The sequence below is a fragment of the Streptomyces sp. 2P-4 genome, assembly GCF_030167965.1.
Lineage (GTDB): Bacteria > Actinomycetota > Actinomycetes > Streptomycetales > Streptomycetaceae > Streptomyces > Streptomyces globosus_A.
Genome location: NZ_CP095011.1, coordinates 1771331 through 1884700, shown reverse-complemented (window position 1 = coordinate 1884700; position 113370 = coordinate 1771331). Strand labels below are relative to the sequence as shown.

The 113370-nt window shown below is 73.7% G+C and carries 101 protein-coding genes, 1 pseudogene and 1 riboswitch (2 of these 103 only partly in view); of the genes and pseudogenes, 56 read left to right on the top strand and 46 right to left on the bottom strand.

All coding sequences use genetic code 11. The features are described 5' to 3' along the window. The 7 genes from MUK52_RS07820 to MUK52_RS07790 all read left to right on the top strand — a co-directional run. Positions 1 to 345, top strand: the 3' end of a protein-coding gene (locus MUK52_RS07820) for a vitamin B12-dependent ribonucleotide reductase (RefSeq protein ID WP_114054506.1). It extends 2541 nt beyond the left edge of the window; 345 of the gene's 2886 nt are visible here — the last part of the coding sequence; the start codon falls outside the window, past its left edge; its stop codon occupies positions 343 to 345. Positions 346 to 520: 175 nt separating this feature from the next. After that, positions 521 to 1126 carry a YdbC family protein gene (locus MUK52_RS07815; protein WP_114054507.1) on the top strand — a complete coding sequence of 202 codons (606 nt, stop codon included), beginning with the start codon at positions 521 to 523 and terminating at the stop codon, positions 1124 to 1126. A gap of 72 nt (positions 1127 to 1198) precedes the next feature. Then, positions 1199 to 1858, top strand: coding sequence for a histidine phosphatase family protein (locus tag MUK52_RS07810; protein WP_284575296.1), 660 nt, complete (start codon positions 1199 to 1201; stop codon positions 1856 to 1858). Between the two features lie 11 nt (positions 1859 to 1869). After that, positions 1870 to 2787: an ADP-ribosylglycohydrolase family protein gene (locus MUK52_RS07805; RefSeq protein WP_114054509.1), complete on the top strand. Its 918-nt coding sequence runs from the start codon at positions 1870 to 1872 to the stop codon at positions 2785 to 2787. Between the two features lie 209 nt (positions 2788 to 2996). Continuing rightward, on the top strand, positions 2997 to 4862 hold the full coding sequence (locus MUK52_RS07800; RefSeq protein ID WP_350205089.1) for a DUF4153 domain-containing protein: 1866 nt from the start codon (positions 2997 to 2999) through the stop codon (positions 4860 to 4862). A gap of 556 nt (positions 4863 to 5418) precedes the next feature. After that, on the top strand, positions 5419 to 6129 hold the full coding sequence (rnhB, locus tag MUK52_RS07795; protein WP_284575295.1) for a ribonuclease HII: 711 nt from the start codon (positions 5419 to 5421) through the stop codon (positions 6127 to 6129). 59 nt (positions 6130 to 6188) lie between these two features. Next, on the top strand, positions 6189 to 6827 hold the full coding sequence (locus MUK52_RS07790; protein ID WP_114054512.1) for a hypothetical protein: 639 nt from the start codon (positions 6189 to 6191) through the stop codon (positions 6825 to 6827). A gap of 134 nt (positions 6828 to 6961) precedes the next feature. On the opposite strand, the gene MUK52_RS07785 is transcribed toward MUK52_RS07790, so the two are convergent. Next, positions 6962 to 7591 carry a hypothetical protein gene (locus MUK52_RS07785; protein ID WP_114054513.1) on the bottom strand — a complete coding sequence of 210 codons (630 nt, stop codon included), beginning with the start codon at positions 7589 to 7591 and terminating at the stop codon, positions 6962 to 6964. A 348-nt stretch (positions 7592 to 7939) separates the two neighbouring features. On the opposite strand from MUK52_RS07785, the gene MUK52_RS07780 reads away from it, so the two are divergent. After that, positions 7940 to 10099 (top strand): RecQ family ATP-dependent DNA helicase, encoded by a 2160-nt coding sequence (locus tag MUK52_RS07780; protein ID WP_114054514.1) that lies wholly within the window; start codon positions 7940 to 7942, stop codon positions 10097 to 10099. 25 nt (positions 10100 to 10124) lie between these two features. On the opposite strand, the gene MUK52_RS07775 is transcribed toward MUK52_RS07780, so the two are convergent. From MUK52_RS07775 to MUK52_RS07670, 22 genes are all read right to left on the bottom strand, one after another. Next, positions 10125 to 10733: a response regulator transcription factor gene (locus MUK52_RS07775; protein ID WP_284575294.1), complete on the bottom strand. Its 609-nt coding sequence runs from the start codon at positions 10731 to 10733 to the stop codon at positions 10125 to 10127. A gap of 94 nt (positions 10734 to 10827) precedes the next feature. Beyond that, entirely contained in the window at positions 10828 to 12063 is a 1236-nt protein-coding gene (locus MUK52_RS07770) for a sensor histidine kinase (protein ID WP_114054516.1), read from the bottom strand. A gap of 82 nt (positions 12064 to 12145) precedes the next feature. Then, on the bottom strand, positions 12146 to 14494 hold the full coding sequence (locus tag MUK52_RS07765) for a TOMM precursor leader peptide-binding protein (RefSeq protein WP_284575290.1): 2349 nt from the start codon (positions 14492 to 14494) through the stop codon (positions 12146 to 12148). Beyond that, a complete protein-coding gene (locus MUK52_RS07760; protein WP_284575289.1) occupies positions 14491 to 14685 on the bottom strand; it encodes a hypothetical protein in 195 nt (64 codons plus the stop codon). The genes MUK52_RS07765 and MUK52_RS07760 overlap by 4 nt, the downstream gene beginning before the upstream one ends. A 184-nt stretch (positions 14686 to 14869) precedes the next feature. Continuing rightward, positions 14870 to 16066 (bottom strand): cytochrome P450 family protein, encoded by a 1197-nt coding sequence (locus tag MUK52_RS07755; protein ID WP_114054519.1) that lies wholly within the window; start codon positions 16064 to 16066, stop codon positions 14870 to 14872. An 82-nt stretch (positions 16067 to 16148) separates the two neighbouring features. Beyond that, a complete protein-coding gene (locus MUK52_RS07750; RefSeq protein ID WP_114054520.1) occupies positions 16149 to 17099 on the bottom strand; it encodes a carboxymuconolactone decarboxylase family protein in 951 nt (316 codons plus the stop codon). Positions 17100 to 17184: 85 nt separating this feature from the next. Continuing rightward, on the bottom strand, positions 17185 to 18036 hold the full coding sequence (locus tag MUK52_RS07745) for a methyltransferase domain-containing protein (protein WP_114054521.1): 852 nt from the start codon (positions 18034 to 18036) through the stop codon (positions 17185 to 17187). Further along, positions 18030 to 18860, bottom strand: a complete 831-nt coding sequence (locus MUK52_RS07740; protein ID WP_246042365.1) for an alpha/beta fold hydrolase — start codon at positions 18858 to 18860, stop codon at positions 18030 to 18032. Before MUK52_RS07740 ends, MUK52_RS07745 begins: the two co-directional genes overlap by 7 nt. Beyond that, on the bottom strand, positions 18857 to 19507 hold the full coding sequence (locus tag MUK52_RS07735) for a LysR substrate-binding domain-containing protein (protein ID WP_284575286.1): 651 nt from the start codon (positions 19505 to 19507) through the stop codon (positions 18857 to 18859). The genes MUK52_RS07740 and MUK52_RS07735 overlap by 4 nt, the downstream gene beginning before the upstream one ends. 1 nt (position 19508) lies before the next feature. After that, on the bottom strand, positions 19509 to 20348 hold the full coding sequence (locus MUK52_RS07730) for a DUF6182 family protein (protein ID WP_284575284.1): 840 nt from the start codon (positions 20346 to 20348) through the stop codon (positions 19509 to 19511). 8 nt (positions 20349 to 20356) lie between these two features. After that, positions 20357 to 21526, bottom strand: a complete 1170-nt coding sequence (locus MUK52_RS07725; protein ID WP_284575283.1) for a hypothetical protein — start codon at positions 21524 to 21526, stop codon at positions 20357 to 20359. Beyond that, positions 21523 to 22998 (bottom strand): FAD-dependent oxidoreductase, encoded by a 1476-nt coding sequence (locus tag MUK52_RS07720; protein WP_284575282.1) that lies wholly within the window; start codon positions 22996 to 22998, stop codon positions 21523 to 21525. Before MUK52_RS07720 ends, MUK52_RS07725 begins: the two co-directional genes overlap by 4 nt. A gap of 2 nt (positions 22999 to 23000) precedes the next feature. Next, positions 23001 to 23855 (bottom strand): SAM-dependent methyltransferase, encoded by an 855-nt coding sequence (locus MUK52_RS07715; protein WP_284575280.1) that lies wholly within the window; start codon positions 23853 to 23855, stop codon positions 23001 to 23003. 53 nt (positions 23856 to 23908) lie between these two features. After that, a complete protein-coding gene (locus tag MUK52_RS07710; protein ID WP_284575279.1) occupies positions 23909 to 25591 on the bottom strand; it encodes a GH3 family acyl-acid amido synthetase in 1683 nt (560 codons plus the stop codon). After that, positions 25588 to 26217: a hypothetical protein gene (locus MUK52_RS07705; RefSeq protein WP_114054527.1), complete on the bottom strand. Its 630-nt coding sequence runs from the start codon at positions 26215 to 26217 to the stop codon at positions 25588 to 25590. The genes MUK52_RS07710 and MUK52_RS07705 overlap by 4 nt, the downstream gene beginning before the upstream one ends. Continuing rightward, positions 26214 to 26897 carry an HAD family hydrolase gene (locus MUK52_RS07700; protein ID WP_284575276.1) on the bottom strand — a complete coding sequence of 228 codons (684 nt, stop codon included), beginning with the start codon at positions 26895 to 26897 and terminating at the stop codon, positions 26214 to 26216. The genes MUK52_RS07705 and MUK52_RS07700 overlap by 4 nt, the downstream gene beginning before the upstream one ends. A gap of 78 nt (positions 26898 to 26975) precedes the next feature. Beyond that, positions 26976 to 27809: an AfsA-related hotdog domain-containing protein gene (locus tag MUK52_RS07695; protein ID WP_114054529.1), complete on the bottom strand. Its 834-nt coding sequence runs from the start codon at positions 27807 to 27809 to the stop codon at positions 26976 to 26978. 89 nt (positions 27810 to 27898) lie between these two features. Then, entirely contained in the window at positions 27899 to 28117 is a 219-nt protein-coding gene (locus tag MUK52_RS07690; RefSeq protein WP_114054530.1) for a tautomerase family protein, read from the bottom strand. A 48-nt stretch (positions 28118 to 28165) separates the two neighbouring features. Beyond that, positions 28166 to 29068, bottom strand: coding sequence for a hypothetical protein (locus MUK52_RS07685; RefSeq protein ID WP_114054531.1), 903 nt, complete (start codon positions 29066 to 29068; stop codon positions 28166 to 28168). Next, on the bottom strand, positions 29061 to 29681 hold the full coding sequence (locus MUK52_RS07680; RefSeq protein ID WP_284575272.1) for a hypothetical protein: 621 nt from the start codon (positions 29679 to 29681) through the stop codon (positions 29061 to 29063). The genes MUK52_RS07685 and MUK52_RS07680 overlap by 8 nt, the downstream gene beginning before the upstream one ends. A 197-nt stretch (positions 29682 to 29878) precedes the next feature. Then, a complete protein-coding gene (locus MUK52_RS07675; RefSeq protein ID WP_114054533.1) occupies positions 29879 to 30121 on the bottom strand; it encodes a phosphopantetheine-binding protein in 243 nt (80 codons plus the stop codon). Between the two features lie 235 nt (positions 30122 to 30356). Next, positions 30357 to 31217 (bottom strand): helix-turn-helix transcriptional regulator, encoded by an 861-nt coding sequence (locus tag MUK52_RS07670; protein ID WP_114054534.1) that lies wholly within the window; start codon positions 31215 to 31217, stop codon positions 30357 to 30359. Between the two features lie 178 nt (positions 31218 to 31395). Here MUK52_RS07670 and MUK52_RS07665 point away from each other — a divergent pair, with 178 nt between their 5' ends. From MUK52_RS07665 to MUK52_RS07650, 4 genes are all read left to right on the top strand, one after another. Continuing rightward, a complete protein-coding gene (locus MUK52_RS07665; RefSeq protein ID WP_114054535.1) occupies positions 31396 to 32190 on the top strand; it encodes a thioesterase II family protein in 795 nt (264 codons plus the stop codon). Between the two features lie 143 nt (positions 32191 to 32333). Next, complete coding sequence (locus tag MUK52_RS07660) at positions 32334 to 33161, top strand: helix-turn-helix transcriptional regulator (RefSeq protein WP_114054536.1); 828 nt, start codon at positions 32334 to 32336, stop codon at positions 33159 to 33161. Positions 33162 to 33542: 381 nt separating this feature from the next. Continuing rightward, positions 33543 to 34577, top strand: coding sequence for a beta-ketoacyl-ACP synthase III (locus MUK52_RS07655; protein ID WP_284575264.1), 1035 nt, complete (start codon positions 33543 to 33545; stop codon positions 34575 to 34577). Between the two features lie 136 nt (positions 34578 to 34713). Continuing rightward, positions 34714 to 35376 (top strand): NADPH-dependent F420 reductase, encoded by a 663-nt coding sequence (locus MUK52_RS07650; RefSeq protein ID WP_114054538.1) that lies wholly within the window; start codon positions 34714 to 34716, stop codon positions 35374 to 35376. A 116-nt stretch (positions 35377 to 35492) separates the two neighbouring features. Here the strand turns inward: MUK52_RS07650 and MUK52_RS07645 are convergent, their stop codons facing one another. Continuing rightward, the gene (locus MUK52_RS07645; protein ID WP_246042370.1) at positions 35493 to 36740 is read right to left on the bottom strand and encodes an acyltransferase family protein; all 1248 of its coding nucleotides are present in this window, start codon (positions 36738 to 36740) and stop codon (positions 35493 to 35495) included. A gap of 530 nt (positions 36741 to 37270) precedes the next feature. Between MUK52_RS07645 and MUK52_RS07640 the strand changes: the two genes are divergently transcribed. From MUK52_RS07640 to MUK52_RS07625, 4 genes are all read left to right on the top strand, one after another. Further along, positions 37271 to 38569: an MFS transporter gene (locus tag MUK52_RS07640; RefSeq protein WP_114054539.1), complete on the top strand. Its 1299-nt coding sequence runs from the start codon at positions 37271 to 37273 to the stop codon at positions 38567 to 38569. Positions 38570 to 38841: 272 nt separating this feature from the next. Then, positions 38842 to 39486 carry an NADH oxidase gene (locus MUK52_RS07635; protein ID WP_284575260.1) on the top strand — a complete coding sequence of 215 codons (645 nt, stop codon included), beginning with the start codon at positions 38842 to 38844 and terminating at the stop codon, positions 39484 to 39486. 114 nt (positions 39487 to 39600) lie between these two features. After that, positions 39601 to 40104, top strand: coding sequence for a flavin reductase family protein (locus MUK52_RS07630; RefSeq protein ID WP_114054541.1), 504 nt, complete (start codon positions 39601 to 39603; stop codon positions 40102 to 40104). A 138-nt stretch (positions 40105 to 40242) separates the two neighbouring features. Beyond that, a complete protein-coding gene (locus MUK52_RS07625) occupies positions 40243 to 40668 on the top strand; it encodes a nuclear transport factor 2 family protein (RefSeq protein WP_114054542.1) in 426 nt (141 codons plus the stop codon). 139 nt (positions 40669 to 40807) lie between these two features. On the opposite strand, the gene MUK52_RS07620 is transcribed toward MUK52_RS07625, so the two are convergent. The 3 genes from MUK52_RS07620 to MUK52_RS07610 all read right to left on the bottom strand — a co-directional run bounded on the left by MUK52_RS07620 (position 40808) and on the right by MUK52_RS07610 (position 44131). Next, a complete protein-coding gene (locus MUK52_RS07620; protein ID WP_114054543.1) occupies positions 40808 to 41614 on the bottom strand; it encodes an AfsR/SARP family transcriptional regulator in 807 nt (268 codons plus the stop codon). Between the two features lie 236 nt (positions 41615 to 41850). Further along, entirely contained in the window at positions 41851 to 42837 is a 987-nt protein-coding gene (locus tag MUK52_RS07615) for an aldo/keto reductase (RefSeq protein WP_114054544.1), read from the bottom strand. 136 nt (positions 42838 to 42973) lie between these two features. Then, entirely contained in the window at positions 42974 to 44131 is a 1158-nt protein-coding gene (locus tag MUK52_RS07610) for an acyl-CoA dehydrogenase family protein (RefSeq protein WP_284575257.1), read from the bottom strand. A gap of 258 nt (positions 44132 to 44389) precedes the next feature. Here MUK52_RS07610 and MUK52_RS07605 point away from each other — a divergent pair, with 258 nt between their 5' ends. The 7 genes from MUK52_RS07605 to MUK52_RS07575 all read left to right on the top strand — a co-directional run bounded on the left by MUK52_RS07605 (position 44390) and on the right by MUK52_RS07575 (position 54805). After that, positions 44390 to 45640 (top strand): DUF4192 domain-containing protein, encoded by a 1251-nt coding sequence (locus MUK52_RS07605; protein WP_174250357.1) that lies wholly within the window; start codon positions 44390 to 44392, stop codon positions 45638 to 45640. A gap of 278 nt (positions 45641 to 45918) precedes the next feature. After that, positions 45919 to 47886, top strand: a complete 1968-nt coding sequence (locus MUK52_RS07600; RefSeq protein WP_114054546.1) for a glycogen debranching N-terminal domain-containing protein — start codon at positions 45919 to 45921, stop codon at positions 47884 to 47886. Between the two features lie 87 nt (positions 47887 to 47973). Next, positions 47974 to 48720 (top strand): NUDIX hydrolase, encoded by a 747-nt coding sequence (locus tag MUK52_RS07595; RefSeq protein ID WP_114054547.1) that lies wholly within the window; start codon positions 47974 to 47976, stop codon positions 48718 to 48720. Positions 48721 to 48851: 131 nt separating this feature from the next. Next, the gene (locus tag MUK52_RS07590; protein WP_284575249.1) at positions 48852 to 50687 is read left to right on the top strand and encodes an ATP-binding cassette domain-containing protein; all 1836 of its coding nucleotides are present in this window, start codon (positions 48852 to 48854) and stop codon (positions 50685 to 50687) included. A gap of 191 nt (positions 50688 to 50878) precedes the next feature. Beyond that, on the top strand, positions 50879 to 51766 hold the full coding sequence (locus MUK52_RS07585; RefSeq protein ID WP_114054549.1) for a FadR/GntR family transcriptional regulator: 888 nt from the start codon (positions 50879 to 50881) through the stop codon (positions 51764 to 51766). A 347-nt stretch (positions 51767 to 52113) separates the two neighbouring features. Beyond that, positions 52114 to 53694 (top strand): RNA polymerase sigma factor, encoded by a 1581-nt coding sequence (locus MUK52_RS07580; protein WP_114054550.1) that lies wholly within the window; start codon positions 52114 to 52116, stop codon positions 53692 to 53694. Positions 53695 to 53863: 169 nt separating this feature from the next. Next, positions 53864 to 54805, top strand: coding sequence for a serine protease (locus MUK52_RS07575; RefSeq protein WP_284575246.1), 942 nt, complete (start codon positions 53864 to 53866; stop codon positions 54803 to 54805). A gap of 87 nt (positions 54806 to 54892) precedes the next feature. Here MUK52_RS07575 and MUK52_RS07570 read toward each other — a convergent pair whose 3' ends face one another. After that, positions 54893 to 55126 carry a DUF7455 domain-containing protein gene (locus MUK52_RS07570; protein WP_114054552.1) on the bottom strand — a complete coding sequence of 78 codons (234 nt, stop codon included), beginning with the start codon at positions 55124 to 55126 and terminating at the stop codon, positions 54893 to 54895. 443 nt (positions 55127 to 55569) lie between these two features. Between MUK52_RS07570 and MUK52_RS07565 the strand changes: the two genes are divergently transcribed. The 3 genes from MUK52_RS07565 (at position 55570) to MUK52_RS07555 (ending at position 59976) form a co-directional block, all read left to right on the top strand. Continuing rightward, positions 55570 to 57690, top strand: coding sequence for a DNA gyrase/topoisomerase IV subunit B (locus tag MUK52_RS07565; protein ID WP_114054553.1), 2121 nt, complete (start codon positions 55570 to 55572; stop codon positions 57688 to 57690). Positions 57691 to 57889: 199 nt separating this feature from the next. After that, positions 57890 to 58387: a DUF485 domain-containing protein gene (locus MUK52_RS07560; RefSeq protein ID WP_284575242.1), complete on the top strand. Its 498-nt coding sequence runs from the start codon at positions 57890 to 57892 to the stop codon at positions 58385 to 58387. Next, positions 58384 to 59976 (top strand): monocarboxylic acid transporter, encoded by a 1593-nt coding sequence (locus tag MUK52_RS07555; protein WP_284575240.1) that lies wholly within the window; start codon positions 58384 to 58386, stop codon positions 59974 to 59976. Before MUK52_RS07560 ends, MUK52_RS07555 begins: the two co-directional genes overlap by 4 nt. Positions 59977 to 59991: 15 nt before the next feature. On the opposite strand, the gene MUK52_RS07550 is transcribed toward MUK52_RS07555, so the two are convergent. From MUK52_RS07550 to MUK52_RS07540, 3 genes and pseudogenes are all read right to left on the bottom strand, one after another. After that, positions 59992 to 60690 (bottom strand): DUF7342 family protein, encoded by a 699-nt coding sequence (locus tag MUK52_RS07550; protein WP_114054556.1) that lies wholly within the window; start codon positions 60688 to 60690, stop codon positions 59992 to 59994. Beyond that, positions 60687 to 62303 (bottom strand): annotated as a pseudogene (locus MUK52_RS07545) (sensor histidine kinase). Before MUK52_RS07545 ends, MUK52_RS07550 begins: the two are co-directional and overlap by 4 nt. Positions 62304 to 62401: 98 nt before the next feature. Next, positions 62402 to 63661 carry a citrate synthase gene (locus tag MUK52_RS07540; RefSeq protein ID WP_114054558.1) on the bottom strand — a complete coding sequence of 420 codons (1260 nt, stop codon included), beginning with the start codon at positions 63659 to 63661 and terminating at the stop codon, positions 62402 to 62404. A gap of 70 nt (positions 63662 to 63731) precedes the next feature. On the opposite strand from MUK52_RS07540, the gene MUK52_RS07535 reads away from it, so the two are divergent. Further along, complete coding sequence (locus tag MUK52_RS07535) at positions 63732 to 64883, top strand: citrate synthase (protein WP_114054559.1); 1152 nt, start codon at positions 63732 to 63734, stop codon at positions 64881 to 64883. A gap of 14 nt (positions 64884 to 64897) precedes the next feature. Then, on the top strand, positions 64898 to 66064 hold the full coding sequence (locus tag MUK52_RS07530; protein ID WP_284575238.1) for a CobW family GTP-binding protein: 1167 nt from the start codon (positions 64898 to 64900) through the stop codon (positions 66062 to 66064). Positions 66065 to 66075: 11 nt separating this feature from the next. Here the strand turns inward: MUK52_RS07530 and MUK52_RS07525 are convergent, their stop codons facing one another. Together MUK52_RS07525 and MUK52_RS07520 are read right to left on the bottom strand one after the other, a co-directional pair. Beyond that, positions 66076 to 68181, bottom strand: a complete 2106-nt coding sequence (locus tag MUK52_RS07525) for a restriction endonuclease (protein ID WP_284575233.1) — start codon at positions 68179 to 68181, stop codon at positions 66076 to 66078. Positions 68182 to 68295: 114 nt separating this feature from the next. Then, positions 68296 to 70752: a DNA gyrase/topoisomerase IV subunit A gene (locus tag MUK52_RS07520; RefSeq protein ID WP_114054561.1), complete on the bottom strand. Its 2457-nt coding sequence runs from the start codon at positions 70750 to 70752 to the stop codon at positions 68296 to 68298. Between the two features lie 236 nt (positions 70753 to 70988). Here MUK52_RS07520 and MUK52_RS07515 point away from each other — a divergent pair, with 236 nt between their 5' ends. From MUK52_RS07515 to MUK52_RS07500, 4 genes are all read left to right on the top strand, one after another. After that, positions 70989 to 72335: a M16 family metallopeptidase gene (locus tag MUK52_RS07515; RefSeq protein WP_162793131.1), complete on the top strand. Its 1347-nt coding sequence runs from the start codon at positions 70989 to 70991 to the stop codon at positions 72333 to 72335. 20 nt (positions 72336 to 72355) lie between these two features. Next, entirely contained in the window at positions 72356 to 73723 is a 1368-nt protein-coding gene (locus MUK52_RS07510) for a M16 family metallopeptidase (RefSeq protein WP_114058514.1), read from the top strand. A 189-nt stretch (positions 73724 to 73912) separates the two neighbouring features. Next, a riboswitch (cyclic di-AMP (ydaO/yuaA leader) is annotated at positions 73913 to 74070 on the top strand. A gap of 12 nt (positions 74071 to 74082) precedes the next feature. Continuing rightward, positions 74083 to 74877 (top strand): M23 family metallopeptidase, encoded by a 795-nt coding sequence (locus tag MUK52_RS07505; RefSeq protein WP_114054563.1) that lies wholly within the window; start codon positions 74083 to 74085, stop codon positions 74875 to 74877. 214 nt (positions 74878 to 75091) lie between these two features. Next, positions 75092 to 75757: a GntR family transcriptional regulator gene (locus MUK52_RS07500; RefSeq protein WP_114054564.1), complete on the top strand. Its 666-nt coding sequence runs from the start codon at positions 75092 to 75094 to the stop codon at positions 75755 to 75757. 260 nt (positions 75758 to 76017) lie between these two features. On the opposite strand, the gene MUK52_RS07495 is transcribed toward MUK52_RS07500, so the two are convergent. Continuing rightward, positions 76018 to 76299 (bottom strand): HPr family phosphocarrier protein, encoded by a 282-nt coding sequence (locus MUK52_RS07495; RefSeq protein WP_048477591.1) that lies wholly within the window; start codon positions 76297 to 76299, stop codon positions 76018 to 76020. Between the two features lie 183 nt (positions 76300 to 76482). Here MUK52_RS07495 and MUK52_RS07490 point away from each other — a divergent pair, with 183 nt between their 5' ends. The 4 genes from MUK52_RS07490 to MUK52_RS07475 all read left to right on the top strand — a co-directional run bounded on the left by MUK52_RS07490 (position 76483) and on the right by MUK52_RS07475 (position 81796). Next, complete coding sequence (locus MUK52_RS07490) at positions 76483 to 79206, top strand: bifunctional acetate--CoA ligase family protein/GNAT family N-acetyltransferase (RefSeq protein WP_114054565.1); 2724 nt, start codon at positions 76483 to 76485, stop codon at positions 79204 to 79206. Positions 79207 to 79266: 60 nt separating this feature from the next. Continuing rightward, positions 79267 to 79866 carry a DUF5998 family protein gene (locus MUK52_RS07485; protein ID WP_114054566.1) on the top strand — a complete coding sequence of 200 codons (600 nt, stop codon included), beginning with the start codon at positions 79267 to 79269 and terminating at the stop codon, positions 79864 to 79866. Beyond that, entirely contained in the window at positions 79866 to 81068 is a 1203-nt protein-coding gene (locus tag MUK52_RS07480; RefSeq protein ID WP_284575222.1) for an alkaline phosphatase family protein, read from the top strand. The genes MUK52_RS07485 and MUK52_RS07480 overlap by 1 nt, the downstream gene beginning before the upstream one ends. A gap of 77 nt (positions 81069 to 81145) precedes the next feature. Beyond that, complete coding sequence (locus MUK52_RS07475; protein WP_114054568.1) at positions 81146 to 81796, top strand: thymidine kinase; 651 nt, start codon at positions 81146 to 81148, stop codon at positions 81794 to 81796. Positions 81797 to 81824: 28 nt separating this feature from the next. On the opposite strand, the gene MUK52_RS07470 is transcribed toward MUK52_RS07475, so the two are convergent. Next, the gene (locus tag MUK52_RS07470) at positions 81825 to 82634 is read right to left on the bottom strand and encodes a VOC family protein (protein WP_114054569.1); all 810 of its coding nucleotides are present in this window, start codon (positions 82632 to 82634) and stop codon (positions 81825 to 81827) included. Between the two features lie 174 nt (positions 82635 to 82808). Here MUK52_RS07470 and MUK52_RS07465 point away from each other — a divergent pair, with 174 nt between their 5' ends. Then, a complete protein-coding gene (locus MUK52_RS07465; protein WP_284575218.1) occupies positions 82809 to 83654 on the top strand; it encodes a sulfurtransferase in 846 nt (281 codons plus the stop codon). Between the two features lie 51 nt (positions 83655 to 83705). On the opposite strand, the gene sepH is transcribed toward MUK52_RS07465, so the two are convergent. The 3 genes from sepH to MUK52_RS07450 form a co-directional block, all read right to left on the bottom strand. Further along, entirely contained in the window at positions 83706 to 84752 is a 1047-nt protein-coding gene (sepH, locus tag MUK52_RS07460; protein ID WP_114054571.1) for a septation protein SepH, read from the bottom strand. 546 nt (positions 84753 to 85298) lie between these two features. After that, positions 85299 to 86621: a D-arabinono-1,4-lactone oxidase gene (locus MUK52_RS07455; protein ID WP_284575216.1), complete on the bottom strand. Its 1323-nt coding sequence runs from the start codon at positions 86619 to 86621 to the stop codon at positions 85299 to 85301. After that, positions 86578 to 87825, bottom strand: coding sequence for an MFS transporter (locus MUK52_RS07450; protein ID WP_114054573.1), 1248 nt, complete (start codon positions 87823 to 87825; stop codon positions 86578 to 86580). Before MUK52_RS07450 ends, MUK52_RS07455 begins: the two co-directional genes overlap by 44 nt. Positions 87826 to 87994: 169 nt before the next feature. Between MUK52_RS07450 and MUK52_RS07445 the strand changes: the two genes are divergently transcribed. Beyond that, positions 87995 to 89167: a ferrochelatase gene (locus tag MUK52_RS07445; RefSeq protein WP_114054574.1), complete on the top strand. Its 1173-nt coding sequence runs from the start codon at positions 87995 to 87997 to the stop codon at positions 89165 to 89167. Positions 89168 to 89208: 41 nt separating this feature from the next. Continuing rightward, positions 89209 to 90039, top strand: coding sequence for an inositol monophosphatase family protein (locus tag MUK52_RS07440; protein ID WP_246042373.1), 831 nt, complete (start codon positions 89209 to 89211; stop codon positions 90037 to 90039). Positions 90040 to 90111: 72 nt separating this feature from the next. Here MUK52_RS07440 and MUK52_RS07435 read toward each other — a convergent pair whose 3' ends face one another. Continuing rightward, a complete protein-coding gene (locus MUK52_RS07435; protein WP_174250360.1) occupies positions 90112 to 90279 on the bottom strand; it encodes a hypothetical protein in 168 nt (55 codons plus the stop codon). A 243-nt stretch (positions 90280 to 90522) separates the two neighbouring features. Here MUK52_RS07435 and MUK52_RS07430 point away from each other — a divergent pair, with 243 nt between their 5' ends. From MUK52_RS07430 to MUK52_RS07415, 4 genes are all read left to right on the top strand, one after another. After that, positions 90523 to 91176 carry a response regulator transcription factor gene (locus tag MUK52_RS07430; RefSeq protein ID WP_114054575.1) on the top strand — a complete coding sequence of 218 codons (654 nt, stop codon included), beginning with the start codon at positions 90523 to 90525 and terminating at the stop codon, positions 91174 to 91176. A 5-nt stretch (positions 91177 to 91181) separates the two neighbouring features. Continuing rightward, the gene (locus MUK52_RS07425) at positions 91182 to 92432 is read left to right on the top strand and encodes a sensor histidine kinase (protein ID WP_114054576.1); all 1251 of its coding nucleotides are present in this window, start codon (positions 91182 to 91184) and stop codon (positions 92430 to 92432) included. 392 nt (positions 92433 to 92824) lie between these two features. Continuing rightward, positions 92825 to 93121: a DUF4193 domain-containing protein gene (locus MUK52_RS07420; RefSeq protein ID WP_114054577.1), complete on the top strand. Its 297-nt coding sequence runs from the start codon at positions 92825 to 92827 to the stop codon at positions 93119 to 93121. Between the two features lie 12 nt (positions 93122 to 93133). Further along, a complete protein-coding gene (locus MUK52_RS07415; protein ID WP_284575212.1) occupies positions 93134 to 94081 on the top strand; it encodes a hypothetical protein in 948 nt (315 codons plus the stop codon). Positions 94082 to 94150: 69 nt separating this feature from the next. On the opposite strand, the gene MUK52_RS07410 is transcribed toward MUK52_RS07415, so the two are convergent. Then, the gene (locus tag MUK52_RS07410) at positions 94151 to 94612 is read right to left on the bottom strand and encodes a DUF3093 domain-containing protein (RefSeq protein WP_114054579.1); all 462 of its coding nucleotides are present in this window, start codon (positions 94610 to 94612) and stop codon (positions 94151 to 94153) included. A 58-nt stretch (positions 94613 to 94670) separates the two neighbouring features. Here MUK52_RS07410 and MUK52_RS07405 point away from each other — a divergent pair, with 58 nt between their 5' ends. The 5 genes from MUK52_RS07405 (at position 94671) to MUK52_RS07385 (ending at position 98000) form a co-directional block, all read left to right on the top strand. Then, the gene (locus MUK52_RS07405) at positions 94671 to 95255 is read left to right on the top strand and encodes a PaaI family thioesterase (RefSeq protein WP_114054580.1); all 585 of its coding nucleotides are present in this window, start codon (positions 94671 to 94673) and stop codon (positions 95253 to 95255) included. After that, a complete protein-coding gene (gene dut, locus MUK52_RS07400; RefSeq protein ID WP_114054581.1) occupies positions 95255 to 95794 on the top strand; it encodes a dUTP diphosphatase in 540 nt (179 codons plus the stop codon). The genes MUK52_RS07405 and dut overlap by 1 nt, the downstream gene beginning before the upstream one ends. A 1-nt stretch (position 95795) precedes the next feature. Next, the gene (locus MUK52_RS07395) at positions 95796 to 96575 is read left to right on the top strand and encodes a DUF3710 domain-containing protein (protein WP_114054582.1); all 780 of its coding nucleotides are present in this window, start codon (positions 95796 to 95798) and stop codon (positions 96573 to 96575) included. A gap of 192 nt (positions 96576 to 96767) precedes the next feature. Then, the gene (locus MUK52_RS07390; RefSeq protein ID WP_114054583.1) at positions 96768 to 97187 is read left to right on the top strand and encodes an OB-fold nucleic acid binding domain-containing protein; all 420 of its coding nucleotides are present in this window, start codon (positions 96768 to 96770) and stop codon (positions 97185 to 97187) included. Positions 97188 to 97190: 3 nt separating this feature from the next. Beyond that, positions 97191 to 98000, top strand: a complete 810-nt coding sequence (locus tag MUK52_RS07385) for a DUF3159 domain-containing protein (RefSeq protein ID WP_284575209.1) — start codon at positions 97191 to 97193, stop codon at positions 97998 to 98000. Between the two features lie 100 nt (positions 98001 to 98100). On the opposite strand, the gene MUK52_RS07380 is transcribed toward MUK52_RS07385, so the two are convergent. Together MUK52_RS07380 and MUK52_RS07375 are read right to left on the bottom strand one after the other, a co-directional pair. After that, positions 98101 to 98766, bottom strand: a complete 666-nt coding sequence (locus MUK52_RS07380; protein WP_114054585.1) for a potassium channel family protein — start codon at positions 98764 to 98766, stop codon at positions 98101 to 98103. Then, positions 98763 to 99431, bottom strand: a complete 669-nt coding sequence (locus MUK52_RS07375; protein ID WP_114054586.1) for a potassium channel family protein — start codon at positions 99429 to 99431, stop codon at positions 98763 to 98765. The genes MUK52_RS07380 and MUK52_RS07375 overlap by 4 nt, the downstream gene beginning before the upstream one ends. Before the next feature lie 199 nt (positions 99432 to 99630). Between MUK52_RS07375 and MUK52_RS07370 the strand changes: the two genes are divergently transcribed. Continuing rightward, complete coding sequence (locus tag MUK52_RS07370) at positions 99631 to 101682, top strand: APC family permease (protein ID WP_114054587.1); 2052 nt, start codon at positions 99631 to 99633, stop codon at positions 101680 to 101682. 137 nt (positions 101683 to 101819) lie between these two features. Continuing rightward, the gene (locus MUK52_RS07365; protein WP_284575207.1) at positions 101820 to 103142 is read left to right on the top strand and encodes a class I SAM-dependent RNA methyltransferase; all 1323 of its coding nucleotides are present in this window, start codon (positions 101820 to 101822) and stop codon (positions 103140 to 103142) included. A 338-nt stretch (positions 103143 to 103480) separates the two neighbouring features. On the opposite strand, the gene MUK52_RS07360 is transcribed toward MUK52_RS07365, so the two are convergent. Genes MUK52_RS07360 through MUK52_RS07350 form a run of 3 tightly spaced genes read right to left on the bottom strand, consistent with a single transcriptional unit; the run spans position 103481 to position 105437 of the window. Then, positions 103481 to 104143: an ABC transporter permease gene (locus tag MUK52_RS07360; protein WP_284575206.1), complete on the bottom strand. Its 663-nt coding sequence runs from the start codon at positions 104141 to 104143 to the stop codon at positions 103481 to 103483. Next, positions 104140 to 105039, bottom strand: coding sequence for an ABC transporter ATP-binding protein (locus MUK52_RS07355; RefSeq protein ID WP_284575205.1), 900 nt, complete (start codon positions 105037 to 105039; stop codon positions 104140 to 104142). The genes MUK52_RS07360 and MUK52_RS07355 overlap by 4 nt, the downstream gene beginning before the upstream one ends. Continuing rightward, positions 105036 to 105437 carry a GntR family transcriptional regulator gene (locus MUK52_RS07350; protein WP_284575204.1) on the bottom strand — a complete coding sequence of 134 codons (402 nt, stop codon included), beginning with the start codon at positions 105435 to 105437 and terminating at the stop codon, positions 105036 to 105038. Before MUK52_RS07350 ends, MUK52_RS07355 begins: the two co-directional genes overlap by 4 nt. A 422-nt stretch (positions 105438 to 105859) precedes the next feature. On the opposite strand from MUK52_RS07350, the gene MUK52_RS07345 reads away from it, so the two are divergent. Further along, a complete protein-coding gene (locus tag MUK52_RS07345) occupies positions 105860 to 106567 on the top strand; it encodes a hypothetical protein (protein ID WP_284575203.1) in 708 nt (235 codons plus the stop codon). Here the strand turns inward: MUK52_RS07345 and MUK52_RS33150 are convergent. Continuing rightward, positions 106468 to 106992 carry a flavin reductase family protein gene (locus tag MUK52_RS33150; protein ID WP_350206334.1) on the bottom strand — a complete coding sequence of 175 codons (525 nt, stop codon included), beginning with the start codon at positions 106990 to 106992 and terminating at the stop codon, positions 106468 to 106470. The genes MUK52_RS07345 and MUK52_RS33150 overlap by 100 nt on opposite strands. A 273-nt stretch (positions 106993 to 107265) precedes the next feature. Here MUK52_RS33150 and MUK52_RS07340 point away from each other — a divergent pair, with 273 nt between their 5' ends. From MUK52_RS07340 to MUK52_RS07320, 5 genes are all read left to right on the top strand, one after another. Then, complete coding sequence (locus tag MUK52_RS07340; protein ID WP_284575202.1) at positions 107266 to 107466, top strand: hypothetical protein; 201 nt, start codon at positions 107266 to 107268, stop codon at positions 107464 to 107466. A 134-nt stretch (positions 107467 to 107600) separates the two neighbouring features. Next, on the top strand, positions 107601 to 109454 hold the full coding sequence (locus MUK52_RS07335) for an ABC transporter ATP-binding protein (RefSeq protein WP_284575200.1): 1854 nt from the start codon (positions 107601 to 107603) through the stop codon (positions 109452 to 109454). After that, on the top strand, positions 109451 to 110359 hold the full coding sequence (locus MUK52_RS07330; RefSeq protein WP_284575199.1) for an LLM class flavin-dependent oxidoreductase: 909 nt from the start codon (positions 109451 to 109453) through the stop codon (positions 110357 to 110359). The genes MUK52_RS07335 and MUK52_RS07330 overlap by 4 nt, the downstream gene beginning before the upstream one ends. Next, positions 110356 to 113307 carry a lantibiotic dehydratase gene (locus MUK52_RS07325; protein ID WP_284575198.1) on the top strand — a complete coding sequence of 984 codons (2952 nt, stop codon included), beginning with the start codon at positions 110356 to 110358 and terminating at the stop codon, positions 113305 to 113307. The genes MUK52_RS07330 and MUK52_RS07325 overlap by 4 nt, the downstream gene beginning before the upstream one ends. Continuing rightward, positions 113304 to 113370, top strand: partial view of a lanthionine synthetase LanC family protein gene (locus tag MUK52_RS07320; RefSeq protein WP_284575197.1) — the 5' portion only. 1118 nt of this gene lie beyond the right edge of the window; the window shows 67 of its 1185 coding nt (coding positions 1–67); its start codon is at positions 113304 to 113306; its stop codon lies off the right edge, out of view. The genes MUK52_RS07325 and MUK52_RS07320 overlap by 4 nt, the downstream gene beginning before the upstream one ends.

The window sequence follows — 113370 nt, the reverse complement described above, 5'->3', positions numbered from 1 at the left end:
GCCCTCGACTTCCTGCCGTTCGAGACCCGCTCGGCGCTCGGCATCCACACCGCCGAGGAGCGCCAGCGCCACCTGGAGACCGGCTCGTACGAGCCGCTCGAGGAGGAGATCGACACGGAGTCCCTGGCCCAGTCCGCCCCGCTCGCGGCGGTCACCGCGGCTCCGCAGGCCCAGCCCGCGCCGGTCCCGGCCCCGAAGACGGCGCACTCCAGCGCCGAACTCGTCGAGATGCAGCTCGGCGTCTCCGCCGACGCCCCGCTCTGCTTCTCCTGCGGGACGAAGATGCAGCGCGCCGGCTCCTGCTACATCTGCGAGGGCTGCGGCTCCACCAGCGGCTGCAGCTGATTCCTCACGAAGGGGGGCGACCACACGTGGTCGCCCCCCTTCGCCATACGCCGGGCCCGGCCGCGGGGCGGTCGTGTGTTCGGGGGTCGGGTGCCGGTGCGGGGTGGGGCAGGTCGGTGCGGGCCAACTTCCCCGAGGACTGACCCCGGGGCGCCCGGGCCCGTACGATGACGCCGTGCTGGTCAAGTGGATTCGCTGCACGGTGACGGACCGACGCGGGTTCGAGCGCGGGCAGCGCAAATGGGCGGGGCTGCCGGGGGAGCCGGGATTCCGGGGACAGGGCGGCGGATGGAGCCGGGGGCGGCAGGGGGTCGCGCATGTCTTCGCGTTCTGGGAGAGCCGTTCCTTCTACGACTCCTTCATGGCCCGCTCGCACGACCGGCTGGCCGCCGCCCAGGCCGGGACGTACACCGACGCGCGGGTGAGCCTCTTCGACCACCGCTTCGACGTGAAGACCGGCTTCGAGCCCCGCTTCACCGACGCCGACGTCGTCCGCGTCGCCCACACCCGGGTGCGGGAGGGGCGCGTCGACCACTTCGCGCTGATGCAGGAGAAGGTGTGGAACCCGGCCATGGCCGGGTCGCCGGGGATGATCCGCGGGCTGTTCGGCGAGGCGCCCGGACGCGAGTTCCTCGTGCTGTCGATGTGGCACGCCGCCGCGGAACACGGCAAGTACCGGCAGGAGCGGGTCGAGCGGCTGTCGCTGCGCGCCCAGACCGAGGCCGACGTCGAGGCCCTCACCGGCGACGTCGTCGACCTCGAAGCGTCCTGGACGGTGTGACCGTACGAAGATCGGAGGGTTGTGGCGGCGTGCCCGGGTGCCGGGGCGCCGTACGCCGCATAGGGTCGTGGGATGGCACGACCACGGCGCATCGTCCTCCTCCGGCACGGGGAGTCCGAGGGCAACGTCGACGACACCGTGTACGAGCGGGAGCCCGACCACGCCCTGCGGATGACCGGGCTCGGCCACGAGCAGGCCGAGGCGGCGGGCGTGCGGCTGCGGGAGCTCTTCGGCGGCGAGCGCGTCAGCGCGTACGTCTCCCCGTACCGGCGGACCCTCCAGACCTTCCGCGACCTCCGCCTGGACCCGGCGCAGGTCCGGGTCCGCGAGGAGCCGCGGCTGCGGGAGCAGGACTGGGGGAACTGGCAGGACCGGGAGGACGTCCGCCTGCAGAAGGCCTACCGGGACGCCTACGGCCACTTCTTCTACCGGTTCGCGCAGGGGGAGTCCGGCGCCGACGTGTACGACCGGGTCGGCTCCTTCCTGGAGAGCCTCTACCGCAGCTTCGAGGCCCCCGACCACCCGCCGAACGTCCTGCTCGTGACGCACGGGCTGACGATGCGGCTGTTCTGCATGCGGTGGTTCCACTGGTCGGTGGCCGAGTTCGAATGCCTCTCCAATCCCGGGAACGGCGACCACCGGATCCTCGGGCTCGGAGCGGACGGCCGGTACCGCTTGGACCGCCCGTTCGAGCGGTGGACCACACCCGAGCCTTACGACCTGGACGGCTAAAGTGACGCGCGATGACCGCTGACTCCTCTTCCGGACGGCGCTACGCACGCGCCCTCGCCAGCCTCCGCGGGCTGGCCCTCGGGGACGCCCTGGGCTCCCAGTACTTCGTCCCCGCCAACTACCCCTTCCTCAAGCGCCGCGAGCTGCCCGGTGGTTCGGGCACCTGGCAGTGGACCGACGACACCGAGATGGCGTGCTCGGTCCTCGCGGTGCTGGCCCTCCACGGCCGCATCGACCAGGACGCCCTCGCCGACTCCTTCGCCCGCCACCACGACTTCGACCGCGGATACGGGCCGGCAGTGAACCGGATGCTCCGCCTCGTCCGGGAGGGCGGGGACTGGCGGACGCTGGCCGCCGAACTCTTCAACGGGCAGGGCTCCTGGGGCAACGGCGCGGCCATGCGGATCGCGCCGCTGGGCGCCTGGTACGCCGACGACCCGGAACAGGCCACGCACCAGGCGGAGATCTCCGCCTACACCACGCACCAGCACCGCGAGGCGGTCTGCGGCGCGATGGCGGTCGCCGCCGCGGCTGCACTCGCCGCGGACCCGGCCGGCCCGCCGAAGGCGGAGGACCTGCTGGACGGCGTGATCGCGCTCGTGCCGCGCAGCGCGGTGGGGGCGGGGCTGCGGCGGGCGCGGGACATGCTGGACTACGGGGACGCGACCACGGTCGCCGCCGTGCTCGGCTGCGGGCGGCGCACCACCGCGCACGACACGGTGCCGTTCGCGCTGTGGTCGGCGGCCCGCTCGCTCGGGGACTTCGAGCGGGCGTTCTGGACCACCGCGCAGGTCGGCGGGGACGTGGACACGACGTGCGCGATCGTCGGCGGGGTGCTGGGGGCACGGGGCGAAGACGTGCTCCCCGCCGCCTGGCTGGCGCGCACCGAAGCGCTGCCGGCGTGGCTGCCGGAGGCGCCGGCGTACTGAGCCGGCGTACGGGGCCGGCGTACGGGGCCGGCGTACGGCGCCGGCGGGCCCCCTGCCGGGAGGTGCGCCGGGGCGCACGCCCGTCCGACGGCTGTGTCACGGTCCTGACACAGGCGCCGGCGGCCCCCGGGGAACCCCCACGTCACGGCCCTACCCTGGCCGCTTGCCCCGGCAGGCCGGCCGGGGCGGCCCACAGGGAGGGGAACCCGATGGCCACCACAGCAGACGGACCGAACGACGGCGACGCCGCCGAAGCCGCGGCCGACGCAACCCCGGTGGCGGGCCCGCCACAGGCGGCAGACCGGCCGGACGACTCGCTTGCGGCGGCCGGCGCGGCGGCGGGGCCGGCATCCGATGCGGGAACCCCGACCGAGGCCGGGCCCCTTCCCGCCCCGCGGGAACCCGAAGCCACGACGCCGGACGCGTCCGCCCCGCCGGCCGGGGCTGCTGCGCCGGATGCGGCGGCGGTAGCCGTCGTGCCTGCGGGGTCGCCCGGGGGCGGGGCGCCGCCCGGGTGGGATCCCACAGCCTGGCGGCGGTACCAGGTGCGCCGGGAGCGCGCCCGGTCCGGGCCGTGGTCGGCGGCGCCGCCCGACTGGTCGGAGGCCGCCCGGCCCGCCGCGCCCGCGCCCCCGTCCACCGCCGTCCTGGTCTGCGCCGCCGCCGCCGGCCTCGCCGCGGCCCTGTTCCTCGGCGACGGCGTCGGTCCCGGCCTGCTGCTCGTCGCGCTTCCCGCCGTCGCCGCCGCGTACGCCGCCGCGCGCACCGCCGGCCGCACCGCCCGCCCGTGGACCCTGTTCTGGGCCCTCGGCTGCACGGCCCTGCTCGCGGTGCCCGTGCTGCGCGACGCCGCCTGGCCGGCCACCGTCGCCCTCCTCGCCGCCGTCCTCGCCGGGGCGCTCGCCCTGCACGGCAGCCGCACCTGGGCCGGGGTGCTGCTCAGCCCCGTCGGCCTCACCGACGGAGCCGTCAACGGCGTCCGCTGGGCGTGGGCCGCCCTCCGCTCCCGGAGCACGGGTGTCGACCGCGACCGCTGGCTGCCCGTCCTGAAGGCCGCCGGGGTGGCCGCCGGGCTGCTCCTGCTCTTCGGCGCCCTCTTCGCCTCCGCCGACGCCGCCTTCGCCGACCTGCTCGGCGGCCTCGTCCCCGACGTCACCATCGGCGACGGCCCGCTGCGCCTCGCCCTGTTCCTCCTCGCCACCGCCCTCGCCCTGGCGGCGGCCCGGACCGCCGCCGCGCCGTTCCGCTGGGACCGCATCCGCACCACCGCCGGCAAGCCGCGCTCCCGCGTCGAGTGGGCGCTGCCCCTCGTCGTCCTCGCCGTGCTCTTCGCCGGCTTCAACGCCGTCCAGCTCGCCGTCCTGTTCGGCGGCTACGACAAGGTGCTGGCCAGCACCGGGCTGACGTACGCCGAATACGCCCGCCAGGGCTTCTGGCAGCTGCTCTGGGCGACCCTGCTCACCCTGGCCGTGATCGCGCTCGCCCTGCGCTGGGCCCCGCGCGGCGGCCCCGCCGACCGGCGGCTCGTCCGCGCCGTCCTCGGCACCCTGTGCGCGCTGACCCTGGTCGTCGTCGCCTCGGCGCTGCGGCGCATGGACCTCTACGTGGACGCGTACGGGCTGACCCGGCTGCGGGTGTCGGTGGCCGCGATGGAGCTCTGGCTGGGCGCCGTCATCGTCCTGATCATGACGGCGGGGCTGTTCGGCGCCCGCCTGCTGCCCCGTGCGGTCGCCGGCAGCGCGGTGGCGGCCGCTCTTGCCTTCGGGCTGCTGTCGCCGGACGCCGTGGTCGCGGAGAAGAACGCGGACCGCTTCCGGGCCACCGGCAAGATCGACCTCGCGTACTTCCAGTCGCTCTCGGCGGACGCCGTGCCCGCCCTGGACCGGCTGCCGGAGCCCCACCGCTCCTGCGCCCTGCGCGGTATCGCCGAGGAGCTGGCGGAGCAGGGCCGCGCCCCCTGGTACGCGACGAGCCTCGGCGTGCACCGGGCCCGGCGGATCCTGGACGAGCGCCCCGTGGCCGCCCGCGCCGCAGTCTGCTCGCGCCTCGGCACCTTCTCCGGCCGCAGCGGCTGATCTCCGGCCCTCCGCACAGGCGACCGGCAGCAACCCCGAACGGGCGATTCCGGCAACGGAATTGGGGGCGCCGGGAACGGGCCCGCGCTCCGGCGGGGCGCCGCCCAATGGGGGAGGGCGCGGGGCCTGCCGGCGGGCCGCGGTCCGGCGCCGGGGCGCGGGCGGCGCGTCTGCCGGGGCCGCGGCCGCCCCGCCGGCCCCGGCGCGGCAGCCGAGCCGGTCCGTGCCGTGCCTTCGCCTGTGTGAAGCGGTGGCGGATGATCCTGGGCCCCGGCCTGCCTGATGGTGGCGCTTCGCGTGTGCCGGTTGGTCCCGATGTGCTTTGCCGACCGCGGCCTTGGTGCTCGGAGCGCGCAGGACACCGGGCCGGCTCGGTCTCGAAGCCCCTTCCTGCCCGGCGCCTTCTTGTGTGTGCTCTCGCGAATTCAGGCGCCGTCGAACGCTGTCTGCGAGGGCTTCGCGGAAGGCCCCGCCAGCGCGGCGCCGGCCCTTCCCGGCCGCTCCGGCCGGGCCGGGGTGTGCAGGCGGCGCGGGGCGGCGTAACCTTGCTGGCGCCATGCCGTACGAAGCACCCACCCACACCGTCGAACGCTCCCTCCGCGCAACCACCGGCGCCAAGGTCGTCGCCGGGGTCGACGAGGTCGGGCGAGGGGCCTGGGCCGGCCCGGTCACCGTCTGCGCGGCGATCACCGGACTGCGCCGCCCGCCCGAAGGGCTCACCGACTCCAAGCTCCTCACCCAGAAGCGGCGCGACGCCCTCCTGGAGGTCCTGGAGGCGTGGGTCACCTCGTACGCCCTCGGGCACGCCTCGCCGCAGGAGATAGACGAGCTCGGCATGACCGCCGCCCTGCGGCTGGCCGCGGAGCGCGCCCTGGGAGGGCTGCCCGTCCGGCCCGACGCGGTGATCCTCGACGGCAAGCACGACTACCTCGGCACGCCCTGGCAGGTCCGTACGGTGATCAAGGGCGACCAGTCCTGCGTCGCCGTCGCCGCCGCCTCGGTGATCGCCAAGGTCCGGCGCGACCGGCTGATGGCCGAACTCGGCTTCTCCGGCGGCGGGTTCGAGGGCTACGCCTTCGGCGACAACGCCGGCTACCCCTCGCCCGTCCACCGCGCGGCCCTGGAGGAGCTGGGGCCCACCCCGCACCACCGGCTGTCCTGGGCGTACCTCGACGCGCTGCCCCGCTGGCGCCACCTCAAGAAGGTGCGGCGCAGCGAGGAGGCGCTGGAGCTGGAAAACGGAGGCCAACTCGGCTTCGATTTCTGATCGCACCCACGTGCCCCCCGGCGGTACGTTTCGTACCGCTGTTTGATAGACATCAACCCATGCCTCTCACCCCCGAGGAGCCTCAGATTCACGAGAGTGCCCAGGGTCCCCGCGTTACGCCGGCCGCGAGCCGCACCGCGCCGACCCCCCGCCCCGTACCTGGTCCGCGTCCCGCCGCCGTCCCGCGGCCCGGGCGCCCCGGTCCCTCCCCCGCCGCGGCGAACCGCGCGGGTGCCGCCCCCCGGCCCGCGCCGCCCGCGCCGCGCACGCCGCAGGCCGCTCCCGCCGCACCGTCCGTGTCGGCGGCGGTCCCCCAGATCCAGCTGATCCCGGCCTCGGCCGAGGGTGCGCTGGACGCGGCCGAAGAGGCCGTGGACCTGCTGCTCGACACCGGGCGCGCCCCCGGCGACGTCCTCGTCCTCACCACCGGCGACCTCCACCCCTGGGCCGCGCACGAGCTGTCCTTCGGCGAGGCCGCCTACTGGGCCCAGCACGACGCCGGGGACGACGTCTTCTACGCGGACGCGGCGCAGGCGGCTCGTGCCTCCGGCCGTCCCGTCGTGGTCGTCGCCGTCAACGGCGGGCCCGCCTCGGCGGCCGCGGCCGTGCTGCCGGTCGCGCTCGCCCGGGCCGGCGCGCTGCTGATCGTGTGCGGCGACCCGAAGGAGATCAACTCCGTGCTGGGCGCGGGCGTCTGACGCCCCGTACCCCGGTACGGGCGAGGGGCGGGGCTGGCGCAGGAGCCGGCCCCGCTGGAGCCCGTTCCCGGGCCGGCGCAGGCCCCTGCCCGAGCGTGCCGGAGCGGTGTCCGGCCCCGGCCCGGCGGCCGCGGTCAGCGTGCCGCGGTGTGGCGCAGGGCCTCGGCCGCGCCGCCGCCGGTGCTCACGGCCATCGCGGCGAAGTCGGCCGCGGTGCCGCCGAGCCGCTCCGGCCGCGAACCCGCGTCGGGGCGCCGCCCGCCGCGCCCTTCGCCGAGGACCTGCCAGCCGGTGCGGGTCAGCGTGATGTACGCCCCGCAGCGCAGGCCGTGCAGGGTGCAGGCGTCGCGCAGCCCCCACATCCAGGCGCCGTCCTCCTCGGTCCACCGCTCGTCGCCGTCGCGGCAGTACATCAGCACCGCAGTCCGCACCGGGGTCCGGCGGCGCAGGTCGTGCGGGATCACCCGGCGCAGGGCGGCCAGCAGCGCGTTGCGGTAGTCCCAGCCGTCGCCGGACGCGGCCCGCTGGACGAACGACGCACTCGCGACGAGGTCCTCCTCGGGGCCCAGGACGGCTATCACCGCGGTCGACGGCGCGGGGCCGTGCCGTGAGTGCAGGCCGCTGACGAGTTCGCGCGGGTTGCCCAGCAGCGGAATGCCGGCCGCCGTCCACTCGGCGGGCTCCAGCAGTCTTCCGTGCCGGCTGCTGCCGCCGGCCGTCGTAGTCAGAGACGCGGTCGAGGGCGGGGCGAATCCGAAGGCCACGGTCCTCCCTTCGGGTACACGCCCGCGGACGGGCACGGCTGGAGTGGGGGCGCGCCGCAGCACGGCCCAGGGGGTGCCGTCGAGCCGAGCGGGAGCACTCCGATTCTCGCGTGGGCCGAGAGCATGCGGCAACGAGCAATTGCGACCGCCGACCGGAATTCGCCGGTATGCCGTTCATATCCTTGCCCAGCCGCGCTGACGGCGACTCATGCGGCCGCAGCCGAGCGGCCCGTCGCCCTGCGCGCTGCCCTCCCGCGGCCCGCGGCAAACCGGCCGCCACCCTCCGCATGCGGGGTGTCGCCCGGAGTGAACTGGCCGACCGGCCCCTGCATCCGGTTGCATGGGGGTATGGACGATCCCGACCTGCGCGCCGAAGCCGATGCCGTACTCGCCGAGCTGGTGGGCGACCCGGGGGGCGCCGCGCGGCTGCGCGAGGACCAGTGGCAGGCGGTCGCCGCCCTCGTACGGGAGCGCCGGCGGGCCCTGGTCGTGCAGCGCACCGGCTGGGGCAAGTCCGCGGTCTACTTCGTGGCGACCGCCCTGCTGCGCCGCCGCGGCGCCGGGCCCACGGTGATCGTCTCCCCGCTGCTGGCCCTGATGCGCAACCAGGTCGAGGCCGCCGAGCGGGCCGGCATCCGCGCCCGCACCATCAACTCCGCCAACCCCGAGGAGTGGGACTCCATCCACGAGGAGGTCGAGCGCGGCGCCACCGACGTCCTCCTCGTCAGCCCCGAACGCCTCAACTCGGTCGACTTCCGCGACCAGATGCTCCCCAAGCTCGCCGCCACCACCGGCCTCCTCGTCGTCGACGAAGCGCACTGCATCTCCGACTGGGGGCACGACTTCCGGCCCGACTACCGGCGGCTGCGGGCCATGCTCGCCGAGCTCTCCCCCGGGGTGCCGGTCCTGGCCACCACCGCGACCGCGAACGCCCGCGTCACCGCCGACGTCGCGGAGCAGCTCGGCACCGGCGCCGGCGAGGCCCTCGTACTGCGCGGACCGCTGGAGCGGGAGAGCCTGCGCCTGGGCGTCGTCCGGCTGCCCGACGCCGCGCACCGCCTGGCCTGGCTCGCCGAGCACCTCGACGAGCTGCCCGGCTCCGGGATCGTGTACACGCTGACCGTGGCGGCGGCCGAGGAGGCCACCGCCCACCTGCGGCAGCGCGGGTTCGCCGTCTCCTCGTACACGGGGCGGACGGAGAACGCCGACCGCCTCCAGGCGGAGGCCGACCTGCTGGCCAACCGGGTCAAGGCGCTCGTCGCGACGTCGGCCCTCGGCATGGGCTTCGACAAGCCGGACCTCGGCTTCGTCCTCCACCTCGGCTCCCCGTCCTCGCCGATCGCCTACTACCAGCAGGTCGGGCGCGCCGGCCGCGGCGTCGAGCACGCCGACGTGCTGCTGCTGCCCGGCAAGGAGGACGAGGCCATCTGGCGGTACTTCGCCGACACCGCCTTCCCGCCCGAGGCGCAGGTGCGGCAGACCCTCGCGGCCCTCGCCGACGCCGGCCGGCCCCTGTCCGTACCGGCCCTGGAGGCCGCGGTGGACCTGCGGCGCAGCAGGCTGGAGACCATGCTGAAGGTCCTCGACGTCGACGGCGCCGTCAAGCGCGTGAAGGGCGGCTGGACCAGCACCGGGCAGCCGTGGGTGTACGACGCCGAGCGCTACGCGCGGGTCGCCCGCCAGCGGGCCGCCGAACAGCAGGCCATGCGCGACTACGTCACCACCGACCGGTGCCGGATGGAGTTCCTCCGCCTCCAGCTGGACGACGCGGGGGCGGCCCCCTGCGGCCGCTGCGACAACTGCGCCGGCCCCTGGGCCGACACCGCGGTCTCCGCGGAGACGCTGACCGCCGCCGCCAAGGAGCTCGACCGCCCCGGCGTGGAGATCGAGCCGCGCCGCATGTGGCCCACCGGCATGCCCGCCCTCGGGATCGACCTCAAGGGCCGGATCCCGGCCGGCGAGCAGTGCTCGGCCGGGCGCGCCCTCGGCCGGCTCTCCGACATCGGCTGGGGCAACCGGCTGCGCCCCCTCCTGGCGGACGGCGCCCCCGACGGGCCCGTCCCCGACGACGTGCTGCGCGCCGCCGTCGCGGTCCTCGCCGACTGGGCGCGCTCGCCGGGCGGCTGGGCGCCCGACGTCCCGGACGCCTCGGCCCGGCCGGTCGGCGTCGTCGCCGTGCCGTCCCTGACCCGCCCGCAGCTCGTCGACTCGCTCGCCCGGGGCATCGCCTCCGTCGGCCGCCTGCCGTTCCTGGGCACCCTCGACCACACCGGCCCGGAGGGCGCGTACGCGGCACGCCGCAGCAACTCCGCGCAGCGGCTGCGGGGCCTGTCGGGGGCCTTCGCGGTCCCCGAGGAGCTGGCTGCCGCGCTGCAGCGGTCTCCCGGCCCCGTCCTCCTCGTGGACGACAGCACCGACTCCGGCTGGACGCTCGCCGTGGCGGCCCGCCTGCTGCGGCGGGCGGGCAGCGGCGAGGTCCTCCCGCTCGTCCTCGCCGCCACCGGCTGACGGGGCCCGCGGGCCCCGCGGCCGGTCAGACCAGCCAGCCCGCGTCGCGCGCGATGCGGATGGCGTCGACCCGGTTGCGGGCCTTCAGCTTCATCACCACGGTCGTCAGGTAGTTGCGCACCGTCCCCGTGGAGAGGTGCAGCTCGCCGGCGATCTCCGCCGCCTCCGAGCCCTGCGCGGCCATGCGCAGCACCTCGGTCTCCCGGTCGGTGAGCGGGCTCTCCAGGCCGTTCCAGGCGGCGACGGCGAGCTTGGAGTCGATCACCCGCTGCCCGGCCACCACGCGGCGGATGGCGCTGGCGAGCTCCTTGGGGGAGTCGTCCTTGAGGATGTATCCGGACACCTGCGCGGCGAGCGCCCGGCGCAGGGTGCCGGGGCGGCCGAGGCTGGTCAGCATCAGCGTGCGGCACTCCGGCAGGTGCTCGTGCAGCTGCGCCGCCGCGCTGAGGCCGTCGAGGCCGGGGAGGTCGATGTCGATGACCGCGATGTCCGGCCGGACCTCCAGTGCCGCGGCCAGGATCTTGTCGCCGCGCTCCAGCTCGCTGACGACCTCCAGGTCGTCTTCCATTTCGAGCAGGGCGACGAGCGCGCCGCGCACCATGTTCATGTCTTCGGCCAGCAGGATTCTGATCACCGTTGCGAGCCCCCCGTCCGCGCGGTCGATCTTTGCATCTTGAATCATAACAACCGTCCCACGGCCGGTCGGCAGGGCGTGACGCGGGGTCAGCTCACGCGACCAGCCAGGTGCGTTCGCCTTCCGGCGACCCCTCCAGGTCCAGGTCGACCGCCCCCTGGGCGGGGACCCGCGCGACCACCCGGAAGACGTTGCCGGGACGGCGGTCGACCTCCAGCTCCCCGCCGACCGCCTGGAGGCGCAGACCCAGGTTCCCCAGGCCGCTGCCGCTGTGCGGGGAGGAGTCCCGGTACCCGTCGGTGACGCCGTCGTTCGTGACCGACAGCGTCATCAGGCCGTCCTCCTCGACGGCCGTGATCTCGCAGTACGCCGCCCTGCTGTGCCGCAGCACGTTGGTGACGGCCTCCCGCAGCACGGTGGCCAGGACCGTGTCCACCGGAGCGCTGACCTTCCCCATCCGCACGTCGGTGACCGCCTCGACCTCGGCGGCGCTCAGCACCGACCGCGCCGAGGCGATCTCCTCCTCCAGCGACAGGTCCCGGTAGCCGCTCGCCACCCGCCGCACGTCCGCCAGGGACTGCCGGGAGATCGCCAGGATGTCCTCGATCTCCTTCTTGGCCTTCGCCGGATGCGCCGGTATCAGGCGGTGGATCAGCTCGCCCTTGAGCTGGATGGCGGACAGGCTGTATCCGAGCAGGTCGTGCAGGTCGCGGGCGAAGCGGAGCCGCTCGCGGGTGACCGCCGCGCGCGTCAGCTCGTCCCGGCTCTCGTGCAGGACGTGCACCAGCTCGGACAGGCGGGTGAGCCCGAAGGTGACCAGCCCCGTCAGCAGTGTGGTCTGCACCAGGTACACGCTGTCGAGGACGGGCCGCCCGTCCAGCAGCGGCGGAACGAGCATGCTGACGCCCACGAAGCCGTACAGGGACCAGCCCAGGCGCGGCGGCAGGAGCAGCAGCAGGGAGCCGGCGAGGAACCCCGCCATGGCCCCCCACTGCGACTTCAGCGCGAGCAGCGGCAGGTAGGTCAGGGCCGCCTGCGCGCCCAGTGTCAGCGCCCGGCGCGCCGCGGGGGCCTGCTTGGCGCCGGCACGGGAGTGCAGCAGCTGCAGACCGAAGACCGCGGCCAGGCAGAACAGGGCGGCCGCCAGGGCCGGGCCCTCCACCCCGGCGCCCAGGACGTTCAGGGTGGTGATGCCGACGTAGCAGAGGAGCGCGACGACCACGGTGACCTTGGCCATCCGCGGCGCCGGCAAGTCCCGGCTGCGCCGCAGAATCCCCTCGAACAGGACCGCCTCCGATGCGTCATCCGAGGACTTGAGGCGGCCAGACATGTCAATCCCCCCATGGGCGTTCCGTGTTGCAGCCACCTTGAGCATAGGCGAGGAAGTCGGGCAGGCGCTGAAATCCGATCGCTCACACGAACAGAGGGATGGGATTGAGCTGGTCGTACGGTGTGGGTTCGGCCAGTCTGCCGAGTTCCACGGGCACGTCGAATAGCCGGCCGGGAGCGAATCTCGGCCAAAAGTGACGCAGTCCCGGTACGACCACTTTCGTTACCGGAATCCCCAGGTCCGGCCGTGTCTGGTCCAGGACCAACAGGTCCATGCCTTTCCGCCGGACCAACTCCGTGATCGTCTGTACGTCGTCCAGCAGGTCCGCGGTACGGACCGCCGGCCAGTCGGCGGGAGTCCGCGGCGCCGCCGCAGGATCGGCCGCCAGGTACCGCTGGTTCCCGACGGTCGCGTTCCGCCACCACGACAGCGGCTCCGGGTCGCCGATCCGGTACCCCGTGCCGTCCGGCCGGGCGTCCCGCACCGCGGGCAGCAGCTGGGCCATCTCCGACAGCGCCCGGCGCAGCGCGACCCCCGGGTCGAAGTGCGCGCCGAAGCCGAACACCACGTCCTCGCCCGGCTTGTCGGTGCGCCGGGACAGCGCCGCGACCACCGGTATCCCCAGGTCCGAGGTGAGGTCGAGCGCCCACGCCTCCCGGCCCGCCCGCCGCAGCCCGCGGCGGATCCGCTCGGTCCAGTCGTCGGCGAACGCGTCCAGGTCGACCGCCGGCTGGCGGGTGCGGTTGTACCACCACAGGGCCACCGCGTCCCGCTCCACCAGCTCCATGAACCCCTGCACCAGCGCGTCCTCGGGGCTGCTGCCGGCCGCGTTGCCGTTGGAGTCGGCCCACGGGTCGTCCGGGTGCGGGGCCGGAGCCCGGCCGTCGCCGCGGGCGAAGTACAGCATCGAGGCCGGCAGCAGCCGCTGCACGCCCCCGGTCAGCGACCACACCGGCGTCCAGTCGGTGGGCCGCGTCTCGTCGAACGGCGCCGACACGTAGTGGAAGCGGGAGGCACGGGCGTTCCACAGGTCGCGCTCCGCGTACTGGCGGGCGCTGTAGAGCAGGCAGTCGTCGGGGTGGACGGCCGCCGCGCCCAGGCCGCGCAGCGAGTCGCGGACCGTCGGCTCGTCGCCGTGCCGGGTGCCGCTGTAGCGCTCGACCGCCTCGCACAGCGCGCCCGCGCGGGCCTCCTCGGCGGTGCGGCCCTTGCCGCCGCTGAGCGCGCGCAGGCCCGAGCGGAGCCCGGCCAGGGTCGCCGACGCCATGGCCAGGTTGTGGCCGGAGGTGTAGGCGTGGGCGTCGTCCGGGGTGCCGGGCGCCCGCCGGATCTCCTTGACCACCCCGGTCACCGGGTCGACGAGGTGCCCGTACGCAGCCAGCAGCTGCGCGGGCGTGAGCGCCCGGTCCCCGTTCCCTCCGGCGGCGGCCGGGGCCTTGGGCCGGGAGGCGGGGACGAACGGGGCGTGCACGCGGCGGGCGACGAGGCCGGGGTCGCCGCACGCAGGGCACTGGGGCAGCCGGTCCACCCGGTGGCCGGAGGTGCGCAGCCGCAGCGTGTCGAAGGTGTGGAGGTGGCCCTGCTCGGGGTTGCGCAGGCCCGCGAGCCATTTCGCCGCCTCCAGGACGGCGAGGTTCACCGCGAGGGCCGTCCCGGCGGCCAGCCCGGCCGGGGGCCGCGGAACGGGCCCGTCCAGGCCGAGCGCGCGGCCTACGGGCAGCTCGGAGTGGCGGTGGCCGCGCAGCCGGACGGCCAGGCAGTGCCAGCAGGGGCCGGTGTCCGGCCGGAAGAACGGGCCCACCCAGGGTTCGGTTCCGCAGAGCCGGACCGGCAGCCACGGCCGGCCGGCCGCGCGGTGGGCGGCGTCGGCCGCGGCGAGGCCGGGGGAGAGGTAGTCGTCGCACAGGACGAGGACCAGGGAGGCGCCGTCCGCGTCGCCGGCGACGGCCACGCCGGAGGCCCGGCAGGCCTCCGCGACGGGTGTCGGGTCGAGTCCGGGCAGGGCCTCGATCGCGGCGGACGCCCGGGACAGGTCGGCGGAGGCCAGGCCTCCGTCCAGCCCGGCCAGGTCCCAGTAGGCCTCGGCCTCGGCAGCGCCGGGCGCGGGGACCCCGCCGGCCGCGGTGGCGGCCGGCGGGGAGGTGGCGCGGATCAGTCCGGCGTCGGTGAGGGCGGTGAGGGCCGCTTCGGCGTCCTCCGCTCCCAGGAGGCGGGAGGCCTCCTGCCGGACCGCGCCCGCGGTGCGGGTGCCGTCGAGGAGCGGAACGAGTACCTCCGCCTGGCTGCCTCCCAGCGCGGTCACTCCGCGCCGGGACACCAGGTAGGCGGCGTCGCCGGGCACGACCGTCGGCCGCAGGTGGGACTTGAAGCCCACCAGGCGGTCCGCGGCCGCCGGAGGCGCGGCCGGCCGCCCGCGCTCGGCAGTGCTCATGCGCCCTGCAGTCCGGCGGCCGGGGCTGCCGGCTCGGCCAGCTGCGTCACGGCGCAGACCGTGAACAGCGCGTGCTGGGTGTCGGGCAGGGCGTCGAGGTGTTCGATCACGAGGCCCGGGCGGGCGGAGTGGGCGGGGGCCGGTGCGGATCCGTTGACGGTGGTGCGGGCACTGGCCGGAATGCTGGTCATGGTGGTCAGGTTCCCTTTGCGTTGTCGTCTGGCGGGTTTCGATCCGTTCATGAACGATTCTGCGAGGGAACAGGCGACCGCAGACAGTGCTGCCGTCACCATCACGGGATGAAGATTTCACATCGACCGGTGGCATGACCACCGGCCGGGCGCCCCGAGTGCTGCCGGAACGTCAGGCTCCGCCCTACCAGCGGACAGGCAGGCTGCGGGGACCGCGGATGAGGAGCCCCGCCCGCCACGGCAGCGACGCCGGGTCGGCGTCCAGGCGCAGCCCGGGGGCGCGCTCCAGCAGTGCGCACAGGGCCGTGCGCGCCTGGAGCCGGGCCAGCGGGGCGCCCAGGCAGTAGTGGATGCCGTGGCCGAATGCGATGTGGCCGCCCGCCGGCCGGCGGATGTCGAAGCGGTCCGGATCCGTGAACCGCGCCGGGTCGCGGTCGGCGTCGGCGAGCGCGACCAGCACCAGCTCGCCGCCCCCCGGGATGGCGGCCCCGCCGATCTCCACGGGACCCGTCGTGAACCGGTACGTGGTGGTCTCGACCGGCCCCTCGTAGCGCAGGACCTCCTCCACGGCCCCGCCCGCCAGCGCGGGGTCCGCGCGCAGTGCGGCGAGCTGGTCGGGGTGGCGCAGGAGCAGCAGGACGCCCGTCGCGATGAGGTTGACGGTGGTCTCGAAGCCGGTGACGAGCAGCAGCCAGGCCATGCCGATGAGCTCGTCCGCGGAGAGCCGGCCGCCGTCCTCGTCCGTGGTCCGGATCAGTGCGCTCATCAGGTCGGCGCCGGGCCGGGCCCGCATCTCCTCCACCATGCCGACCAGGTACCGCGTCATCGCGGCGGTGGCGGCCGTACGCACCTCGCGGTCCGGGCTGCTCAGCGCCTGCCCGGCCCAGTCCCGGAAGGACGCGCGGTCCAGGGCGGGCACGCCGAGGAGCTCGCAGATCACGCCCATCGCCAGCGGGAACGCCAGGGCCTCGACGAGGTCGGCCCGCCGGTCCGGCCGGGCGAGCATCGCGCCGAGGAGCCCGCCCGCCAGCTCCCGCACCCGGGGGGCCAGCCCCTCGACGCGCCGCGGCGTGAACTCCCCGGCCACCAGCCGCCGCAGCCGGGTGTGGTCGGGCGGGTTCGAGCTCAGCAGGTTCTCGCCCGCCGAGAGCCGGGCCAGCGGCAGCCCGGGCGAGGCGTCCCGCCACGACTTCGACAGGCCCGGGTGGGTGAGCGCGGCCCGGCAGGCCTCGTGCCCGACGACGAGCCAGGCCTCGGCGCCCTCGGGCGTGCGGATCCGGTGCACCGGGCCCCGCGCGCGCAGGGCCGCGTACACCGGGTACGGGTCGCGGGTGAAGTCCTCGCCGAGCGCCGCGAAGTCCGCCGCGATCTCCGTGTGCATGCTGCCTGCCGTTCCCTTCGTCGGACGGTGTTGCGGCGGCGGCCCCGGCCCGCGCGGTCGGCGCGCGGGCGGGGCCCGGCCCCTACGAGACGGAGGTCTTCCGCTTCTCGAACACCTCGCGCGCCACCGTGATGGCGTTCAGCACCCGCGGGAAGCCCGCGTACGGCACCACGTGGATCAGCGCCTCCACGACCTGCGCCGGGCTCAGGCCGACGTTCAGCGCGGCGCCGATGTGCACGCGCAGCTGCGGGGCGGTGTCGCCGAACGCGGTGAGCGCGCCGACCGTGACGAGCTGGCGCCGCCGCGGCGACAGCCACGGCCGGTGGTAGACGTCGCCGAAGGTGAACTCGACGATGAACCGCCCCAGGTCGGGCGCGATGTCCTTCAGAGACTCGACGACCTCCAGACCGTGCCGGCCGTCGATCTCCACCAGCTTGTCGACACCGCGCCGGTAGCGGTCGCGGGCGTCGTTCATGACCGGCGGCCGGAAGGCCACGCCGCGGTCGGCGAACACCGTCCGGGCGACGCCGATCGCGTTCAGCGCCCGCGGGAACCCCATGAAGGGCACCAGGTGGATCAGCGCCTCGACCACCTCGGCCGGCTTCACGCCGACGTGCAGCGCTGCGTCGATGTGGAAGTTCAGCTGCGGCGCCGTGTCGCCCTGGGCGGTCAGCGCGCCCAGCGTCACGAGCTCCCGCTCGCGCAGGTCCAGACCGGCCCGCGGGTAGATGTCGCCGTACGCGAACTCGACCACGAAGCGCCCGAGGTCGGGGGCGATGTCCTTCAGCGACTCGACCACGGCGGTCCCGCGCTCGCCCGAGGTCTCGCGCAGCACGGCGAGCCCGCGCGCGTAGCGGGAGTTCCTGCCCGCGGCGGCGGCGTCCGCGGCCGCGGCGGCTCCGGCCGCCGGGGCGCCGGCGGCCGCCGCCGGAGCCGCGCCCAGCAGGCCCTCGGCAAGGCCGATTCCGACCAGGGCGCCCCCGGTCAGGGTGGTGCGGCGGGAGAATTCCGCGGTCTTTCGCGATGCATTCATGACGTCTCGATCCATTCGATAGGGGTCGGCTGTGGGGGAGGGAATCGGGTCGAATTCCTCTTCCGCCGAGAAGAGGACGGTTTTTTCAGGGAGTTTTCGGAACCGTGCCGATCGCGAGGGCGTTGCCCTCGCTGATGTATCCGTCCGGATCGCGCAGCGGATGGGCCGGATCCGCCGGGTCCAGAAATGGCGCCCAGTTCCCCGGGGCGCCTTCGGCCGCCGCCTGCAGGGCGAAACGCGCGCACGCGTTCCCGTAGAAGCGGAAGGCCGCCGGCGGGAGCGGCGCGTGGTGCTCCATCAGCAGCGTGCGCTGCCGCACCGCCTCCAGGCCGGCCGCGCGCAGCCACCGGTGGAGGTCCCGGCCGCGCAGCAGCTGGCGGGCGTACCCGGGGGAGGCGGCCGACCACCGGAAGAAGTCAGTGATCAGGAAGGGGTCCGCCGGGCGCACCGTGCTCAGCGTGCCGTCCACGTCCTTCACGGCGACGAGCCCGCCCGGCCTGGTGACCCGGCGCAGCTCCGACAGCGCCTGCGCCAGCTCCCCGTCGTCGAGGTACTGCGTCGTGTTCGCACACCACACCGCGTCGAACGCGCCGTCCTCGTACGGCAGGTCGAGGACGCTGCCCTGCCGCACCTCCACGCGGGCCCGCGCGGGGTGCGCCCGCATCCGCGCGGCTGCCCGCGCCGCGTTCTCCGCAGCCAGGTCCACGGCGCACACGCCCCCTTCCGGGCCGACGAGCTCCGCGATCAGCGGCAGGAAGGCGCCGCTGCCGCAGCCGGCGTCGAGCACCTGCCAGCCGGGCCGCAGGCCCACGCCGTGCAGCGCCTCCCGGTAGTGGCCGGCGCACGCCTCGAAGTGCTGGTCGACGATCTCCCCGTGCGTGAACGCGAGCCCCGTGGAGGCGGTGTACCCCCACCCCGCGTGGTCGGCCGTCACCATGCGCCGGCACCCGCCTTTCCGGCACGGGCGAGCAGCCCGGCGAGGAGCCGCGCCGTCTCCCGCGGGGCCTCCAGCGGGGCGAGGTGGCCCACGCCGGGGAGGACGGCGAGCCGGCCCTGCGGCAGCGCCGCGGCGACCGGCCGCGCCTCCGCTGCTGCGACCAGCTCGTCCTCGCCGCCGAGGACGACGAGGGCGGGCACTGCGGCCGCGCGCAGGACCGCCGTGGAATCGGGGCGCGCCGCGAGGGCCCGCTGTGTCCAGGCGACCGACTGCGGCGGGGCCGCCAGCGCCAGGCCCGTCACCCGGTCGAGGAGGTCCGGCCGCCGGCGACGCGTCGTGGCGCCCAGCAGCGACGGAGTGGTCTGCGCCACGAGCCTCCCGCGCGCGGCGTCGTCGAGGAACGCGTCGGCGAAGCGCAGGCGCTGCTCGGCGGCCTGCGCGGTGTCGGCGGTGCCGCGGGCGGCCAGCAGGGCCAGGCCGCGGACCCGGTGCGGGTGGCGGCGCAGGAACGCCATGGCCGTGTAGCCGCCCAGGGAGCAGCCGGCCAGGACGGCGGAGCCGATCCCCTGCCGGTCGAGCTCCGCGGCGAGCGCGTCCGCCACCGAGTCCAGCGACGGCGGCCCCTGCGCCGCAGGCGCGGCGCCGAAGCCGGGCTGGTCGACGGCGAGGACGCGGTGGCCGCGGGCGCGCAGCTCCCGCGCGGGGCCCTCCCACATGGACGCGTCGAACGGCAGGGCATGGAGGAGGACCACCGGCGGGCCGCCGGCGTCCTCCGCGCGCGGGCGGCCCGCCCCGGGCGCGTCCGCGTGCACGGCCGCGCTCACCGCTGCACCGCCCGTTCCGCGGCGGCGACGAACCGCGCGACGTGCTCCGGCTGGTCGACGCCGCGCAGCCGGCCGAAGGCGACCGGCGACGGCGGGAGGTCGTGCACCGGGACGACCTCGATGTCCGGCGGGAGGACGGCCGCCAGCGACCGGAACGAGACGTGCACCGCCGGGCTGCTGCGCAGCAGCTCCGCGAGCGCGCCGAGAGTGGTCATCGGGTGGACGCGGCGGATCGTGCGGCCCCCCGGGGTGCGCGGCGGCACCACCAGGTCCCACACGTGCGCGGGGAAGCTGCCGGGGCACCGGAACGCCTCGTAGTCCGCGACCTCCTCGATCGACACCTCCCCGCGGCCGGCGAGCGGGTGGCCGGCGCCGACCAGCACGGCCCGCCCGTCGAAGGCGACGGGCGCGCTGACGGCGATGTCCGGCTCCAGCGGGTCGTACTTGAGGAGCATGAGGTCCGCCAGGCCGGCGCGCAGCGGTGCGAACGGCTCGGCCACCTCGTAGGGGACGTACTCCACGGCGGACGGCGGGACGCCCGCGGCGGCGGCGATCCGCTCCGCCTGGCGGGGCGGGCCGTGCACGCCGAGGCGGACCGGGCGCGGCGCGGCGGGTGAGGGAGCCGCGCCGGTTCGGGGGAAGGGCACTTCAGACCTCCGAGGTCAGTCCGGCATACGCCTGGAGTTCGTCCGGGCGGTGGACGTCGGTGTCGACGCGCAGCATGGCGAGCTGGGCGCCCAGGCCGGTCAGCCGCGGCACGAACCGCAGCGTCAGGCGGTCGCCGGGGCCGATCAGCCCGTCCAGGACGGCTTCGGCGAGCAGGTGGTTGACGTGGACGAGCGCGTCGGTGACGGTCACCTTCGCGGTGGCGACGTACAGGTCGCGGTGGACGGGGCGGCGCCCGCCGGGCCGGCCGGGCACGGTCACGCCGACCGCCGGAAGGGCCGTCAGCTCGTGCGAGGCCTCGAACGCCTTCAGGAGCCGGCGCAGGGTGGCCGTCGCCGAGCCGGGCGCCGGCGCGGCCCAGGCCGCCGAGTCGTCGGAGGCGACGTGGTCGAAGGAGAACCGGCCGCGCAGGTTGGCCGGGTTGCCCGCCAGGTAGACCGTCCGGGTGAAGGAGCGCCGCCACGCCTCGCGCGCCGCGGGGGCGAGGGAGAGGGCGAAGGCGCAGGTCTCCTTCACCCAGCGGGGCAGGTCGAGGCGGCCGATCACGACCACGGCCAGGACCTCGCCGGCCTCGACGCCGCGGCTGCCGTGGAAGCCGTCCCGCACGGCCCGCAGGGCCTGGGCGCTGGACAGGTCGAGGCGGTCCGCCAGCTCGGGGCGCGCGGACCGGACCCGGTCCGCGGCCGACTTGAGCAGCACCGCGGACGACAGGGAGGCGGCCGGGGCGGGCGGGGGCGCGGGGGGCGCGGGCGGGGCGGGCGCCGCGGGGCGCACGGAACGGGCTCCGGAACGGGCCGCGGAGCGGGTCGGGGAGCTGGTCACGGGACTGGTCACAGGAACACCGCCGACAGGAGTGCGGGATCGGGAGCGGGACGGCCCCTGCCGAGCAGCGAGGACGCCAGCCGGTAGGGGTCGACGTACGTGTGGCCCCGCCGGTGCCGGTCGAGGGCGCCGAGCAGGTCGCCCGCGCCGGCAGCCGGGCCCTCGCCGGCGGCTCGGCGCAGCAGCCGGGCGGCCACCGACAGGCAGTTGCGCAGCAGGTCGTGCCGGAAGGACTGGGAGTGGCCGGGGCCGAGCGTCGCGATGAAGTACAGGCGCATGCCGAGCCGGAGCGCATCCGTCCCGCTGCCGCTGCCACCGCCACCGCCACCGCCGTCGCCGGCGGCCTCGGCCGCGGCGTCCAGCAGGGCGCCCGCCGTGTGGCCGTGCCAGCCGCCGTGCCGGGCCGACGTGATCCGGCCGTCGATCGGCACCCGGCCGATCGGGACGCGGCGCACCGTCGGCCCGAGCCGGGACAGGACCCGGTTCAGGAGCTGGTAGTCGGAGTCGAGCTCGCGGTCGTAGAGCAGGACGACCTCGTCGTACCAGGGGACGAGCGGAATCAGCTCGCGCAGTGCGCACGCGAGGTAGTTGGGGCGGCCGTCGGAGGTGACGATCCGGCGCAGCGGCATCCCGTACCGGGTGAGGTCGAGGTAGACGGGGCCGCCGCAGTGCCGCTGGTCCAGGAGCAGGCCGACGGCGGCGAGCCGCTCCAGCATCTCCTCCAGCCCCAGGCCCGGCGGCTGGTGCTCGCGCAGGCCCGGGTCGTGCATGCCGAGGCGCTCGTAGTGCCCGGCCCACAGCCGCAGCATCCGCTCGCTCGCCGGGTGGACCCAGCCGCCGTGCTCGACGGCGTCGCGGTAGGGCCGCAGGACGCCGGCGTCCTGCGGCCGGTCCTCGGACCGGTAGGCCACGTACAGGTCGCCGATCTCCTCCTCGGAGAGCCGGCCGTAGTCGGTCTCGCCGCGGGTGCGGTCGAGGTACTCCCAGAAGCCGACCGTCTGCTCGGTGACGTGGTACGTGGTGTGGCTGTAGCGGTAGGTCACCGCGGCGAGCGGCGCGGTGGCCCGGTACATCACGTCGGTCCACAGCAGGCCCTTGAGGTGGCTGGGCGTCAGCGGCTTGGTCGGGGTGACCGTGACCGGAGCCAGCAGGACGTTCTTGCGGGGCTGCACCGTCATCCTCCTTCCCGGGCGGTGAGGGCGTGCCGGAGTTCGGCGGGGGTCGGCGGCCGCGGTCCGTCCGGGGCGGCCGCCCCGGGGCGGGCGGTGTCCGCGGCCCGTACGCGGTCCAGGAACGCCGGGTCGGCGAAGACCTCGGCGGGCGTGGCGAGGCTCGTCTGGATCCGGGTGAGCCCGCGCCACACGGCGCGGTCGGCCGCGGCGGCCGCCGTCGCGGCGGCCCACAGGCGTGCCGGGACCGGCGGGGCCGGCGGCTCGGGCGGGCCGGCGGGCTCGGGGCCGGCGGCCGCGCCGGTCGCCTCGCGCCACTGGCGCACGCGCAGCCGGGAGTCGTGCACGCCCTTGTCGAACCAGGGGCGCAGCAGCCCTGCGGCGAGGCCGGCGGCATCCCGCGCCAGCCGGTCGTCCGGCTCCGGGCGGCCGTCGACCAGCCCGGCGAGCCCGAAGGCGTGCGCCAGGGCCAGGGACAGCCCGCGCCCGAACATCGGGTCGGTGGTGCACGCGGCGTCGCCGACCTGGAGGAGCCCGCGGACGGGCCGCTGCCGGTCGGTTGCCGTGCCGCGCAGGACGTTCGGCGGCATGCCGGTCGCACGGACCGGGCCGAGCGGCTGCGCGGCGTCCTCCTCGACCCACGGCGCGAGGTACGGGGAGAGCCGGCAGGCGGCGGTGAACGCCCCGGCGCCGCGCAGCGCGGCCAAGGCGGGGTCGCCGGGCAGGGCGCCGAGGGTGATGGCGAAGACGTCGTTGTCGGCGGGGTGCAGGACGGCCGAGTAGTGGCCCCAGATCCCCCCGGCGGCATTGCCCCGGTTGAGCGGCCCGGGCAGCGGGCCGCAGGGGCGGCGCAGCCGGTAGAAGCGGCCGTACGCGTGCAGCCGGCTGGGGCCGCTCAGGTCGTCCGCCACCGGCAGCCCGGCCGCCGCGAGCCAGGACCGGGACGCGGAGCGGCGCCCGGTCGCGTCCACGACGAGGCGGGCCGGGATCCGCTCCCCGCTGTCCGCGACGACTCCCGCCACCCGGTGGCCCGACGGCCCGGCCGGGGCCGTCAGCAGCCCGGCGGCGGCCGTGCGGTGGCTGAAGGACACGCCCGGCGCGGCCGCGGCGGCCCGGTGCAGGACGACGTCCAGGAGGGAGCGGCGGGCGACCAGGGTCACCAGCTCCTCCTCGCCGGGCCCGGCGGGGCCGCCGGGCGCCGCCGCGGTCAGGTCGAGGAGCCGTGCGCCGTGCGCCAGCAGGCTGCCGAGCACGTCGGGGGCGTGCCGGCGCAGCATGCGCACGCCGAGCGCGTTCAGGATGTGGTCGTGGACGGCCTGCGGGACCCCCGGCCGCCGCCACCGCTGCGCGCTCTCCACGGCCGGCCCGTCCGGCGGGGGGCCGCCCCGCTCCAGGACCCGCACCCGGTGGCCGCGCCGGCCGAGCGCCAGGGCGGTGGCGAGGCCGGCGGTGCCGCCGCCGGCGATGACGATGGCTGCCATCGTCAGCGACGCCGGCCGTGGACGAAGAACACGCGCCGCACCCGGCGCACCGCGCGCGGCGGTACGGGGTCGGGCCAGCGCCCGAAGTCGGCCCCCGGCTCGCCGGGCTGTACGGCGCGGACGTCGAACCCGTACCGCGCGAACAGGTCTTCGGGCTCGTCGGTGCCGAACACCCAGGGGCACCCCCAGCCCGCGAAGACGTCGAGCAGCCCCCGCATGTGGGGGAGTGTCAGCGCGGCGGCGTTGACGATGTCGGCGGCGATGCGGCTGCCGGGCGCGGAGACGGCCGCGACCCGCTCCAGCATCCGGTGCGCGTCGGCCTCGGGGATGTAGTAGAGCAGCCCCTCCAGCAGCCACGTCGAGGGGACGGACGGGTCGTAGCCGGCCGCGGCGAGGCGGTCCTCCCAGTCGTCGGAGGTGAGGTCGACGGCCACCGTGCGGTGGTCGACCCGCGGCTCGGCGCCCCTCAGCCGCTCGGCCTTGAAGTCGAGGACGGCCTGCCGGTCGACCTCGAAGTAGCGGACGCGGCCGGGCCAGGGGAGCCGGTAGGCGCGCGAGTCCATGCCGGCGGGGGCCAGCACGATCTGCGTCGTCTCCGGTGCGCGGGCCGCCTCCTGGAGGAAGTCGTCGAAGAACCGGGTGCGGATGGCGTTGTAGTCGGGGGTGCTGGGCAGGGTCCGCGGCCGGCCGGGAGGGAAGGTCGCCTCGCGGATCTCCCGCAGCAGTTCGGGGCCGGCCTCGCCGACGAGTCCGGCGGCGTACGGGTCCTCGTACAGCCGGTCTTCGCGGCGGGTCTCGGCGGCCCGCAGCGCCGCGGTGAGCAGGGCGGTCCGTTCGACGGGATTGAGTACGGGCATGGGGGCTCCTTGGTACAGGGGTGGGCCGGGGGCCGGCGGGCCGGGCGGCGCGGTCAGCCGTTCGGCGCGGCGGTCAGACGCCCCCACAGCGCGTCGTCCTGCCGGAAGAGGCGGTCCTTGACCTGGGTGGGGCGGATGCCGGAGGCGACCGCCGCGTGCCAGTCGCGGTCGAAGGCCTCGGCGTCGAGGAGGCGCAGGGACGGGGCGGCCAGGCGGCTGGCCGCGCGGGCGGCTGCGTATCCGGCGGACTCTGCGGACAGCGCCCCGTCCAGGGCGGCGGTGAAGCGCGCGGCCCCGGCCGGCGGCCAGGGCCCGCGGGGGGAGACGGCGAAGACGTAGTGCGGGGTGCCGCCGGGCGACGGCTCGACGCGGCAGGCGGCGTTCCGCAGGGCGAGCCCGCCGGGGCGGAGGGCGGTGTGCAGGGCGCGGACGGCCTCGGCGTCGCGCAGGCGCTCGCCGGCGGCGTCGGAGCGGCCGCCGCGGCCGGCGTACTCGACGCGGGGGACCCCTCCGGCGGTGTCCACGACGCGGACCACGTCGCCGACGGCGTACCGGTACAGGCCGCCGACGTGGCTGAACACCACGTGGTAGTCGCGGCCGGCTTCGAGCTCGTCGGGCAGCAGGGTGTCGCTGTCGGGGCGGAGGTCCTCCTCCGCGGGCACGAACTCGTACACCGAGGCGGAGGCGGTGAGGCTGCCGGCCGACGGGTGCCGGTCCAGCGCCACGCCGACCGGCCCCTCGGAGGCGGCGACCGGCGCGGGCAGGACGGCGACGTCCGCGCCGAACTCCCCGCTCAGCGCCGGCAGGTAGAGGGAGGCCACTCCGGTGGTCCAGCAGAACAGCGCCCGCATCCGGGGCCACACCTGCGCGGGGCGCACCCTGCCCGAGGAATCGGCGAGCCGCTCCAGTTCGGCGGCGCGCGCCGGGTCGGGACGGCCGTGGGGCAGCCCGCCGAGGGTGCCGTCGCGGACCTCCTTCACGATGCGCGGCCACCACAGGTTCAGCTGGTACGGGACGGCGGCGACCATCGCCGGGTTGATGCCGATCATGCAGCGCAGGTCGGCCTGGACGGCGAGCCGGAGCCGCAGGTAGGCCCGCTCCAGGTGGTCGGCGGGGTCGGTGGGGACGGGCAGCGCCGCCCAGGGCGCGCCGGTGCCGGGTTCGGCGGAGAGGGGTTCGCCGAAGCGGGCGCCGAAGTCGACCTGGCTGGCTCCGACGTGTGGCCGGCCGTCGGCGGTGGTGGGCGGGGCGGTGAGCGGGTCGTGCTTGAGGTTCAGGACCGCGTCGGGGCGCTCCAGCACCTCGGGGAAGTGCTCGACGAGGGGGGCCCAGGCCGCGTAGTAGAACGGCATGAAGGTCGTCTTCATGAAGCGGGGCGTGACGGGGACCTTCTTGTGCGCTCCGGTGCTGCCGCTGCTGGTGAAGTACACGGCGGGGGTGTCGGCGGACAGCAGGTTCCGCTCGCCGGCGGCCGTCCGCTCGATCAGCGGCGCGTGGTCGGCGTAGTCGCGGACGGGGACGGCGGAGCGGAAGTCCTCCATCGTCAGGACGCGGCCCAGGCCGTGGGCCCGGCCGAACGCGGTGGAGGCGTTGAAGCCGACGAGGTCGGTCAGGGCGCGCCGCTGCGCCTCGGGGAGGTCGGTGTGGTCCCGGGTGAGCCGGGTGCGGGCGGCGAAGACGCGCTCGCGGTAGCGGACGGCGTGGCCCGGCGCGTGCCAGACGGAGGAAACGTTCATGCGGCCAGTACCTCCAGCACGGCCCTCGCCGCGCGGTCGGGGTCGGACTGCTCGGCGAGCACGGTCACCGGCACGTCGCGGACCTCCTCCAGCAGGATCTTCCGCAGGTTCTTCTGGTAGCGCTCGAAGTCCGCCCAGCGGCCGTCCCGGCCCTCGTACTCCAGGGCGTTGAGCCGGGCCCCGTCCGCCCTGCGGTGCCAGGCCGTCTCGGGGGACACGTCGAGGAACACCACCCGCGCGGGCTGCGGGAAGGAGCGCCACCAGGAGTACAGGCGGCTGTCGCTGACGCCCGCCATCCGGCACTTCGCGAGGATCTTGTAGTAGTACGAGTCCACGAGCACGGGGACGCGCGGGTCGGGGCCGTCCAGCTGGTCCCTGAGGTGGACCACGGCCGTCTGCAGCACGCTCGCCATGAAGTCGGCGGAGTACGCGGTGCCCAGGCCCGGCAGGAGGTGCTCGTGCACGTCCTGCCGCAGCCTGTTGACCAGGTCGTGCTCGGGGGCGACGAACGCCCTGTCCGCCGACACCAGCCGCCACTCCGGCAGCTGCGCCGCGAGGCGCCGCATGACCGACGACTTGCCGGCCCCGTCGGGCCCCAGCAGCACGTGGAAGCGCGGTCCGCTCATCGGGCGGCGGCTGTCGTCTCGGCGCGCAGGGCGAGGCGTTCGCGCAGCTCCGGGTCGTCGCCGACGGCGACGGGGTGTCCGACGAGCTCCAGCATGGGCAGGTCGGAGACGTGGTCCCCGTACGCCCAGCAGTCCCCGGGGTCGGTGTCGGGGCGGGAGGCCAGGTGGGCCAGTACGGCCTCGCGCTTGCCCTCGCCGATGACGGGCACGGCGACCTCGCCGGTGTACGTCCCGCCGTCGGCCAGCGGGCGCGTGCACAGGATCGCGTCGGCGCCGATCTCGCGGGCGAGCGGCTCCAGGAGGGGCGGGAAGGAGCCGGAGACCAGGACGACGGACGCGCCGGCCGCGCGGTGGCGGTGCAGGGCCTCGCGCGTGGAGTCGATCCAGAACCCGCGGGTGGAGGCGGCGCGTTCGGTGTACCAGTCGTCCGCCAGCGCGGTGACCGCCGCGACGTCCTCGCCGGCGTAGTGCCGGTAGTAGGCGCGGTTGATCTCCTCGCGGGGCGCGCCGTCGGCGGCGCGCCGCCGGAGCACGGCCATGATCCGCTCGTACTCCTCCTCGCCGGCAGCGCCGTGCAGGCGCACCAGCCGGTAGTGGAGGAAGTCGAACATGCTCTTGACGGTGATCAGCGTCTCGTCGACGTCGCTGAAGACGGTGTGGGGCCGGGTGGTGTCTGACATGGGTTGGCTCCTTGCGGGGGCGGTCGGCGGCCCGCTGTCCGTACGGGCCGCCACTTCAGGTGCAGCTGTCCGCCGTGGTCACGACGCGCCCACCTCGGACCGCGCCGGGGCGGTGGCCGCCGCCTCGGCCGTCGCCAGGGCCACGCCGTCCTGGAGGGAGCGCTGCGCCGCCCGTGTCTCCTTGGCGTGGGAGACCTGCGTGTCGAAGGCGGTGAACCGGACGTCCATGCCCGCGGTCTCCGACCCGCCCTGGGTCACGGACAGTGCGCAGTGGAACGCGGTCCGCGTGTGGTGCGGCGAGCGGTGGGACAGGACGTGGCACCGCACCACCGCGGGCAGCGGGAAGAGGAAGTTGCGGTACCGGGTGGAGAAGGAGTCGATCACGAAGTACCTGCTGCCGACGGCCTCCGTCGGCAGGTAGAACTGCTCGGCCACCGCGATGAACATCTGCCGCGCGGCCTCCGTGGCGAGCATCCCCTGCATGTGCTGGCCGGTGACGTGGTCGGACATGACCTCGTTGCCGGCGTCCACGAGCAGGTCGGCTTCGTACCAGTCGGTGCCGGCCGGGCGCGGGTCGGAGATCAGCACGTTCTCCGGGCGGTGCTTGTGTGCGATCTCCCGTCCGGCGCGGGTGTGCAGGGCCTGGTCGTCGATGGCGACCCGGTCCCCGAGCCCGCGGCGGTCCAGGGTGTCGCGGATGAACGCCACGTCGAACAGGGAGACGCCCTGCCCGAGGGCGATGCGGACGGGGCCGCTGCCGGCGTCGTCCGGGAACGCCCCGCTCCTGATGCGCTTGGCGAGCTGGGAGACCGTGAACACGCCTTCGTGGTGGGCGAACTCGGCGAACACGTCGCCCACGAGGAAGAGCGCGCCCGTCCTGGCCTCGCCGGCCTGGGATGTTTCCTGGGTCATGGCTGGTGACCTTTCCCGTTGTCCTGGGTGGATGTCGTGGCGCGCGGCCCCCCGGCGGTCGTCGCCCGGTCCGCCGGGGGCTCATCGCGTCATTCGGCGGTGCGCCGGCTCAGTTCGGGGAACTTCGGGTCGCTGCCCAGGGCGCCGCCCTCCGCCCAGCGGTTGCGCGGCACCTCCTGGATGTAGACGGTGATCTTGTCCAGCGGTGCTCCCGTGACGCGCCGGACGGTCCGGGTGAGCTCCTCCAGGAGCTCCCGGGACTGGGCGTCGTCCTGGCCGTCCCAGGTGGTGACGGAGATGATGGGCATGGGACCCCTTCCGGGTTCTGGTGGTTCTGCTCTGCCGCGTCGGGCCGGTCAGGTCTGCGGAGCGGCGGTGGTCCGCAGGTCCGGGAAGGACGGGCCGCGCAGCTTCAGGTGGGCGTGGATGTCCCCGCCGAGGCCGAACTCGCCGATGGCGCCGCCGTAGCTGCGCTGGTAGCTCATCCACAGCACGACCACGTTGATGATCCGGTTGGCGCCCGGGAGGTCCGGGTCGGGGAACGGGTTCGGCAGGGTGGCGTGGTAGCTGCCGGAGCCCTCGGCGTCGGTGGTGAACACGTTGGGCACGCCGAGCGGGCCCGGGCGGGTGGGGCCCGCGGGGTCGAGGTCGCGGGCCCGCAGCGACATCACCGTGTAGACGCTGTTCGGTACGAGCCGGGAGAACCGGAAGTCGAAGGTCCCCGCGTGGCCGTCGGGGGTGACGGCGACCTCCAGCGTGCCGCTCGCCCGCATCCACTCCCCGAACGTCACCGGCTCGGTGACCTTGGGGCCGTCCTCGGCCCGCAGGTCGGGGATGGGCACCTCGTGGAAGGCGTGGCTGGGGCGTACGACCCGGTCGGCGTCGGGCAGTTGCTCGGGCGCGAACACCATCGGGTAGTTGTTGCACGGCAGGGGCAGCGGCAGCGTGTGCAGGACGACGTCCCGGTCCGCGCCGTCCGGGTCGGTGTCCAGCTCCCGTACGACCGTGTACGGGGCGAGCCGGCCGAACTCCGGGACGGGGCTGGCGGGCGAGACGACCGCCGCGCCCCACCCGGGTGCGGTCCCGCCGCCCGGGGCGGGCCGGTTGACCATGCCCACCACCAGGAAGTTGCCGTCGCCGTCCATGACCTCGCTCGGCGGGTACAGCGGGCCCTGCGTGGTCGGGGAGAGCTCATGGACCTCCCTGCGGTGCGGGGTGGCGGCCCCGGCCGGGGCGGCCGCCGTCGCGGTCTCAGACATCGGCGCGCTGGTAGACGCGGGTGTAGAGGCCGCTCTCGCCGCCGACGATGTAGCGGTCGCCGGCCTGCTGGACGATCTCCTGGTACTCGGGCGAGGTGAAGACCGCCTGGTACTGCTCGGGCGCGCACTCGAAGCCGGACACGAACATCACGCCGGGCTCGGTGCTGAGGAGGGAGTGGTACGCGAGGAACGCCTTCACCTCGTCGGCCCGCCGGACGACGTTGAAGATCGTGTTCTCGCGCCACTCGCGGTACGCCGCGTACTCGCGGGGCTTGACCTCGATGTGGCGCAGCTGGACGTACGGGGTCGCCGGGACGGGCTCGGCGACGTCCTTGGGGGCCTCGACGAAGTCGAGGAGCTGACGGCGGAAGTCGGTGGCCAGGTCCTCGGAGACGAGGTCCCACAGCTCGTGCCAGCGGGCGTTGAGGGCGGCGACCTCGGACACCTCCGCGACGGGGGTGATCTCCAGGAGGTTGTCGTCGTCCAGGCTGCGGTAGAGGGCGCGGCCGGCGATCGGCTCCTTCCGGTTGAACTGCTGCCACTGCTCCAGGACGTGGTCCGCCTTGCCGGGGGCCGCGGCGACTTCGTTCAGGACGAGGAGGGTGGAGGACATGGGGTGTTCCTTTCGGACGGTACGGGAAGGGCGGTGGGTGGTGCGGCGGGGGACGGCGCGGGGTGGGGGCCCGCTCCGGGGGATCCGTGCCGAACCGGTGTGGGGGATGAGAGGGGGCCGGGGATCGGGAAGGCCCCGTGGACGCGGGCCCGTCGGGCCCGCCGCGTGGGGGGTGCGAGGTGTTCGAGGGGCGGGCGTCAGGCGACGGGGACGCCCTTGGAGGCGATCACCGCGGCGGCTTCCGCGACGGTCTGCTCCGGGACGAGCTCGCCCATCTCGATCTCCACGCCGAAGGACAGCTGCAGGCGCAGCGCCAGCTCCTCCAGCAGCAGCGAGTCGATCTCCATGGCCTCGAACGTGGTGTCGGGCGTGACGCCCGCCGTCGAGACCTCCAGCTCACCGAGGACGGTGACGACCCGGCTGACGATCGAATTCTCCATTACATTCCTCCGTGAATCAAGGGGGAACGCCGAAATCCGAAGGCCTGTGCGCCCGTTGGACACGGCATACCGCCGCCGCGAGAAAGAATGGAACCGGTGAATTCAGGGGATCGAATCCTCCGCGTCCCAACGCATTCATCATGGGATCCGCGAACGGGCGAAGGAAGTGTCTCCCGATCATGGTGGTGCGAACACCACCTGTGGGAAAACCGGTTGCGCCGGCGCCCCGTACGGCTCAGGCCGCCTCGGCCCCGAACCCGGCCGGCTCGTCCCGGCGGCCGGCCCGCTCCGCCCCGGACTGGGCGATGTACAAGGTCAGGAGGGATTCCGGGCTCTCTGGCACCCGCATCACCACCCGGTCGAAGACCGTCACCCCGGCCTGCGGCAACGCGATCCTGCGCAGCCCCTGATTGGGTCCGACCACCTCGTGACAGTCCCACAGTTCCGCGAAATGCGGGCTCATCTCGCTGAGCCGGCCCGCAATTCGGCCGAATTCCGGGTCCTGTGGGAAGCGGGCCGACTGCGCCCGGAACTGCGCGACGAGACCGCGCCCCACCTCCTCCGTGTCCGGGTATTTCTCACGGGTCGCCGACTCGGTGAAGAACTTCACGACGCAGTTGTGCCCGCGCGTGCCGATGTGGAAAAGGGAGCGCGCCGAGCGGCTGGCGAGTTCGACGCGCCCGTACCGGTCGGTGATGTACGCCGGATTCGGCGACCAGCCCTCGACGAGCGCCCGCATCCGCGCGTGCCCGCCCTCCTGGCCGCGGTCGGGTGTGCGCGGCGGCGGGTTGTGGCCGGCCAGCCGGTGGAAGTAGTCGCGCTCGCAGTCCTCCAGCCGCAGGGCGTTGCTGACCGCGTTCACGATGCCTTCGGAGACGTTGATGTCCCGGCCCTGTTCGAGCCAGGTGTACCAGGACACCCCGACGCCGGCGAGGGCAGCCACCTCCTCGCGCCGCAGGCCGGGGGTCCGCCGGCGGTCGAAGTTCACCAGCCCGACCTCTTCCGGCGTGATCTGCTCCCGGCGGGCCCGCAGGAAGTGCCGCAGCCTCGCTCGCCGCAGCAGTCCGGATGCCGGTGCGGATGCAGCTGTCTGCATGTCTCGACTTCTTTCCTTCTACACAGGACTTCGGTGACGGATGGCGGTGGGCGGACGGCGGGTGCCGGGGGGAGGGAGCGGGGCGTGCGGCTCCGGCTGTCGGTCCCACCGCTGGTGGTGGCGCCAACCGGTTCGACAGACACTCCCTCCCGTCGGCACCCGGCATCACACTGGCGGCATGTTCCACACAGCGGAGAACATCCCGGCAGCCACGGCGGCGGGTACGGCGGAGCGGGTTCCGAGGAGGAGCAGGACCGCTCGGCTCCGCCTGTTCTGCTTCCACCACGCGGGCGGCAGCCCCTGGTCGTTCGCGGGCTGGGGGCAGCACCTCGGCCGAGGCGTCGAGGTGGTCCCGGTGTCCATGCCCCCGAGGTCGTCGGCCCCGGGAGGCGTCCCCGGCGCCGTCAGCACGATGGACGCCCTCGTACGCGAGGTGACACGTCAGCTGACTCCCTTCCTCGACGGGCCCTACGCCTTCTACGGGCACAGCATGGGATCGCTGGTCGCCCACGGTGCGGCGCAGCGGATCGTCGCCGCGGGGCGGCGCCCACCTGCGTCTTTCGTGGCCGGTGCCCACCGCGCGCCGCACCTTCAGGCTGCGCCCGGCCCAACCGTAGGACTGTCCGATAGTGCGTCCCTCGAGCTGTTGTTGGGTCTCGGTGGAGCCGGTCGGCTGCTCCGGGAGAGCCCCGCGCGCATGAGGTCCGTGGTGCACCGGCTGCGCGAGGACCTCCGCGTCGCCGCCACCCACCGGAATCCGGTTGCCGGCCACCGGCCGCTGCCGTGCCCGGTGCACGCCATGCTCGGTGACCGGGACCCGCTGGTCCCGGCCGCGGACGCGGAGGCGTGGCGACTCCATGCGAGCGGGCCGTTCTCGTTCCGCTTGCTGCCCGGCGGGCACTTCTTCCACCGCGAGGACAAGGACCGCTTCTTCGCCGAGTTGGAGGACGTCCTGTGGGACGGCGTACGCTGACGCTCATTCACGGCTGCGGTGTCGTGGCCGAGTTCCCGGTGTCCGGTGGGCCCGGCGGTGCCTGCGCCTGTGTGGCCCGAACCGTGCGCAGTGTGATTCTCGCCGCTGACAGTGCGTGTCGGTGTGACCTACCTTCGGTCGGTATGGACGCCACGCCCCCCGGGGCCGAGACGAAGAAGAAGCGGCGCACCCAGCTGGCGCACTTCCTGCGCACCCGCCGAGCCGCGCTCTCCCCCGAGGACGTGGGCCTGGCGACCGCCGGCAGGCGCGCCAGGGTCGGCCTGCGCCGCGAGGAGGTCGCGGTCCTGGCCGGAGTCAGCGCGTCCTGGTACGCCTGGCTGGAGCAGGGCCGCCCCATCAAGGTGTCGGACGGCATCCTGGACGCGATCAGCTCCGCCCTGCGGCTCGACGAGCTCGAACGGGTCCACCTGTACCGCCTCGCGGACGCCAACCCGCCCGTCCCCCTGCGGCCCCTCGGCACCGCCGACCCGGAGGTCTTCCAGCGGATGGTCGACACCCAGCTGTCGGGGCCCTCCTGTGTCATCGACCGCTACTGGGACGTCGTCGCCGCCAACCGCCAGGCCGCCGACCTGCTGCGCCTGACCCGTGACGGCAACGGCAACTTCCTCACCAGCCTGTTCACCGGCACCCACGGCGCCCGCTACCTGAACCGGCCGGAACTGGCCCGGCAGATGGCCGCCCGGTTCCGCCTCCAGGCCTCGTACGGGCCCGACGACCCGCGCTACGAGCAGATCGCCGACGCCCTGGCCGCCGCCGACCCCTTCTTCGCCGACCTGTGGGACCGCCACGAGGTCGAGGCGTTCGGCCCGGCCACCGTCGAAGTCGACGACCCGCAGGCCGGACACCTCTCCTTCGTGCTGTTCACCATGGACCTGGACGACGCCGCCAGCCACCGCCTCCTCGTGTACCTGCCGCCCGGCATCGCCGGCCCCGCACCGGTCTGGCCGTAGCGCCCCGTCCCGTCCCCTCCGAAGCCCCCGGCCCGCGGCCGGGGGCTTCCGCGTGCGCGCCGCCGGGAGGGTGGTGCTCCCGCCACCACCGCCCGTACCCACAGTGCCCGTACGGTCTGGAACGGGCCCGGCCGGCGGCGGAGAATCGACGTACGCATCCGGGACGGCGCGCCGTACGCGCCGTCCGTGCCGGGTCGCGCCCGCCGGCCGTGCACCACGGCCCGCCGGCGACGCCGTCTCGCGTCCGCCCCTCTTGCCCGAGCGGAGCGCGGCCCCTTTCCACCGTGCCCGGTAGCGGCGTCCCGCACCGGCGACCAGGGAGGCCACCTTGACCCACGTGTTGCCCCACGCGCACCCGTCCGCAGCCCAGGAGGTGGCGGCATGACCCGGGCAGCCGTCCTCACCGGCCTCGGGACGTACGTCCCGCCCCGCGTGGTGACCAACGACGACCTCTCCCGCACCATGGACACCACCGACGAGTGGATCCGCACCCGTACGGGCATCACCCGGCGCCACTGGGCCGACCCCGGCACCGCCACCGGCGACCTCGCGGTCGAGGCGGGCGCGCGGGCGCTCAAGTCGGCCGGATCCGCCGACGTCGACCTGGTGGTCCTGGCGACGACCACGCCCGACCACCCGTGCCCGGCGACCGCCCCCGACGTCGCCGCCCGGCTGGGACTGGGGAACGCGGCCGCCTACGACATCGCCGCCGTGTGCAGCGGGTTCGTCTACGCCCTCGCGGCCGCGGCCGGCGCCATCGCCTCCGGCACCGCCGAACGCGTCCTCGTCATCGGCGCGGAGACGTACTCCACCATCCTCGACCCGGCCGACCGCACCACCTCGGTCATCTTCGGCGACGGCGCCGGGGCCGTGGTGCTGCGGGCCGGCGAACCGGACGAGCCGGGGGCGCTGCTGGGATACGACCTCGGCAGCGACGGCTCGCTGAAGGACCTCATCACGGTCCCCGGCGGCGGCTCCCGGCAGCGCTCCGAGGCGGCCGGCGAGGCCGCCGACAGCGCGGGCTCCTCCGTCGGCGGGCGCCCTGCCGACAGCTACTTCACGATGCAGGGCAAGCAGGTCTTCCGGCATGCGGTCACCCGCATGGCGGCCTCGTCCAAGGCGATGCTCCGGCGCGCGGGATGGGAGCCGGAGTCGGTGGACTGGTTCGTCGGCCACCAGGCCAACGTCCGCATCCTGCATGCCGTGGCCGACCAGCTCGGGATGGACCGCGGGCGCACCGTGGTCAACCTCGACCGTGTCGGCAACACCTCCGCCGCCTCCATCCCCCTCGCCCTGGCCGACGCGATCGCCGCCGGGCAGGTCGGTCCGGGCGACCGGGTGCTGATGAGCGCCTTCGGCGGCGGCGTGACGTGGGGCTCGACCGCCCTGGTCTGGCCGGACATCAGCCCCCACTGAGGACAGCCCCCGAGTCGGCCGCCGGTCACACACGACCGGCGGCCGACGGCCGTCTGCACGGACCGGCGGCCTCCAGGCACAGCGCCACCGCACACCCAAGGCCCTACCGGCCGCATGAGAAACAGGAGTTGGAAGCATGGCCCCCACCACCGGTTCGACCCGCCCCATGACCATCGGCATCCTGGGCGCGGGCAACATAGGCCGCCCGCTCGGCCGGCACTGGCTCGCCGCCGGGCACACGGTGACCTTCGGCTCCCGCGACCCGGGCAGGCTCGGCCCGTTCGTCGAACTGCTCGGCGACCGGGCGCGCGCGGCGACGTACGCGGGGGCCGTCGAGGCCGGTGACGTCGTCCTGCTGGCCGTCCCGAACCCGGTGCTCGGCGGACTGCTGGAGCAGCTGGCCGACCGGCTCGCCGGGAAGACGGTGATCGACGCGACCAGCCCGATCGGCGTCTCCGAAGACGGGCTCTTCGTCTCGCAGCTCGGCCCGGGCACCACCCAGGGCAGCTGGACCGCCGAGCGGCTGCCGCACAGCTCGGTCGCCCGCGCGTTCACCCACTTCCCCGACGAACTGCTGTGGTCGCGCGGAACCCAGCAGCGGCACTTCTGGGGCATGGGCATCGCCTCCGGCGACCCGCGGGCCCGCCGGGTGGCGGAGGCCTTGGTGCACGACGCCGGCTTCGTCCCCGTCCACCTCGGCGGGCTGGAGGAGTCCGCCGCCGTGGACCCCGGCGGCCGGCTCTTCGGGTACGTCTCCACGGCCGCGGGCCTGCGCGCGGCGGCCGGCCTCGCCGGCTGACCGCGGGGCCCGTACGGGCGCGTGCGGTGTACGTGCCGTGCACGTGCGCACCCGCGCCAGGACACGGCGTACGGCCCGCCCCCTCCGGGGACGGGCCGTACGCTCGGCGGCGGCGCCTACCTCTCGCCCGCGCCCTGCGTGGCGAGGGAGAGGGGCTCGGGGGTGGGGCGCACGACCGCCGGCTTCTTGCGCGGGCTCGACCAGCGGCGGGTGATCGGCCGCTCCACCAGGGCGTACAGCGCCCAGGAGGCCAGGATTCCCGCGGCGATGAACAGCACGGCGAGCGCGACGGCCTCGGGGACCGAGTACGCCTTGCTGCCGAGCAGCTTCCACAGCGCGACCATCACCGTGTAGTGGACCAGGTAGAAGGCGAAGGAGATGTCGCCGAGCCAGACCATCACGCGGTTCCGGAAGAGCGTGAACCTGCCCTCGGCGTCCGCGATGGCGCCGGCCGCGATCAGCAGGGCGGCCGGGATGACGCACACGGCGCGCGTCGAGTAGATCGGCGGGGTGAAGTAGCCGACGGCGTAGCTCACGGCCAGCAGGACGCCGGACCACACCATGCCGATGTTGCGCCAGCGCCCTGCCATCACGGAGCGGGCGACGAGGATGCCGAGGGCGAAGTCCAGCACGCGGGGGAGCGGCAGGATGTAGGAGACGAAGTACTGGTTCACCGAGGTGCCGGGCTCGGTGTCCATCATCGCCGTGCCGGCCGGGACCAGCAGCTCCGACAGGAACGGCGTCGCGATGATCCCTGCGGCCACCGCGGCGGCCCACAGGTTCAGCCGGTGCGCCGGGATCTTCCGGATCCAGTGGATCAGGACGGGGAAGAGGAGGTAGAAGACTGCCTCCACGCCCAGCGACCAGCCGGCCGGGTTCACGCCGAAGTTGATCGCGAAGTCCGGATACCAGACCTGGACCATGAAGAAGTTGAGCAGCCCGGTCGTCGTGTCCGTGATCGGCGCGGCGAACACCAGCATGGCGAGTGCCCAGACGAGCACGTAGTTCGGGACGATCTTGAGGAACCGGCGGCGCCAGAAGCGCGGCGCGGTGTCCGTCTCCCGTGCGGACCAGGTCAGGACGAAGCCGCTCAGCACGAAGAAGAACGTGACGCCGAGCGCTCCGGCGTGGGCCACCGCGTCGTAGTAGGCGACCGCGGCCGAGCTGCTGCTGAGCCAGGGCACGCCGAGGAAGGCCAGGAGCGCCGCGTGGTAGAGGAACACCACGAAGGCCGCGGGGAAGCGAAGGCCGGTCAGTGTGTCGAGGCGGGTCACCCGGGCACGTCCAGGCGCCGCCGGGGCGGCTGGCGGGGACGTGCTGCCCGCCGCCTCGACCTCCGTCACACGCATGCTGTCCGTCGACACGTTTCTGCTCCTTCGGAAGAGGGGGGATCCGCGAACTGAGTGGTGCCGCGAGTGCGGCGGCGGCGGGCTTCCGGCGGCGGCACCGGATACGCCGATGCCCTGGTCCGAGGGGGGAAGGGGCCGGGTGGGACGCCGGGGGACGGGGCCGGGGGATCGCTCCACGGCTGCGCACCACGGGTGGCGACCCGGCAGGCATCGGATGCCTGGAAAGCTACCGGAACCACCGCCACCGTGCCGGGGTCGGTTCATCCGGGTGGTGCCACCACCACCGCGGGGCGCCAACAGGGCTGCGACAGGACGGGTTTCCGGCCGGGGGGCACAGCGAACCGGCCACCGGCTGGTGCTCCCACCACCACGATCAGGAAGCACTTCATCCGCTCGCCGCGGGCGCCGCACAATGCGTCAGCGAACCCCATCGGCGCGAGCTGAACGGGCACCGGCATTGGCGCACCACTCCGCGCTCCGGGCCGCCCTCGCACACGACGCCCCCCCGAGACCCCCACCGCCGGACCACCGACCCGGGAGCCACCATGTCCCACAGTGCCACCAGCCAGCGCACCGACCACCCCGGAGCCGGGGCCCCCGCCGCTGGGGCCCTCGCCACCGCGCCGCCGCCCGGCCCGTCCGACGCGGCCACCCCGTCCGCGGAGGCCCCACCGGGCTCCGCATGGCGCGGCTGGCTGGCCGTGATCGGACTGGCCCTCGGCGTGTTCTCGTTCGTCACCACCGAGACCCTGCCCATCGGCCTGCTCCCGTCCATCGCCGAGGGCACTTCCGTCTCCCTCGGCTCCGCGGGCTTCCTGGTGACCGGCTTCGCCGCCATCGCCGCCGTGACCGCAGCGCCCCTGACGGCGCTGACCGGGCGCATGGACCGCAAGTGGCTGCTCGTCACCCTCATGGCCTTCTACATCGCCGGCAACCTCATGGCCGCCGTCGTCTCCAGCTACGCCCTGCTCCTGACCGCGCGCATCATCGTCGCCCTCGCGCACGGCGTGTTCTGGTCCATCGCGATCGCCGTCGCCGTCCGGCTCGTCCCCGAACGGCACGCGGTGAAGGCCACGTCGGTCGTCCTCGGCGGGATCTCCCTCGCCTCCGTCGCCGGCACCCCGCTCGGGACCGCCGTCGGGCAGTCCGCCGGCTGGCACACCGCCTTCGTCTGCGTCGGCCTCCTCGGCTTCCTCGTGCTCGCCGCGAGCCTGCTCTTCATGCCGGCCCTCCCGGCCAAGGGCCGCGGCGACCTGAAGGCGCTCGTCCACGTGCTGCGGCACCGGGCGCTGCGCGTCGCCGTCGGTGTCACCGCGCTCATCATGAGCGGCCACTTCCTCGCCTTCACGTACGTCGCCCCGTACCTGGAGGAGGTCACCGGCATCCGCCCGTCGCTCGTCGGCGCGCTGCTGCTCGTCTTCGGCGCGGCCGGCCTCGTCGGCAACTTCGCCGCCGGCGCGGTCGTCGGCCGGGCCCTGCGCACCAGCCTGATCGCCAGCACCGGCCTGATGGCGCTCATCATGGCGGTCATGTACGCGGGCGGCGCCAGCGGTCCGCTGGTCATCGCGATGCTCGTCTGCTGGGGCATCGTCTACGCGGCGCTGCCGGTGGCGCTGCAGACCTGGGTGATGCGCCTGGTCCCCGAGGAGAGCGAGGCCGCCTCCTCCCTGTACGTCGCCGCGTTCAACGGGGCCATCGGCATCGGCTCCTTCATCGGCGGCCTGGTCATCGACGCCTCGGGCCCGCGGCCGGCGATGCTCGCCGCCGGTGCCTTCGCGCTCGCCGCGATGCTCGTGACCTTCTTCTTCGGCCGGAGGAGCGGCGCAGCCTCCGCCCGCTCCTGACCCCGGCGTGCCGCGGGCCGCGGCGCCGCAGCAGGCCGTGCGCACGGGCGCCGGCCCCGCAGCGGCGCCGCGGCCCGCCGCGCATCCCGGCCGCCCCGCCCCGACTCGGCGGACGGACTTGCCCGGACTCCGTCAACTCGCCCCGCCCGCCGCCCGGCAGGCGGCCCGGACTGGACGAGGATGCGTGGTGGCTGTTCGGCGCAGAGGCTGTCGTGGGCCGGGGGCCGGCTCCATACTCGACGAATCCCTCCGCCAGGCAAGAGAGGTGCGATATGCGGCGTACGACCGGAGGGCCCCGGACCTTCCATCTCTGGTCGCTCTCCGAAGACGTGATCATCGACCAGGGGGCCGGCGGCGCGCTGCTGCTCACGAGCCGCTGGGGGCAGGACCGGCTCGACCGGCCCAGCCCCGCCGTACGGGAGGTGCTGCGGAGGATGGAGCTCGGGCCGGTGCTGCTGGCCAACGCCCTGAGCAGCCCCGAGGACCAGTGCCGCACCGCCCTCCCGACCCTCGACAGGCTCTCGCACCTCGTGGTGCGCACCCTCGGCGTGGACGACCTGAAGGGGCCGCTGCTGTCGGTGTTCCCGCTGTCGTCGGGGGCGCCGTTCGTGCGGATCCGCCCGACCGGCGACTGCCGCGTACGGCTGCCCCGGCACGTCGCGCTGACCGTGCCCGACTCGGGCGCCGGCTGCGTGCTCGAGTCCGACGACTCCCCCCACCGGGTCGTCCTGCACCGCCAGGAGGCCGCCTGGGTGGCGATGACGCTGGCCTGGCCGACCACGCTCACCGCGGTCTCCGCAGCCCTCCCCCTGCCGCGGCAGGTCACCGAGGACATCGTCGGCTACCTCGCCGGCGCCGGGCTGGCCACCCTCGTCGACGAACACGGCATGACCGGGGGCGCACCGCGTCCCGCTTGAACGCTCCAGAGCGGCCCGCTCCGGCCTCGAGGGTTCCTCCAGGCACCTTCTGGCCACTGCCTCAATAGTGCCGCCAGCAGCGGGAGAGGCCCGCGACTGGTCGACGGAGTGGACATGCTGAACGCGGATGCATTCCGCCAGGTATTCGGTACGTTTCCAACCCCGGTGGCGATCGTCACCACCCTCGGCGAAGACGGCGAGCCGAGCGGATTCACCTGCAACGCCTTCTCCGCGGTCTCCGCGGCCCCGCCCCTGCTCCTGGTGTGCGTGGGCAAGGGGTCCCGGACCCTCCCCGCGATGCTCTCCTCGGGGGTGTTCGCGCTGAACTTCCTCGCCCGGCAGGGGCAGGCGACGGCGCGGACCTTCGCGGGCAAGTCGGAGGACAAGTTCGAGGGCGTCGCCTGGCGCGCCGGGCTCGCGGGGGTGCCCGTGCTCACCGAGGCGGCCGTCGCGTACGCGGGCTGCCGGCTCGTCCAGACCGTCGAGGCGGGAGACCACCTGCTGCTGATAGGGCGGATCGAGGAGAGCGAGACCTATCCCGGCACCGCCGCCCTCTACCAGCGGGGGGAGTTCGGCACCTGGGAACCGGAGAGCCGCCTGGCCCTCCAGACCCTCTGAGAGCAGGGGGCCGCCGCATGCGCAGACCGCGGGTGCGGCGGCCCGCGCGCCGGGCCGCACCACCGGGTCTCAAGAGGATCTCGAGCGGCCTGGTGCATCTTGCCCACGTCATTTTCCGCCCCGACACGGAGGTCGGCCATGAGCGCCGCGGTGAGCAGCGAACTCTACGCCCAGGTACAGCACTTCTACGCCCGCCAGATGCAGGCGCTCGACAACGGCCGGCTGGAGGAGCACGCCGGGACGTTCACCGAGGACGGCAGCTTCGCCCTCACCCCGGGCACCGAGCCCGCCGTCGGCCCCGCGGCCATCCTGGAGGAGCTGCGCGCCTTCATGAAGCAGTTCGAGGGCAACCCGACGCAACTGCGCCACTACTTCAACCAGATCGTCCTGGACCCGCAGGAGGACGGCAGCCTCGTCTCGACGGTCTACGCCCTGATCGTGCAGACCCGCCCGCGGGAGCAGCCGGAGATCGGCGTGAGCATCGTCCTCCACGACGTCATCGACACCGCGGGCGACCGCTTCCGGCTGCGCTCCCGCGCCGTCGCCTACGACCAGGCGGCCTGACCCGCCGGCGGCCGGCGGTGGGCGGCGCCGGCGGCCGCCTGCGGGCGGAACGCACGAAGCTCCTGGCGGACACGGGCCCGTGGGATCGGGACCCGTGCACCAGGAGCTTCGTCGTTGCGTACGTTCCCCCGTGCCTCCGCTAGGCCGGCAGCGCATGGGGGACCGGGGCGGACAGGTGCAGGTCGGTGTCGTTGGCCAGGATGGACTGGTGAAGCCGCTGGAGCCGCGGCGACGGTTCCACCCCCAGCTCCTTGATCAGTGCGTGGCGCAGCGCCTGGAAGGCGTCGAGCGCACGCCAGGGGTGTCCTGCGCGGTACAGCGCGGTCATCAGCTGGGCGGAGAAGGTCTCGTGGATGGGCTGCTGGCTCACCAGCATCCGCAGCTCGCCGATGATCTCCGCGTGCCGGCCCAGGCTGAGGTCGGCGTCGAGGCGCATCTCCAGCGCCCAGGCGCGCTCCTCCTGCATGCCGATGACCTCCGTGCCGAGGATCTCCCCGACGGGTACGTCGGTGAGGGCCGGCCCGCGCCACAACTGCAGGGCGCGGCTGAGGTGCGCGGAAGCCGAGCCGGGGTCGCTGTCGGCCAGGGCGCGGTCGCCCTGGCGGACCAGCTGCTGGAACTCCAGCAGGTCGAGGGTGAAGTCCTCCGGGGCGAGCCGGTACCCGCCGTAGCAGGTCGCCAGGACGTCCTTGGCGGTGCGGCCGGTCCGCTCCACGCCGGCTTCCGTGAGCTTGCGGCGCAGTTGGAGGATGTAGGTCTGGAGCGTGGTGGCGGCGCTCCGCGGGATGGCGTTGCCCCACAACTCGGCCATCAGCGTCTCCACCTGGACGACGCGGCCGGCGCGGATCGCGAGGAGCGCGAGGATCTGTCGGGGTTTTCCAGCGGTGGGCACCACGGAGACGTCGTGCATACGGGCTTCGAGCGGTCCGAGAACTCCGAATTCCATGGAGCCAGCATCGCAGTCCGGTCGAGCGGCGAACCAGTGACGCGAACACGGGTGGACGTGAAGATCTCACATGCCGCCGGGCGGTTCCGAACCGCCCGCCGGACGGCCGCGCCGGAGCCCGGGAACGGCCAGGAGCCGGCCCTGGAAGGCGGGCCGTGCACGGCCCGCGGGCGGCACTCCGCAGCCGGCAGAGGCACCGCCCGGATGCTGGTGGCTGCTCCGGCCGCTCGCGGGCCTCAGCCGTTGACGAAGCCGAGGCCGGTCGCGTCGTAGCGCGTCCCCGAGAACCGCCCGGGCGGGGCGACGGCTTCGATCGCGGCGAGGTCCTCGGGGGACAGCTCCACGGCCAGGGCCGCCAGGTTCTCCTCCAGGTAGCGCACCCGCCGCGTGCCCGGAATGGGCACGACGTCCTCGCCGCGGTGCTGGAGCCAGGCCAGGGCCAGCTGGCCGGCGGTCACGCCCTTCGCCGCGGCCAGTTCCTCCAGCCGTGCCACGATCGCGAGGTTGCGCTGCCTGTTGCCGTCGGCGAAGCGGGGGTGGCCGCGCCGGACGTCGTTGTCGGCCAGCCCGTCCACGGAGGCGTAGTTGCCGGTGAGGAAGCCGCGCCCGAGCGGCGCGTACGGGACGAAGCCGACGCCCAGCTCGCGGCAGACCGGGGCGGTCTCCGCCTCCAGGTCCCGCGACCACAGCGACCACTCGCTCTGCAGCGCGGCGATCGGGTGCACGGCGTGCGCCCGCCGGATGGTCCCGGCGCCGGCCTCGGACAGCCCGAGGTGGCGGACCTTGCCCGCCTGCACCAGCTCGGCCATCGCGCCGACGGTCTCCTCGATGGGCACCTGCGGGTCGACGCGGTGCTGGTAGTACAGGTCGATGTGGTCGACCCCGAGCCGGCGCAGCGACGCCTCGCACGCCTGCCGTACGTAGGCGGCGTCGCCGCGGACTCTGGTGGGCTCGCCGAGGCGGTTGGCGAAGCCGAACTTCGTCGCCAGGACGACCTCGTCGCGGCGGCCGGCGACGGCCTTGCCGATCAACTCCTCGTTGTGACCCGAGCCGTAGAAGTCGGCCGTGTCCAGGAGGGTCACTCCGAGGTCGAGGGCGTGCCGCAGCGTCGCGATCGACTGCGTGTCGTCCGTGGCGCCGTAGCCGTGGCTCATGCCCATGCAGCCGAGGCCCTGGGCGGAAACCGCCAGTGCGCCCAAGTGCCGGGTGGGGATGTCGGTCATGCTGTGCCTCCTGGGCGGGTCGATGCCTGCCCGTCATGCTGGTTGTTGGAGCGCGCTCCATGTCAAACGGGGTGTTTCCGCCGGCCGGAGCCGGGCGCCCGGCGCCCGCGGCACCGGCCGGCGGAGCGGTCCCGCCTCAGCGGGGGAACGCGTGGGACGCGTACTGTGCCGCGGCAGGGTCGAAGGCCAGGGCTATGTGCGTGGCGATCGAGTTGACGTCGCGCCAGATCCGCTGGAGCGGGCTGTCGGAGGTCTGGCCGGAGGTGCCGGCGGTGGCGAACATCCGGTTCACCGCGTTCACCAGCAGCTCGGTGGCCATGGCGTAGTCGCGGACGTTGCGGGAGGTCTCCTCGGCCGTGATGCGCGCGCCGCCGTCGGCGAGGCGCGCGGCCCGCTCCAGCAGCAGCGCGGCAGCGTCGATCTCGCCGGCGCTGCGGGTCAGGACCGATTCGTACGTGTTCCTGGAGGGCCCCGGCACGCCCGGCCGGCCGGCGCCGCGCTCCAGCCGCTGCACCGTGTCGCCGGTCCACAGCCGCAGCGCCTCGCGCGCGGCGCCGAGGGCGATCGGCGCGCAGGAGAGCCCGTTGACGGCCTGGACGGGGACGGTGTGGCAGTCCGCGTCCGAGGCGAGGGGCAGTCCGTCGAAGAGGCGCTGCCGCTCGGCGCTCCGCGACTCGGGTACGAACACCTCCTCTGCGATCAGGGTGTTGCTGCCCGTGCCGCGCATGCCGGAGCCGGTCCAGGTGTCCTTGACCGTGTAGTCGGTACGGGGCAGGGCGAACAGCCGCGCCGGCGGCGGCCCCGGCGGGGTGCTTCCGCCGCCCGGTACGACGGCGCAGAGCACGGCCCAGTCGGAGTGGTCGACGCCGCTGATGTACGCCCAGGAGCCGGACACGCTCCAGCCGCCCGGTACCGGAACGGCCTTGCCGGCGGGGGAGAGCGAGCCGACCACGAACGCGTCGGGCCCCTCGCCCCATATCTCGGCGTGCGCCTCCCGCGGCAGGCAGGCAGCCATCCGCGCCAGGCTCGACGCGACCGACGCGCACCATGCGGTGGCCGCACAGCCTTCGGCGACGGTGGCCACGGCGGCGTTGAACTCCTCGAAGGTCCCCTCCGTCCCGCCGAACGCGGCGGGGACGAAGTGCCGGGCGAATCCCGTCCGCAGCATGCCCTCCACGACGTCGGGCGCCAGGCGGCGCTGCTCCTCGGCGTCGGGGGCGTGGCGGCGGGCCAGGGCGGCCAGTCCTGCCGAACGGGCCACCAGTCCGGTCCCCCGGCCAGTCTGAGTGTGCATCCTGCCTCCTTGTCGGCGCCGATGATCGGAGCGGACCATGGCACAGCCCGGTGGACCACCACTCGGATCGTCCTCGAGCCGTCCATGACCGCTCCACCGCCCCGAAAGGCATGGCCGCGGCCGTGTCCCCTCCCATGGGACCGGGGCAGGGCCCGGGCGCGCCACCCCTGTGGAAATTGAAGGATCAAAGTCTCGTCGAACAAGGGAAGTTATCCACAGGGCTTTCGGGGGTGGCACCGGGCGCGGGACCTTCGGGGCATGACGAACGACCACGCATCCCGCACCCCGTCCCACGAGCCGCCCTCCCGCCCGCCGGGAGACCCGGCCCCGCCGCGGGTCACCCTGCGCAGCCCGGGCGAACTCGCCGACGCCCTGCCGTACATGCTGGGCTTCCACCCCACCGACTCCCTGGTGATGGTCGCCGTGCACGGCGAGGGCGGCCGCTTCGGCGGCCGGCTCCGGCTCGGCATCCCCCCGGTGCCGGCCGAGTGGGAGGACACGGCTCGGCAGGTCGCCGAATGCCTGGTCCACGGCAGCGAGCGGCGCGCCGGCCGGCCCGACGGCATCATCCTGTTCCTCTGCCAGGACCCGGAGCCCGGAGACAGCGGCCGGCGGGTCGTGGACCGGCTGCGGCCCCTGGCCCAGCGGATCCGGCTGGCCTGCGGGGCACTTGAGGTGCCCGTCCTCGAAGCGGTGTGCATCTCGGGCGGCCGGTACTGGTCCTACTGCTGCCCCGACGAGCGCTGCTGCCCGGCCGAGGGCCTGCCCCTCGCCGCCCCGGGCACCTCCGTGGCAGCGGCGGCCGCCACTTTCGCCGGACTGCGGATCCGCGGCTCCCTGCGCGAGTTGGAGGCCGGGCTGTCCCCGCTTCGCGGCCCCCTGGCCCTGGAGATGGAACAGGCCCTCGACCGGGCCGCAGCCGCCCTCGTGCCGAAGATCCTGGACGGGGCCACCCGCGAGCAGGTCGGCGCCGAGACCGTCACCCTGGCCCGCACCCTCCTGCGGCGCCTCTCCCTGGCCCCGCCGGCCGAGGGAGGCCCCTGCGCGGACGACTGGGACGACGCCCTCCTCGGCCACGACGAGGCCGCCTCCGTCATCCTCGGCCTCCAGGACCGGGAGACCAGGGACATCGCGGCCGAGTGGATGGAGGACGACGAATCGGCGGCCGCCCTGCGCCTGTGGCGTGCCCTCGCCAGGCGCTGCGTCGGCGCCTACGGCGAGCACGCGGCGGCCCCGCTCACCCTCGCGGGCTGGCTCTCCTGGTCCGCCGGCGACGAGCCGACGGCCCGGATCGCCCTCGGCCTCGCCCTCCGCGCCGACGCCGACTACCGCTTCGCCCAACTCCTCCACCACGCCTGCAACGAGGGCATCGACCCGGAGGGCCTGCGGGCCTGCCTGCGCGCCGAACGCAGGCGCAGGAACCCCCGCCGCACCGCGGCGGCCGACACCACCCGCCCGCCCGGCCGCCGCACCCACACCCACCGCCGCCGGAAGGGAACAGACCGATGACCTCCCGCCCCACCCCCGCTCCCCACCGCCGCCCCGCGCACCCCGCCCCAGCCCGCCCCGACCCCGAGGCGCGCTGCCGGAAGCCAGGCAGCGGGGCGCCGTCCCGGGGCGCCGGGCGGGCGGCTCGTCCGTGCCTGGGTTCCGGCCCGGCGCGGTGCGGGGTGGGCCGGGGCGTGACCCGGGTGGGGGCGGGGGCGTTCCCCAGGAGGGTGGCGGGGGCCCGGCCGCGCCGCCGCCGAGAACCGACCGGAGCGCAGACAGTCCACACGAGGCGACCCATGGCCCACCCCGCACCGCCCGCCCCCCGGCCCGAACTGCCGCCCGTGCACGGCGCCGTCATCTGCGTCTCGGCGCCCTGCCTGGTGATCTCGCCCGAACACGGCCAGCTGACCGGGCACGGCATGGACGGGATCTACCACTCGGGGCGGCGGCTGCTCTCCCGCTGCGTGCTGCGGGTCGCAGGCCGCGACCCGGTTGCCGTCCAGGGCCGCAGCACCGGAGCGGACCGGGCCGCGTTCACCGCGACCGTCCGCACCGGGGCCGAGGCCGGCCCCGACCCGGACATCGGCGTCGAGCGGGTGCGGCACGCCGACGGCACGGAGCGGATCGTCCTGCGCAGCTTCAACGCCCGGCCCCTGCGCCTGCCCGTCGAGGTGCTCCTCGGCACCGACCTCGCCGACCTCGCCGCCGTCGCAGCCGGCCGGGCCGGGCCCGAACTGCCTGCCGGGGTGCATGCCGCCGGCCTGCGCTGGAGCACGGGCGACGCCCAGGCCGTCACCACCGCCGACCCCGCCCCCGACGACGCGCTCGCCAGCGCAGGGCTGCTGCGCTGGCAGCTCGAACTGCAGCCGGGGGAATCCCGCACCATCGAACTGCGCACCACCCGGTCCCGCACGTCCCGGGCCCCCGCCGGGCAGGTCGCCAACCCCCTGGCCGACGCCAGGGCCGAGTGCGACGACCCGCGCGCCGAGGCCTGGTTCCGGACCAGCGTCGCCGACCTCGGCGCCCTCCTCCTGCGGGACCGGGAGGAGCCGGCCGACGCCTTCGCGGCCGCCGGTGCGCCCTGGCGGATCGGCCTCGCCCCCGCGGAAGCCCTCTGGGCGGCGAGGATGGCGCTGCCCCTCGGCACCGGGCTGGCCGCGGCCACCCTGCGCACCCTCGCCCGCACCCAGACCGGCGGCCGCGGGCCGGACGCGGGGAAGATCCCCGGACCGCTGCGGGGCGCAGGACCGCAGCTGCCGCCCGGCTGCACCGGCACCGAGGCCACCCTCGCCTTCCCCGCCGTCCTCGCCGAGGCCCGGCGCTGGGGACTGCCCGAACCGGAGGCCGAACCGCTGCTCCCCGCGGCCGAGCGGTGCCTGGACTGGCTGCGCTCGGCCCTCGGCGGCGACGGCTTCCTCGCCGACCCGGACCCCGGGCCGCGCCGCTGCGAGACCCAGGCCCATGCCCACCGGGCCGCCCTGCTGGGGGCCGACCTGCTCGACGCGTACGGCCGGCCCGGCGGACCGGAGTGGCGGGAGTGGGCGGCCGCCCTGCGGGCGCGCTTCCGGCAGCGGTTCTGGATCGACGGCCCGGACGGCGGCCGGCCGGCCGCGGCCCTCCACCCGGACGGCAGGCCGCTGCCCCGGCTGACCGGCGCCGCCGCCCACCTCCTGGACGCCGGCCTGCTCGGCGGGGGCCGGCTCGCCCCCGGCCTGCTCGACCCGGTCCGCGCCGAGCAGCTCGCCCGGCTGCTCGGCGCCCCCGCCATGGACTGCGGGTGGGGGCTGCGGAGCATGGCCGTACGGGAGCCCGGGCACAACCCGTTCGGCCACCGCTCCGGCGCGGTACGCCCCCACGAGAGCGCCGTGGCCGTCGCCGGGCTTGCCCAGTCCGGCTTCGAGAAGGAGGCCGCCGCCCTCCTGAGGGGCCTGCTCGACGCGGCGGAGGGCTTCGGCTACCGGCTGCCCGAGATGTACGCCGCCGAGCAGCGCACGGCGGGCAGCGCTCCCCTCCCGCACCCCGCGGCCTGCCGCCCCGCCGCGGTGGCCGCGGCCGCCGGCATCCACGCCCTTGCGGCAGCCGCCGGGATCCGCCCGGACGCCCCGGCCGGCACCGTCGCCGTCTCCCCCCTGCCCGGCGCGCCGCTCGGCGCGCTGCGCCTGTCCGGCCTGCGGGTCGCGGGCGAACCCTTCGCCCTCCGCGTCAGCCGCCTCGGCCTCGGCATGGTGGAGGAGGCGGCGGATGCACTCCAACTCGGCGGATAGGCCGACGGCCGCCACCGCGTTGCGGGTCTTTGCCCTCCGGATCTTCAAAGCGCTGTTTATCGTCAGGAAGACGACTATGATCGCGGCATGCCTCCCTACGACCCGTCGGCCTATCCGCCGTTCGCCGTCACTGTCGACCTGGTCGTCCTCACCGTGCGACGCCACGCCCTCTGCGCGCTGGTCGTCCGGCGCGGCGAGCAGCCGTTCCAGGGGCGCTGGGCCCTGCCCGGCGGCTTCGTGCGCGGAGACGAGGACCTGGGTGCCGCGGCCGCCCGCGAACTCGCCGAGGAAACCGGCCTGTGCGCGCACGATCCCGCGGAGCCCGGCGCCGGCAACGGTGCGCACCTGGAGCAGCTGGCCACGTACGGGGACCCGAAGCGGGATCCGCGGATGCGCGTGGTCAGCGTGGCCCACCTCGTCCTCGCCCCCGACCTGCCCGCGCCCCGCGCCGGAGGCGACGCCAACAGCGCGCGCTGGGCCCCCGTCGACGAGCTGCTCGCCGCCGAGGGCGAGCCGGGAGCCGGGCTCGCCTTCGACCACGCCACCATTCTCGCGGACGGGGTCGAACGCGCCCGCTCGAAGATCGAGTACTCCTCGCTGGCCACCGCGTTCTGCCCGCCCGAGTTCACCGTGGGCGAGCTGCGCCGGGTCTACGAGGCGGTGTGGGGCGTGGCCCTCGACCCCCGCAACTTCCACCGCAAGGTCACCGGGACCCCGGGCTTCCTGGTGCCCGCCGGGGGGACGACGACCCGTCAGGGCGGTCGGCCGGCACAGCTGTTCCGAGCCGGCGGCGCCACCCTGCTCAACCCGCCGATGCTCCGCCCGGAGGCCTGACGCCCCGTCGGCGGCGCCGCCGACACGGAGCCGCATCGGGTGTCCATTGCGGGGCAAATCGGACATATCGCGTTACTTTGCCGGGGTACCCACCCTGCCGCAGAGCGGTCACACCCCCCGCGAGGGAAGCGATGCTCCAGGCCATCGGACTCACCAGCCGCCCCCGTCGACACCTCCCGCCGCTCGTCGACGACCTCACCTTCGAGGCCCGCCCCGGCGCCGTCACCGCTCTCCTCGGCGACCAGGGCTCGGGCAAGACCACCGCCCTGCGGCTGATGCTGGAACTCGAACCGGGCAAGGGCGTCACCTACTTCCGCGGACGCCCGCTGCACCGCATCCCGCATCCGAGCCGCGAGGTCGGGGTGCTGCTCGGCGACATCCCCGGCAACCCCGCACGGACGGTCCGCGGCCAGCTGCGGATGCTGTGCGCGGCCGCCGGGGTGCCCGCCTCCCGGGCCGACGCCGTGCTGGAGGTCGTCGGCATCGCGGGGCTCCGTGACGAACGCCTCGGCTCCCTCTCCCTCGGCCTGGACCGCCGCGTGGCCCTGGCCGCCGCCCTGCTCGCCGACCCCTGCACCCTGCTCCTCGACGAGCCCTGCGCCGGGCTCTCCCCCCGCGACCGCGGCTGGATGCACACCCTCCTGCGCGGGCACGCCGCCCTCGGCGGGGCGGTCCTGTTCACCACCGGCGACGCGAAGGAGGCCGCCCGCAGCGCGGACCGCGTCGTGAGCATCGACCGCGGCCGGCTCGTCGCCGACCAGGACGCCCCCGAATTCGCCCGGACCCGGCTGCGGCCCCGGGTCGCCGTGCGCACCCCCCACGCCGCCCGCCTGGCCGACGTCCTGAACCGCGAGGCCCGCGCCGGTCAGCGCCCGGTGGAGATCGTCGAGGAGGCCGGCAACCGCCTTGCCGTCTACGGCAGCAGCTGCGCGGAGGTCGGCGAGGCGGCGTTCCGCCACGGCGTGCTCGTCCACCAGATCGCCGACGAGACCGGCGACACCCGCGAGCCCGCGGCCGCCGTCCCGGCCGCCCGCACCGGATCCGACGGCGGCGACGCGGCCGCCGCCCCTGCCGCCCAGGCGCCCGGCCCGGCCACCGGCGCCGCCGGAGCCGCCGGCGCCGGCCGCCCCGCCCAGCCGGCGGCGGGCTCCTGGCCGGGAGCCGACGGCCGGCCCGCCTCCGCGGTGCGGCGCGTCGGCGGCCCGCTGCGCCCCCTGCGCTACGAGCTGCTGCGCGTCTTCGGCACCGCCGCGCCCGCCCTGACCGCCGCCACCGCCGTGTGCGTCTCCGCGGTCCTCGCCGTGCTCCTGGCCCGCACCGGCCACAGCTCCCAGCACCGGGTACTCGCCGGCTGGCCGGAGCTGCTGCCGCTGCCGCCCGCCGCACTCGGCGCCGGCCTGCTCGGAGCCCTGGCCTTCGGCGAGGAGTACCGCTACCCGGCGCTCGCCGCGGACCGCGGCACCGTGCCGCGCCGGCTCGGACTGCTCGCCGCCAAGCTCGGCGTCGGCGCCGCGCTCGCTCTGGGCCTCGGCGCCCTGGCCGTGGCCGCCGACGCCGCCGCCGTGCACCTCGTCTTCGGCGGCGGCCCGCTGCGCACCCCGGAGCACTGGGCCGTTCCCGCAGCCAGCTGGGCCGGCCTCCTCGTCGGCTGCACCTGGGCCGGGGTCCTGGCCTCCGGGGTCTTCCGGTCGGCGACCGCCGGCATGGCCGCGGTGCTCGCCGTCCCGGTCGGCGTGGTGCCGCTGCTGCGCGAGGTGCTGCACGGCCCGTCCGCGTACCCGGTCGCAGGCCTGGCGGCCCGGCTGCGCTCCCTGGCGCTGGCCCAGTGGCCCCCGGAGGCGGACCGCATGGTCACCGGAGTCCTCCGCGTGATCGCCCAACCCGTCGGCGCGGCACTGGCGTTGTCGCTGATGGTCCTGTTGTGCGCCTATGGGTTCACCGGACTGCGCAGCCGTGTCCGATGGTGACCGCTTGGCAGCCGGGCGCGCCCGCGCTCCGACCGGAAGCGCCCACTGCACGTGAACAGGACCGCAACTCCCCGCAAACGGCCCGGTTCTTTACGATAAGTCGTCAATTGCGCAGGTGGCACCGATCACCCTTTCGTGTGCTTTTCAGCAAAGACCTCAAGGGTCCTCGGGGCGCGGCCGACAAAGGATTCGTGAGTACCCTTGCGCACACCATGATGACCGCCGCCCGCCATGCCGACTCCGGCCTCGTCGGCCCGGGCGAACTCGACCGCTACCCGTATGCGGAAACCCCCGGGGCCGACCGCGTCGCCACACCGCACTGGGAGGGCGCCGACGTCGAGTTGGGCCGTGTCGGCCGGCGCGCCGCGGGCAGCCGCGGCCGCGGCCTGCACGGCCAACTCGTCCAGCAGCTCGGCCAGATGATCGTCTCCGGCGACCTCGGGGCCGACCGCCCCCTCGTCCCCGAGGAGATCGGCCAGCGCTTCGAGGTCTCCCGCACGGTGGTCCGCGAATCGCTGCGCGTGCTGGAGGCCAAGGGCCTCGTCAGCGCCCGCCCCAACGTCGGCACCCGGGTCCGGCCGGTCGCCGACTGGAACCTCCTCGACCCCGACATCATCGAGTGGAGGGCCTTCGGCCCCCAGCGCGACGACCAGCGCCGCGAGCTCAACGAGCTCCGCTGGACCATCGAGCCGCTCGCCGCCCGCCTCGCCGCCGGCCACGGCCGCCCCGACGTCCAGCAGCGCCTGGCCGACATGGTCGAGATCATGGGGCACGCCCTCGGCCAGGGCGACGCGATCACCTTCGCGCGCGCCGACAACGAGTTCCACGCGCTCCTCATCCAGGTCGCAGGCAACCGCATGCTGGAGCACCTCTCCGGCATCGTCTCCGCCGCACTCCAGGTCTCCGGCAGCGCGACGACCACCTGCGACCGCCCGAGCGAGGCGTGCGTCGCCCACCACGCACGGATCGTCGAGGCGCTCGCCGCGGGGGACGCCGCGGGAGCCGAGGGCGCCATGCGCCAGCTGCTGACCGTCCACCCCGAGGTCGAGCGCGTGGTGCCCGCCCCGCGAGAGCACTGAGCGGCGGCGGACGGGAGGCGCGGAGGTACTCGCACGTGTCGCCGGACCCGGCCGGGTCCGGCGACACCGGTGTGGGCGGCCCCTCCGGCCCGCCCCCGGCCGGCCCCGGACCGCGGTCCGCCGCGGGCGTGTGACCACGGCCACGAATTTTTGGGCGTAACGCTCTGCGAAGTCACGCGATGACCTAGAGAGGTGATGGCCGACGGAGGGAACAGCAGCCCTTGCGGGTGCTGTGAAGCTCCCCGGCCCCTGCCCGCGCCCCCGGCCCATCCCCAGTCGGTGGTCGTCGGCTCCGGTCCAGCACCACCCGGTCCGGGGTCGGAAGCCGTTCCCATCGTTCCGAGAGGTTGTTCGTGTCGGCCAGCACATCCCGTACGCTCCCGCCGGAGATCGCCGAATCCGAATCTGTGATGGCGCTCATCGAGCGGGGCAAGGCCGAGGGGCAGATCGCCGGCGATGACGTACGTCGGGCCTTCGAGGCTGACCAGATTCCTGCGACCCAGTGGAAGAATGTTCTGCGCAGCCTCAACCAGATCCTCGAGGAAGAGGGTGTGACGCTGATGGTCAGTGCCGCGGAGTCGCCCAAGCGCACCACCCGCAAGAGCGTCGCAGCGAAAGCCCCGGCCAAGCGGGCGGCCACCAAGACCGCCGCGGCGAAGACGACGGCTGCGCGGACCGTCGCCGCCGCGGAACCGGCGGCCGAAGCGGTCGACCCCGAGCCCGTAGGCGCCGCCGAGCACGAGCCCGGAGCCGAGCCCGCCGCCAAGAAGACGGCCGCCCGCAAGACGGCCGCCAAGAAGACCGCCCCCGCCAAGAAGGCGGCGGCGAAGAAGGCGGCCGCCAAGAAGACCGCCGCGAAGAAGGACTCCGACGAGGCTGGCGAGGAAGAGCTCCTGGAAGAGGGCCCCGCCGAGGTCAAGGCCGAGGGCGAGGAAGAGGAGGACGGCGGCGAGGCCAAGGGCTTCGTCATCTCCGACGACGAGGACGACGCGCCCGCCCAGCAGGTCGCCGTCGCCGGCGCCACCGCCGACCCCGTCAAGGACTACCTCAAGCAGATCGGCAAGGTCCCCCTGCTCAACGCCGAGCAGGAGGTCGAGCTCGCCAAGCGCATCGAGGCCGGCCTGTTCGCCGAGGACAAGCTCGCCACCTCCGACAAGCTGGCGCCCAAGCTCAAGCGCGAACTGGAGATCATCGCCGAGGACGGCCGCCGCGCCAAGAACCACCTGCTGGAGGCCAACCTCCGCCTCGTGGTCTCCCTGGCCAAGCGCTACACCGGCCGCGGCATGCTCTTCCTGGACCTGATCCAGGAGGGCAACCTGGGCCTGATCCGCGCGGTCGAGAAGTTCGACTACACCAAGGGCTACAAGTTCTCCACGTACGCCACCTGGTGGATCCGCCAGGCGATCACCCGCGCCATGGCCGACCAGGCGCGCACGATCCGCATCCCCGTGCACATGGTCGAGGTCATCAACAAGCTCGCCCGTGTACAGCGCCAGATGCTCCAGGACCTGGGCCGCGAGCCCACCCCGGAGGAGCTGGCCAAGGAACTCGACATGACCCCCGAGAAGGTCATCGAGGTCCAGAAGTACGGCCGCGAGCCGATCTCCCTGCACACCCCGCTCGGCGAGGACGGCGACAGCGAGTTCGGCGACCTCATCGAGGACTCCGAGGCGGTCGTCCCGGCCGACGCCGTGAGCTTCACGCTCCTGCAGGAGCAGCTCCACTCCGTCCTGGACACCCTGAGCGAGCGCGAGGCGGGTGTCGTGTCCATGCGCTTCGGCCTGACCGACGGCCAGCCCAAGACGCTGGACGAGATCGGCAAGGTCTACGGCGTGACGCGCGAGCGCATCCGCCAGATCGAGTCCAAGACCATGTCGAAGCTCCGCCACCCCTCCCGGTCCCAGGTCCTGCGCGACTACCTGGACTAGAGCCGCCGCGGCCACGCCGCCCGCCGACAGGGCCCGGCGCCCCGACAGGGGCCGCCGGGCCCTGTCCGTGCCCCCGCGCAACCCCCGGTCGGCACCGTGCGCGGGTGCGCACGCCCGCCGGGCGGCCCACTCTGGGTGCAGAAGCGCACACCCAGCGTCAGGAGGCCCGATGCGTCGACCCATCTCCCGTGCTCTGGCGGGCGCGCTGGCCCTGGTGGCGGGGGTTGCCGCCGCCCCCCTGGCCCGCGCCCCTCACGCCGCCGCGGACAGCATCGTGATCGGCGGCAGGCCGGTGAAGGCGGCGGACAGTCCCTGGGTCGTGGCCGTGGCCAGCCGTGACCGGTTCGGCGGAACGCGGGCCGGGCAGTTCTGCGGCGGCGCGCTCGTCGCCCCCACGCGGGTCGTCACCGCCGCCCACTGCCTGAGCCGGGAGGTGCTGGGCGCGCCGGTCGAGGCCGTCCGCGACCTGCGGGTGATCGCGGGGCGCACGCAGCTGCGGGCGGACGAGGGCCGCGAGGTCCCAGTCCGCTCGGTACGGGTGAACCCGGCGTACGACACGCGGAGCAACGCAGGCGACCTCGCCGTCCTGGAGCTCGCCGAGGCACTCCCCGGGCAGCACGTGCTGCCGCTCGCCGGGCAGGAGCACCCCGGCTACCGGGCCGGTGCCGAAGCCGCCGTGTACGGGTGGGGCGACACCAGCGGCTTCGGCGACTACGCGTTCGGGCTGCGGGCGGCGCAGGTCACCGTCCTGGCGGACGAGGTCTGCCAGGAGGCGTACCCGGGGGATGCGGACGGTGAGTACCGGCCCGAATCCATGGTGTGCGCGGGGCACGCCCGCGGCGGGCGGGACGCCTGCCAGGGCGACAGCGGCGGGCCGCTCGTCGCCGAGGGCCGCCTTATCGGGGTCGTGTCGTGGGGCCGGGGGTGCGGCCGCGCCGACAGCCCGGGCGTCTACACGCGGATCGCACCGCTGGCTGGCTTCGTGGCCGGGCCGGAGACGGCCCCGCAGCCTGGAGCGGTGCCCGACACGGCGTGGGGTGCCGAAAGGGGCTCCAAGGCCCCTGTACGGGCCGAAGAGGGGCGTCCCTCGCGTTCGGCACCGCAGACGTGAGGACGGGCGGCACTTCCGGGTCTCGGAAGTGCCGCCCGTCGACCGGCCTCGCCGGTCCTGGCTCGTCGGATGCGAGGTACAGGCCTGTCAGCGGTCCTCGGTGTCGGCGTGCGCCGCAGGAGCGGACGTCAGCCGCTCGGTCTCATCCTGTATTTCCGCGGCGATCTTCTTGAGTTCCGGCTCGAACTTGCGCCCGTGGTGGGCGCAGAAGAGCAGTTCACCGCCGCTCAGCAGGACGACGCGCAGATATGCCTGGGCGCCGCAACGGTCGCATCGGTCAGCGGCCGTCAGCGGGGTCGCGGGTGTCAGAACAGTAGTCACGTCGCCTCTTCTCTAGCTCGACGAGCTGTCGTACCAGGGTCAACATCCAACCAGGCCGAAAACGTTCCCGCTCGCGGCTTTTCCTCGAAACTTCCTTCCGAAGCTGGCCGGCTGCTGCCGGTTGGCGGCGAAGGAGCCGTATTGCGTTGCTTTACGGTTTCGCGTTGTCAGTCGTTCGCTTGTCGCAGTCGTCCTCCCCGGCCTGAGTGCCGGTTGTTCATGAGGACGTGCCCGAACCCTAAATGGTTCATGCCTCGAAGGGAACGTGATGTTTGCTTCACCCGCTCGGGGGATCGAACATCCGTGCGGATCTGCACTAGGCTGATGCAGGACGAGGGTGGCGTTGCATCGGCTCTACCAGGCCTCGGTACCCTTCGACGGGCGACCGAGCCACCCCGTGCACCACCGGGTCCAGAAATGAAATTCAGCGAGGAGCGAACTGCGTGACCGCCGACACGTCCGTGCCTTCCAGCGCGCTGCTGTCCGGAGCAGACCGGGACGGCTCCAACTACACCGCGCGGCACCTGCTCGTCCTCGAAGGCCTCGAAGCCGTCCGCAAGCGGCCCGGCATGTACATCGGGTCGACCGACAGCCGCGGCCTGATGCACTGCCTCTGGGAGATCATCGACAACGCCGTCGACGAGGCCCTGGGCGGCTACTGCGACCACATCGAGGTCATCCTCCACGACGACGCCTCCGTCGAGGTCAGGGACAACGGCCGCGGCATCCCCGTGGACGTCGAGCCGAAGACCGGCCTGTCCGGCGTCGAGGTCGTCATGACCAAGCTGCACGCCGGCGGCAAGTTCGGCGGCGGCTCCTACGCCGCCTCCGGCGGTCTGCACGGCGTCGGCGCCTCCGTCGTCAACGCCCTCTCCTCCCGCCTCGACGTCGAGGTCGACCGCGGCAGCTCCACCCACGCGATCAGCTTCCGCCGCGGCGTGCCCGGCGTCTTCACCGGCCAGGGCCCCGACAGCGGCTTCGACCCCGCCGGCGGCCTGCGCAAGGTCAAGCGCATCGCCAAGGGCAAGACCGGCACCCGCGTCCGCTACTGGGCCGACCGGCAGATCTTCCTCAAGGACGCCCGGCTCTCGCTGGAGACCCTGCACCAGCGTGCCCGCCAGACCGCCTTCCTCGTCCCCGGCCTGACGATCGTCGTGCGCGACGAGCGCGGCATCGACGGGGCCGGGAAGACCGAGGAGGTCTTCCGCTTCGACGGCGGGATCAGCGAGTTCTGCGACTTCCTCGCCCAGGACAAGGCCGTCTGCGACGTCCTGCGCCTCAGCGGGCAGGGCACCTTCAAGGAGACCGTCCCCGTCCTCGACGAGCGCGGCCACATGACCCCCACCGAGGTCACCCGCGACCTCGGCGTGGACATCGCCCTGCGGTGGGGCACGGGGTACGAGACGACCGTCAAGTCCTTCGTGAACATCATCGCCACGCCCAAGGGCGGCACCCACATCACCGGCTTCGAGCGCGCCGTCGCCAAGACCCTGAACGAGGTGCTCCGCTCCGCCAAGCTGCTGCGCGTCGCCGAGGACGACGTCGTCAAGGACGACGCGATGGAGGGCCTGACCGCGGTCGTCACCGTCCGCCTGGCCGAGCCGCAGTTCGAGGGCCAGACCAAGGAGGTGCTCGGCACCTCGGCGGCCGCCCGCATCGTCGCCGCCGTCGTCTCCAAGGAGCTCAAGGCCTTCCTGACCTCCACCAAGCGCGACGACAAGCAGCAGGCGCGCGCCGTGATGGAGAAGGTCGTCGCGGCGGCCCGGACCCGCATCGCCGCCCGCCAGCACAAGGAGGCGCAGCGCCGCAAGACGGCCCTGGAGACCTCCTCGCTCCCCGCCAAGCTCGCGGACTGCCGCAGCGACGACGTCGAGCGCAGCGAGCTCTTCATCGTCGAGGGAGACTCCGCCCTCGGCACCGCGAAGCTGGCCCGGAATTCCGAATTCCAGGCCCTGCTGCCCATCCGCGGCAAGATCCTGAACGTTCAGAAGTCCTCGGTCTCGGACATGCTGAAGAACGCCGAGTGCGGCGCGATCATCCAGGTCATAGGGGCCGGCTCCGGCCGCACCTTCGACATCGACGCCGCGCGGTACGGGAAGATCGTCCTGCTCGTCGACGCCGACGTGGACGGCGCCCACATCCGCTGCCTGCTGCTGACGCTCTTCCAGCGCTACATGCGCCCCATGGTCGAGGCCGGGAGGGTGTTCGCGGCCGTGCCGCCGCTGCACCGGATCGAGCTCGTCCAGCCCAAGAGGGGGCAGGACAAGTACGTCTACACGTATTCGGACAGCGAACTCCGCCAGACCCTGCTCGAATTCCAGCGGAAGAACATCCGCTACAAGGACTCGATCCAGCGCTACAAGGGCCTCGGCGAGATGGACGCGGACCAGCTGGCGGAGACGACGATGGACCCGCGCCACCGCACGCTGCGCCGCATCAACATCGGCGACCTGGAAGCGGCCGAGCAGGTCTTCGACCTGCTCATGGGCAACGAGGTGGCCCCCCGCAAGGAGTTCATCACCAGCTCCGCGGCCACCCTGGACCGCTCGCGCATCGACGCCTGACGGGCGGCCCGGCACCCGGGCGGAGCGGCGGGCCGGCACCTCGGACGGTGCGGCCCGCCGCTTCGCGTTCCCACCGGCCCGCCCTCTCCGCCCCATCACCTGTTGGAGTGAAGAGCACCGGTACACCAGTCCGGAAACCGCTCATTCCGCACATCCTTGTGGGCACGCCGCCAATGCGGCAGCGGACAAGGAGAGTTCGGTGGACAAGCACGAAGGTCCCGACGCCGGAACGATCCGGCTCGACGACCCCTGGTACGACGGGCCGGCCGTCGACTGGGGCGAGGGCGAGGGCGACTGCGGCGGGGACGCACCGCTGCGATCGGCCGGCGGACGGGCGGCCCCGGCCGACGCGTCCGAGATCTACCTGGAGGTGCAGCGCAGCGCCGCCTTCCAGGAGGTCCGCAGCCGCTACCGCGGGTTCGTCGTCCCCGCGACCGCCGCCTTCCTCCTCTGGTACGTGGCCTACGTGGTCGCGGCGACCGCGGCCCCCGGGTTCATGGCCCGGCCGGTCGCCGGCGCGGTCAACGTGGCCCTGCTCGCCGGCCTCGGCCAGTTCCTCAGCACCTTCCTGCTGACCTGGGCGTACGCCCGGCACGCCAGGCTCCGCCGGGACCGGGCCGCGCTGGACCTGCGATGGACCGTGTTCGAGCAGGAGCGCGGGCACGGGCGGGGCCGCAAGCGGGAGGCGGGCCGGTGACCGCCGGGCACCAGACCCTCGCTCTGGTCCTCTTCAGCACCTTCATCGCGGTGACCCTGGGCATCACCACCTGGGTCAGCCGCCACCGGCACGGCTCGGCCGAGGAGTTCTACGCCGGGGGGCGGCTGTTCTCCCCGATGGAGAACGGTTTCGCCATCGCCGGCGACTACATGTCCGCCGCGTCCTTCCTCGGCATCTCCGGGCTGATCGCCCTGTTCGGCTACGACGGTCTGCTGTACTCGGTGGGCTTCCTCGTCGCCTGGCTCGTCGTCCTCTTCCTCGTCGCCGAACTCGTCCGCAACTGCGGCCGCTTCACCCTCGCCGACGTCGTCGCGGCCCGGATGAGCGAGCGGCCCGTCCGGATCGCCGCCGGGACCGCCTCCGTCACCGTCTCCGTGCTGTACCTCGTCGCGCAGATGGTCGGGGCCGGCAGCCTCGTCGGCCTGCTGCTCGGCGACTCCGGCACCGCCGCCCGCACGCTGACCGTGGTCGCGGTCGGGGCGCTGATGGTCGTCTACGTCACCTTCGGCGGAATGCGGGCCACCACCTGGATCCAGATCGTCAAGGCCGTCCTCCTGATGGGCGGGGCGGTCGCCCTCACCGTCCTCGTCCTGCTCCGCTTCCACGGCGACTTCGGGCTGCTGCTCACCAGCGCCGCAGAACGCAGCGGCCACGGCGAGCGGTTCCTGGGCCCCGGGCTGAAGTACGGCGGCGACTGGACCGCCCGCATCGACTTCATGAGCCTCGGCCTGGCCCTGGTCCTCGGCACCGCCGGGCTCCCGCACATCCTGTCCCGCTTCTACACGGTGCCGACCGCGCGGGCCGCCCGCCGGTCGGTGGTCTGGGCGATCGGCCTGATCGGCGGCTTCTACCTGATGACCATCGTGCTCGGCTTCGGTGCGGCCGCGCTGGTCGGCCCGGCCGCGGTCCGCGCCTCCCACGCCTCCGGCAACACGGCGGTGCCGCTGCTCGCCGCGGACCTGGGCGGCGGGGCGGAATCCACCGGCGGGGCCGTGCTGTTCGCCCTGGTCGCGGCGATCGCCTTCGCGACGATCCTCGCCGTCGTCGCGGGCATCACCCTGGCCTCGTCGGCGTCCGTCGCGCACGACCTGTACGCCTCCCTCCGGCGCCGCCGCGCCCGTGCACGCAGCGAGGTCGCGGTGGCGCGGATCGCGGCCGTCGGGATCGGGGCGGTGGCGATCGCGCTCGGGCTGCTGGCCCAGGACCTGAACGTGGCGTTCCTGGTGGGCCTCGCCTTCGCGGTCGCGGCCTCCGCCAACCTGCCCGTGCTGCTGTACTCGCTGTTCTGGAGCCGCTTCACGACGCGCGGCGCCGTCTGGTCGGTGTACGGCGGACTGGTGCCGGCCGTGCTGCTGGTGGTGCTGTCGCCGGTCGTCTCCGGCAGCCCCGACGCCCTCTTCCCGGGAGCGGACTTCCAGTGCTTCCCGCTGCAGAACCCGGGCCTGGTCTCGATTCCGCTCGGGTTCCTGGCGGGCTGGCTGGGGACGGTGGCCTCGTCGGAGGAGCCGGACGTCGCCAAGCACGCCGAGACCGAGGTCCGCTCCCTGACGGGCGCCGGGGCCGTGTGACGGAGCGGCAGCGGATCACGGGCCGTCGGCCGGGCGCCAGGCGTAGCGGTGCTCGGGGCGGCCCGTCTCGCCGTAGCGCAGGGCCAGTGTGACCCGTCCGGTGCGGTCCAGCAGTTTGAGGTACCGCTGGGCGGTCTGGCGGCTGATGCCGGCGCGGTCGGCGATCTGCTGGGCCGACAACGGGCCTTCCGCGGACAGCAGGACGCGGCGGACCAGCTCGGCGGTGGTGGGGGAGTGGCCCTTGGGCAGCTCGTTGGGGGCGCCGGCGGCGGCGAGCGCCCCGAAGATCCGGTCCACCTGGGCCTGTTCGGCCTCGCCGCCCGTCTCCAGGGTGCGGCGCAGGGCCGCGTACGCCTCCAGCCGGAGCCTGAGGCCCTGGAAGGTGAACGGTTTGACCAGGTACTGGAGGGCGCCGAGGCGCATCGCTGCCTGCACCGTGGCGAGGTCCCGGGCGGCCGTGACCATGATCACATCGGTGGAGTGGCCGAGCTGCCGCAGGCGCGCCACCAGGTCCAGGCCGCTGCCGTCGGGCAGGTAGTGGTCCAGGAGGACCAGGTCCACCCGCCGGTCTCCGAGGCGTTCCAGCGCCTCGGAGGCCGAGTGGGCGCGGGAGACGACGCGGAAGCCGGGAACCTTCTCGACGTACGCCGCGTTGATCCGGGCAACACGCATGTCGTCGTCGACGACCAATACGTGGATCGGGGATCCGCTCATCGCAGGGCCTCCGGGAGTACGACGGAGAACTCCGCCCCTCCGTCCGCTGTCCCGCCGGCCCGGGCCGTGCCGCCCTGCCGCTCCGCCAGGCGGCGTACGAGGGCCAGGCCGAGACCGCGCTCGCGCCGACCCTGGGGCTGCTTCGTCGACCAGCCCTCGGTGAAGATCTTTTCGCGGCGGGACTCCGGCACGCCGGGACCGCTGTCGCGGACGAGGAGGACCAGGGTGCGGTCCTCGCAGCGCAACTCCACCTCGACGAGGGGTGCGGCCGATCCGGCGGCCGCGTCCAGGGCGTTGTCCACGAGGTTTCCGGCGATGGTGACCAACCCGCCGGGATCGGCGAGGCGGTCGGGCAGGAAGCTGCCGTCGGTGAGGCGCAGCGGGACGCCGCGCTCGGCGGCGACCGTCGCCTTGCCCACAAGGAGGGCGGCCAGCAGCGGGTCGTGGACCTTCTCGGTGACCTGCTCGGCGGTGCTGCGCCGCCCGCCGGCGACCTCGGCGAGGAACTCCGCCGCCTCCTCGTGCAGGCCGAGGTCCAGCAGGCCGAGGAGGGTGTGGAGGCGGTTGGCGTGCTCGTGGTCCTGCGCGCGCAGGGCGTCGATCAGGCCCTGGGTGGAGTCGAGTTCGCGGCGGAGCTGCTCCAGTTCGGTGCGGTCGCGCAGGGTGGCGACGGCGCCGCCGTCCTCGGTGGGCATCCGGTTGGCGACCAGGACGCGCGGCCCCTGCACGGTGAGGAGGTCGCGGCCGGTGGCGCGGCCGGAGAGGACGTCGGCGGTGCGGCCCGCGCCGACGACCTCGTCAAGCGGCCGGCCGGGGGCGCGGGCCGTGTCGGCGGGGGAGAGGCCGAGGAGGCGGGCGGCCTCGTCGTTGACGAGCCGGATGCGTCCGGCGGGGTCGAGGGCGACGACGCCCTCGCGGATGGAGTGGAGCATCGCCTCGCGTTCGGCGAGGAGGCCGGAGATGTCGGAGAAGGCCAGGTCGCGGGTCTGGCGTTGGATCCGGCGGGAGAGGAGCTAGGCGGCGAGCGCGCCGGCGGCCAGTGCGCCGCCGGCGTACGCGAGGAGGCCCGGGATGGCGCCGAGCAGCCGGGCCCGGACGCTGTCGTAGGAGATGCCGACGGACACGGCGCCGACGAACTCGCCGTCGGCGGCGACGAGCGGCACCTTTCCGCGGGCGGTGCGGCCCAGGGTGCCCTCGTCGATCTCCGTCACGTCGCGGCCCGCGAGGACGTCGCCGGGGTCGGTGGAGACGGGCAGTCCGATGCGGTCGGGGCGGGGGTGGGAGCGGCGGATGCCGTGGAGGTCCATCACCACCACGTACTCGGCGCGGGTGGCGCGGCGGATCCGCTCGGCGGCGGCCTGCACCGGGCCGTCGGCTGTCGGCCCGGAGTCCAGTACCGCGGCCGCCAGGGAGGGGTCGGCGGCCGTGCTGCGGGCGATCGCGAGGGCGCGCTGCATGGCCTGGTCGTCGAGCTGTGCGCTCAGCGGGGCCAGGAACAGCCCGGTGGCCAGGACAGCGACACTCGCGGCGATGGCCAGCTGGGTCAGGAGGATCTGCGAGACGGCCCGTCTGGGCAGCCCGATGCGCCGAGCGCCGAGGGAGGGGATCCGCATGACCAGCAACCGTAGGTCGGCGGCGCCGGAAGGGGAATCGCCGGGTCAGGAAGCGCGGGGGAGGGTGACGGGCGGCAGCAGGGCCAAGGGGAGAGGGGTCAGGGGAGTGGGCGCGGGGGGCGGGGGCCCTCGTAGTGGCCCGTGGGGCGCATGCGGAGCGGGCGTTCCTGGTATTCCTCCAGTGCGTGGGCGATCCATCCGGCGGTGCGCGCGACGGCGAAGACGGTCTCCCCGGCCTCGGCCGGCATTCCGGTGGAGAGCGTCAGCACCGCCAGGGCCAGGTCCACGTTGGCGTGCGGACCACCGCGCCCGGCCGCCGTCGTGGCGGCGAGCTCCCGGGCCGCTGCAAGCGCCAGAGCAGCCCCGGGGACGTCCTCCAGCCGGGCGAGGAGTGCGGTCGCCCGCGGGTCCTCGGCCGCGTAGAGCCGGTGCCCGAGCCCGGGTACCGGCCGGCCGGCCCGCAGGTGCTCCGCGACGACGGGCGCGGCCCCGCCGCGCTCCAGGACCTCGGCGAGCGTGCGGTGGGCGAGCCGCCCGGCGGCGCCGTGCAGGGGGCCTTCCAGGACGCCGAGCCCCGCCGACACGGCGGCGTACGGGTGGGCGCGCGCCGAGGCGGCGACCCGTACGGCGAGGGTGGAGGCGGCCAGGTCGTGGTCGATGAGCAGGGCGAGGGCCAGGTCGAGTGCGGCCAGGCCCGCGGGGTCGGGCTCCCGCGCGGTCAGGCGGGTCCACAGGCGTGCCGCGAGCGGGCCCTCTGGGGCGGGCTCCTCCGCCGCCGGGCCAGTCGGCTCCGCCGCGGCCGGGGGAAGGGCGTCGACCAGCGTGGGGATCAGGTGCCGGGCGGAGCCGAGCACGGCCTCCTCCGACAGGTCGAAGCGCAGCGGGTCGGTGACCGCGGCGGCGGCGGTCGCCACGCGCAGCCGGTCGAGGGGCCCGCTGTGCTCGGGCAGGGCGGCGACGGCGCGGCGGGCGGCACAGAGGGCGTCCGGCGGAGCCGTGAAGCGGGCGTTCCTGCGGAGGGCGCCCGTCCACAGCCACTCGGCGACCTCCTCGTAGGAGTGGCGGGCGGCCAGCTCGCAGGCGTCGACGCCGCGGAACCAGTACCGGTCGGGCTCGATCAGGGTCAGCGAGGTCCGTACGACGGGCTCGCCGCCGACCGGCGGCGCCGCCTCCCGCCGGGTGCGCCGGGCCAGGGCCTCCACCTCGGCTGCGTCGAAGGTGCTGCCCCTGCCGACCGCGTCGCGGCGGCTGGTGAGCTGGCCGCGGCTGACGTACGCGTACACGGTGGCCGGCTTCACGCCGAGGAGGCGTGCCGCCTCGCGGGTGCTGATCCGCCGTTCGTCCTGCGCCTCGTTCATGACGCACAGAGTACATATGTTGAGTGAATCAATATTGACAGTGATTCAATCCATCATGGATGGTCGATGCATGAACACCACCGTCGATGTGCCCCGCGGTCTCGCGGGAGTCGTGGTCACCGAGACCGCCCTGGGCGATGTCCGCGGCCGCGAGGGCTTCTACCACTACCGCCAGTACTCGGCCGTCGAGCTCGCCGAACGGCGCAGCTTCGAGGACGTCTGGCACCTGATGTTCCGCGGCGAGCTCCCGGCCGACGCCGCCGGGCGGGCCGCCTTCGCAGCCGAGGTCGCCCCGCTGCGCAGACTGCCGGCCGAGGTCGCCGGCGCCCTCCCCGCCCTCGCCCGCGCCACCGCCCCCTCCGGCCCCCTCGCGGGGCTGCGCACCGCCCTCTCCCTGCTCGGCGCCTCCGCCGGCTTCCGCCCGCTCTACGACCTCGACCCCGAGCGGCGCGCCGCCGACGCGCTCGCAGCCTGCGCCGCCGTACCGACCCTGCTCACGGCGCTGTACCGGCTCGGCCGGGGCCTGGAGCCGGTCGCCCCGCGCGACGACCTGCCGTACGCCGCGAACTACCTGTACATGCTCACCGGACAGGAGCCGGACCCGGCCGCGGCCCGAGCCGTCGAGCAGTACCTCGTCTCCACCGTCGACCACGGCTTCAACGCTTCCACCTTCACCGCCCGGGTGATCGCCTCCACCGGCGCGGACGTCGCCGCCTGCCTCACCGGGGCGATCGGCGCCCTCTCCGGCCCGCTGCACGGGGGCGCCCCCAGCCGGGCCCTGGACACCCTGGACGCCATCGGCACCGCGGACCGCATCGAGCCGTGGATCCGCGAGCGGGTCCTCGCCGGCGAGCGGATCATGGGCTTCGGACACCCCGTCTACCGCACCGAGGACCCCCGCTCGCGCATGCTCCGCGGGATCGCCCTCCGCTTCGGCGGCCCGCTCGTCGACTTCGCCGTACAGGTGGAGCAGCACGTGGAGCGGATCCTCGCCGAGCTCAAGCCCGGCCGCGAGCTCCACACCAACGTCGAGTTCTACGCGGGCGTCGTCATGGAGCTGTGCGGGCTGCCGCGCGCGATGTTCACGCCGACGTTCTGCGCGGCCCGCGTGGTCGGCTGGAGCGCGAACGTACTGGAGCAGGCGGCCGATTCGAAAATCATCCGTCCGGCGGCGCGCTACGCCGGGCCGACGCCGCCCCGGCCGGTTCCCGTCCCCGCCTGAGTACGATCGGCGGGGTGAACAGCAGGCAGCCCGACCGGTCCGACACCCGCACTCCGATCCCTGTCGTCGTCCTCGCCGGATTCCTCGGATCCGGCAAGACGACGCTGCTCAACCACCTCCTCACCCACCGCGGCGGCACCCGCATCGGGGTCGTGGTCAACGACTTCGGCTCCATCGAGATCGACGCGATGTCGGTGGCAGGCCAGGTCGGCGACTCCATGGTCTCCCTCGGCGGCGGCTGCCTGTGCTGCGCGGTCGACGGCAGCGAACTCGACGCCTACCTGGAGAAGCTCTCCGATCCCGTCCACCGGATCGACGTGATCGTCATCGAGGCGAGCGGCCTGGCCGAGCCGCAGGAGATGATCCGCATGCTGGCCGCCAGTGAGAACCCGGCCATCCGCTACGGCGGGCTGGTGGAGGTCGTGGATGCGGCCGAGTTCGACGAGACCCGCGCCAGGCACCCGGAGACCGACCGCCACCTTGCCGCCGCCGACCTGGTGGTGCTCAACAAGACCGACCGCGTCGACTGCGCGGAGCGCGCCCGCATCGAGGCCGAACTGGCCGCCCTGTGCCCGGGGATCCCCCTGGTCGCCGCCGACCACGGGCGCATCGACCCCGGGCTGCTGTTCGATCGCCGTCCGTGGACCGAGACGCGGGGGCAGCTGTCCTTCGAGGACCTGATCGCCGAGGCACGGGACGACGGCAGGGACGGCGGCGGCCCCACCGACCACACGGGGCACGCGCACACGCAGTACGAGAGCACGGAGTTCGTCTCCGAACAGGCCCTCAGCCCCCGCCGCCTGATCGACTTCCTCGACCGGCGCCCCGCCGGCCTCTACCGGATCAAGGGCTTCGTGTACTTCGGCGTCCCCGGGCACGAGGAGCGCTACGCGGTCCACGCCGTCGGCCGGTTCCTCCGCTTCGCACCCGGACCCTGGGGGCGGGGCGAGCCCCGGCTGACCCGCCTCGTCCTGATCGGGTCCGGCACCGATGGGGCAGCCCTGCTGCGGGAACTCGACGCCTGCCGCGAGCCGGCCCCGCAGAACGCCGGACCCGAGGCGATGTGGGGGATCCTCCGCTACGTCGCCCGCCCCGCCGGAGCCGGGCCGGAAGCGGACGTCCCCGCCGAGGACCCCCCGGCCGCCGACCACGAGGACGCCCCCGCCTCCGCGGAGGTGTGAGCCGTACGGCCTCAGGCCACCTCGACGCCGTGGTCGGCGAGGAGGGCCGCGAGGCCGTCGCGGTAGCCCTTCCCGCCCGCCACGAAGTCCCAGTCGCCGTTGGCGCGGCGCCGGAAGGAGCCGAGGACCAGCGCGGTTTCGCCCGGGCGGCCGTCGGAGACGTCCAGACGGCCGAGCTCGGCGCCGTCGGCCGCGAGGAGCCGGATGCCGGCGTCGGTGAAACCGGTCAGGTCGGCGTGCGGGTCGGCTTCCGGGTCGACCGCGGCGACGAGGACCAGCCGGTTCGCGGACTGCGGCAGCCCGTCGAACGAGACGGCCAGGGCGGCCTTGTCCGGCGCCGTGGGCGGATGGGCCCGCACCGAGCCGTCCGGGGTGCGGGGGTTGTTGTAGAAGACGAAGTGGTCCTCGGTCAGCACCCGGCTGCCCTGGCAGACCAGCGCGCACACGTCCAGGGCCACCGGGCCGGACCAGGACATGCCCAGGACGTTGTGGTCCGCAGGGGCGTCGGGCCCGGCCGCGGACCCGGCACCCGCCCCGGCCGCCCCGGCCGTGCCTGTCGGCGCGGGTGCGGCCGCCGCCGGGCCGTCGGCCGGGCCGAGCCGGCCGCGCAGCCCGTGCTGGTGCAGCAGCTCCACCAGGGCCGGACCGGGAACCAACTCCAGTGGCTTGCCGTTGGCAAAGGTGTACGAACCCGGCCCGAAGGAGGCAGTCGTGACGAGCACGCCCTTGTTCGCCCCCTTGTCCTGCACGGTGCCGTACAGATCGCGTACGGCCGTCGGCGGCACCGTCCTGCGGTAGCGCTTGACCTGCACCACGATCCGACCGCCCCGGATCGGGGCCGGGTCCAGCGCCTCCACGTCGACACCGCCGTCGTTCGACCGCTGCGTCGTGACCGCCTCCATGCCCATCGCCCGGAACAGCTCCGCGACCAGGTTCTCGAAGTCGATCGGGTCCATCGCGAACAGGTCCGGCTCGTCGTCGTCCGCGCCCCCGCCGTGGCTGACGACGCCGCCGCCGACCTCGTCCGGCCGGCGCCCGGCCCGGACCGCCGTGCGCTGGTCGGGGCGTGCCGACAGCTGCCCGCCGAGCCCCGACACCAGGCAGTCGACGGCGCTGACCTGCTCCAGCCGCAGCCCCGCGAAGGCGCTGCGCGCCGCGGAGACGGTGGCGAGCACGAACCGCGCCTCCCGGCCCGTCGCGGGGTCGTGGCAGTCGACGAAGCCGTTGACGGTGACGGAGTCCAGGGCGCCGAACTCGTCGGCGGCGTACAGCTCCCGCAGGACCAGCAGCATGCACTGCGCCAGCACGTCCCGGTACAGGGCCCGGCGCTCCGTCACCGGACGCGGCTTGACCTTGTCCTGGCCGGTGCTGGGCAGGTACTGCACCGCCCTGGCCTCCGGGACCACCGGGTAGCCGGGCAGCTCCCAGTCCAGGACCAGCTCGCGCGCGGCGGGGTCGTAGGCGGCGGCCACCTGCCGCGGCAGCGCCTCGGGCCAGGCCGTGGAGGCGTACAGGGCGGCGGAGAAGTACTCGACCGCGGCCTCGGCGCTGCCCGCGCGCAGGGCGTCGGCCAGCTCGGCGAGCCCGCTGTTGTGCTCGCGGACCCCGGCGAGCTGCTCGGCAGCCCACCGGTCGTACTGCTGCCGGTACGCGGCGAGCTGCTGCTGCCGCCGGGCCTCCGCGGCGGTCGCGGCCTGCCAGGCCTCGGTGTACCGGGCGTGGGCGTCTCGCTCCGCCTGCGCCCGGTGCTGCGAGCCGAGGGTCCAGCCGCTGCTCTGCCGCCGGAAGTCCTCCAGGCGCGGGAGCGGTACGGGCTGCGCCAGCGCGCCGGGGTCGAAGGGGGCGACCTGCTCGGGGCGGACCAGGGAGGCCATCCGGAACGCCGGCGCACGGCAGCCGGCGACCAGCAGCCCCTTGAGGGCGGCGACCTCGGCGTCGAGGGCGGCGGTGCGGCGCAGGGCCTCGGCCTCGCGGTACTGCCGGTGGCTGCGGTTCGCCTCCCGCTCGTAGGCCCGCTGCCGGCGTTCGGCCTCCCGCTGCTGGACCAGCTGCGTCTGCTGCTGCCGCCGCTGGGCCTCGGCCCAGGTCCCGATCAATCCGCCCGACCGACGACTCATCAGCTGTGTACTCCCCCCACAACGCCCGGAGGGAAAACACTAGTCGGCATTCGGGTGGTACGTCCCCCGGCCCGTACCACCCGGATGCCGGCCTCCGTCCCGGGAGGGGACGGCCTACAGCGCGGAGCCCGCCACCACGGAGACCGCGGCGGGCAGCGCGGTGCCCGAGCCGTCGCGGCGCGGGTCCGCGGCCGGCAGTGCGGCGGGGGCGCCGTTCGCCGCGGCCGCCCTCGCCGGGGCGTTGCCCGCCCAGGCGAAGGTCAGCAGCTCCTCGCCCTTGAGGAACCGCTGGCAGCGGACGCCGCCGGTGGCCCGGCCCTTGCGCGGGTACTGGTCGAACGGGGTCAGCTTCCCGGACAGCACCGAGTCGTCGAGGGTGCCGCGGGAGCCGGCCACGGTGAGCACCAGCGCGTCGCGCGCCGGGTCGACCGCCGAGAAGTGGATCACCTTGGCGCCGGAGCCGAGCTTGATGCCGGCCATGCCGCCGGCCGGGCGGCCCTGCGGGCGCACCTGCGAGGCCGGATAGCGCAGCAGCTGGGCGTCGTCGGTGATGAAGACGAGGTCCTCCTCGCCGGTGCGCAGCTCGACCGCGCCGACGATCCGGTCGCCCTCCTTGAGGGTGATGACCTCCAGCTCGTCCTTGTTCGCAGGGTAGTCGGGCACGACGCGCTTGACCACGCCCTGCTCGGTGCCGAGCGCGAGCCCCTGGGAGGACTCGTCCAGGGAGGTCAGGCAGACGACCTGCTCGTCCGGGGCGAGCCCGGAGAGGAACTCCGACAGCGGCGCCCCGCCGGCCAGGTTCGGCGCGGCGTGCGTGTCGGGCAGCTGCGGGAGGTCGATCACCGCCAGCCGCAGCAGCCGGCCGTGCGAGGTGACCGCGCCGACGTCGCCGCGGGCCGTCGCCGCGACCTGGGAGACGATCAGGTCGTGCCTGGCGCGCGGGGCACCCTCCTCCGCCACGACCGGATCCCCGGTCGCCGTGCGCGCCAGCAGGCCCGTCGAGGACAGCAGGACCCGGCACGGATCGTCGGCGACCTCCAGGGGGACCGCCGCGACGGCGGTGCCCGCGGACTCCAGCAGGACCGTGCGGCGCTCGGTGCCGAACTTCTTGGCGACCGCCGCCAGCTCGGAGGAGACCAGCTTGCGCAGCTCCGCGTCCGACTCGAGGATCCGGGTCAGCTCCTCGATCTCGGTGGTGAGGCGGTCGCGCTCGGCCTCCAGTTCGATCCGGTCGAAGCGGGTGAGCCGGCGCAGCGGGGTGTCGAGGATGTACTGGGTCTGCACCTCGCTCAGCGAGAAGCGCTCCATGAGCCGCTCCTTCGCCTGCGCCGAGTTGTCGCTGTCCCGGATGATCCGGATGACCTCGTCGATGTCGAGGAGGGCGACCAGCAGGCCCTCCACGAGGTGGAGCCGGTCGCGCCGCTTGCCGCGGCGGAACTCGCTGCGCCGGCGCACCACGTCGAAGCGGTGGTCGAGGTAGACCTCCAGCAGCTCCTTCAGGCCCAGCGTCAGCGGCTGGCCGTCGACCAGGGCGACGTTGTTGATGCCGAAGGACTCCTCCATCGGCGTCAGCTTGTAGAGCTGCTCCAGGACGGCCTCCGGGTGGAAGCCGTTCTTGATCTCGATGACCAGGCGCAGGCCGTGCGCGCGGTCGGTGAGGTCCTTGACGTCGGCGATGCCCTGGAGCTTCTTCGCGCCCACCAGGTCCTTGATCTTCGCGACGACCTTCTCCGGGCCGACCGTGAAGGGCAGTTCGGTGACCACCAGCCCCTTGCGGCGGGCCGTCACGTTCTCCACGGACACCGTCGCGCGGATCTTGAAGCTGCCGCGCCCGTTCTCGTACGCGTCCTTGATGCCCGACAGGCCCACGATCCGGCCGCCCGTGGGCAGGTCCGGGCCGGGGACGAAGCGCATCAGCGCCTCCAGGTCCGCCTGCGGGTAGCGGATCAGGTGGCGCGCGGCCGCGATGACCTCGCCCAGGTTGTGCGGCGGCATGTTCGTCGCCATGCCGACGGCGATCCCGGACGCGCCGTTGACCAGCAGGTTCGGGTAGGCGGCGGGCAGGGCGACCGGCTCGCGCTCCTGGCCGTCGTAGTTGGCCTGGAAGTCGACGGTGTCCTCGTCGATCGACTCCGTCATCAGCGACGTGGCGTCCGCCATGCGGCACTCGGTGTAGCGCATGGCGGCCGGCGGGTCGTCGTTGCCCAGCGAGCCGAAGTTGCCGTGCCCGTCGACCAGGGGGAGGCGCATCGAGAACGGCTGCGCCATGCGCACGAGGGCGTCGTAGATCGACGCGTCGCCGTGCGGGTGCAGCTTGCCCATGACCTCGCCGACGACGCGGGCGCACTTCACGTACCCGCGGTCGGGGCGCAGGCCCATCTCGCTCATCTGGTAGACGATGCGCCGGTGCACCGGCTTCATGCCGTCGCGGGCGTCGGGCAGGGCGCGGGAGTAGATCACCGAGTACGCGTACTCGAGGAAGGAGCCCTGCATTTCGTCGACGACGTCGATGTCGAGGATGTTCTCCTCGAAGTCCTCCGGCGGCGGGGTCTTCGTGCTGCGGCGGGCCATCGCTGCGCGGCTCCTTAACCAAGAAAGGGATGTGCTGGGGGTCTGGCTGGGCGGTCTGGCTGGATCTGGTGGCACGGGCTGACGGGGGTCGTCGCGGACCATTGTGTCCCGACGCACCGACAGGCCCGACTCCGACCCGGGTACCGGCCGGGAACTTCTCCGGCGCCCGGCGCGCTTGCATACAGTGGCAGGTCTGACGGAATTCTCTGCATCGCGATCGAAGGGACCACATGCCCATGGGTCACACGGCCACAGCCCAGGCCGGCTCCGGCGGCCTGACAGCGACCGAGCACCGGCTGGCCAACGGCCTGCGCGTGGTGCTCTCCGAGGACCACCTGACCCCGGTCGCGGCGGTCTGCCTGTGGTACGACGTCGGCTCGCGCCACGAAGTCAAGGGACGCACCGGCCTGGCTCACCTCTTCGAGCACCTGATGTTCCAGGGCTCCGCGAGCGTACCGGGGAACGGCCACTTCGAGCTCGTCCAGGGCGCCGGCGGCTCCCTCAACGGCACGACGAGCTTCGAGCGCACCAACTACTTCGAGACCATGCCGGCCCACCAGCTGGAGCTGGCGCTGTGGCTCGAGGCGGACCGGATGGGCTCGCTGCTGGCCGCCCTGGACGAGGAGTCCATGGAGAACCAGCGCGACGTCGTCAAGAACGAGCGCCGCCAGCGCTACGACAACGTCCCGTACGGCACCGCCTTCGAGCGGCTGACCGCCATGGCGTACCCCGAGCCCCACCCCTACCACCACACGCCGATCGGCTCCATGGCCGACCTGGACGCGGCCTCGCTGGAGGACGCGCGCGCCTTCTTCCGCACCTACTACGCGCCCAACAACGCGGTGCTGTCGGTCGTCGGCGACATCGACCCGGAGCAGACGCTCGCCTGGATCGAGAAGTACTTCGGCACCATCCCCGCCCACGACGGCAAGCAGCCCCCGCGCGACGGCACGCTGCCCGACACCATGGGCGGCCAGCTCCGCGAGGAGATCACCGAGGACGTCCCGGCCCGCGCCCTGATGGCCGCCTACCGGCTGCCCCACGACGGCACCCGCGAGTGCGACGCCGCCGACGTGGCGCTGACCGTCCTCGGCGGAGGCGAGTCCTCCCGCCTGCACAACCGGCTGGTCCGCCGCGACCAGACGGCCGTCGCGGCCAGCTTCGGCATGCTCCGCCTCGCCGGCGCCCCCTCGATGGGCTGGCTGGACGTGAAGACCTCCAGCGGCGTCGAGGTGCCCGCCATCGAGGCCGCCGTGGACGAGGAGCTGGCCCGGTTCGCCGCCGAGGGCCCCACGGCCGAGGAGATGGAGCGCGCCCAGGCCCAGCTGGAGCGCGAGTGGCTGGACCGGCTGGGCACCGTCGCCGGCCGGGCCGACGAACTGTGCCGCTTCGCGGTCCTCTTCGGCGACCCGCAGCTGGCGCTGACCGCCGTGCAGCGCGTCCTCGACGTCACCGCCGAGGAGGTGCAGGCCGTCGCCGCGGCCCGGCTGCGCCCCGACAACCGCGCGGTGCTCGTCTACGAGCCCCTCGCCGCCGACGACTCCGACGCGAACGAGAACGAGAACGAGGGGGCGGAGCAGTGAGCGATACCGCAGCCGTCACGATGACCTTCCACCCGCGGCCCGCGGCCGGGCAGCCCAAGCCGTGGGCGTTCCCCGCCCCCGAGCGGAGCGCCCTGCCCAACGGCCTGACCGTGCTGCGCTGCCACCGGCCCGGCCAGCAGGTCGTCGCGGTCGAGGTGAACCTCGCCGCACCGCTGGACGCCGAGCCGGAGGGGCTGGACGGCGTCGCCACCATCATGGCCCGCGCCCTGTCCGAGGGCACCGACAAGCACTCCGCCGAGGAGTTCGCCGCCGAGCTGGAGCGCTGCGGCGCCACCCTCGACGCGCACGCCGACCACCCCGGCCTGCGCGTCTCCCTGGAGGTCCCCGCCTCGCGGCTGGCCAAGGCCCTCGGCCTGCTCGCCGAGGCGCTGCGCGCGCCGGCGTTCGCCGACAGCGAGGTCGACCGACTCGTCCGCAACCGCCTGGACGAGATCCCGCACGAGCTGGCCAACCCGCAGCGCCGCGCCGCCAAGGAGCTCTACCGGCAGCTCTTCCCGGCCTCCCTGCGCATGTCCCGGCCCCGCCAGGGCACCGAGGAGACCGTCGCCCGGATCGACTCCGCCGCCGTGCGCGCCTTCTACGAGGCGCACGTGCGCCCCGCGACGGCCACCGCGGTGATCGTCGGCGACCTGGCCGGCATCGACCTGGACGCGCTCCTGGCCGACACCCTGGGCGCCTGGACGGGCAACGCGGGCCAGGCCCGACCCGTGCCCCCGGTCGAGTCCGACGACACCGGCCGCGTCGTCATCGTCGACCGGCCCGGCGCCGTCCAGACCCAGCTGCTGATCGGCCGAACCGGCCCCGACCGGCACGACCGGGTCTGGGCCGCGCAGGTCCTCGGCACGTACTGCCTGGGCGGCACCCTCACCTCGCGCCTGGACAAGGTGCTGCGCGAGGAGAAGGGGTACACGTACGGCGTGCGCGCCTTCGGCCAGGTTCTGCGCTCCACCGCCGACGGGCGGGGCGCCTCGATGCTCGCCATCAGCGGGTCCGTGGACACCCCCCACACCGGTCCGGCGCTGGAGGACCTCTGGAAGGTGCTGCGGACCCTCGCCGAGGGCGGTCTGACGGACGCCGAGCGGGACGTCGCCGTGCAGAATCTGGTGGGCGTGGCCCCGCTGAAGTTCGAGACGGCCGCGGCGGTCGCCGGCACCCTCGCCGACCAGGTCGAGCAGGAACTCCCGGACGACTACCAGGCGCAGCTGTACGCGCGGCTGGCTGAGACGGGCACCGTGGAGGCCACCACGGCCGTCGTGCAGGCCTTCCCGGTGGACCGGCTGGTCACCGTGCTCGTCGGCGACGCCGCCCAGATCGAGGGCCCGGTGCGCGCGTTGGGAATCGGAGAGGTGACCGTCGTCGGCAACTGACCGGCAACTCCCCGAGGGCCCCGGCGGCTTGTCCGCCGGGGCCCTTTGTGTCCGGTTTTGCTGCGGAGGTTGCCCGTATGCGGTGTGGCGTGCGCAACAAAAGGCCGTGACCATTTGGTGATTGACTGATGATCCGCCTAGCGTCGGCCGTGCTGTCCGTCAGTTGATACGCGCCGCACCCGCGGCACCGGGCAGCGATCGCCGAGTCCCCGTCCGGCGCGAGCCTGGGGAGCCGGGGACCCACACGTCCCTTGGGGTGAATCGGGCCGCCTCGCAAGAGGTGCCCGTAGGAGACCTTCCTGCTCCGAACCCGTCAGCTAACCCGGTAGGCGAGAGGGAAGGAAAGGATCAGCCTCTCCATGGCCTTTGGCAGCCGTGCCGCCGGCAAGCACCGTGGTTCCAGCCGTCTGAGCCGCAAGACCGCCGGATACGCCGGCGTCGCCGCCCTCGCCACCACCGGCGTGGTGGGCACCCTCGCGGCCCCGGCCTTCGCCGCGACGGACAAGGGCCCCTCCATGGAGGACACCGGTCTGAACGCGGTCGTCACCGCCGAGGACGTCGCGGGCCAGGTCGAGGCCCAGGCCGACGCCCAGCGGGCCGCCGCCGAGGCCGCCGCCCTGAAGGCGCAGGCCGAGGCCGACGCCAAGGCGCGCGCCGCCGAGGCCAGGCAGAAGGCCGAGGAGAAGGCGAAGGCCGAGCGCGAGGCCGCCGAGCGCGCCGCCCGCGAGGAGGAGCGCAAGCGCCTCAACACCTTCGTCTCCCCGCTCGCCGGCTCCTACGTCAGCACCCAGTACCGCGCCGGCGGCGGCATGTGGTCCTCCGGCAGCCACACCGGGATCGACTTCCACGCCAACGAGGGCTCCGTCGTCCGCGCCGTCGGCGTCGGCACCGTCGTCGAGGCCGGCTGGGGCGGCGCCTACGGCAACAACGTCGTGATCCGGCACGCCGACGGCACCTACACCCAGTACGGCCACCTCAACTCGCTGAGCGTCTCGGTCGGCCAGCAGGTCACCCCGGGCCAGCAGATCGGCCTCTCCGGCTCCACCGGCAACTCCAGCGGCCCGCACCTGCACTTCGAGGCCCGCACCGGCGCCAACTACGGCTCGGACATCGACCCGATCGCCTACCTGCGCAGCCACGGCGTCAGCCTCTGACCCCCGCAGCAGCCTGATCCGAAGGCCCCGGCTCACCGAGCCGGGGCCTTCGCGCTGCCCGCCCACCCATTTCCGGCCGCCGCACACCGGCCGAAATGCCACCGATTTCCTGCCGCCCTCGGAAACCGGCGGGAATTGCCATAGAGTTTCCGTACGATCCACACGGCCGCGGCATCGGTGCCGGCAATCGGAAAAACAGGGCGGAGGTCCGGTCTTGCGTATTCCCGCGCACGCGGTATGCACTGCGATCCGCGACGACATCGTCTCCGGGGCGTTGGAACCGGGCGCCAGGCTCACCGAGGAGCAGCTGGCCCGCCGGTACGGCGTCTCGCGCGTCCCGGTCCGCGAGGCGCTGCGGACCCTGGAGTCGGAGGGCTTCGTCACCAGCCGGCGGCATGCGGGCGCCTGCGTCGCCGAGCCGACCGAGCAGGAGGCCGCCGACCTCCTGGAGATGCGGATGCTGCTGGAGCCGCTCGCGGCCGCCAGGGCCGCGCGGCGGCGCACCGAGGGTCATCTGAAGGTGCTGCGCGGCCTGGTCAGGCTCGGCCAGGAGCGGGCCAGGGGAGGTCAGGGGGAGGACCTGCGGGCGCTGGGCAGCTGGTTCCACGAGACCCTCTCCCAGGCCTCCGCCAGCCCCGGGCTGATCGCCCTCCTCACGCAGATGCGCCACAAGGTCGCCTGGATGTACGCCGTGCAGGCGCCGGAGCGGCCCGTGGAGTGCTGGGCGGAGCACGGAGCGATCACCGACGCGGTGGCCCGGGGCGACGCCGAGCGGGCGCGGGCGCTGACCGCCGGCCACGCCGAACGCACCGCGGGCGCCTACCGGCTGCGCGTGAGGACTTCGCAACCTGCCGTAAACACGGCGGGCCGCTCCTTTTAACAGGGGTCGCGTAGAAATACCGGGAACAAAGTCGGGGCACGGTCGGGCCGTGCGGCTTTCCGTGCCGCTTTCCCGGCCGGGACTGCTTTTCCGGCGGGGCTCCCGGCCGCATTCCCGCTCATTCGGCGAGGCGTTTTCCGCGGCGCATTCCGCTGCGCCCGTTCCCGTACGCGGACTTCCGCACCGCCCGACGGCGAAGCCGCGGCCGCCGGGGCATCGGCGGCCGCGGCTTCGCGCGGACCGGGGTGGAACCCGAAGGGTCAGACGGTCTCCGGGAGCTCCTCAAGGCCCTCGGCGACGAGCTTCGCGAGGCGGTCCAGCGCCGCCTCGGCGCCCTCGGCGTCCGACGCGAGGACGATCTCCTCGCCGCCCTGGGCGCCCAGGCCCAGCACCGCGAGCATGGAGGCGGCGTTGACGGGGTTCCCGTCCGCCTTCGCGATGGTCACCGGGACGCCCGAAGCGGTCGTCGCCCGGACGAAGATCGAGGCGGGACGAGCGTGCAGGCCCTCGGCCCAGCCGACGTTGACGCGGCGCTCTGCCATGGTGATGCCCTTCAGGTTCTAACGGTTGTCTAGACCACTATCTCACGACGTCCCCCGTGCTCGGACCGCCGCCGGCCCCGGTCTCTTCCGTCCGATCTACCCCGCATTGCGTAATTTCGCACCTCCCCGACGGGCTGCCCCGCGCAGCAGCCCTCCCGACCGCCCGGGGCTTAGGATCACCGCATGACCACCGCGTCGGACCCCTCGTACCCGGCCCACTGGGAGGCGGACGTCGTCCTGCGCGACGGCGGCACCGCACGGATCCGCCCCATCACCCCCGAGGACGCCGGCCGCCTGGTCAGCTTCTACGAGCAGGTCTCCGACGAGTCGAAGTACTACCGGTTCTTCGCCCCCTACCCCCGGCTCTCCGACCGCGACGTGCACCGCTTCACCCACCACGACTACGTCGACCGGGTGGGACTCGCCGCGACCGTCGGCGAGGACTTCATCGGCACCGTCCGCTACGACCGGATCGGCCCCGACGGCCGACCCGCCTCGGCGCCCGCCGACGAGGCCGAGGTCGCCTTCCTCGTCCAGGACGCCCACCAGGGGCGCGGCGTCGCCTCCGCCCTCCTGGAGCACATCGGCGCGGTCGCCCGCGAGCGCGGCATCCGCCGGTTCGCCGCCGAGGTGCTGCCCGCCAACACCCGCATGATCAAGGTGTTCACGGACGCCGGCTACCAGCAGAGGCGCAGCTTCGAGGACGGCGCCGTCCGCCTCACCCTCGACCTGGAGCCCACCGCCGAGTCCCTCGCCGTCCAGCGGGCCCGCGAGCAGCGCGCCGAGGCCCGCTCCGTCCAGCGGCTCCTGGCCCCCGGGTCCGTCGCCGTCATCGGCGTCAGCCGCTCCGGCGGCGGCGTCGGCGCCGCCGCCCTGCGCAACCTCCGCGACAGCGGCTTCCGCGGCCACCTCTACGCCGTCAACGAGGCCCGCGCCCCCGGCATCGAGGGCGACCTCCTCGACGGCGTGCGCGCCTACCGCTCGCTCGCCGAGATCGACGCGCCCGTGGACCTCGCCGTCGTCGCCGTCCCCGCCGAGCGGGTCCCGCAGGTCGTCGCCGACTGCGGCGAACACGGCGTACAGGGCCTCGTCGTGCTGTCCGCGGGCTACGCAGAGACCGGCCCCGCCGGCCTGGAGCGCCAGCGCGAACTCGTCCGCCAGGTCCGCTCCCACGGGATGCGCCTCATCGGCCCCAACGCCTTCGGGGTGATCAACACCGCGCCCGAGGTCGCCCTCAACGCCTCCCTCGCGCCCGTCCCCGCCCCCGTACCCGGCCGGATCGGGCTCTTCACCCAGTCCGGCGCCATCGGCATCGCGCTGCTGTCCGCCCTGCTCCGCCGCGGCGAGGGCCTCTCCTCGTTCGTCTCGGCCGGCAACCGCGCCGACGTCTCCGGGAACGACATCCTCCAGTACTGGTACGAGGACGAGGCCACCGACGTCGCCCTCATGTACCTGGAAACCCTCGGCAACCCGCGGAAGTTCACCCGCCTCGCCCGCCGCACCGCCGCCGTCAAGCCCGTCGTCGTCGCCAAGGGCGGCCGCCACACCCCCGCCGGCCACGCCGTCCCCGGCACCAGGCTCCCCGAGACCACCGTCTCCGCCCTGCTCCGCCAGGCCGGCGTCATCCGCGTCGACACCGTCACCGAGCTCGTCGACGCCGGCCTCCTCCTCGCCTCCCAGCCCGTCCCCGCCGGGCCGCGCGTCGCCATCCTCGGCAACTCGGAATCGCTCGGCTACCTCACCTACGACGCCTGCCTCGCCCAGGGGCTGCGGCCCTCCTCCCCGCTCGACCTGACCACCGCCGCCACCCCCGCCGACTTCGGCGCCGCCCTCTCCGCGGCCCTCGCCTCCGACGCCCACGACGCCGTGATCGTCACCGCCATCCCCTGGGTCGGCGAGGAGGCCGGCCCCGACACCGGGGCCGACGGCCTCGCCGACGCCCTGCGCGACGCCGCGGCCGCCCACCCCGGCAAGCCGGTCGCCGTCGTCCACGTCGAGCTGGCCGAACTCGTCCAGGCCCTCTCCCGCGAGGACGTCCGCATCCCCGCCTACCCGGCCGCCGAGCGGGCCGTCCGGGCCGTCGCCGAAGCCGTCCGGTACGGGCAGTGGCGCCGCGCCAACGCCGACTCCGGGCACGTCCCCGAGTACGACGACATCGACGAGGCGGGGGCCGCCGCCCAGCTCGCCGCCCTCCTCGCCGGCGGAGCCGGCCCCGACGGCGTGATCACGCTCTCCGACGGCGACGCCGCCGCGCTCCTCGCCCGCTACGGGATCCGCGTCCTGCCCACGCTGCCCGCGCCCACCCCCGACGCCGCCGCCAAGGCCGCCGCGGCCCTCGGCTACCCCGTCGCCCTCAAGACCACCGCCCCCCACCTGCGCCACCGCGCCGACCTCGGCGGCGTCCGCCTGGACCTCACCACCGAGGCCGAGCTGCGCCGCTCCTACGACGAGCTCACCGAGCACCTCGGCACCCCCGCCGAGCTGCAGCCCGTCGTCCAGGCCATGGTGCCCCGAGGCGTCGACACCGTCGTCCGCTCCGTCATCGACCCGGCCGCCGGCGCCGTCCTCTCCTTCGGCCTGGCCGGCGTCGCCTCCGAGCTGCTCGGCGACACCGCCCACCGGCTCGTGCCCGCCACCGACCGCGACGCCGCCGGACTGATCCGGTCCATCCGCACCGCCCCCCTCCTCTTCGGCTGGCGCGGCAGCGACCCCGTCGACACCCCCGCCCTGGAAGAGCTCCTGCTGCGCCTCTCCCGGCTCGTCGACGACCACCCCGAAGTGGTCGGCGTCACCCTCGAACCCGTCGTCGTCGCCGCCGAGGGCCTCTCCGTCCTGAGCGCCGCCGTCCGCATCGCGCACCCGCCCGCCCGCACCGACCTCGGCCCCCGCACACTCCCCAGCTACTGAGGAGCCCCGGGGCGTCCCGAGGCGGCCGGGGCGCCCCGTACGGGCCTTAGGATGGACCCCATGGCGAAATCCGGTACGACGACCCAGGGGCTGCGCACGGCGATCGAGCGCAGCGGCTACTACCCGGCCCTCGTGGCCGAGGCCGTGGAGGCCGCGGTGGGCGGCGAGCCGATCTCGTCGTACCTGGTCCACCAGGAGACGACCTTCGACTCCAACGAGGTCCGCCGGCACGTCACCGTGCTCGTCCTGACCGGCAACCGCTTCATCGTGAGCCACACCGACGAGCAGGCCGCCGACGCGGGCTCCCCCTCGCCGTACGCGACCACCTCCACGGAGTCCGTCAAGCTGGCCAGCATCTCCTCGGTGGTGCTCAGCCGCGTCGTCGCCAATCCCGAGTCGTACACGCCGGGCACCCTCCCGCGCGAGGTCGTCCTGACCATCGGCTGGGGCGCCGTCTCGCGCATCGACCTCGAACCCGCCGCCTGCGGCGACCCCAACTGCGACTCCGACCACGGCTACACCGGCAACTCCACCGCCGACGACCTCAGCCTCCGCGTGAGCGAGGCGGGCGACGGCCCCGAGGCCGTCCGCCAGACCCTGCTCTTCGCGCAGGCCCTCTCCGAGGCGACCGCGGCCACCGCCGCCGGCGCCGCCCGCTGATGTCCCACTCCGCACCGCCGAACTGGGACGAGCCCGAGCTGCTGGACCTCGCCGGAGCGCCCGTCCCGCAGTACGGGTCCGGCTCGCTCGCCGACCTGCTGCCCACCCTCGTCGCCGGCCAGGGCGTCCCCGGCTTCACCGCCGCCATCGCCGAGCTGGCCCCCGCAGACCGGAACTGCGTGTTCCTGGTCGACGGCATGGGCTGGGAGCAGCTCAGGGCCCACCCGGCCGAAGCCCCCTTCCTGACCTCCCTGCTCGCCGGCTCCCGCGGCGGCACCGGCCTCCCGCTCACGGCCGGCTTCCCGGCGACCACGGCCACCTCGCTGGCGTCCGTCGGCACCGGCCTGCCGCCCGCCCGGCACGGCCTGCCCGGCTACGCGGTCCGCAACCCCGCCACCGGCGAGCTGATGAACCAGCTCCGCTGGAACCCGTGGACCCCGCCGCGTCCCTGGCAGCCGTACCCCACGGTCTTCCAGCTCGCCGACGCGGCGGGCGTGGCCACGGCCCAGGTCTCCTCGCCCGTCTTCCAGAGCACCCCGCTCACCAAGATCGCGCTCAGCGGCGGCACCTTCCACGGCCGGATGACCGGCGAGGAGCGGATGGACCTCGCCGCGGACCGGCTCGCCGCGGGCGACCGCTCGCTCGTGTACACGTACTACAGCGAGCTCGACGGCGCGGGCCACCGGCACGGTGTGGACTCCGACGCCTGGCGCGGCCAGCTGATGTACGTCGACCGGCTGGTCCAGCGGCTCGCCGAGCAGCTGCCGCCCCGCACCGCCCTGTACGTGACCGCCGACCACGGCATGGTGGACGTCCCCTTCGACGAGGACTCCCGCATCGACTTCGACGAGGACTGGGAGCTCGGCGCGGGTGTCGCCCTGCTCGGCGGCGAGGGCCGCGCCCGGCATGTGTACGCGGTCCCGGGCGCCGAGGCCGACGTCCTGACCGTGTGGCGCGAGGTGCTCGGGGACCGGTTCTGGGTCGCCGGCCGCGAAGAGGCCCTCGAACTGGGCTGGTTCGGCCCGCCGGGGGAGTGCGACGAGCGCGTCCTCGGCCGGATCGGCGACGTGGTCGCCGCGGCTTACGCCGACGTCGCGGTCACGGCGTCCCGGACCGAGCCGAACGAGTCCGCGCTCGCCGGCATGCACGGCTCCATGACCCCCGCCGAGCAGCTCGTCCCCCTGCTCGAGATCCGCACCTGACCCCGCTGCCACCCGCGCCGCCCCGCGCACCCGTACGCCCGCCCGCCGACCACGACCCGAAAGGTCCCGTTCCCTCCATGCCCGAATTGGTGTTTTTCTCCGGAACCATGGACTGCGGAAAGAGCACGCTGGCGCTCCAGATCACCCACAACCGCTCGGCCCGCGGCCTCCAGGGCGTCATCTTCACCCGCCAGGACAGGGCAGGCGAGGGCAAGCTCTCCTCGCGCCTGGGACTGGTCACGGACGCGGTCGAGGTCGGGGACGCGATGGACCTGTACGCCTACCTCGTCGGCGAGCTCTCCCGGGGCGGCAGGGCGGACTACGTCATCGTCGACGAGGCCCAGTTCCTCGCACCGGAGCAGATCGACCAGCTGGCCCGGATCGTCGACGACCTCGACATGGACGTCTTCGCCTTCGGCATCACCACCGACTTCCGCACCAAGCTCTTCCCCGGCTCGCAGCGGCTCATTGAACTCGCCGACCGGATCGAGCAGCTCCAGGTCGAGGCCCTGTGCTGGTGCGGGGCCCGCGCCACGCACAACGCCCGCACGGTGGGCGGGCGGATGGTCGTCGAGGGCGCCCAGGTCGTGGTAGGAGACGTCAACCGGCCCGCGCAGGAGGTCGGTTACGAGGTGCTGTGCCGCCGCCACCACCGGCGCCGCATGACCTCGGCCTCCGCGCACGCCGCCGCACTCTCCCCGGACGTCCTGCCGGTGGGCCGCGCCTGACCGGTGCAGGGCGGCCCCGGGCGGCCGGTCAGCCGGTGGCGGGGCGGCGCTCGACCAGGGCCAGGAGGGCGCCCTCCGGGTCCGCGACCGTCGCGACCCGGCCCGTCAGGCCCTCGCGGGGCGGCCGGACCACGCTGCCGCCCAGGCGGCGCACCTGCGCGGCGGCGGCGTCGGCGTCGTCGACCGCGAAGTACGTCATCCAGTGCGGCCCCCGGTCGTGCGGCAGCGAGCGGCCCACCCCGTGCACCGCGGCGACCGGACGGCCCTCCAGCACCAGGGTCAGGTAGTCGAAGTCCGCGCCCTGTACGAGGCCTTCGGGGGCGGTGCCGTGCTCAGCCACGTGCCCGAAGACGTGCGCGTAGAACTTGCCCACGGTCGAGGTGTCCTGCGTGACCAGCTCCGCCCACACGGGCGTGCCGTGGGGTCCGGACAGCTGGGTTCCGGCGCTGCCGTCGGCCTGCCAGATCCCGAGGACCGCGCCCAGCGGGTCGGAGCAGATCGCGAGGCGCCCGGCGCCGCCCGCGTCGAGCGGCCCGACGGCGACGGTGCCGCCGCAGGAGCGGACGGCCTCCGCCGCCGCGTCGACGTCGTCGGTGGCGAAGTACGTCGTCCAGGCCACCGGGAGGTCCCGGTCCGGCGGCATCTCCCCGATGCCGGCGACCTCGCGGCCGTCGAGCAGGGCGCGGACGTACGGCCCGAAGGGAGCGGGGCCCGGCTCGTACTCCCAGCCGAACAGCTCGCCGTAGAACGCCTCGGCGGCGCCGAGGGTGTGGACCATCAGACTCGACCAGCAGGGTGTGCCGGGCGGGCGCCGCGTGTCCTGCACTGCGTCGGTCATGTAAGCCGTCTCCTCGGTCGTCGGACATCGGGACCAGATGGTTCCACCCCGCCCGCTCCGGCGCGCCCCGACCCGGCCGAGAATCGCTGGAGCGGGCGGAGATGACCGGATCAGTGCGCCGGTCGCAGGCGGCCCTGCCCCCGCGGACGCCCGAGAGGGAGGAAGATGGGCCGTATGACTGCGAACTCTGCGATCGTCTCCGCCTCCGCCCTCGCCGCGGAACTGGCCGGTCCGCGGCCGCCGGTGCTCCTCGACGTCCGCTGGCAGCTGGGCGGGCCGAACCAGCGCCCCGCCTACGACGCCGGGCACCTGCCGGGTGCCGTGTACGTGGACCTCGACCGCGAACTGGCAGGTCCGCCGGGGGCGGGCGGGCGCCATCCGCTGCCCGACCCGGAGGAGTTCGGGGCCGTGATGCGGCGTGCCGGGGTCTGTGCGGACGTGCCGGTCGTCGTCTACGACGGCGGGCAGGGGTGGGCGGCGGCCCGCGCCTGGTGGCTGCTGCGCTGGTCCGGGCACCGGCAGGTGAGCGTCCTGGACGGCGGGCTGGCCGCCTGGACGGCGGCCGGAGGCGCGGTGACATCCGAACCCGCGGCCCCGGTCCAAGGCGATTTCAAGCCAACTCCCGGCGCAATGGGGCTGCTCGATGCGGACGGGGCGGCCGCCCTGGCCCGCGAAGGGGTCCTGCTGGACGCACGGGCGGGCGAGCGGTACCGCGGCGAGGTCGAGCCGATCGACCCGGTCGGCGGCCACATCCCCGGCGCCCTGTCGGCGCCCACGGCGGACAACACCGGCCCGGACGGGCTGTTCCTGCCCGCCGCCGAACTGCGGGCGCGGTTCGCGGGACTGGGGGCGACGGGCGGGGCGCCCGTCGGCGTGTACTGCGGCTCGGGCGTCTCGGGCGCGCACGAGGTGCTCGCGCTGGAGGTGGCCGGGATCGGCGCCGCGCTGTACGCGGGCAGCTGGTCGGAGTGGTCCGCGGACCCGCAGCGGCCGGTGGCCACGGGGCCGGACCCGCAGTAGTGCGCGGCGCACCGGCCCGCCGGGCGCGGCGGGCCGGGCAGCACGCGGGGGCTACTCCTGCTTCTTGCGGCGGGTGCCGAAGACGATCTCGTCCCAGCTCGGCACCGCCGCGCGGCGGCCCGGGCGGACGCCGTCGGCCTCGGCCTGCCGGTCGGTGGTGCCGGTCAGGCGGTCGCGGTGGCCGGCCACCGTGCGCGGCATCAGCACGTCCGCGTACGCGGTGCCCGCGCCCGCGGACGCCGAGGCGGCCGGGGGCTCCTCCGCCTCCGCCTCCTCGGCGGGGGTGTCGGTGCGCTCGGGGACCACGAGGTCGCCGCGGAAGCTCGGCACCGCCTCCAGCAGGCTCGTCAGCGAATCCCGCTCCTCCTCCGGCTCCGGAGCGGGTGCGACGGGCCGCTCCGGCCGGTCCAGCGTGCGGTCGAGGGGCCGGTCCCGCGGCAGGCGCGCGATCCGCGGCACGAAGGGGAAGCTGGGCTCCGGGGCGGCCGGCAGGTCGTCGGCCTCGCCGATCAGCGAGCGGGCCTCGTCGTCCACGGCGACGACGAGGCGGCGCGGCGGGTCGTAGGTCCAGCTCGCCGAGTGCGTCTCGCCCGCCACCCGGTAGACGAGCAGGACCTCCCAGGTGCCGTCGTCGCGGCGCCAGGAGTCCCACTGCACCGTGTCCTTGTCGACGCCGCGCAGCAGCAGGCGCTCCTGCACGGCCTCGCCGAGCTGCGGTCCGGTGTTCTCGCCGGGCCGGCGCACGGGGGTCTTGCGGGCCCGCTCCGCCATGAACGCGCGCTCGGCCAGCACCGGTCCCTCGAAGCGGCGCACGCGGTCGACGGGGATGCCGGCGAGTTGGGCGACCTCCTCCGCGGAGGCACCGGCCCGTATGCGGGCCTGGATGTCGCGGGGGCGGAGGTGGCTCTCGACCTCGATTTCGATCTGGTTCAGGCGCGCGCGGTCGTTGCGCACGGCAGCCCGAAGCCGCTCGTCGATCGGAAGCGTGTACTCCGTGCTGTCCGCAGCCTTGAGCACCAGTCGTGTGCCGTCATTCGAGACGGCCACGACACGCAGTTCGGGCATGGGGACCTCCCGGGTGGTGCCTGCCGACGTCACGTGCGTCGCTGCTTCCGCTAGTCGAGTGTGGCCTGCCCGGGTGCAGCCTGCCACAACCTTGCTCCAGTTCAACCGGCGTGTCGGGCATGCGCCCTTGATCGCCGTTATGGCACGGTTACCTGTTGGGTACGCACAGTGACCGACTGGTTACTGTGCGCACAGGCGCCCGTGCGCTGTCGCGGCATCACCGGTCCGAGTGCCGCATGTCCATCAGCCGGCCCCTTCACCCGGGTCCGGACAGCCGAAAGGAAGGACGGCCCCAGGGCTCGCCACAGTACTCCATTCGGGCCACCGCGGTGGCCCGCCGCGCCGCCGAACTTGTCACCCGCGGCGCACTTCGGGCTGCCCCGGATCCGGCCGCACCGGCAACTGCACCCCATTTCGGGCGTCTTGCTCCACGGAATCCCCGGAAACGGAACACCCCCCTCACTCCGCGTGGCGGTCCTCCTGCCGCCCCGTCACCGCCGGTCCTCCGCGGGTGTGATGGAGATCGCGGACGGCCCGGCGGCCTGAACACCGCCCGTCCCGGGCGGCTCCGAGGGGGCGTCAGCCGCCGAGTACGCGGCGCAGGTAGTCGTTGCCGAAGAGCCGGTCGGGGTCCAGCCGGTCGCGCAGTGCGGTGAACTCCCCGAACCGGGGGTAGGCGGCGGCCAGGTACTCGGCCCCGCGGGTGTGCACCTTGCCCCAGTGCGGGCGGCCCCCGTACGCGGTGAAGATGCGCTCGGCGGCCGTGAAGTACGCCTGGTACGGGGTGCCCCGGTACATGTGCACGGCGATGTACGCGGTCTCCCGCCCCGAGGCCGTGGACAGCGCGATGTCGTCCGCCGGCGCCGTGCGGACCTCCACGGGGAAGCTGATCCGCAGCCGGGAGCGGTCGACCGCCGCCTTCAGCTCGCGCAGCGCGCCGACCGCGTGCTCGCGCGGGAGGGCGTACTCCATCTCCACGAAGCGCACCCGGCGCGGGCTGGTGAAGACCCGGTACGGGATGTCCGTGTACGTGCGGGCGGACAGGGCGCGGCTGGCGACGCGGGCGATGGCCGGGATGGCCGCGGGGACCGCGCGGCCCAGGGAGTTGGCCGCCTGGAAGACGCCGTTCGACAGCAGCTCGTCCTCGATCCAGGCGCTCACCGGTCCGGGCGGGGCCGCGGGGCCCTGGCTGCGGTTGTTGCGCTTGGTGTTGCAGTTGCCGGTGTGCGGGAACCAGTAGAACTCGAAGTGCTCGTTCTCCGCGACGTGCTCGTCGAACTCGGCGGTCACCCGGTCGAAGCGCATCGGCTCCTCGCGGGCGGTCAGGTGGAAGAGGGGCTCCACCGCGAAAGTGAGGGCCGTGGTGATCCCGAGCGCGCCGAGGCCGACCCGGGCGGCGGCGAAGACCTCGGGGTTCTCCTTCTCCGAGCAGGCCAGCAGCCGCCCGTCCGCCGTGACCATCTCCAGGCCGCGGAGCTGGGCGGCGAGGGAGGCGGAGTCGCGGCCGGTGCCGTGGGTGCCGGTGGAGACGGCCCCGGAGACCGTCTGCTCCATGATGTCGCCCATGTTGGCGAGCGAGAGGCCCTCGGCCGCCAGGGCCCGGTTGAGGTCCTTCAGGGCTGTTCCCGCCGCGACCGCCACCGTGCCCGCGGCCCGGTCGATGCCGAGGATCCCGGTGAGCGCCTGCGGGCGCACCATGACCCCGTCGGTGGCGGCGGCCGCGGTGAAGGAGTGGCCGGTGCCGACCGCCTTCACCCGCAGCCCGTCCTCGGCGGCCCGCCGCACCGCCTCCTGCACCTCGCCGACCGACGCCGGGGCCACCACCCGGGCCGGTGCGGCCGTGATGTTCCCGGCCCAGTTACGCCACGAGGCCCTGTACCTTGCCGCTGTCGCCGTCCCCATCGCCCGAGGGCTCCTCCCCTTGCGCCGGCCTCGCGAGCCGGCGGTATCCCGCGAACCCGACCGCCGCCGCGGCGGCCCCCGCCGAGATGGAGACGACGTACCCGCTCCTCGCCCCCGCCGCGTCGACGACCCAGCCGGCCACGGAGGAGCCGAGCGCGATCCCGACCGCGAGGCCGGTGCTGATCCAGGTCATGCCCTCGGTCAGCTTCGCGCGTGGTACGTGCGCCTCGATCAGGGCCATCGTGGTGATCATCGTGGGAGCGATGGCGAGGCCCGAGACGAAGAGCGCCACGGCCAGAATCGGAAGGTTCCCGGCCAGTAGGAGGGGGATCATACTCACGGCCATCGCACAGATGCCCAGGATCCAGCGGTGTTCGGCCTTGCCCTTGAAGCGGATCAGGCCGAAAGCGATGCCCGCGAGGCAGGACCCGAGCGCCCAAACCGCCAGAACCAGGCCGGATACGGACTTGGATCCGCGCTCCTCGGCGAAGGCGAGGGTCGCCACGTCGATCGAGCCGAAGATGGCGCCGGTCGCCACGAAGGTGCCGGCGAGCACCTGCAGGCCGGGGGAGCGCAGCGCGGACGACGGGTCGGCCTGGGTGTCGCGGGGGTGCGGCTCGGGCTCGGTGTCGCGCAGCGCGGTCAGCCACCAGACGCCCACCATCAGGCAGACGAGTGCCACCAGGGGCCCGGCCTCCGGGAACCAGCTGGCGGACAGCATGGTCGCGAGCGGCGGCCCGAAGATGAAGCACACCTCGTCGACGACGGACTCGAAGGAGTACGCGGTGTGCAGGTGCGGGGTGTCGCGGTGGATGACGGTCCAGCGGGCGCGGACCATCGAGCCCACGCTGGGGACGCAGCCGGCGACGACCGCGAAGAGGAAGAGCGTCCAGTCCGGCCACCCCTGCGAGGCGGCGACCAGCAGCCCCGAGACCGCGGCCCCGGCGATCAGGGTCGCCGGGCGCAGCACGCGCCGCTGGCCGTACTGGTCGACCAGGCGGGAGACCTGCGGGCCGACGACCGCGGCCGACAGGGCCAGGGTCGCCGTGAGGGCGCCGGCCAGCGTGTAGCGGCCGGTGAGCTCGGACACCATCGTGAGGATGCCGAGGCCGACCATGGACAGCGGCATGCGGCCGATGAATCCGGCGACGCTGAACGCCTTGGTGCCGGGCGCGTCGAAGATCGCGCGATAGGGACTGGGCAAGGTGCGCTCCGTGGGGGACGTCGCTGGCCCATACAGGTTATGGCCGCTCACGGGGCTCTGCACGGGTGTGTTCCAGACAGGAAGTAAGGCTCACCTTATCCGTGTTCGGCACGGGGGACGCGGCGGGCCCGATTCCCGGCGGGGGCCGCCGGGTGGCAGGATGCGACGCATGTCTGACCAGCTCCGCGCCGCAGCCGCCCCCACGCCGGCCCGAGGGCCTGCAGCGCCCTACGACGCCCTCCTGCTCCTCTCGTTCGGCGGCCCCGAGGGCCCCGACGACGTCGTCCCCTTCCTGGAGAACGTCACCCGCGGGCGCGGCATCCCGCGGGAGCGGCTCAAGGAGGTCGGCAGCCACTACTACGGATTCGGCGGGGTCAGCCCCATCAACGCGCAGAACCGCGAGCTGCTGGAGGCCCTGCGCAAGGACTTCGCCGAGCAGGGCGTGGACGTGCCGGTCTACTGGGGCAACCGGAACTGGGCCCCGTACCTCGACGACGTGATGCGGGAGATGGCCGCCGACGGGCGCCGCCGCATCGCGGTCCTCGCGACCAGCGCGTACGCCTCGTACTCGGGGTGCCGGCAGTACCGCGAGAACCTGGCGGACGCGCTGGCGCTGCTGGAGCGGGAGGGCGCGGCGGAGCTGCCGCGGGTCGACAAGCTGCGGCACTACTTCAACCACCCCGGCTTCCTGCAGCCGATGGCCGAGGGCGTGCTGGCGGCCCTGGAGCAGCTGCCGGAGGAGGTCCGGGCGGGGGCGCACCTCGCCTTCACCACCCACTCGATCCCGACCGCCGCCGCGGACACCTCGGGTCCGGTCCCGGGGCACACCGCGGACGGCGAGGGCGGTGCGTACGTCCGCCAGCACCTGGACGCGGCCGCCGTGATCGCGGACGCGGTGCGCGCCGAGACGGGGCTGGAGCTGCCCTGGCGGCTGGTCTACCAGTCCCGCAGCGGCGCCCCGCACATCCCCTGGCTGGAGCCGGACATCTGCGACCACCTGGAGGAGCTGCACGCCGCCGGGGCGCCGGCCGTGGTGATGGTGCCGATCGGCTTCGTCTCCGACCACATGGAGGTCCTGTACGACCTCGACACGGAGGCCGCGGCCAAGGCGGCGGAGCTGGGCCTGCCTGCGGTGCGCTCGGCGACCGTGGGCGCCGACCCGCGCTTCGCGGCGGCCGTCCGGGAGCTGCTGCTGGAGCGGGCTGCGGTGGAGCGCGGCGAGGCCGTCGAGCGGTGCGCGCTGGGCCGGCTCGGGCCGAGCCACGACGTGTGCCCGGTGGGCTGCTGCCCGGCGCGCGGCGCCCGGCCGGCCGCGGCCGGCGCCGACAGCCCGTACGCGTAGGGGCGGGCGGCGGCGCCATGGCATCGGAGGAGGAGCGGGACGTGCGGGAGACGCAGGACGGCTCGGCGGCGGTGCCCGCGGGTCTGGCCGGGGAACTGCTGGACGTGGCGCTGGAGGCCGCCCGGCGGGCCGGCGCGCTGCTGCGGGACGGCCGGCCGGACGACCTGGGGGTGGCGGCGGTCAAGAGCAGCCCCATCGACGTGGTGACGGAGATGGACATCGCGGCGGAGAAGCTGGTCACCGAGATCCTGGAGCGGCGCCGGCCGCAGGACGGCCTGCTCGGCGAGGAGGGCGCCGACCGCCCCGGCACGAGCGGGGTGCGCTGGATCGTGGACCCCCTGGACGGCACCGTGAACTACCTCTACGGCCTGCCGAGCTGGAGCGTCTCGATCGCGGCCGAGTACCGCGGCGAGACCCTGGTCGGCGTGGTGGAGGTGCCGATGCGGTCCGAGACGTTCCGGGCGGTGCGCGGGGGCGGCGCCCGGCTCGGCGGGCAGCGGCTGGCCTGCCGGGCGGCGGCCCCGCTGGACCAGGCCCTGGTGGCCACCGGCTTCGCCTACCTGCAGGAGCGCAAGGAGCAGCAGGCCGAGGTGGTCCGGCGGATCCTCCCGCGGGTGCGGGACGTCCGGCGCGGCGGCTCGGCCGCGATCGACCTGTGCGACGTGGCCGCGGGGCGGCTGGACGCGTACTACGAGCGCGGGCTCAACCCCTGGGACCTCGCCGCGGGCGAGCTCATCGCCCGCGAGGCCGGGGCGCTGACCGGCGGGCGGCCCGGCCGGCCGGCCTCCGGGGAGCTGGCGCTCGCCGCGACGCCCGCGGTGTTCGCCGCGCTCGCGCCGCTGCTGGAGGAGGCCGGGGCCTGGCACGACTGACCGCCGCCCCGGCCCGGATCCGGGCATGAAGGGACCCCGGCGGCACGGCGGCCGCCGGGGTCCGGTGGTGTCTCAGCAGGCGGAGACGGGAACTCCGTGCTCGGCGGCGAGGCGCTGGAGGTCCTCCAGCTCCGCCTGTTCCACGTCGGCGAGGAAGTCGTCGCCCGCTTCACGGGCGTGGCGGAGGTCGGACTGCGTGGTCCTGATGCGCTGCAGGAGACCCGCGGTGAATGCGTCCATGGTGGGTTCGCCCCCTCTTCGTGGTCGCGGCGGCACAGGGATGCCCGCCGTCAGGGAGTGGTCGGGGTGTGCTGACGTCATCCCCTGCACCCTGGGCGCAGAAACCTCGGGAGGCGAGGGAATCCCCACTTCCGCCCCGGATGACCTGCCGAGTGGCGCCTTACAGCCGGTTTACGGCCGAAAGGGGCAGGATGGGCGGCGCAATCACACGTGTGCCCTGGGGGCTCGGAGGAAGGAAACGACGTGCGCGTACTCGTCGTGGAGGACGAGCAGCTGCTCGCCGATGCGGTGGCCACCGGACTGCGCCGCGAGGCCATGGCCGTGGACGTCGTGTACGACGGCGCCGCGGCGCTGGAGCGCGTCGGTGTCAACGACTACGACGTCGTCGTCCTCGACCGGGACCTGCCGCTCGTCCACGGGGACGACGTCTGCCGCAGGATCGTCGAGCTCGGCATGCCCACGCGCGTGCTGATGCTGACGGCCTCGGGGGACGTCAGCGACCGCGTGGAGGGCCTGGAGCTGGGGGCGGACGACTACCTGCCCAAGCCGTTCGCGTTCAGCGAGCTGACCGCCCGCGTGCGGGCGCTGGGCCGGCGCACCACGGTCGCCCTGCCGCCCGTGCTGGAGCGCGCCGGGATCCGGCTCGACCCGAACCGGCGGGAGGTCTTCCGCGAGGGCCGCGAGGTGCAGCTGGCCCCGAAGGAGTTCGCGGTGCTGGAGGTGCTCATGCGCAGTGAGGGCACCGTGGTCTCCGCCGAGCAGCTGCTGGAGAAGGCATGGGACGAGAACACCGACCCCTTCACCAACGTGGTGCGGGTGACGGTCATGACCCTGCGGCGCAAGCTCGGGGAGCCCCCGGTCATCGTGACCGTCCCGGGCTCCGGCTACCGGATCTGACGCGGGTGGCAGCGACCCCGGCGCCACCGACCGCGCCGCCGAGACCGACCTGGGACCCCGGCCAGCCCGAGGGTCCCTTCCCTTGGCTGCGGCCCACGATCCGGATAAGGCTCACCCTGCTGTACGGCGGGATGTTCCTGATCGCCGGCATCCTGCTGCTGTCGATCATCTACCTGCTGGCCGCGCAGGCGCTGCGGGAGGGCAACGCCCTGCCGTTCAAGATCGTCAGCATCAGCGGGCAGAAGGTCGTCGTCTCCAGTCCGACCTGTCCCGGCGTGGGCCCGGAGCAGACGCTCGACCAGTTCCACGCCGCCATCCAGGCCTGCATGCTGGAACAGCGCCGGCACGCCCTGGACGACCTGCTCAGCCGGTCGCTGATGGCGCTGCTGGGCCTGAGCGTCATCGCCTTCGCGTTCGGCTACGCGATGGCCGGCCGCGTGCTCTCGCCGCTCGGGAAGATCACGCGGACGGCGCGCCGCGTCGTCGGCTCCGACCTGACCCGGCGCATCGAGCTGGACGGGCCGGACGACGAGCTCAAGGAGCTCGCCGACACCTTCGACGAGATGCTGGACCGCCTGGAGCGGGCCTTCACCGCCCAGCAGCGGTTCGTCGCCAACGCCTCGCACGAGCTGCGCACCCCCTTGGCGATCAACCGGACGCTGCTGGAGGTGCACCTGTCGGACCCCGGGGCTCCGGTCGAGCTCCAGCAGCTCGGCAAGACCCTGCTCGCGACGAACGAGCGCAGCGAGCAGCTGGTCGAGGGACTGCTGCTGCTGGCCCGCAGCGAGAACCAGATAGTCGAGCGCAAGCCGGTCGACCTGGCGGAGGTCGCGTCGCGCGCCATCGACCAGGCGCGGGCGGAGGCCGCGGCCAAGGGCGTGGAGATCCGGGGCGAGCGCGCCTCGGCCGTCGTCCAGGGCAACGGCGTGCTGCTGGAGCGGATCGCGCTGAACCTGGTGCAGAACGCCGTGCGCTACAACGTGCCGGAGGGCGGCTGGGTGGAGGTCACCACGGAGGCCGTGCCCGGCCACGCGGTGCTCGTCGTGTCGAACACCGGGCCGGTGGTCCCGGCGTACGAGGTGGACAACCTCTTCGAGCCCTTCAGGCGGCTGCGTACCGAGCGAACGGGCAGCGACAAGGGTGTCGGCCTCGGGCTGTCGATCGCGCGCTCCGTGGCGCGCGCACACGGCGGCCGGATCACGGCGGTCCCGAGGGACGGCGGCGGCCTCGTGATGCGTGTCACGCTGCCGCTGTGAGGACCGTATCTTTGTTCGCCACGGGCTGAATAGCTGCCGTGTGAACAAGTTGAACCCTGTGTGATCGATCACATTGTCGAGTGTGAGGCCATGTGCGTTCAGTGACCCGTGGATGCCGTGGAAGGGCCGGAAAGTCCGGGAAGTCCGGGTTTCCGGCCCCCCGGACGGCGGAAAATACACCGGGTGGTGCTTGTGCAAGACGGACCCAGGACCGTGTACGGTCCCGGTCGTCATCCCAGCCGGTCGCTCCTTCAGGCGCGCGGCTTGGGTGTCGATTGAGTAACAGACCTTGATGTGAGGCAAAATCTCCGCCTCAGGTCGGGCACAAGTCCGGCCTCTCGCGCGTTACGTGCGCTGAGACACCGCTAAATCCCAGAGGGGGAGAGCGAAACATGGCAACGGACTACGACACCCCACGCAAGACCGACGACGACGTCGACAACGACAGCATTGAAGAGCTGAAGGCCCGGCGGAACGAGAAGTCGTCCTCCAGCGTCGACATCGACGACTTCGACGCCGTCGAGGGCATGGAGCTGCCCGGCGCGGACCTCTCCAACGAGGAGCTGGCCGTCCGGGTCCTGCCCAAGCAGGCGGACGAGTTCACCTGCATGAGCTGCTTCCTGGTGCACCACCGCAGCCAGCTCGCGCGCGAGAAGAACGGTCAGCCGATCTGCCGCGACTGCGACTGAGAGGCGTCGGCCGTGACCGGCTCGACACCGTTTCGGAATCGCCTCTTCCGGAAGTCCGGTGAACGGGCGGAGACGCAGACGGGAGCCACGGGCCCGGTGACGGGCCCAGCAGCTCCCGGCGCACCCGCCGCCCTCCCGACCGCCGCCCCCGGACCTCCGGCGGAGCCAGGGGCCGGCGCAGGGGCCCCCGAGCGGGCCGCAGCCCGACGGCTGCAAGCCGTCAGGAACGGTGTGCGGAAGGGCGGCGCGAGAGCCAGGGCCGCCGCCCTGTACATCACCGACCGCCTCGTCGAGGTGGCCCCGCGCATCCCGGTGCGGGACCTGGCCGCGCTCCGCGCCCAGTTCCCCGGCCTCGGCCCCGAGGAGATCGCCGACAAGCTGATCGCCGGAGCCGCCAAGGGCACCTCCACCGTGGGAGCCGGCATCGGCGCCGCCGCCATGCTCCCCACCCCGCCCGCGATGCCCGCGGAGCTCGCCGCCGAGATCCTCGGCGTCGCGGCGATCGAGCTGAAGCTCATCGCCGAGCTGCACGAGGTGTACGGCCTGCGCCCGCCCGGAAGCGCCAAGGACCGCAGCACCGCCTACCTCACCGCCTGGACCGAGGAGCGCGGCGTCGACTGGAAGAAGCCGGCGACCGTCAATGCCGCCCTCGGCGGGCAGATGCGGCGCGAGCTGCGCCAGCAGATCACCAAGCGGATGCTCCGCAACCTGCCCAACCTGATCCCCTTCATGGTTGGGGCGGCCGTCGGCGCCCTCATGAACCGCCGCGACACCCGCAGGCTCGCCGAGAAGGTCCGAGACGACCTCCGCAGCCGCGCCGTGCCCTGGGAGGCCCTGCCCGCCCTCCCGCGCCTGGACAGGCCCGCAGAGCCCCTCCCCGGCGGCCTGGCCGACGTCCTCGGGGAACCCCGTCCCGACAGCGGGCCCGAAGGGGCCGGCGCACGGGATCCGCGGACCTGACGGACACCGCCGCACAACGCCGGCGGACGTGAAGCGGCCCGGGCCCCGCCCGGGACCCGGCGGCTCCGGTCAGGCCGCGGACCGCGCCGACCGGATCGCCGCCGCCAGGGCCTCGGGAGCGCGCGTGGAGACGTACACGTACGGGGTCGGGTCGGCCGGGTCCACCACCGGGATCCGCAGCGCCGTCGGCACGTAGCTGCGCATCAGCATGAACGCGCGCGAGTCCGCCTTGTACGTGCGCCAGGCGCGCGCCTCCTCCGCATCGAGGACCTCCGGCTCCCCGAGCGCCGCCACCGGGATCCGCGCATCGCCCGCCGCCAGCGCCCCTCCCACCACGCGCACGCGCGCGGAGCCGTAGCTGCTGACCAGGATCCCCGCCAGCGCCGCCCCGCCGACCAGCCCCGCGAGCAGCGGCAGCAGACCGAGCGGCAGCAGCATCAGCGCGCACGCCAGCCCGATCAGGGCGGCGATGCCCCACCAGGAGCGGGGTGCGGTCAGGCGTTCGTCATGGTGCGCGGGGGAGAGCTGCATGCCCCCAAGCCTGCCACGGGGCGACCGGCGGGTAGCGGCGCGGGTAAGGTCTGCGCCTGTGAGTGGACGAAACACAGCGCTGACGCCCCCGGAAGACGCCGCCGCGCCGGTCCGGCACCCCGACGCGCCGGCGCCCGGCGAGCTGCTCGGCGCGCACTACGAGCACTGCTTCGGGTGCGGCGGCGGACAGCCGCACGGCCTCCACCTCCAGGCGCGCGCGGGCGACGGTGTGAGCGTCACCGCCGAGTTCACCGTCCGGCCCGCCCACCAGGGCGCGCCCGGCCTCGCGCACGGCGGCGTGCTCGCCACCGCGCTCGACGAGACCCTCGGCTCCCTGAACTGGCTGCTCCGCGTCATCGCCGTGACCGGGCGGCTGGAGACCGACTTCGTGCGGCCCGTGCCCGTCGGCACCGTCCTGCATCTGGAGGCCGAGGTGACGGCCGTGGCCGGCCGCAAGATCTACTGCACGGCCGTCGGACGCACCGGCGGGCCCGACGGCCCCGTCGCCGTACGCGCGGACGCGCTCTTCATAGAGGTGAAGGTCGACCACTTCATCGACAACGGTCGGCCCGAGGAGATCCGGGCGGCGATGGCCGACCCGGACCAGGTCAGGCGCGCACGCGCCTTCGAGGTGAACCCCTGATGGCTCAGCACAACCCCAACCACCCCGTCGACGTGCTGATCAGGCGCGTCGACCCCGAGGTCCCGATCCCCGCGTACGGGCACCCCGGCGACGCCGGCTGCGACCTGGTGACCACGCAGGCCGCCGAGCTCGCGCCCGGCGAGCGCGCCGTCCTGCCCACGGGCGTCTCGATCGCCCTGCCCGACGGGTACGCGGCCTTCGTCCACCCCCGCTCCGGACTCGCCGCCCGCTGCGGCCTCGCGCTCGTGAATGCCCCGGGGACGGTCGATGCCGGGTACCGTGGGGAGATCAAGGTGATCGTGGTCAATCTCGACCCGCGCGAGAGCGTCCGGTTCGAGCGCTTCGACCGCATTGCCCAGCTGGTTGTCCAGCGGGTCGAGAAGGTGCGCTTCCACGAGGTGGCGGAACTTCCCGGCTCGGCCCGGGCCGAGGGGGGTTTCGGCTCCACCGGCGGTCATGCGGCCGTGGCCGGATCCGGCGCTGGTCAGCAGGGTGGGAATGGCTACGCTTCGGTCGTATCCGACCGGGAAGGACAGTGACGTGTTCGGACGTCGCAAGAAGAACGACTCCGCCCAGGACGGCGGCGCGGCCGAGCAGGTCGTGGACGGCGTGGCTGCCGACGAGCAGGAGGGCGGCGAGGAGCTGGAGACCGCCCCCCGCCGGGTGAACCTGCCGCCGGCCCCGCGGCCCGACGGGCCGTGGGACGTCACCGAGGTGCCCGGGTCGCCGGCCGAGGGCCGGGTCGACCTCGGCGGCATCCTCGTACCGGGTGTCGAGGGCATGGAACTGCGCGTCGAGGTAGCCGGCGACGCGATCGTCGCCGCGACGGTCGTCCTCGGCGACAGCGCCGTGCAGCTCCAGGCGTTCGCCGCACCCAAGAAGGAAGGCATCTGGGGCGAGGTCCGCGAGGAGATCGCCGCGGGCATCGTCCAGCAGGGCGGCCTCATCGACGAGGCCGAGGGCCCGCTCGGCTGGGAGCTGCGCGCCCAGGTGCCCGTACCCATGCCCGACGGGCAGACCGGCGCCCAGCTGGTCCGCTTCGTCGGCGTCGACGGCCCGCGCTGGTTCCTGCGCGGCGTCATCTCCGGCCAGGCGGCGGTGCGACCCGAGTCCGCCGGCCTGCTGGAGCAGATCTTCCGGGACACGGTCATCGTCCGCGGCGACGGCCCGATGGCCCCGCGCGACCCGATCGTGCTGAAGCTGCCGAACGACGCCCAGATGGTGCCGGACGGCGTCCAGACCGAGACGCAGGAGGGCTCCCGCTTCTCCGGCGGCATGGGCCAGCTGGAGCGCGGCCCGGAGATCACCGAGGTCCGCTGACACCGGCCGCGGCGGCGCGGGCACCCGCACGGACCGCGCACACCGCGGGCACTGCACGGAAGAGGCCCCGGGCCGCGCCTCGCGGGGCGCGGCCCGGGGCCTCGCGCGCTCCCGGCACCTGCCCGCCGGGCCGCCGCTGCGGCGGGCTGCGGGACTTCGAACGGGGCCCGGCACGCCGGTACGCTTCGAGGTATGAGTGCTGAACCGCGTCCCGAGAAGTCCGCCAAGCCGGTCAGGCCGGCGGGCCGGTTCCGCCGGATGATAGAGCGGCTCTCCACCTCCCAGGAGGACCTGCATTCGGCGGAGCTCCAGGAGGACGCAGAGGCCGCGGGGTGCACGCGGATCTGCGACTGCCACGACCGGGAGATAGTCAAGGTCACCGGAACCCTGCGCACCGTCACGCTCCGGCCGCGGGCCGGCGTTCCGGCGCTGGAGGCGGAGCTGTTCGACGGCTCCGCCGCGCTGGACGTGGTCTGGCTCGGCCGTCGCTCGATCGTGGGAATCGAGCCGGGCCGCCGCATGATCGCCTCCGGGCGGATCTCCATGAGCCACGGCCGCAGGGTCCTCTTCAACCCGAAGTACGAACTCCGACCGCTCGGACAGGAGCACTGACCGGTGACGCCACTCGACGAAACCCCGCCCGCGCAGGATCCGCAGTCCGCCGCAGGAGGTCCCGCCGCCCCCGCGGCGGCCGGCGGCCGCCGGCATGCCCGGACCGCCCGGAGCGAGCAGCACGAGGTGACCCAGGCCGCGCTCTTCGACGCCTTCGGGGGCGTGCGGGGCACGGTGGAGACGATGCTCCCCGGCCTGCTCTTCGTGATGATCTACACCGTCAACCGGGACGTCCGGCTGTCCGCGATCGCCGCGGGCGCGGTGGCCGTGGTGCTGGTGGTCGTCCGGCTGCTGCGCAGGGACACCGTCAAGCACGCCTTCAGCGGCGTCTTCGGCGTCGGCGTCGGCATCGCGTTCGCGCTGTTCACCGGCAGCGCCAAGGGCTTCTACCTGCCCGGCATGATCTACGGCGCGGGGCTCGGCCTGGCCTTCACCCTCTCGGCGCTCGTGGGGTTCCCGCTGCTGGGCGTGGTCCTCGGCCCCGTCTTCCGGGAGAACATGTCCTGGCGGACCCGCAACCCCGGTCGCAAGAAGGCCTACACCAAGGCCAGCCTGGCCTGGGGCATCATCTTCCTCGCCAAGTACGCGATCCTCTTCCCGCTGTACTGGTGGGGCGACGCCACCCAGCTCGGCTGGGTGCTGATCGCGCTGAAGCTGCCGCCGATGCTGCTGGCCGTCTACTTCACGTGGGTGTTCCTCGCCAAGGCGCCGCCGCCGATCGACGTCATCGCCGAGTACGAGGCGGAGGAGGCCGAGCGGAAGGCCGCCAAGGCGAAGGCCGGGACGGCGCGGCCCGGCGAGCCGCAGGACTGAGGGCCGCCGCCTCCCGCCGGGTCGGGGGAGCGTACGTACGGGAACGGAGGAGGGCGGGGCGGCCGGTCACCGGCCGCCCCGCCCCTTCCGCGCACCGGGCTCAGGCGCGCGGGGCCTGCAGCAGGTCCTCCAACTGCTGCTCGCGCGCCTGCGCGGCCACGAACAGCAGCTCGTCGCCCGCCTCCAGCGTCTCCTCGGCGTGCGGGGTGAGCACCCGGTTGCCGCGGATGATCGTCACGAGCGAGGTGTCCTCGGGCCAGGTGATCTCGCCGAACTGGCGGCCGGCCACCGCCGACTCGGGGGGCAGCGTCAGCTCGACCAGGTTGGCGTCGCCGTGGCTGAAGCGCAGCAGCCGCACCAGGTCGCCGACGCTGACGGCCTCCTCGACCAGCGCGGACATCAGGCGCGGCGTGGACACGGCGACGTCGACGCCCCAGGCCTCGTTGAAGAGCCACTCGTTCTTCGGGTTGTTCACGCGCGCCACCACGCGCGGGACCCCGTACTCGGTCTTGGCCAGCAGCGAGACGACCAGGTTCACCTTGTCGTCGCCCGTCGCGGCGATGACGACGTTGCAGCGCTGCAGCGCCGCCTCGTCCAGCGAGGTGATCTCGCAGGCGTCGGCGAGCAGCCACTCGGCCTGCGGGACCCGCTCCACCGAGATCGCGGTCGGCGCCTTGTCGACCAGGAGCACCTCGTGCCCGTTCTCCAGCAGCTCGCCCGCGATGGAACGGCCCACCGCGCCGGCTCCGGCAATCGCGACCCTCATGCGTGTGCCTCCTCGGGGCCCTCGGCGAACGCCGCCTCCACCTTGTCGATCTCGTCCGTGCGCATCATCACGTGGACGAGGTCGCCTTCCTGGAGGACGGTCTGCGAGGTCGGCAGCACGGCCTCGCCGAGACGCGTGAGGAACGCCACGCGCACGCCCGTCTCGTCCTGGAGCCGGCTGACCTTCTGCCCGATCCAGACGGGCGAGGTGTGCACCTCGGCGAGCTGGACCGCGCCGCTCGGGTCGCGCCACAGCGGCTCGGCGCCCGACGGCAGCAGCCGGCGCAGCATCTGGTCGGCCGTCCACCGCACGGTCGCCACGGTCGGGATGCCGAGGCGCTGGTAGACCTCGGCGCGCTTGGGGTCGTAGATGCGGGCCGCGACGTTCTCCACGCCGAACATCTCGCGGGCCACGCGGGCGGCGATGATGTTGGAATTGTCACCACTGCTGACCGCTGCGAACGCCCCGGCGTCCTCGATCCCGGCCTCGCGCAGCGTGTCCTGGTCGAAGCCGACGCCGGTGACGCGGCGGCCGCCGAATCCGGCTCCCAGCCGGCGGAATGCGGTGGGGTCCTGGTCGATGACCGCGACCGTATGCCCCTGCTGTTCCAAGGTCTGCGCGAGGGCGGAGCCCACCCTTCCGCAGCCCATAATGACGATGTGCACGGCCGTCCTTCCGGCTGTTCAGCGCTCGCTGGTTCCCAGCCTCATATGCATCTCTGGCTTAACAGGGTCTCAGACCACCGCCCAAGCTACACACGGGCGGTCGCCCTTGCGGCCTGTTGGAGGGCACTCGGGGCGCATTGCCGTGCAATGCGGGGCGGGGGGTTCGTCAGGCCGATTTCGAACGCTTACGATCCTGTCCGTGTCCAAACTGACCGACGTGCCCAAACGGATCCTGATCGGCCGGGCGCTGCGCAGCGACCGCCTCGGGGAGACGCTGCTCCCGAAGAGGATCGCCCTACCCGTCTTCGCCTCCGACCCGCTCTCCTCCGTGGCGTACGCGCCCGGAGAGGTGCTGCTGGTCCTGTCCATCGCGGGTGTGTCGGCCTACCAGTACAGCCCGTGGATCGCCGCCGCGGTCGTCGTGCTCATGTTCACGGTGGTCGCCTCGTACCGGCAGAACGTGCACGCGTACCCCAGCGGCGGCGGGGACTACGAGGTCGCCAACACCAACCTGGGCCCGAAGGCCGGACTCACCGTCGCGAGCGCCCTGCTCGTCGACTATGTGCTCACCGTGGCCGTCTCGATCTCGTCCGGAGTCGAAAACCTCGGCTCCGCATGGCATTTCGTGATCGAACACAAAGTGTTCAGCGCGATGATCATGATTCTGCTGCTGACGGTGATGAACCTGCGCGGCGTCAAGGAGTCGGGCAAGCTCTTCGCGATTCCCACGTACGTTTTCGTCGCGGGCGTCTTCCTCATGATCGCCTGGGGCGCATGGCGGGGAATCGTCCTCGACGAGTCGATGTACGCCCCCACCGCCGACCTGGAGATCCGGCCCGAGCACCAGGGGATCGCCGGGTTCGCCCTCGTCTTCCTGCTGCTGCGCGCCTTCTCCTCCGGCTGCGCCGCCCTCACCGGCGTCGAGGCGATCAGCAACGGCGTGCCCGCCTTCCGCAAGCCGAAGAGCCGGAACGCCGCCAGCACGCTGCTGCTCATGGGCGCCCTGGCCGTCACCATGTTCTGCGGGATCATCGGCCTCGCCCTGGCCACCGACGTGCGGATGGCCGAGCAGCCCGCCCAGGACCTGCTCCGCGACGGCGTCCCCGTCGGCGACAGCTACGTCCAGGACCCGGTCATCTCCCAGGTAGCCGAGGCCGTCTTCGGCCACGGCAGCATCCTCTTCATGATCCTCGCCGCGGGAACGGCCCTCGTGCTCTTCCTCGCCGCGAACACCGCCTACAACGGCTTCCCGCTGCTCGGCTCGATCCTCGCGCAGGACCGCTACCTGCCGCGCCAGCTCCACACCCGCGGCGACCGCCTCGCCTTCTCCAACGGCATCGTGCTCCTCGCCGGCGCCGCCATGCTGCTGGTGTGGCTGTACGACGCCGACTCCACCAAGCTGATCCAGCTCTACATCGTCGGCGTGTTCGTCTCCTTCACCCTCAGCCAGATCGGCATGGTCCGGCACTGGAACCGGCACCTGGCCGCCGAGCGCGACCCCGCCGCCCGCCGCCGGATGATCCGCTCCCGCGCCATCAACGCCTTCGGCGCCACCTTCACCGGGCTCGTGCTCGTCGTCGTCCTCGCGACGAAGTTCACCCACGGCGCCTGGGTCGCCCTGCTCGGCATGGTGATCTTCTACGGGACGATGACCGCCATCCGGAAGCACTACGACCGGGTGTCCCGGGAGATCGCCGCCGCCGAGGGGCCCAGCGACGACAGCGTGCGCCCGTCCCGGGTCCACTCCATCGTCCTCGTCTCCAAGGTCCACAAGCCGACGCTGCGCGCCCTCGCCTTCGCCAAGCTGACCCGCTCCGACACCCTCGAAGCACTCAGCATCAACGTCGACCCGGCCGAGACCAAGGCCCTGCGGGAGGAGTGGGAGCGGCGCGGGATCAACGTCCCGCTGAAGATCCTGGACTCCCCGTACCGCGAGATCACCCGCCCCGTCATCGAGTACGTCAAGGGCCTGCGCACCGAGAACCCGCGCGACGCGGTCAGCGTGTACATCCCCGAGTACGTCGTGGGCCGCTGGTACGAGCACGTGCTGCACAACCAGAGCGCGCTGCGGCTGAAGGGGCGGCTGCTGTTCACGCCGGGCGTGATGGTGACGTCCGTCCCCTACCAGCTGGAGTCGTCCGAGCTGGCGAAGCGGCGGGCGCGGAAGCGGGCCGACTGGAACGCCCCGGGCGCGGTGCGCCGCGGCCTCGTGGACACGCCGCGGAAGGCGGGCGACCGCACGGGGAAGTAGCCGGGCCGCGGAAGGCGGTGGCGTACGGCCGGACGGGATCCACGTAGACTGGTGGGTCGGCCGTCCGGCCGTACGCGCGACCGGTCACCCCGCACCGGCGAACCGCCCCCTTCCACGACCTTGGAGCACCCCCGGCCATGACCGAGCAGAACGAGAAGCAGTCACTGGTCGGGGAGGAGTACGAGGTCGAGGTCGGCCCCGTCGCGCACGGCGGCCACTGCATCGCCCGGACCGCCGACGGCCGCGTCCTCTTCGTCCGCCACACCCTGCCCGGCGAGAAGGTCGTCGCCAAGGTCACCGAGGGCGACACCGACTCCCGCTTCCTGCGCGCCGACGCGGTCACCGTCCTGACGGCATCCAAGGACCGCGTCGAGGCGCCGTGCCCGTACGCAGGCCCCGGCCGGTGCGGCGGCTGCGACTGGCAGCACGCGAAGCCGGGTGCGCAGCGCCGCCTCAAGGGCGAGGTCGTCGCCGAGCAGCTGCGCCGGCTGGCCGGGCTCACGCCCGAGGAGGCCGGCTGGGACGGCACCGTCGCCCCCGCCGAGGGCGACAAGGTCCCCGCAGGCCAGGTCCCGCAGTGGCGCACCCGCGTCCAGTACGCCATCGACGCCGAGGGCCGCGCCGGCCTGCGCAAGCACCGCTCGCACGACATCGAGCCCGTCGACCACTGCATGATCGCGGCGCCGGGCGTCTCCGAGCTCGGCATCGAGAAGCGCGAATGGCCCCAGATGGCGACGGTCGAGGCGATCGCCGCGACCGGCTCGCACGACCGCCAGGTCGTCCTCACCCCGCGCCCCGGCGGACGGCTGCCCCTGGTCGAGCTCGACAAGCCGGTCTCCGTCCTCCGCGTGGAGGAGAAGGACGGCGCGACGCACCGCGTCCACGGCCGCCCCTTCGTCCGCGAGCGCGCCGACGGCCGCACCTACCGCGTCGGCATGGGCGGCTTCTGGCAGGTCCACCCGCAGGCCGCCGACACCCTGATCCGCGCCGTCATGCAGGGCCTGATGCCGCGCAAGGGCGAGATGGCCCTCGACCTGTACTGCGGCGTCGGCATCTTCGCCGGAGCCCTGGCCGAGCGCCTGGGCGAGACGGGCGCGGTCCTCGGCATCGAGTCGGGCAAGCGCGCGGTGGAGGACGCCCGGCACAACCTGGCGGACTTCCCCCGCGTCCGCATCGAACAGGGCAAGGTCGAAACGGTCCTCCCGCGCACCGGCATCACGGAGTGCGACCTGGTCGTCCTGGACCCGCCGCGCGCCGGGGCGGGCAGGCAGACGGTCCGCCACGTGGCCTCCCTGTCGGCCCGCCGCATCGCGTACGTGGCCTGCGACCCGGCGGCCCTGGCCCGCGACCTGTCGTACTTCGCGGAAGCCGGCTACAAGCCCCGCACACTCCGCGTCTTCGACCTCTTCCCGATGACGTCGCACGTGGAGTGTGTTGCCGTTCTCGAGCCGGTCCGATAGGGCTTGTGGCCTGCGCTTTCTTGGGAAGGGCCGTCGGTTCGACCTGTTTGGGTGGTTGCAGCAGGTGGACGTGGAGAACAGTGGCTGAGCTGCGGTTTCCGGAGCTTCGGTGGCGGTCCGTCCGCGGCCGCGACGACTTCGTGACGCACGAATGACGCCTATCCTGAGTGGCCGTCAGGTGCGATGGGGCTTGCGCGCAATTGGGAGCGAGCGCTGTGTGTGGGATCTCTCGTTCATGCTGTGCTGGGCAGTGGAGGCACGGGTGTGCGCCTCGTGAATGAGTAGGGGTGTGACGCTGTGCGACGGCGGCCTCGGTAGAGGCCGCCTCGCGGGAGGGGTTATCGGCGGGTGAGTCGGCGCAGCCCCACGAGGGTGAGTGTGGCCGCCAGCAGGATTAGGGCCCCTCCATAGGCGAACTGCCAGGGCCAGTAACCCGTGAGGACGTCGGCCTCCTGCAGTTCGGTACGGAGTGCCGGGCCGCCAGAGGTGATGGCGATCCACAGGACCAGTACCGTGCCCATGCTCACCACGGTCTTCTGGAACAGCACGCCGGTGGCGAAGCCGAGCGCCACGAGGGCTAGGGCGAGCGTGAACGGCACCAGGTCGTGGGAATCGAAGTACACCGGGCTCAGAGGATCCACGTCCGGAGCGGTCCACAGCGCCGGGTGCTGCGTGGCCCATGTCACCAGGGCGGTCACCATGGCGACGCTGACCAGGGAGATGAGCGTCGCGCAGGCAAGGCGGGTCAGGTACCAGTGACGGCGGGTGATGGTCTGGGTCCACACCAGTCGATGCGTACCGAGTTCGAACTCACGCGCCACCGCGGGTGCGCCGACGAAGAGCCCGAGGAACAGCGAGAGGTACTGTGACAGGCCGGCCGTCACGCCGTGCATCTGCGGGTACGTGCTGCGTTCCCAGACCGCCAGGGTCGCGTAACACCCCAGTAACGCGAGCAGCGCGAGCGCGACAGGGCGCTGCTGCCGCCAGGCGAGCCATGTCATCGGACCTTCTCCATCCGGTGCTCTCGTCCGGTAGCGCCCCCAGGTCCCCGCATGTAGGCGAGAACCAGTTCCTCGAGCCGCGGGGTGCGGATGGTAACTCCGCTCTGCGTGACGGGGGTCCCAAGGCGGACCAGTGCGGAGACTCCTCTGTCGTCGGTGGAGGTCTGTACGACCTTGTGCACCCCTTCAGCGAGAAGCTCCGTCAGCCTGGCGGATCCGGATAGCATCGCGTGCTCGTCGAGAATGTCCTCGATGTCACCGTTCAGCTGGACCTTTCCACCGCTGAGCAGCAGCAGGTGGTCGCAGACCTCCTCCAGTTCGGCCAGTACGTGGGAGGACATGACGACCGTCATGCCGGTCTCCGCGACGGCGACCATGAGCGACTGCATTACCTGGTGCCGTGCAAGAGGGTCCAGGTCCGCCATCGGTTCGTCGAGAAGAAGGAGGTCTGCGCGCTTGCTCAGCGCGACGCCGAGCGCGACTTGGGTCCGCTGACCTCCGGACAACTGCCGGATGCGGGCCCGGAGGGGAATTTCAAGCCCTTCAAGCCTCTCTCGGGCGAGACCGTCGTCCCACACGGGGTTGAGGCGTGCCCCGAGAAGAAGGGTCTCCTCCACGGTGAGGCCAGGGTAGAGGGGTTTGTCCTGGGCGAGGAAGGCGACTCTGGCCAGGCCTGCAGGGTGTTCGGCCGGTTCGTCACCGAAGATGCGGACACTGCCCGCGCTCGGCGCAATCAGTCCGGCGGCCAGGTGTAGGAGGGTGCTCTTGCCGGCGCCGTTGGGGCCGACGAGTGCGGCGATACGTCCGGCAGGGATGGTGAACGTCAGGTCCCGTAACGCCCAGCGTCCCTTGTAGAGCTTCCCGAGGCCCTCGGCCCTCAAGGCTTCTTCGTTCACTCCGGTCCTTCTTCCCGCGGGTTCAGTCTCGCCCGCATCACGGCATCGAACAGCGCATGGATGTCGGCCGGTTCCATGCCGCCGGCGAAGGCGGCATCGATCCAGCGCACGAGCTCATCCCGCAGTTCCGGACGCCGTTCGGCCGCCGGCCCTCCGAGCCCTCGAAGGACGAACGTTCCCCTGCCGGGGCGCGCTTCCACGAGGCCCATGCGATCCAGTTCGCGGTACGCCTTGTGCACAGTGTTCGGATTGATCGCCAGTTGGCCCACGACCTCCTTGGCCGTGGGGAGTTGATCGCCGGGCTTGAGCATGCCCAGGCGCAAGGCCTGCTCGACCTGGCGTGCGAGCTGCAGATATGTCGGCAAGCCCGACCGGCGGTCGAGGTGGAAGTCGAGCATGTCATCCCTAAACCACTAAGACAGTGGTAGAACTGTAGTGAGGGCGGCCCGACCAGGCAAGCCAACTGACCCCCGCGAGGGATGATCAAGCCATAAGCGGACGGCCCGCCGCCCCGGCCTACTCGGCGGTACACCCGTCCGTTACGCCGCCGAAGGTGCTGGTGAACCGCAGATCAGCCACCGACGCGACGAGATGTCTTTCGACGTGCACTTCTTCAGGCCGCAGCCGCTGCTCCCGGCGCACGTTTCGGCCATCCAGTGTCCGGCCATTCAAGCGATCTTGAACGGGAGGTACAGTCCTGTTCGAACGCGAATCCGGCAATCGTTCTGCGTCGCGGCAGCGACGAATCGCCCGAGATCGCTGGTGGATCGAGTTGGTTCCGATTTCGGGAACCTCACTCAAGTGCACACGGGGGGCTCTCATGGGAGGGCAGGGCTCGACTGCTGCCTACAAGGGATTCACGATCATCGTTGCGCACCGTTCGCTGCAGCGACTACTCGACACGTACTACGACCGGGCGTCCCCGGAGTTGCTGCAATGGAAGTACGTGGACGACATGGACGCGATGGAACAGTGTGATGACGCCTTCGTCGCTCTTCCGGTGTTCACGCCTCAGCATGCGAACGTGGTGGCACAGGTTGCCGCGAGCAACCCAGTTTCGGGAATCGTCGGGGTCGTTGCGGACGCGTCCGGAATGCAGACGCACTTGGCGATCCAGAGCGGAGCGAACTGGGTTCTGAATCTCCTCGTTCATCCTTCCGAGTCACTCAGGGTATTGCAGGGGCTGCTGCTGCAGCATGCCGCCGCACTCGGGCACAACCGCGGGACTCTCGCCGGCGAGGAAGGCGCGGACCACGATCCGCTCCGCACTGCGGTACCAGCTCACGCCGATCCGGTCCCACGCGAGGACCTCGTCCCCGACGGAGACGAGGAACTGATGACGATGCTCTGTGACTGGGTGCCGGTCGGTGAGATGGCGAGGCGTTACTACTGTTCAGAGCGGTCGATGTACCGACGAATCCGTAGGCTCTACGACGCGCTGGGCGTGTCCACTCGCAAGGAGCTCCGGGCCAAACTGCTGTCCAGTACCTCCCCCGGAGCGGCCTCGCCGGCTCGCGGCAGCCGGTGAAAGGCGCGTCCGTGCAGTACCAGAGGCGTTTCACGCCCCGTTCCGTAGATGCGCGACGGCGAACCGAGGACCAGTGTGTGATCCGCGCATGAGAACGTCTTCTGAACCGTGCAGGCGAGGGCGTGAAGTGAATCCCGCAACAGGGGTACGTCCTCGGTCCCGAGGAGATCGACGTTGGTGAATCGGTCCCGCTGTGCACCGCGCGAGAACCGAGAGCACAGATCTTGCCGGGCCCAGTCGAGAATGCTAATCCCGAATCGACCGCTCACCCGCACGGCCTGTAGCGTTTGCCCGGCGGAATTGAGGGCGACGGCCACCAAAGGCGGTTCGACGGACCAGGACATCAGCGTATTCACCGTGCAGCCGATCGGATTTCCCTGCCAGATGCTCGTTACCACCGCCACCCCGGTGGGCCACGAGGCCATGACGTCCCTGAAATCATCCACAGATGACGCGCGCCCTGTTCCGTCCATGGAGCCATGATGCTCGCTCATCGGGGCGGCGGCGGCTGAACTGGCGACAACTGGCGGGAACTGGGGAAAGGACGACGATCTGGCAGACACCACTGCCGGGTCGGTGTCGAAACGCTGTCACCGTGATCAGTTCTCTTGTCAGCGATCGGTGGGGCCGTTCAGCATCGAGAGGACCGGCACCCGCCGGAGAAATTTGATTGTGCAACACATTCGAAAGGAGAATCGGTGAGCACTTCCATGACGGAGGTCAGCCAGGCCACGCTCGACCTCACCATCGACGAGGAGGTCTTCTCCTCGCCGGGTGGCGCCACCGTGACCATGGGCGCCGACCAGCCGGAGGGCACCACGACGTTCGCCACCACCTGCTGGGGCACCTGTGCCTTCACCTGCGGTGACTGCGAGACGATCTCCTGCTGCAGCTGCTGATCCGCGGCTGACCTCCTGCTGACCCGGCTCGTTCCCGGGAGCATTCCGGCCGTCGGCACACCCTCGTGGTGTTTCGGCGGCCGGTCTCCCGTGGACCATCAGAGCGGCGGACTTGAGATCTATCGAGGTGTGCGATGAAAGAAAACGGCGGAGAGTCCAGGCGTTCGCTTCTCGACAACATCCGCGACGCGTTCAGGATCAGCCGGCAGGCCGGTGGGGGACTCTTCGCCCTGGCCATCGCGATTCCGGCAGTCGAAGGGATCATGGCAGCGGCCCAGTTGCTGGCCCTGCGCGGAATGGCTACGGCGTTCTTCGTGTCCAACGAGGACAGCGACCGGGTGATCGGCCAAGCCGCGCCCTGGCTGATCGCCGCCGTCGGGGTCACGGTCATCGCGCTCGTAGCGGACAACGCGCGCCACGTTGTGCAGGAGTTGCTCTCCGAACGGGTCAAACGCCTCAGCGCGGCACGCATGCACCAGGCCATCGCCCTGCTCGAACTGGAGGACTTCGACGACCCGACGGTGCACGACCGCATCAGCCGGGCCGAGGCGACCGCGGACTACCGGCCCACGCAGGTCGTCCGTAGCGTGATGTCGATCCTCGCCGCCGGCCTTCGGGTCCTGGCCCTCGCCGTCTTCCTCATGTTCCTGCAGCCGCTGTTGGTTCCGGCGGTCTTTCTGGCGGCGGTCCCCGTCCTTCTCGTATCGAGCCGACTGGCTGGACAGCGCTTCTCCTTCCACTACCGGGTGACGCCCCTCGAACGTCGGCGGCGTTACGTCGGGTGGTTGCTGACTGCCCGCCAGCCTGCCGCCGAAGTACGTTCGTTCCGTCTGGTGGAGCACTTCTCCCGACGCTACGACGAGTTGTCGCGCGAACGGCTCGACGAACTACGCGGGCTGATTCGCAAGCAGTGGCGCGGCATGATGGCCGGCCAGCTCACCTTCACTTTCCTGGTCTCTGTGTGCGTTGGCGTCCTGGCCTGGTTCTACGGCTCGGGCCGAATCGACGCGGCGGGACTGCTGACCGCCGTGCTCGGACTGGCCCGGCTGGCCGGCTCGCTGGGCTCCCTCGGCGGCCCGATCAGCGAGCTCAGCGAAGCCAGCCACTTCCTCAACGACCAGCATGCCTTCTACCAGGGGATCAGTGCGGCGCGCGCCCCGCGCGGCACCCGGGCAGTGCCGGGACGGCTGGCTGAACTCCGCGTGGAAGGGCTGACCTTTACGTACCCAGGTGCCGAGCGACCGGCCCTCGACGGCGTCGACCTGACCATCAGGTCCGGTGAGATGGTCGCGTTCGTCGGACCGAACGGCTCGGGAAAGACCACTCTCGCCAAGATCCTCGCCTTCCTCTATCAGGGCCAGGAGGGCAAGTTCACCTGGAACGGCGTCGACGTCAAGGATCTGGACGTCCACGGACTGCGGGACCAGGTGACCACCGTCTTTCAGGACCACATGACGTACCACCTGACGGTCGGCGAGAACGTGGCTCTCGGCGATATCGGGCGCGACGGAGACCAGCCCGGAGTGCTGCGGGCCCTCGACCGCTCGGGCGCCGGTGACGTCGTCGCGCGGCTCCCCAAGCGGCATGACACCGTGCTCGGCTCCGAGTTCGAGGACGGGGTCTCACTGTCCGGCGGTGAGGCCCAGCGCCTCGCCATCGCCCGGGCCTTCTACCGCGACCGCGACCTCGTCGTGCTGGACGAGCCGACGTCCGCGCTCGACGCCCACGCGGACCACCGGCTCCTCGGAGACCTGCGCACCTTGCTGAACGGGCGTACCGCCGCAGTGGTGTCGCATCGGTTCTCCAACGTCCGCCACGCCGATCGCATCTACGTTCTCAAGGAGGGCCAGATCCTGGAAGAGGGCACCCACGACGCGCTGATGGCTGCGGGCGGCCTCTACGCGGAGATGTACTCCCTCCAGGCCAGCGCCTTCACGGACGAGCCGAAGAACCGTACATCCATGGAACCTGAGGAGACCGTCGAGTGAGCGACACCGTCCAGGGCCCCTACGGGCCGCCGCTCGGACTCATCGAGTTCCTGGACCTGTCCCCCCGGCGGCCGGTCCACGACAAGCGGCGTACGGCCCTGGCCGGCGCCCGGTACGCCGACCGGCTGGGATACAGACGGATATGGGTGCCCGAACACCATGGCCCGGAGTGCCCGAGCACCAACCCCTGGCTGACCGCCGCCGTGGTCGCCGACTCGACCACCCGGGCACGCGTCGGGACCGCCGTGTCCCTGCTCCGCGTCCGCGACCCGTTCTACACAGCGGAGGACATCTCCAGCGTCGCCGGCCTGTGCCCCGGACGCCTGGACATCGGCTTCGGCCGCGGCGACTTCGGCGGCCGCGGATCCGAGCGGGTGCACCACCTGCGCAAGACCGACCGGCAGCTGGACGAAGCGCTCGACACGGTCATGGCCCTCCTGGCACCCGGGGCCGACGGCGGGGTCGAGCCGCTCACCGGCGACTGGCAGGGTTGGCTGCACGGCACCGGTACCTCCTCCGCCCGTGCGGCGGGAAGGCTCGGATTCCACTACTGCCACGCACTGTTTCTCAACCCCGCCCTGGACGCCTGCCTCGCCGGATTCGACGCCTACGCGTCCCATCTGACCGGCCTCGGCCACACCGCCGTCGCCCTCGCCCTCGTAGCCAACCCCGACCCGGGTCGGGCCATGGCCGACGCACAGCAGCAGTCCTTCCCGGTCAACTGTGCCGGAACCCCCGAGGAGTGCGCACTGGCAATACGCGGCGCACTCCGCGCCACCGGCGCCGACGAAGTCGTCATCGCCGAACTGTCCACCGACCCCGAGGACCACCTGCGAGCCCTGGCCGCCCTGTACGAGCTTGTGGCAGACGCTCTCACCCCCACCGCCGAGGAGGCTTCCCGATGACCAGCGACCGTGTCGCGATGGTGAGGGCCGCGCTCCTCGCGGTGGAGGAGGCCGCCAGGTTGGTCGACCGCGGCGGCTGGGACGATGACCCGCTCGTGGAGGCCGCCGTCGGCCTCGCGGCCGGCCGGCAACTCGTCGCGAACAGCGCCAGTAAGGAGAAGGCCCGGGCCGCCGTTCTGCGCTACATCAGCAGGATGGGCGGCCGGGCCACCCCGTACGGACTGTTCGCCGGCACCGGGTTTGCCGACATCGGCCCCCAGCGTCAGCTGAGCCTCGGCTCCGCCACGACTCATTTGGTGCGGGTGCGCCCTGACGTCGGTGCCCTGTACCGCGTCGTCCTGGAAGCGTACGACGAGGCTCCGCGGGAGAAGTGGTGCGTCCGGCTGAACCCGACCGTGCGCCGCACCGTCGACGGCCTGCGCTACACGAAGCCCGGAGACGCCGGCGCCGACGTGGTCTCCCTCACCTTGACACCGGCGCTGGGTGAGCTGCTGAAGGTTCTCGATGCCGGGCCCATGGTCGCCGAGGACGTCGTCGCCGCCCTGCGGGAGCGGGCACCGAGCACCGACGCCGCAGCCCTGCTCGGCTTCCTCGGCAAGCTGCTGGACTCGGCGCTGTTACTGCGCTGCACCGAACTGCTCGCGTCCGGCGAGGAGCCGGTCACCCGTGCCGCGGCCATTCTGGACGGCCTCGGCCGAGCCCGCGAACGGGACGCGATCCAGGAGCTTTCACGGGAGACGTGCGGTCCCCGCCCCCTCCGCCCGGAGCAGTTGCCCGGCGTGCTCGACCGGGGTTGGCGGACGGCGTCCGAGGCGATACCGGCGCTCGCCGAGGTCGCCGACCACCACCGGTTCCACGTCGACGTGGAACTCTCCCTGGACTCGGCGGTCCTCGACCACGGGACCGTGGCCGACCTCGAGGAGACCCTGCGCAGGCTCGAACCCGTTTTCCCTCCGCACGACGGCCTGAAGGACTTCCGCGAGGCGTTTCGGCGCCGTTACGAGGACGCCGAAGTCCCCCTCCTGGAGGTCGTCGATCTGGACAGCGGCCTGCTGACGAGCAGCCAGCGGGAAGTCTCCCGGCTGGCGCGGCTGGCCGGCGTTCGCCACCGGTCCGGCCAGACCGTCCCCGAGGTCCGGCCCGCCCTGTTGCGCGCACTGGACCAGTGGATCACCACCGGCGGCCCCGTCGACCTGCGCGCCTTCGCCGAAGCCGCAGGCACCTCGGCCAAGTCCGTGCAGGCCGCGCTGCTGGACGACCACGAGGGCGCCTATCGGAGCATGCTGGTGGCCGGCCATCGCAGAACGTCCTCCGCCCTGCTGGCCCGCTTCTCACTGGGCCGCGACGATGTGACGCGACGGCTGTACGACCTGGAGAAGGGTGGGCCCGACGAGGCATCGGACCGGGACACGGCGATCAGGGCTGAGCTGCTGCACTCGCCCACCGGGCGGATCGGCAACGTGCTCATCAGGCCGCGTCTCTTCGACGAAGCGGTCGCCCTCTCCGGCGCCGACGGCGGCACGCTCACTCTGGACCGACTCCAGATCCGGCTTGTCGGCGACGAACTCCGGCTCCGAGACGGCGTCTCGGGTCGCCGCGTCCTGCTGGACCTGAGCACCGCCCACAACGTCAGCTCGCCCGGTTCCGATCCCGTCTACTCCTTCCTCGGCCAGTTGGCCGGCACGGACGCGGTGACGTGGGCCTGGGGAGCGCTCGGCAGACTCTCCCACCTGCCCCGCGTGGTGTGCGGTTCGGTGATCGTCACCCCCGAGCGGTGGCGGCTGACGGGCGAGGCAGTACGCAGGATCGTCGCGGCGGCCGACCCGGCCCGGGAGCTGCGCCGCAGCCTGCCGGAGCTCGGCGAGCGCCGCTGGGTCGGCACCGGTGAGTACGATCTGCTCCTCCCCATCGACCTGCACAGCTCCCGCTCCGTCGCCGCCGCGCTGGCCCGCCCCGCGGCCGCTGAGGAGCACACAGTCTTCGTCGAACTGCCGCAGCTGGAGAGCCCCGCAGCCCAGGGGGCCGCGGGTGGCCACGTGGCCGAGGTGGTGGTGCCCCTCGGCGGCGGCCCGCCCACCGCCCGGCACCAGCGCTGGACCGCGCCGCCGCCGGTCTCGCAGGAGGCCGGGCTGGGGACCGAGTGGCTCTACTTCCGGTACTTCACCGGCGTCGCCGCCGCCGACACGGTCGTCGCCCGCGCCCAGGAGTTGGTCCGCGACCTCGGACGACGGGGCAGGGCCGAGGAATGGTTCTTCATCCGCTACGCCGAGCAGGGCCACCACGTCCGCGTGCGGGTCCGGCCCGTCGGCCCCGATGCCCGGCAGGACGTGCTCGGCTCGCTCGACGCGTTCGGGGCACGGCTCCGGGCGACGGGACTGGTGTCCGACTACTCCATGCACCAGTACGTGCCGGAGGTCGCACGCTACGGAGGACCGGTCGCGCTGCGATACGCCGAGGCTCTCTTCGGGGCGGACAGCGACGACGTGGCCGCGTTCGTGGCCTCCAGGCCGGACGAGACGGCACGGCTGCACCATGCGGTCGCCGTGGTGCTGCACTGGTGCGAGACGCTGTTCGACACGCACACCGCCCGCGTCGATTTCCTCCTCGCCTGTATGGAGTCCCTCGGCATGGACTTCGAGAAGGACGGCAACAAGCGCGGGAAGTTCTTCCGGGAACACCGCGGGCAGCTCGACGCGTACCTGGCGTCGTGGCGGCCGACGGCACGGACCTCGGCCCGGCTTGCCGAGTTCGGCGGTGCGGTCCGGGAGGCGTACGAGGAACGCAGCGCCTACCCGTCCTTCGGCTCGGCCCTGCACATGCACTGCAACCGCCTGTTCGCCTTCGACGCGCGGCGGCTCGAGTTTCTCACCTACGACCTGGCCCTGAGAAAGGTCCGTGAATCCATGGCGCGGCGAGGCGCCCGATCCTTCCGGAAGGGAACGGCGTGATACCCACCCCAGAGGCGGCCGAGCAGCTGAAGCTCGCCCGCGTCCTCTACGACGATGCGGCAA

What these genes read in the sequence shown, in the direction of transcription:
- MUK52_RS07610 (WP_284575257.1), bottom strand. Translation starts at nt 44,131, where the DNA reads ATGCACACTCAGACTGGCCGGGGGACCGGACTGGTGGCCCGTTCGGCA.
- rnhB (WP_284575295.1), top strand. Translation starts at nt 5,419, where the DNA reads ATGCCGTACGAAGCACCCACCCACACCGTCGAACGCTCCCTCCGCGCA.
- MUK52_RS07410 (WP_114054579.1), bottom strand. Translation starts at nt 94,612, where the DNA reads ATGCAGCTCTCCCCCGCGCACCATGACGAACGCCTGACCGCACCCCGC.
- MUK52_RS07745 (WP_114054521.1), bottom strand. Translation starts at nt 18,036, where the DNA reads ATGGTGACGGCCGACCACGCGGGGTGGGGGTACACCGCCTCCACGGGG.
- MUK52_RS07420 (WP_114054577.1), top strand. Translation starts at nt 92,825, where the DNA reads ATGGCAACGGACTACGACACCCCACGCAAGACCGACGACGACGTCGAC.
- MUK52_RS07625 (WP_114054542.1), top strand. Translation starts at nt 40,243, where the DNA reads ATGAGCGCCGCGGTGAGCAGCGAACTCTACGCCCAGGTACAGCACTTC.
- MUK52_RS07690 (WP_114054530.1), bottom strand. Translation starts at nt 28,117, where the DNA reads ATGCCCATCATCTCCGTCACCACCTGGGACGGCCAGGACGACGCCCAG.
- MUK52_RS07350 (WP_284575204.1), bottom strand. Translation starts at nt 105,437, where the DNA reads ATGCTCGACTTCCACCTCGACCGCCGGTCGGGCTTGCCGACATATCTG.
- MUK52_RS07655 (WP_284575264.1), top strand. Translation starts at nt 33,543, where the DNA reads ATGACCCGGGCAGCCGTCCTCACCGGCCTCGGGACGTACGTCCCGCCC.
- MUK52_RS07365 (WP_284575207.1), top strand. Translation starts at nt 101,820, where the DNA reads ATGACCGAGCAGAACGAGAAGCAGTCACTGGTCGGGGAGGAGTACGAG.
- MUK52_RS07670 (WP_114054534.1), bottom strand. Translation starts at nt 31,217, where the DNA reads ATGCAGACAGCTGCATCCGCACCGGCATCCGGACTGCTGCGGCGAGCG.
- MUK52_RS07550 (WP_114054556.1), bottom strand. Translation starts at nt 60,690, where the DNA reads ATGAGCGGATCCCCGATCCACGTATTGGTCGTCGACGACGACATGCGT.
- MUK52_RS07470 (WP_114054569.1), bottom strand. Translation starts at nt 82,634, where the DNA reads ATGACCGACGCAGTGCAGGACACGCGGCGCCCGCCCGGCACACCCTGC.
- MUK52_RS07805 (WP_114054509.1), top strand. Translation starts at nt 1,870, where the DNA reads ATGACCGCTGACTCCTCTTCCGGACGGCGCTACGCACGCGCCCTCGCC.
- MUK52_RS07360 (WP_284575206.1), bottom strand. Translation starts at nt 104,143, where the DNA reads ATGACATGGCTCGCCTGGCGGCAGCAGCGCCCTGTCGCGCTCGCGCTG.
- MUK52_RS07595 (WP_114054547.1), top strand. Translation starts at nt 47,974, where the DNA reads ATGCCTCCCTACGACCCGTCGGCCTATCCGCCGTTCGCCGTCACTGTC.
- MUK52_RS07480 (WP_284575222.1), top strand. Translation starts at nt 79,866, where the DNA reads ATGTCCCACTCCGCACCGCCGAACTGGGACGAGCCCGAGCTGCTGGAC.
- MUK52_RS07685 (WP_114054531.1), bottom strand. Translation starts at nt 29,068, where the DNA reads ATGTCTGAGACCGCGACGGCGGCCGCCCCGGCCGGGGCCGCCACCCCG.
- MUK52_RS07540 (WP_114054558.1), bottom strand. Translation starts at nt 63,661, where the DNA reads ATGAACGAGGCGCAGGACGAACGGCGGATCAGCACCCGCGAGGCGGCA.
- MUK52_RS07515 (WP_162793131.1), top strand. Translation starts at nt 70,989, where the DNA reads ATGGGTCACACGGCCACAGCCCAGGCCGGCTCCGGCGGCCTGACAGCG.
- MUK52_RS07380 (WP_114054585.1), bottom strand. Translation starts at nt 98,766, where the DNA reads ATGAGGGTCGCGATTGCCGGAGCCGGCGCGGTGGGCCGTTCCATCGCG.
- MUK52_RS07700 (WP_284575276.1), bottom strand. Translation starts at nt 26,897, where the DNA reads ATGTCAGACACCACCCGGCCCCACACCGTCTTCAGCGACGTCGACGAG.
- MUK52_RS07455 (WP_284575216.1), bottom strand. Translation starts at nt 86,621, where the DNA reads ATGGGGACGGCGACAGCGGCAAGGTACAGGGCCTCGTGGCGTAACTGG.
- MUK52_RS07715 (WP_284575280.1), bottom strand. Translation starts at nt 23,855, where the DNA reads ATGCCCGTACTCAATCCCGTCGAACGGACCGCCCTGCTCACCGCGGCG.
- MUK52_RS07335 (WP_284575200.1), top strand. Translation starts at nt 107,601, where the DNA reads ATGAAAGAAAACGGCGGAGAGTCCAGGCGTTCGCTTCTCGACAACATC.
- MUK52_RS07790 (WP_114054512.1), top strand. Translation starts at nt 6,189, where the DNA reads ATGCCTCTCACCCCCGAGGAGCCTCAGATTCACGAGAGTGCCCAGGGT.
- MUK52_RS07600 (WP_114054546.1), top strand. Translation starts at nt 45,919, where the DNA reads ATGGCCCACCCCGCACCGCCCGCCCCCCGGCCCGAACTGCCGCCCGTG.
- MUK52_RS07520 (WP_114054561.1), bottom strand. Translation starts at nt 70,752, where the DNA reads ATGGCCCGCCGCAGCACGAAGACCCCGCCGCCGGAGGACTTCGAGGAG.
- MUK52_RS07525 (WP_284575233.1), bottom strand. Translation starts at nt 68,181, where the DNA reads ATGAGTCGTCGGTCGGGCGGATTGATCGGGACCTGGGCCGAGGCCCAG.
- MUK52_RS07800 (WP_350205089.1), top strand. Translation starts at nt 2,997, where the DNA reads ATGGCCACCACAGCAGACGGACCGAACGACGGCGACGCCGCCGAAGCC.
- MUK52_RS07615 (WP_114054544.1), bottom strand. Translation starts at nt 42,837, where the DNA reads ATGACCGACATCCCCACCCGGCACTTGGGCGCACTGGCGGTTTCCGCC.
- dut (WP_114054581.1), top strand. Translation starts at nt 95,255, where the DNA reads ATGGCTCAGCACAACCCCAACCACCCCGTCGACGTGCTGATCAGGCGC.
- MUK52_RS07810 (WP_284575296.1), top strand. Translation starts at nt 1,199, where the DNA reads ATGGCACGACCACGGCGCATCGTCCTCCTCCGGCACGGGGAGTCCGAG.
- MUK52_RS07510 (WP_114058514.1), top strand. Translation starts at nt 72,356, where the DNA reads ATGACCTTCCACCCGCGGCCCGCGGCCGGGCAGCCCAAGCCGTGGGCG.
- MUK52_RS07465 (WP_284575218.1), top strand. Translation starts at nt 82,809, where the DNA reads ATGACTGCGAACTCTGCGATCGTCTCCGCCTCCGCCCTCGCCGCGGAA.
- MUK52_RS07605 (WP_174250357.1), top strand. Translation starts at nt 44,390, where the DNA reads ATGACGAACGACCACGCATCCCGCACCCCGTCCCACGAGCCGCCCTCC.
- MUK52_RS07345 (WP_284575203.1), top strand. Translation starts at nt 105,860, where the DNA reads ATGGGAGGGCAGGGCTCGACTGCTGCCTACAAGGGATTCACGATCATC.
- MUK52_RS07650 (WP_114054538.1), top strand. Translation starts at nt 34,714, where the DNA reads ATGGCCCCCACCACCGGTTCGACCCGCCCCATGACCATCGGCATCCTG.
- MUK52_RS07710 (WP_284575279.1), bottom strand. Translation starts at nt 25,591, where the DNA reads ATGAACGTTTCCTCCGTCTGGCACGCGCCGGGCCACGCCGTCCGCTAC.
- MUK52_RS07780 (WP_114054514.1), top strand. Translation starts at nt 7,940, where the DNA reads ATGGACGATCCCGACCTGCGCGCCGAAGCCGATGCCGTACTCGCCGAG.
- MUK52_RS07575 (WP_284575246.1), top strand. Translation starts at nt 53,864, where the DNA reads ATGCGTCGACCCATCTCCCGTGCTCTGGCGGGCGCGCTGGCCCTGGTG.
- MUK52_RS07390 (WP_114054583.1), top strand. Translation starts at nt 96,768, where the DNA reads ATGAGTGCTGAACCGCGTCCCGAGAAGTCCGCCAAGCCGGTCAGGCCG.
- MUK52_RS07635 (WP_284575260.1), top strand. Translation starts at nt 38,842, where the DNA reads ATGCGGCGTACGACCGGAGGGCCCCGGACCTTCCATCTCTGGTCGCTC.
- MUK52_RS07680 (WP_284575272.1), bottom strand. Translation starts at nt 29,681, where the DNA reads ATGTCCTCCACCCTCCTCGTCCTGAACGAAGTCGCCGCGGCCCCCGGC.
- MUK52_RS07630 (WP_114054541.1), top strand. Translation starts at nt 39,601, where the DNA reads ATGCTGAACGCGGATGCATTCCGCCAGGTATTCGGTACGTTTCCAACC.
- MUK52_RS07495 (WP_048477591.1), bottom strand. Translation starts at nt 76,299, where the DNA reads ATGGCAGAGCGCCGCGTCAACGTCGGCTGGGCCGAGGGCCTGCACGCT.
- MUK52_RS07720 (WP_284575282.1), bottom strand. Translation starts at nt 22,998, where the DNA reads ATGGCAGCCATCGTCATCGCCGGCGGCGGCACCGCCGGCCTCGCCACC.
- MUK52_RS07535 (WP_114054559.1), top strand. Translation starts at nt 63,732, where the DNA reads ATGAACACCACCGTCGATGTGCCCCGCGGTCTCGCGGGAGTCGTGGTC.
- MUK52_RS07705 (WP_114054527.1), bottom strand. Translation starts at nt 26,217, where the DNA reads ATGAGCGGACCGCGCTTCCACGTGCTGCTGGGGCCCGACGGGGCCGGC.
- MUK52_RS07665 (WP_114054535.1), top strand. Translation starts at nt 31,396, where the DNA reads ATGTTCCACACAGCGGAGAACATCCCGGCAGCCACGGCGGCGGGTACG.
- MUK52_RS07695 (WP_114054529.1), bottom strand. Translation starts at nt 27,809, where the DNA reads ATGACCCAGGAAACATCCCAGGCCGGCGAGGCCAGGACGGGCGCGCTC.
- MUK52_RS07725 (WP_284575283.1), bottom strand. Translation starts at nt 21,526, where the DNA reads ATGACGGTGCAGCCCCGCAAGAACGTCCTGCTGGCTCCGGTCACGGTC.
- MUK52_RS07475 (WP_114054568.1), top strand. Translation starts at nt 81,146, where the DNA reads ATGCCCGAATTGGTGTTTTTCTCCGGAACCATGGACTGCGGAAAGAGC.
- MUK52_RS07765 (WP_284575290.1), bottom strand. Translation starts at nt 14,494, where the DNA reads ATGAGCACTGCCGAGCGCGGGCGGCCGGCCGCGCCTCCGGCGGCCGCG.
- MUK52_RS07445 (WP_114054574.1), top strand. Translation starts at nt 87,995, where the DNA reads ATGTCTGACCAGCTCCGCGCCGCAGCCGCCCCCACGCCGGCCCGAGGG.
- MUK52_RS07750 (WP_114054520.1), bottom strand. Translation starts at nt 17,099, where the DNA reads ATGAATGCATCGCGAAAGACCGCGGAATTCTCCCGCCGCACCACCCTG.
- MUK52_RS07675 (WP_114054533.1), bottom strand. Translation starts at nt 30,121, where the DNA reads ATGGAGAATTCGATCGTCAGCCGGGTCGTCACCGTCCTCGGTGAGCTG.
- MUK52_RS07325 (WP_284575198.1), top strand. Translation starts at nt 110,356, where the DNA reads ATGACCAGCGACCGTGTCGCGATGGTGAGGGCCGCGCTCCTCGCGGTG.
- MUK52_RS07620 (WP_114054543.1), bottom strand. Translation starts at nt 41,614, where the DNA reads ATGGAATTCGGAGTTCTCGGACCGCTCGAAGCCCGTATGCACGACGTC.
- MUK52_RS07660 (WP_114054536.1), top strand. Translation starts at nt 32,334, where the DNA reads ATGGACGCCACGCCCCCCGGGGCCGAGACGAAGAAGAAGCGGCGCACC.
- MUK52_RS07640 (WP_114054539.1), top strand. Translation starts at nt 37,271, where the DNA reads ATGTCCCACAGTGCCACCAGCCAGCGCACCGACCACCCCGGAGCCGGG.
- MUK52_RS07590 (WP_284575249.1), top strand. Translation starts at nt 48,852, where the DNA reads ATGCTCCAGGCCATCGGACTCACCAGCCGCCCCCGTCGACACCTCCCG.
- MUK52_RS33150 (WP_350206334.1), bottom strand. Translation starts at nt 106,992, where the DNA reads ATGGCCTCGTGGCCCACCGGGGTGGCGGTGGTAACGAGCATCTGGCAG.
- MUK52_RS07505 (WP_114054563.1), top strand. Translation starts at nt 74,083, where the DNA reads ATGGCCTTTGGCAGCCGTGCCGCCGGCAAGCACCGTGGTTCCAGCCGT.
- MUK52_RS07770 (WP_114054516.1), bottom strand. Translation starts at nt 12,063, where the DNA reads ATGTCTGGCCGCCTCAAGTCCTCGGATGACGCATCGGAGGCGGTCCTG.
- MUK52_RS07485 (WP_114054566.1), top strand. Translation starts at nt 79,267, where the DNA reads ATGGCGAAATCCGGTACGACGACCCAGGGGCTGCGCACGGCGATCGAG.
- MUK52_RS07435 (WP_174250360.1), bottom strand. Translation starts at nt 90,279, where the DNA reads ATGGACGCATTCACCGCGGGTCTCCTGCAGCGCATCAGGACCACGCAG.
- MUK52_RS07490 (WP_114054565.1), top strand. Translation starts at nt 76,483, where the DNA reads ATGACCACCGCGTCGGACCCCTCGTACCCGGCCCACTGGGAGGCGGAC.
- MUK52_RS07755 (WP_114054519.1), bottom strand. Translation starts at nt 16,066, where the DNA reads ATGCACACGGAGATCGCGGCGGACTTCGCGGCGCTCGGCGAGGACTTC.
- MUK52_RS07760 (WP_284575289.1), bottom strand. Translation starts at nt 14,685, where the DNA reads ATGACCAGCATTCCGGCCAGTGCCCGCACCACCGTCAACGGATCCGCA.